Annotated in this window: 103 protein-coding genes, 1 tRNA gene and 1 pseudogene (2 of these 105 only partly in view); 67 read left to right on the plus strand and 38 right to left on the minus strand. The window is 72.4% G+C overall.

Going from position 1 to position 114659, the window contains the following annotated elements; translation table 11 throughout:
- A protein-coding gene (locus ACIP82_RS15380; protein ID WP_400653700.1) for an HAD-IC family P-type ATPase crosses the window boundary here: on the minus strand, positions 1-539 show its beginning. It extends 2005 nt beyond the left edge of the window; the window shows 539 of its 2544 coding nt (coding positions 1-539); it begins with the start codon at positions 537-539; the stop codon falls past the left edge of the window.
- Between the two features lie 52 nt (positions 540-591).
- A complete protein-coding gene (locus ACIP82_RS15385; protein WP_363607898.1) occupies positions 592-903 on the minus strand; it encodes a DUF2530 domain-containing protein in 312 nt (103 codons plus the stop codon).
- Positions 904-1129: 226 nt separating this feature from the next.
- Between ACIP82_RS15385 and ACIP82_RS15390 the strand changes: the two genes are divergently transcribed.
- On the plus strand, positions 1130-2590 hold the full coding sequence (locus ACIP82_RS15390; protein ID WP_363607897.1) for an NCS2 family permease: 1461 nt from the start codon (positions 1130-1132) through the stop codon (positions 2588-2590).
- 95 nt (positions 2591-2685) lie between these two features.
- Here the strand turns inward: ACIP82_RS15390 and ACIP82_RS15395 are convergent, their stop codons facing one another.
- Positions 2686-3861, minus strand: a complete 1176-nt coding sequence (locus ACIP82_RS15395; protein WP_400653701.1) for a PLP-dependent cysteine synthase family protein — start codon at positions 3859-3861, stop codon at positions 2686-2688.
- An 898-nt stretch (positions 3862-4759) separates the two neighbouring features.
- On the opposite strand from ACIP82_RS15395, the gene ACIP82_RS15400 reads away from it, so the two are divergent.
- The 3 genes from ACIP82_RS15400 (at position 4760) to ACIP82_RS15410 (ending at position 8581) form a co-directional block, all read left to right on the plus strand.
- Positions 4760-5632, plus strand: coding sequence for a hypothetical protein (locus ACIP82_RS15400; protein WP_400653702.1), 873 nt, complete (start codon positions 4760-4762; stop codon positions 5630-5632).
- A 117-nt stretch (positions 5633-5749) separates the two neighbouring features.
- Positions 5750-6673 carry a DUF4231 domain-containing protein gene (locus tag ACIP82_RS15405; protein ID WP_400653703.1) on the plus strand — a complete coding sequence of 308 codons (924 nt, stop codon included), beginning with the start codon at positions 5750-5752 and terminating at the stop codon, positions 6671-6673.
- Positions 6674-6868: 195 nt separating this feature from the next.
- Positions 6869-8581: a hydrogenase maturation protein gene (locus ACIP82_RS15410; protein WP_400653704.1), complete on the plus strand. Its 1713-nt coding sequence runs from the start codon at positions 6869-6871 to the stop codon at positions 8579-8581.
- A gap of 115 nt (positions 8582-8696) precedes the next feature.
- On the opposite strand, the gene ACIP82_RS15415 is transcribed toward ACIP82_RS15410, so the two are convergent.
- Positions 8697-9092 (minus strand): VOC family protein, encoded by a 396-nt coding sequence (locus tag ACIP82_RS15415; protein ID WP_363607892.1) that lies wholly within the window; start codon positions 9090-9092, stop codon positions 8697-8699.
- 152 nt (positions 9093-9244) lie between these two features.
- On the opposite strand from ACIP82_RS15415, the gene ACIP82_RS15420 reads away from it, so the two are divergent.
- Positions 9245-9679, plus strand: a complete 435-nt coding sequence (locus tag ACIP82_RS15420) for a MarR family transcriptional regulator (RefSeq protein ID WP_363607891.1) — start codon at positions 9245-9247, stop codon at positions 9677-9679.
- 122 nt (positions 9680-9801) lie between these two features.
- Positions 9802-11304, plus strand: coding sequence for an MFS transporter (locus ACIP82_RS15425; protein ID WP_400653705.1), 1503 nt, complete (start codon positions 9802-9804; stop codon positions 11302-11304).
- Between the two features lie 186 nt (positions 11305-11490).
- Here the strand turns inward: ACIP82_RS15425 and ACIP82_RS15430 are convergent.
- Positions 11491-11892: pseudogene (locus tag ACIP82_RS15430) on the minus strand (GNAT family N-acetyltransferase); the annotation flags it as partial.
- A 45-nt stretch (positions 11893-11937) separates the two neighbouring features.
- Between ACIP82_RS15430 and thpR the strand changes: the two are divergent.
- Positions 11938-12525, plus strand: a complete 588-nt coding sequence (thpR, locus tag ACIP82_RS15435; RefSeq protein ID WP_363607888.1) for an RNA 2',3'-cyclic phosphodiesterase — start codon at positions 11938-11940, stop codon at positions 12523-12525.
- A gap of 258 nt (positions 12526-12783) precedes the next feature.
- On the opposite strand, the gene serC is transcribed toward thpR, so the two are convergent.
- Together serC and ACIP82_RS15445 are read right to left on the minus strand one after the other, a co-directional pair.
- Positions 12784-13902, minus strand: coding sequence for a phosphoserine transaminase (gene serC / locus ACIP82_RS15440; protein ID WP_363607887.1), 1119 nt, complete (start codon positions 13900-13902; stop codon positions 12784-12786).
- Between the two features lie 133 nt (positions 13903-14035).
- Entirely contained in the window at positions 14036-15136 is a 1101-nt protein-coding gene (locus ACIP82_RS15445; protein ID WP_400653706.1) for a citrate synthase 2, read from the minus strand.
- A gap of 417 nt (positions 15137-15553) precedes the next feature.
- On the opposite strand from ACIP82_RS15445, the gene pdxH reads away from it, so the two are divergent.
- The 12 genes from pdxH (at position 15554) to ACIP82_RS15505 (ending at position 31127) form a co-directional block, all read left to right on the plus strand.
- Positions 15554-16186 (plus strand): pyridoxamine 5'-phosphate oxidase, encoded by a 633-nt coding sequence (gene pdxH, locus ACIP82_RS15450; RefSeq protein ID WP_363607912.1) that lies wholly within the window; start codon positions 15554-15556, stop codon positions 16184-16186.
- 199 nt (positions 16187-16385) lie between these two features.
- Positions 16386-16583 carry an FxSxx-COOH cyclophane-containing RiPP peptide gene (gene fxsA, locus ACIP82_RS15455; RefSeq protein WP_363607885.1) on the plus strand — a complete coding sequence of 66 codons (198 nt, stop codon included), beginning with the start codon at positions 16386-16388 and terminating at the stop codon, positions 16581-16583.
- 168 nt (positions 16584-16751) lie between these two features.
- On the plus strand, positions 16752-18095 hold the full coding sequence (locus ACIP82_RS15460) for a TIR-like protein FxsC (protein ID WP_363607884.1): 1344 nt from the start codon (positions 16752-16754) through the stop codon (positions 18093-18095).
- Positions 18085-22098 (plus strand): FxSxx-COOH system tetratricopeptide repeat protein, encoded by a 4014-nt coding sequence (gene fxsT / locus ACIP82_RS15465; RefSeq protein ID WP_400653707.1) that lies wholly within the window; start codon positions 18085-18087, stop codon positions 22096-22098. Before ACIP82_RS15460 ends, fxsT (ACIP82_RS15465) begins: the two co-directional genes overlap by 11 nt.
- Positions 22099-22242: 144 nt before the next feature.
- A complete protein-coding gene (locus tag ACIP82_RS15470; RefSeq protein ID WP_363607882.1) occupies positions 22243-23433 on the plus strand; it encodes an FxsB family cyclophane-forming radical SAM/SPASM peptide maturase in 1191 nt (396 codons plus the stop codon).
- Between the two features lie 12 nt (positions 23434-23445).
- Positions 23446-24576 (plus strand): aKG-HExxH-type peptide beta-hydroxylase, encoded by a 1131-nt coding sequence (locus ACIP82_RS15475; RefSeq protein WP_400653708.1) that lies wholly within the window; start codon positions 23446-23448, stop codon positions 24574-24576.
- Positions 24577-24879: 303 nt separating this feature from the next.
- Positions 24880-25065, plus strand: coding sequence for a hypothetical protein (locus ACIP82_RS15480; RefSeq protein ID WP_363607880.1), 186 nt, complete (start codon positions 24880-24882; stop codon positions 25063-25065).
- A gap of 62 nt (positions 25066-25127) precedes the next feature.
- On the plus strand, positions 25128-27542 hold the full coding sequence (locus tag ACIP82_RS15485) for an FxsB family cyclophane-forming radical SAM/SPASM peptide maturase (RefSeq protein ID WP_400653709.1): 2415 nt from the start codon (positions 25128-25130) through the stop codon (positions 27540-27542).
- 172 nt (positions 27543-27714) lie between these two features.
- A complete protein-coding gene (locus tag ACIP82_RS15490) occupies positions 27715-28443 on the plus strand; it encodes an aminoglycoside N(3)-acetyltransferase (RefSeq protein WP_400653710.1) in 729 nt (242 codons plus the stop codon).
- Between the two features lie 180 nt (positions 28444-28623).
- Positions 28624-28923 carry a hypothetical protein gene (locus tag ACIP82_RS15495; RefSeq protein ID WP_400653711.1) on the plus strand — a complete coding sequence of 100 codons (300 nt, stop codon included), beginning with the start codon at positions 28624-28626 and terminating at the stop codon, positions 28921-28923.
- Positions 28920-30563, plus strand: a complete 1644-nt coding sequence (locus tag ACIP82_RS15500) for an alpha/beta hydrolase (RefSeq protein ID WP_400653712.1) — start codon at positions 28920-28922, stop codon at positions 30561-30563. Before ACIP82_RS15495 ends, ACIP82_RS15500 begins: the two co-directional genes overlap by 4 nt.
- Positions 30564-30590: 27 nt before the next feature.
- Entirely contained in the window at positions 30591-31127 is a 537-nt protein-coding gene (locus ACIP82_RS15505; protein ID WP_363607875.1) for a hypothetical protein, read from the plus strand.
- Positions 31128-31305: 178 nt separating this feature from the next.
- Here ACIP82_RS15505 and ACIP82_RS15510 read toward each other — a convergent pair whose 3' ends face one another.
- Positions 31306-31602 (minus strand): NUDIX hydrolase, encoded by a 297-nt coding sequence (locus tag ACIP82_RS15510; protein WP_400653768.1) that lies wholly within the window; start codon positions 31600-31602, stop codon positions 31306-31308.
- 225 nt (positions 31603-31827) lie between these two features.
- Here ACIP82_RS15510 and ACIP82_RS15515 point away from each other — a divergent pair, with 225 nt between their 5' ends.
- The 4 genes from ACIP82_RS15515 to ACIP82_RS15530 all read left to right on the plus strand — a co-directional run bounded on the left by ACIP82_RS15515 (position 31828) and on the right by ACIP82_RS15530 (position 33689).
- Positions 31828-32190, plus strand: a complete 363-nt coding sequence (locus tag ACIP82_RS15515) for a VOC family protein (RefSeq protein WP_400653713.1) — start codon at positions 31828-31830, stop codon at positions 32188-32190.
- A 41-nt stretch (positions 32191-32231) separates the two neighbouring features.
- Positions 32232-32618, plus strand: coding sequence for a GNAT family N-acetyltransferase (locus tag ACIP82_RS15520; protein ID WP_400653769.1), 387 nt, complete (start codon positions 32232-32234; stop codon positions 32616-32618).
- A gap of 238 nt (positions 32619-32856) precedes the next feature.
- Positions 32857-33246: a hypothetical protein gene (locus ACIP82_RS15525; protein ID WP_400653714.1), complete on the plus strand. Its 390-nt coding sequence runs from the start codon at positions 32857-32859 to the stop codon at positions 33244-33246.
- Positions 33243-33689 carry an NUDIX domain-containing protein gene (locus ACIP82_RS15530; protein WP_400653715.1) on the plus strand — a complete coding sequence of 149 codons (447 nt, stop codon included), beginning with the start codon at positions 33243-33245 and terminating at the stop codon, positions 33687-33689. Before ACIP82_RS15525 ends, ACIP82_RS15530 begins: the two co-directional genes overlap by 4 nt.
- Positions 33690-33873: 184 nt before the next feature.
- Here ACIP82_RS15530 and ACIP82_RS15535 read toward each other — a convergent pair whose 3' ends face one another.
- Positions 33874-34068 (minus strand): DUF397 domain-containing protein, encoded by a 195-nt coding sequence (locus tag ACIP82_RS15535; RefSeq protein WP_400653716.1) that lies wholly within the window; start codon positions 34066-34068, stop codon positions 33874-33876.
- Positions 34069-34486: 418 nt separating this feature from the next.
- On the opposite strand from ACIP82_RS15535, the gene ACIP82_RS15540 reads away from it, so the two are divergent.
- From ACIP82_RS15540 to ACIP82_RS15550, 3 genes are all read left to right on the plus strand, one after another.
- Entirely contained in the window at positions 34487-35857 is a 1371-nt protein-coding gene (locus ACIP82_RS15540) for a TIR-like protein FxsC (RefSeq protein ID WP_363607870.1), read from the plus strand.
- Positions 35854-39846 carry an FxSxx-COOH system tetratricopeptide repeat protein gene (gene fxsT, locus ACIP82_RS15545; protein ID WP_400653717.1) on the plus strand — a complete coding sequence of 1331 codons (3993 nt, stop codon included), beginning with the start codon at positions 35854-35856 and terminating at the stop codon, positions 39844-39846. The genes ACIP82_RS15540 and fxsT (ACIP82_RS15545) overlap by 4 nt, the downstream gene beginning before the upstream one ends.
- A gap of 73 nt (positions 39847-39919) precedes the next feature.
- Positions 39920-40897: a 2-hydroxyacid dehydrogenase gene (locus tag ACIP82_RS15550; RefSeq protein WP_400653718.1), complete on the plus strand. Its 978-nt coding sequence runs from the start codon at positions 39920-39922 to the stop codon at positions 40895-40897.
- Between the two features lie 24 nt (positions 40898-40921).
- Here ACIP82_RS15550 and ACIP82_RS15555 read toward each other — a convergent pair whose 3' ends face one another.
- From ACIP82_RS15555 to ACIP82_RS15565, 3 genes are all read right to left on the minus strand, one after another.
- Positions 40922-41776: an alpha/beta fold hydrolase gene (locus ACIP82_RS15555; protein WP_363607908.1), complete on the minus strand. Its 855-nt coding sequence runs from the start codon at positions 41774-41776 to the stop codon at positions 40922-40924.
- A gap of 23 nt (positions 41777-41799) precedes the next feature.
- On the minus strand, positions 41800-42699 hold the full coding sequence (locus tag ACIP82_RS15560) for a DUF4231 domain-containing protein (RefSeq protein ID WP_363607868.1): 900 nt from the start codon (positions 42697-42699) through the stop codon (positions 41800-41802).
- 249 nt (positions 42700-42948) lie between these two features.
- On the minus strand, positions 42949-43713 hold the full coding sequence (locus ACIP82_RS15565) for an SIS domain-containing protein (protein ID WP_400653719.1): 765 nt from the start codon (positions 43711-43713) through the stop codon (positions 42949-42951).
- Between the two features lie 233 nt (positions 43714-43946).
- Here ACIP82_RS15565 and ACIP82_RS15570 point away from each other — a divergent pair, with 233 nt between their 5' ends.
- A complete protein-coding gene (locus ACIP82_RS15570) occupies positions 43947-44639 on the plus strand; it encodes a metal-dependent transcriptional regulator (RefSeq protein ID WP_363607866.1) in 693 nt (230 codons plus the stop codon).
- 518 nt (positions 44640-45157) lie between these two features.
- Here the strand turns inward: ACIP82_RS15570 and ACIP82_RS15575 are convergent.
- Positions 45158-45865, minus strand: coding sequence for a bifunctional DNA primase/polymerase (locus ACIP82_RS15575; protein ID WP_400653720.1), 708 nt, complete (start codon positions 45863-45865; stop codon positions 45158-45160).
- Positions 45866-46171: 306 nt separating this feature from the next.
- Between ACIP82_RS15575 and ACIP82_RS15580 the strand changes: the two genes are divergently transcribed.
- On the plus strand, positions 46172-47548 hold the full coding sequence (locus ACIP82_RS15580; RefSeq protein WP_363607864.1) for a transcriptional regulator: 1377 nt from the start codon (positions 46172-46174) through the stop codon (positions 47546-47548).
- Positions 47549-47721: 173 nt separating this feature from the next.
- A complete protein-coding gene (locus ACIP82_RS15585; RefSeq protein WP_400653721.1) occupies positions 47722-48891 on the plus strand; it encodes a hypothetical protein in 1170 nt (389 codons plus the stop codon).
- A gap of 116 nt (positions 48892-49007) precedes the next feature.
- Here the strand turns inward: ACIP82_RS15585 and ACIP82_RS15590 are convergent, their stop codons facing one another.
- Positions 49008-50306 carry an ABC transporter substrate-binding protein gene (locus tag ACIP82_RS15590; RefSeq protein WP_363607862.1) on the minus strand — a complete coding sequence of 433 codons (1299 nt, stop codon included), beginning with the start codon at positions 50304-50306 and terminating at the stop codon, positions 49008-49010.
- A gap of 195 nt (positions 50307-50501) precedes the next feature.
- Between ACIP82_RS15590 and ACIP82_RS15595 the strand changes: the two genes are divergently transcribed.
- On the plus strand, positions 50502-51017 hold the full coding sequence (locus ACIP82_RS15595; protein WP_363607861.1) for a hypothetical protein: 516 nt from the start codon (positions 50502-50504) through the stop codon (positions 51015-51017).
- Positions 51018-51116: 99 nt separating this feature from the next.
- Positions 51117-51983, plus strand: coding sequence for a formyltetrahydrofolate deformylase (purU, locus tag ACIP82_RS15600; RefSeq protein WP_363607860.1), 867 nt, complete (start codon positions 51117-51119; stop codon positions 51981-51983).
- A gap of 36 nt (positions 51984-52019) precedes the next feature.
- On the opposite strand, the gene ACIP82_RS15605 is transcribed toward purU, so the two are convergent.
- Positions 52020-53444, minus strand: a complete 1425-nt coding sequence (locus tag ACIP82_RS15605) for a sigma factor (RefSeq protein WP_400653722.1) — start codon at positions 53442-53444, stop codon at positions 52020-52022.
- A gap of 537 nt (positions 53445-53981) precedes the next feature.
- Between ACIP82_RS15605 and ACIP82_RS15610 the strand changes: the two genes are divergently transcribed.
- Positions 53982-54479, plus strand: a complete 498-nt coding sequence (locus tag ACIP82_RS15610; RefSeq protein ID WP_363607858.1) for an ATP-binding protein — start codon at positions 53982-53984, stop codon at positions 54477-54479.
- 436 nt (positions 54480-54915) lie between these two features.
- On the opposite strand, the gene ACIP82_RS15615 is transcribed toward ACIP82_RS15610, so the two are convergent.
- Entirely contained in the window at positions 54916-55893 is a 978-nt protein-coding gene (locus ACIP82_RS15615) for a GlxA family transcriptional regulator (RefSeq protein WP_400653723.1), read from the minus strand.
- Between the two features lie 124 nt (positions 55894-56017).
- Between ACIP82_RS15615 and ACIP82_RS15620 the strand changes: the two genes are divergently transcribed.
- From ACIP82_RS15620 to ACIP82_RS15635, 4 genes are all read left to right on the plus strand, one after another.
- Complete coding sequence (locus tag ACIP82_RS15620) at positions 56018-57433, plus strand: MFS transporter (protein WP_400653724.1); 1416 nt, start codon at positions 56018-56020, stop codon at positions 57431-57433.
- Positions 57434-57455: 22 nt separating this feature from the next.
- Positions 57456-57983: a GNAT family N-acetyltransferase gene (locus ACIP82_RS15625; RefSeq protein ID WP_400653725.1), complete on the plus strand. Its 528-nt coding sequence runs from the start codon at positions 57456-57458 to the stop codon at positions 57981-57983.
- A 125-nt stretch (positions 57984-58108) separates the two neighbouring features.
- On the plus strand, positions 58109-58453 hold the full coding sequence (locus ACIP82_RS15630; RefSeq protein ID WP_363607855.1) for a DUF4229 domain-containing protein: 345 nt from the start codon (positions 58109-58111) through the stop codon (positions 58451-58453).
- Between the two features lie 14 nt (positions 58454-58467).
- Positions 58468-59568, plus strand: coding sequence for a LacI family DNA-binding transcriptional regulator (locus ACIP82_RS15635; protein ID WP_400653726.1), 1101 nt, complete (start codon positions 58468-58470; stop codon positions 59566-59568).
- A gap of 20 nt (positions 59569-59588) precedes the next feature.
- On the opposite strand, the gene ACIP82_RS15640 is transcribed toward ACIP82_RS15635, so the two are convergent.
- Entirely contained in the window at positions 59589-60803 is a 1215-nt protein-coding gene (locus tag ACIP82_RS15640) for an MFS transporter (protein ID WP_400653727.1), read from the minus strand.
- Between the two features lie 408 nt (positions 60804-61211).
- On the opposite strand from ACIP82_RS15640, the gene ACIP82_RS15645 reads away from it, so the two are divergent.
- The gene (locus tag ACIP82_RS15645) at positions 61212-62561 is read left to right on the plus strand and encodes a dicarboxylate/amino acid:cation symporter (protein WP_400653728.1); all 1350 of its coding nucleotides are present in this window, start codon (positions 61212-61214) and stop codon (positions 62559-62561) included.
- 162 nt (positions 62562-62723) lie between these two features.
- On the opposite strand, the gene ACIP82_RS15650 is transcribed toward ACIP82_RS15645, so the two are convergent.
- Positions 62724-62927, minus strand: coding sequence for a cold-shock protein (locus ACIP82_RS15650; RefSeq protein ID WP_057227626.1), 204 nt, complete (start codon positions 62925-62927; stop codon positions 62724-62726).
- 320 nt (positions 62928-63247) lie between these two features.
- Between ACIP82_RS15650 and ACIP82_RS15655 the strand changes: the two genes are divergently transcribed.
- From ACIP82_RS15655 to ACIP82_RS15680, 6 genes are all read left to right on the plus strand, one after another.
- A complete protein-coding gene (locus tag ACIP82_RS15655) occupies positions 63248-64156 on the plus strand; it encodes a menaquinone biosynthesis protein (protein WP_363607851.1) in 909 nt (302 codons plus the stop codon).
- A gap of 75 nt (positions 64157-64231) precedes the next feature.
- On the plus strand, positions 64232-65863 hold the full coding sequence (locus ACIP82_RS15660; protein WP_400653729.1) for a serine/threonine-protein kinase: 1632 nt from the start codon (positions 64232-64234) through the stop codon (positions 65861-65863).
- 112 nt (positions 65864-65975) lie between these two features.
- Entirely contained in the window at positions 65976-67199 is a 1224-nt protein-coding gene (mqnC, locus tag ACIP82_RS15665) for a cyclic dehypoxanthinyl futalosine synthase (RefSeq protein ID WP_363607849.1), read from the plus strand.
- Between the two features lie 12 nt (positions 67200-67211).
- On the plus strand, positions 67212-67829 hold the full coding sequence (locus ACIP82_RS15670) for an imidazolonepropionase-like domain-containing protein (protein ID WP_363607848.1): 618 nt from the start codon (positions 67212-67214) through the stop codon (positions 67827-67829).
- A 235-nt stretch (positions 67830-68064) separates the two neighbouring features.
- Positions 68065-68652 (plus strand): hypothetical protein, encoded by a 588-nt coding sequence (locus ACIP82_RS15675; protein WP_363607847.1) that lies wholly within the window; start codon positions 68065-68067, stop codon positions 68650-68652.
- Positions 68653-68729: 77 nt separating this feature from the next.
- Entirely contained in the window at positions 68730-69425 is a 696-nt protein-coding gene (locus tag ACIP82_RS15680) for a demethylmenaquinone methyltransferase (RefSeq protein ID WP_363607846.1), read from the plus strand.
- Between the two features lie 48 nt (positions 69426-69473).
- Here the strand turns inward: ACIP82_RS15680 and ACIP82_RS15685 are convergent, their stop codons facing one another.
- On the minus strand, positions 69474-69884 hold the full coding sequence (locus ACIP82_RS15685; RefSeq protein WP_400653770.1) for a MarR family transcriptional regulator: 411 nt from the start codon (positions 69882-69884) through the stop codon (positions 69474-69476).
- Between the two features lie 239 nt (positions 69885-70123).
- Here ACIP82_RS15685 and ACIP82_RS15690 point away from each other — a divergent pair, with 239 nt between their 5' ends.
- On the plus strand, positions 70124-71437 hold the full coding sequence (locus ACIP82_RS15690) for a geranylgeranyl reductase family protein (protein ID WP_363607844.1): 1314 nt from the start codon (positions 70124-70126) through the stop codon (positions 71435-71437).
- Between the two features lie 147 nt (positions 71438-71584).
- Here the strand turns inward: ACIP82_RS15690 and ACIP82_RS15695 are convergent.
- Positions 71585-71675: transfer RNA gene (locus tag ACIP82_RS15695), tRNA-OTHER, on the minus strand.
- A 25-nt stretch (positions 71676-71700) separates the two neighbouring features.
- Between ACIP82_RS15695 and ACIP82_RS15700 the strand changes: the two genes are divergently transcribed.
- Entirely contained in the window at positions 71701-72345 is a 645-nt protein-coding gene (locus ACIP82_RS15700; protein ID WP_400653730.1) for a radical SAM protein, read from the plus strand.
- Positions 72267-72836, plus strand: coding sequence for a hypothetical protein (locus ACIP82_RS15705; RefSeq protein WP_363607842.1), 570 nt, complete (start codon positions 72267-72269; stop codon positions 72834-72836). The genes ACIP82_RS15700 and ACIP82_RS15705 overlap by 79 nt, the downstream gene beginning before the upstream one ends.
- A gap of 21 nt (positions 72837-72857) precedes the next feature.
- Here the strand turns inward: ACIP82_RS15705 and ACIP82_RS15710 are convergent, their stop codons facing one another.
- The 4 genes from ACIP82_RS15710 to ACIP82_RS15725 form a co-directional block, all read right to left on the minus strand.
- The gene (locus ACIP82_RS15710; RefSeq protein WP_400653731.1) at positions 72858-73208 is read right to left on the minus strand and encodes a MazG-like family protein; all 351 of its coding nucleotides are present in this window, start codon (positions 73206-73208) and stop codon (positions 72858-72860) included.
- A 139-nt stretch (positions 73209-73347) separates the two neighbouring features.
- Positions 73348-74052 (minus strand): peptidylprolyl isomerase, encoded by a 705-nt coding sequence (locus tag ACIP82_RS15715; protein WP_400653732.1) that lies wholly within the window; start codon positions 74050-74052, stop codon positions 73348-73350.
- 39 nt (positions 74053-74091) lie between these two features.
- Positions 74092-74742 carry a TetR/AcrR family transcriptional regulator gene (locus ACIP82_RS15720; RefSeq protein WP_400653733.1) on the minus strand — a complete coding sequence of 217 codons (651 nt, stop codon included), beginning with the start codon at positions 74740-74742 and terminating at the stop codon, positions 74092-74094.
- A 277-nt stretch (positions 74743-75019) separates the two neighbouring features.
- Positions 75020-75568, minus strand: a complete 549-nt coding sequence (locus ACIP82_RS15725) for an AAA family ATPase (RefSeq protein ID WP_400653734.1) — start codon at positions 75566-75568, stop codon at positions 75020-75022.
- A 301-nt stretch (positions 75569-75869) separates the two neighbouring features.
- On the opposite strand from ACIP82_RS15725, the gene ACIP82_RS15730 reads away from it, so the two are divergent.
- The 19 genes from ACIP82_RS15730 (at position 75870) to ACIP82_RS15820 (ending at position 98803) form a co-directional block, all read left to right on the plus strand.
- A complete protein-coding gene (locus ACIP82_RS15730; protein WP_400653735.1) occupies positions 75870-76832 on the plus strand; it encodes a DMT family transporter in 963 nt (320 codons plus the stop codon).
- 513 nt (positions 76833-77345) lie between these two features.
- Positions 77346-77705, plus strand: coding sequence for an NADH-quinone oxidoreductase subunit A (locus ACIP82_RS15735; RefSeq protein WP_014137597.1), 360 nt, complete (start codon positions 77346-77348; stop codon positions 77703-77705).
- 89 nt (positions 77706-77794) lie between these two features.
- Complete coding sequence (locus tag ACIP82_RS15740) at positions 77795-78349, plus strand: NADH-quinone oxidoreductase subunit B family protein (protein ID WP_363607835.1); 555 nt, start codon at positions 77795-77797, stop codon at positions 78347-78349.
- Complete coding sequence (locus ACIP82_RS15745; RefSeq protein WP_400653736.1) at positions 78346-79092, plus strand: NADH-quinone oxidoreductase subunit C; 747 nt, start codon at positions 78346-78348, stop codon at positions 79090-79092. Before ACIP82_RS15740 ends, ACIP82_RS15745 begins: the two co-directional genes overlap by 4 nt.
- Positions 79092-80432 (plus strand): NADH-quinone oxidoreductase subunit D, encoded by a 1341-nt coding sequence (locus ACIP82_RS15750; RefSeq protein WP_363607833.1) that lies wholly within the window; start codon positions 79092-79094, stop codon positions 80430-80432. Before ACIP82_RS15745 ends, ACIP82_RS15750 begins: the two co-directional genes overlap by 1 nt.
- Positions 80433-80449: 17 nt before the next feature.
- Positions 80450-81169, plus strand: coding sequence for an NADH-quinone oxidoreductase subunit NuoE (nuoE, locus tag ACIP82_RS15755; protein ID WP_400653771.1), 720 nt, complete (start codon positions 80450-80452; stop codon positions 81167-81169).
- Complete coding sequence (nuoF, locus tag ACIP82_RS15760; RefSeq protein WP_363607831.1) at positions 81169-82530, plus strand: NADH-quinone oxidoreductase subunit NuoF; 1362 nt, start codon at positions 81169-81171, stop codon at positions 82528-82530. Before nuoE ends, nuoF begins: the two co-directional genes overlap by 1 nt.
- Entirely contained in the window at positions 82527-85037 is a 2511-nt protein-coding gene (locus tag ACIP82_RS15765) for an NADH-quinone oxidoreductase subunit G (protein ID WP_400653737.1), read from the plus strand. Before nuoF ends, ACIP82_RS15765 begins: the two co-directional genes overlap by 4 nt.
- The gene (nuoH, locus tag ACIP82_RS15770) at positions 85034-86377 is read left to right on the plus strand and encodes an NADH-quinone oxidoreductase subunit NuoH (RefSeq protein WP_363607829.1); all 1344 of its coding nucleotides are present in this window, start codon (positions 85034-85036) and stop codon (positions 86375-86377) included. Before ACIP82_RS15765 ends, nuoH begins: the two co-directional genes overlap by 4 nt.
- Positions 86378-86382: 5 nt before the next feature.
- Entirely contained in the window at positions 86383-86982 is a 600-nt protein-coding gene (gene nuoI, locus ACIP82_RS15775) for an NADH-quinone oxidoreductase subunit NuoI (RefSeq protein ID WP_400653738.1), read from the plus strand.
- Positions 86982-87884: an NADH-quinone oxidoreductase subunit J gene (locus ACIP82_RS15780; protein WP_400653739.1), complete on the plus strand. Its 903-nt coding sequence runs from the start codon at positions 86982-86984 to the stop codon at positions 87882-87884. Before nuoI ends, ACIP82_RS15780 begins: the two co-directional genes overlap by 1 nt.
- Complete coding sequence (gene nuoK, locus ACIP82_RS15785) at positions 87881-88180, plus strand: NADH-quinone oxidoreductase subunit NuoK (RefSeq protein ID WP_363607827.1); 300 nt, start codon at positions 87881-87883, stop codon at positions 88178-88180. The genes ACIP82_RS15780 and nuoK overlap by 4 nt, the downstream gene beginning before the upstream one ends.
- Positions 88181-88194: 14 nt before the next feature.
- Complete coding sequence (gene nuoL / locus ACIP82_RS15790) at positions 88195-90090, plus strand: NADH-quinone oxidoreductase subunit L (RefSeq protein WP_400653740.1); 1896 nt, start codon at positions 88195-88197, stop codon at positions 90088-90090.
- Positions 90091-90127: 37 nt separating this feature from the next.
- Entirely contained in the window at positions 90128-91783 is a 1656-nt protein-coding gene (locus tag ACIP82_RS15795; RefSeq protein WP_363607825.1) for an NADH-quinone oxidoreductase subunit M, read from the plus strand.
- Positions 91780-93417, plus strand: coding sequence for an NADH-quinone oxidoreductase subunit NuoN (gene nuoN / locus ACIP82_RS15800; protein ID WP_363607824.1), 1638 nt, complete (start codon positions 91780-91782; stop codon positions 93415-93417). The genes ACIP82_RS15795 and nuoN overlap by 4 nt, the downstream gene beginning before the upstream one ends.
- A 224-nt stretch (positions 93418-93641) precedes the next feature.
- On the plus strand, positions 93642-94652 hold the full coding sequence (locus tag ACIP82_RS15805; protein WP_363607823.1) for a polyprenyl synthetase family protein: 1011 nt from the start codon (positions 93642-93644) through the stop codon (positions 94650-94652).
- 140 nt (positions 94653-94792) lie between these two features.
- Complete coding sequence (locus tag ACIP82_RS15810) at positions 94793-95455, plus strand: response regulator transcription factor (protein ID WP_363607822.1); 663 nt, start codon at positions 94793-94795, stop codon at positions 95453-95455.
- Positions 95456-95774: 319 nt separating this feature from the next.
- The gene (locus ACIP82_RS15815; protein ID WP_400653741.1) at positions 95775-97754 is read left to right on the plus strand and encodes a 2-oxoacid:acceptor oxidoreductase subunit alpha; all 1980 of its coding nucleotides are present in this window, start codon (positions 95775-95777) and stop codon (positions 97752-97754) included.
- Positions 97751-98803 carry a 2-oxoacid:ferredoxin oxidoreductase subunit beta gene (locus tag ACIP82_RS15820; protein ID WP_363607820.1) on the plus strand — a complete coding sequence of 351 codons (1053 nt, stop codon included), beginning with the start codon at positions 97751-97753 and terminating at the stop codon, positions 98801-98803. Before ACIP82_RS15815 ends, ACIP82_RS15820 begins: the two co-directional genes overlap by 4 nt.
- Positions 98804-98883: 80 nt before the next feature.
- Here ACIP82_RS15820 and ACIP82_RS15825 read toward each other — a convergent pair whose 3' ends face one another.
- The 5 genes from ACIP82_RS15825 to ACIP82_RS15845 form a co-directional block, all read right to left on the minus strand.
- Positions 98884-99264 carry a VOC family protein gene (locus tag ACIP82_RS15825; protein ID WP_363607818.1) on the minus strand — a complete coding sequence of 127 codons (381 nt, stop codon included), beginning with the start codon at positions 99262-99264 and terminating at the stop codon, positions 98884-98886.
- Between the two features lie 122 nt (positions 99265-99386).
- The gene (locus ACIP82_RS15830; RefSeq protein ID WP_400653742.1) at positions 99387-99938 is read right to left on the minus strand and encodes a GNAT family N-acetyltransferase; all 552 of its coding nucleotides are present in this window, start codon (positions 99936-99938) and stop codon (positions 99387-99389) included.
- 256 nt (positions 99939-100194) lie between these two features.
- Positions 100195-101325: a methyltransferase domain-containing protein gene (locus tag ACIP82_RS15835; RefSeq protein WP_400653743.1), complete on the minus strand. Its 1131-nt coding sequence runs from the start codon at positions 101323-101325 to the stop codon at positions 100195-100197.
- Positions 101326-101335: 10 nt separating this feature from the next.
- Positions 101336-101458 carry a hypothetical protein gene (locus tag ACIP82_RS15840; protein WP_363607816.1) on the minus strand — a complete coding sequence of 41 codons (123 nt, stop codon included), beginning with the start codon at positions 101456-101458 and terminating at the stop codon, positions 101336-101338.
- Positions 101459-101945: 487 nt separating this feature from the next.
- Complete coding sequence (locus tag ACIP82_RS15845) at positions 101946-102161, minus strand: DUF6879 family protein (RefSeq protein ID WP_400653744.1); 216 nt, start codon at positions 102159-102161, stop codon at positions 101946-101948.
- 103 nt (positions 102162-102264) lie between these two features.
- Between ACIP82_RS15845 and ACIP82_RS15850 the strand changes: the two genes are divergently transcribed.
- Positions 102265-102441 (plus strand): hypothetical protein, encoded by a 177-nt coding sequence (locus ACIP82_RS15850; protein WP_363607815.1) that lies wholly within the window; start codon positions 102265-102267, stop codon positions 102439-102441.
- 59 nt (positions 102442-102500) lie between these two features.
- On the opposite strand, the gene ACIP82_RS15855 is transcribed toward ACIP82_RS15850, so the two are convergent.
- The 4 genes from ACIP82_RS15855 to ACIP82_RS15870 are packed head-to-tail and all read right to left on the minus strand — an operon-like array spanning position 102501 to position 108668.
- Positions 102501-103787, minus strand: a complete 1287-nt coding sequence (locus tag ACIP82_RS15855) for a cytochrome P450 (RefSeq protein ID WP_400653745.1) — start codon at positions 103785-103787, stop codon at positions 102501-102503.
- A gap of 57 nt (positions 103788-103844) precedes the next feature.
- Entirely contained in the window at positions 103845-105068 is a 1224-nt protein-coding gene (locus tag ACIP82_RS15860) for a cytochrome P450 (RefSeq protein WP_400653746.1), read from the minus strand.
- Positions 105065-108178, minus strand: a complete 3114-nt coding sequence (locus ACIP82_RS15865) for an amino acid adenylation domain-containing protein (RefSeq protein WP_400653747.1) — start codon at positions 108176-108178, stop codon at positions 105065-105067. Before ACIP82_RS15865 ends, ACIP82_RS15860 begins: the two co-directional genes overlap by 4 nt.
- Positions 108179-108224: 46 nt before the next feature.
- On the minus strand, positions 108225-108668 hold the full coding sequence (locus ACIP82_RS15870; RefSeq protein ID WP_400653748.1) for a pyridoxamine 5'-phosphate oxidase family protein: 444 nt from the start codon (positions 108666-108668) through the stop codon (positions 108225-108227).
- 406 nt (positions 108669-109074) lie between these two features.
- Between ACIP82_RS15870 and ACIP82_RS15875 the strand changes: the two genes are divergently transcribed.
- Positions 109075-109815, plus strand: a complete 741-nt coding sequence (locus ACIP82_RS15875) for an SDR family oxidoreductase (protein WP_363607810.1) — start codon at positions 109075-109077, stop codon at positions 109813-109815.
- 94 nt (positions 109816-109909) lie between these two features.
- Here the strand turns inward: ACIP82_RS15875 and ACIP82_RS15880 are convergent, their stop codons facing one another.
- The 5 genes from ACIP82_RS15880 to ACIP82_RS15900 all read right to left on the minus strand — a co-directional run.
- The gene (locus tag ACIP82_RS15880) at positions 109910-111298 is read right to left on the minus strand and encodes an erythromycin esterase family protein (protein ID WP_400653749.1); all 1389 of its coding nucleotides are present in this window, start codon (positions 111296-111298) and stop codon (positions 109910-109912) included.
- A 169-nt stretch (positions 111299-111467) separates the two neighbouring features.
- The gene (locus ACIP82_RS15885) at positions 111468-112091 is read right to left on the minus strand and encodes a GPP34 family phosphoprotein (RefSeq protein ID WP_363607808.1); all 624 of its coding nucleotides are present in this window, start codon (positions 112089-112091) and stop codon (positions 111468-111470) included.
- A 19-nt stretch (positions 112092-112110) separates the two neighbouring features.
- A complete protein-coding gene (locus ACIP82_RS15890; RefSeq protein WP_400653750.1) occupies positions 112111-112341 on the minus strand; it encodes a hypothetical protein in 231 nt (76 codons plus the stop codon).
- A gap of 13 nt (positions 112342-112354) precedes the next feature.
- Positions 112355-113293, minus strand: coding sequence for an SPFH domain-containing protein (locus ACIP82_RS15895; protein ID WP_400653751.1), 939 nt, complete (start codon positions 113291-113293; stop codon positions 112355-112357).
- Positions 113294-113444: 151 nt separating this feature from the next.
- Positions 113445-114659, minus strand: the 3' portion of a protein-coding gene (locus tag ACIP82_RS15900) for an alkyl/aryl-sulfatase (protein ID WP_400653752.1). Its footprint extends 903 nt past the window's final position; 1215 of the gene's 2118 nt are visible here — the last part of the coding sequence; the start codon falls outside the window, past its right edge; it ends in the stop codon at positions 113445-113447.

Genomic DNA, 114659 nt, shown 5'->3' on the forward strand with positions numbered 1-114659 from the left:
ACGGAGTCGGGCTCGCCGGTGAGCAGGGACTCGTCGATCTCCAGGCCGTCGGCCTCGGTGACCTCGCCGTCGACGATCACCTTGTCGCCGATGCCGAGCAGCACGGTGTCGTCCAGCACGATCCCGCCGACGGCGATCTGCTGGACCGTGCCGTCCCGGCGGACCTGCGGTCTGGCCTCGCCGATCAGCGCGAGGCTGTCCAGGGTCTTCTTGGCGCGCAGTTCCTGGATGATCCCGATCGCCGTGTTGGCCACGATCACCAGGCCGAACAGGCCGTCCTGGAGCGGTCCGACGATCAGGATGATCCCGAACATGACGCCGATGAGCGCGTTGAACCGGGTGAAGACGTTGGCCCGGACGATCTCCCGGGTGGAACGGCTGGACCGGACGGGCACGTCGTTGACGTCCCCCCGCGCGACCCGTTCGGCGACCTCGGCGGAGGTCAGCCCGCCTCGCCGACCGGGCAGCAGCCCGAGTGGGTGGGCGCCGTCGGGCCGGTCTCCGGGCGTCTCTTCCTCGGGATGCGCTGGGTGCGTCATGGCACCGACTCTACGGGCGCCTTATGTCCGGTGCGTGCTACTAAAGGACTATTCAGTCCGACCGGGTGGCCGGGTTCTGGCCGTTCTCCCCGTCGGCCTGTCCGGCCTCCGCCCCGGCCGCGGCGGCGCGGTCGCGGGCGATCGCGGCCCGGCGGGCGCGGCAGTACCAGAGGCCGATCAGGCCGAGGACGGCGCCGGACAGGCAGATCCACGGCCAGTTGCCGTGGCCCTGCTCGGAGAGGGTGCCCTGGAAGGGGAGCAGCACCAGGAAGGCGACGAACCACAGCACCGTGCCGCCGCCGACGATGGCGACGTCGTTGGCCTCCAGCGGCGGGGGAGAGGGGTGCAGTGGCGTCTTGGGCATGGGGCCTAGCGTACGGGGCGGCGCCCGGTTGTCCGAGACCCCGCCGGGCCCCGTCGTTCTACGCGCGAAGATAGCGCGTGTGCGATCGGGGAATTCATACTTGAGGTTCCGGTTGGCCGTGCCATGCTCAGCGCGACTGTGTCTGCGTCCGCCCCGCCGGGCCGCCCGGCCACCGTCGCTCCGGGTGTCTCCCCTCTCCTCAGCCCCCACAAGAGGACGCACGCCCATGTCAACGGCCCAGCCGACCACCGAGTCGCCCGAGCCTGCCCCCACGGTGCCCACTCCCCCGAACGGCACCCTGGACCGCTTCTTCCGCATCTCCGAGCGCGGCTCCAGCCTGCCGCGCGAGATCCGGGGCGGTGTCGCCACCTTCTTCACGATGGCGTACATCCTGGTGCTCAACCCGATCATCCTGGCGAGCGCCACGGACATGACCGGGGCCCACCTGGACAGCGCCCAGCTGGTCACCGCCACCGCGCTCACCGCCGGCCTCACCACCCTGCTGATGGGTGTGATCGGCAACGTCCCGATCGGTCTGGCGGCCGGCCTCGGCGTCAACACCATCGTGGCCCTCCAGCTCGCCCCCAAGATGACCTGGCCGGACGCCATGGGCATGGTGGTCCTGGCCGGCTTCGCGATCATGCTGCTGGTCGCCACCGGTCTGCGCGAGCGGGTCATGAACGCCGTGCCGCTCGGCCTGCGCAAGGCCATCGCGATCGGTATCGGTCTGTTCATCAGCCTGGTCGGGCTGGTCGACTCCGGCTTCGTCAGCCGCATCCCGGACGCCGCCCACACCACCGTCCCGCTCCAGCTCGGCGCCAACGGGCACCTCCTCGGCTGGCCCGTGCTGATCTTCGTGCTGGGCCTGCTGCTGACCCTGGTCCTGCTGGTCCGCAAGGTGCCCGGCGCGATCCTGATCAGCATCGTGGCGATGACCGGCCTCGCCGTGGTCATCGACAAGATCGCCGACGTCCCCGCCCTGAAGTGGGGCCTCACCGTCCCGTCCTGGCCCGGCAACCCGGTCGCCGCGCCCGACTTCGGCCTGGTCGGCAAGGTGAGCCTGTTCGGCGGCTTCGAGAAGGTCGGGGTCCTGACCGGGATCCTGTTCGTCTTCACCGTCCTGATGTCCTGCTTCTTCGACGCGATGGGCACCATCCTCGGCGTCGCCGACGAGGCCCACCTGCTGGACGAGAAGGGCGACCTGCCCGGCATCAACAAGATCCTGATGGTGGACGGCATCGCCACCGCCGCCGGCGGCGCGACCTCCTCCTCCGCCAACACCTGCTTCGTCGAGTCGACGGCGGGCGTCGGTGAGGGCGCGCGCACCGGGTTCGCGTCCATCGTCACCGGCGCGCTCTTCCTGGTCGCGCTCTTCCTCACCCCGCTCGCCACCATGGTCCCCGCCCAGGCCGCCACCCCGGCCCTGGTCACGGTCGGCTTCCTGATCCTGGCCAACTCGATCAAGGAGATCGACTGGGCCGACTACACGATCGCGATCCCGGCCTTCGTCACCATCGTGATGATGCCCTTCACCTACTCGATCACCAACGGCATCGGCTTCGGCTTCATCACCTTCTGCGTGCTGCGCCTCGCCGCCGGCCGCGGCCGGAGCGTCCCGGTGCCGCTCTACGGGGTGGCGGCGGTCTTCGCCTTCTACTACCTGATGCCGGCCCTCGGCCTGCTCTGACGCCTACGTCCTTCGTGAGCCCTCCCGCGCGTCGCGCGGGAGGGCTCACGGCGTTCGCGGTCGGCCCGAGTAGCGGTTTCCGGCGGCGGGTCGCGTCACATGTTCCAGAGGACGGTGGCCGGCCGGGGCGTGGGCTCGACGTCGACGGGCGGGTGCCAGCCGCCGGTCTTGAAGAACTCCTCGATGGTGGGGACCCAGGGCTTGTAGTCGATCCCCTTCTCCTTCAGCCAGGCGTCGTCGTAGTACTCCTTCTGGTAGCGGTCGGCGGAGTCGCACATCAGGGTGGCGACCTTTCCGCTCCGGCCGCTCTCCTGCATCGTGAGCAGGATCCGGATCGCCCCGAACAGGCCGGTGCCGGTCGACGGCCCGGCCTTGATGCCCCACCCGGCGTCGGCGGCCACCCGCATGGTCGCCACGGACGCCGCGTCGTGCACCTGGATCATCCGGTTGACCATGGGGAACAGGAACGACGGCTCGACCTCCGGCCGGCCGATCCCTTCGATCCGCGAACCCTGGTCCTTCACCGTGCGGTCGTCGTCGCGCCAGCCGCGGAAGTACGCCGAGTGGTCCGGGTCCGTGACGCAGACCCGCAGCCTGGTCTGGGCGTACCTGGCGTAGCGGCCCACCGAGGTCGCCGTGCCGCCGGTGCCCGCGCCCATGACGAACCAGTCCAGTTCCGGCACCGCGCCGAGCAGTTCCGGCGCGAGGCCGTGCTCGCCGCGCCAGTCGTAGGCCCGCTCGGCATAGGTGAACTGGTCCAGGAAGTAGCCCTTCTTCGTCACCGCCAACGCCTGGGCCTGGGCGACGATGTCGCCCTTCACCGGGACCGGGGTGCCGCCGTACTGCTTGATCAGCTCCAGCTTCTCCTTCGAGGTGCTCTCCGGCACCACCGCGTAGAACTCGATGCCGAGCTGCTGGCAGTACCACGCCTCGGAGACGGCGGTCGAGCCGCTGGACGCCTCGATCGCGGGCGTCTTGGCGGTCAGCTGCCCGCTGGCGAGGGCGTTGGTGAGCAGCGCCTCGGCGAGGCGGTGCTTGTGGCTGCCGGAGGGCTGCTCGGACTCCTTCTTGATGTGCAGCTCCAGTCCCGCGAGCTTCGGTGGCAGCGGGATCCGCTGCACCGGCGTCTTCAGGGGCTGAAGCTTCTCCCGGATCAGCTGGATGCGGGTGTCGACCCACTGGCGGTCGTCCGGGTAGACGTCCGAGATGTCGTCGTCATCGTTCTGGTCCCCCGGGGTCCCGCCCGTTGTCACGCGCTGTGCCACGCTCATCTGCGTCCTCCACCGGTCCGGCATCCACCGCCCACGGGAGAGGGCGGAATGACGCCATCCCTAGCAGTCCGGGCGTCCGTCGGGTGGGACGCGCGGGGCGGAGCCGTGCGCACATCACCTGTGCGGTGGAACGCCGGCCCGGTTCGGCGGCAACCGCGTTGACGGCCAAGGCGGTTGTCCGCCGGGCGGACCTGCCCCCGGGCAGGCGCCCTGGTGGGCCGACGCGATCGGTGGCTACATTCGGCCGTGGCAGTGCCGAAGCGGATGCTTCTTGCCCGGGGAGGCCTGATGGTGCGTGGGTGGATCCGGCGGGCGCGGCGGACGGTTGCCGTCCTCGCAGTGTTGTGCGGGGTGCCGGCGGGCTCGCCGGGGGTAGGCGAGGCGGCCGAACAGGGCGTCTTGCCGGGCCAGTTGACGGTGAGTGCAGCCCGCACCAGCCCCGGGTCGGTCGACGCGGGAGGCGTCTACAACTACGTTCCCTCGGTGATGCGGGACGGGCTGTACCGGATGTGGTGGTGCGGGTCGGACGCGGCCCACCCGGGCGACCACATCTTCTACGCCGAGTCGTCCTCGCTGGACGGCCCGTTCCACGCCCGCGGCAGCAACGCCCCCTACCAGGTGGTCTTCTCGCCCACCGGCGGGGCGACCTTCGACGGGCAGCACACCTGCGATCCGTCGGTGCTGAGGGTCAACGGCATCTACTACCTGTACTACGGCGGCCTGCGCGGGCCGGGGGGCGTCCACCGGGATCGGGGTCGCCACCAGCGCCGACGGCATCAACTGGACCAGGGCCAACGGGGGTGCGCCGATCGTCACCCCGGCCTACCGGCAGGACACCGGAAACGGCTATGGCGCCGGCCAGCCGGCCGTCTCGTACCTGGACGGGCGCTTCTACCTCATGTACACCGACACCACCGGGGCGGCCTCCTCGCCGAAGAACGGCCAGGGCTTCCCCGAAGGCGCGGGCCAGTACCTCCTGCGGTCCGCCGATCCGGGCTTCCAGTCCGGGGTGGAGGAGCTGACCGCCGGCGGCTTCCAGCCCCGGACGGCGGCCAACCACACGGCGTACAACGGCATCGGCAACTACTACAGCGTCGACCTGCAGTACAGCGACGCCCTGGACTCGTGGATCGTGGCGCACTCCGACGGCCCCGACTCCAGGCTGACCTTCCTCTCGCCCGACTTCTCGTCCCGGACCTTCGCCGATGTCGCCATGCCGCGGTCCGTGGTCGAAGGGCCGGGGCTGGTCTCGCGGCCGGACCGGCACGCGGTCGCTCCGGTCGGCGGCCGATGCGGCGTCGTCCCGGTCGACATCGTCAACGCGACCGCCAGCCCCGTCGCTCCGACCGGCCTCGCGCATGCGGGCGTGGACGTGTCGGCGGGTCGGTCCTGCGCATCGATGGCTCCCGGCCAGGTCGCCCGGGTGTTCGAAGGCTATGGCATCCAGGTGCCCGGTCTGCCGCCGGCGTTCATCGACGGAGGCCTGCGGCTGCAGTCCGCCGGTCTCCCGCCGATCCAGGACGTGACCAGGAACTTCGTCCTCACCACCCCCGAGGTCTTCTACAGCATCCCCTACGGGGCCTCGCTGTTCGTCGGGCAGACGGTGGTGGGTGCGCCGGGCCGGCCGGCGGCCTTCCTGCTGGACAACTCCACCAAGTGGCCGATCAGCGCCCTGAAGATCATCACCGACAACGGCTCGACGATCACCATGGTCGGTACGGCGCAGTACGACGCCTGCCCGAGTGGGCCCGCCCTCTACCTGGTGCAGTAGTGGTCGCCGGGCGGGTGGACAACCGCCGGTTGACGGGGAGTTCCAAAAAGGTCCCTGTGTAGGGAAGTTGACGGCGGGCATACTGCCTGGACGGGAGACGTGGAGGGGGCGCGGCCGATGGTGCAACAGGATCCGCCCGGGGGAGACGAGGCGAAGCTGCTGCCTGAGCTGTTCTGGACGGCCGACAAGGCGTCCCTGGACGGCCAGCGCGAGACGCTGCGCTGGTACCGGGGGCTGATCGCGATGCTGGTGGTCGCGGCGGTGGTGGGCTCGCTGCCGGGGCCCGAGCACCGGGGGGACAGCGACATCACGCCGCTCTTCTCGGTGGTGGCGTTCCTCGTCGCGGGCTACTTCTGGTCCCGGCTGCGGCGCGGCAACCCGCAGGGGCGCTGGTACGAGGCCAGGGCGGCGGCCGAGTCGGTGAAGACGCTGGCCTGGAAGTACTCGATGCGGGCGCGGCCGTTCGACGGCGAGGCGGAGTCGGCGGAGGTGGACCACGGCTACCTGCTCCAACTGGAGGACGTGCTAAGGGCCTTCGAGGACCCGGAGATCGTGCCGCCGGGCACCGTTCCGGAGATCACCGCGGAGATGCGCCGGGTCCGGTCCGACAGCCTGATCGCACGCCGAACGCTCTATCTGCGCACCCGGGTCGAGGGCCAGCGCACCTGGTACCGCTCGCGGGCCGAGGCGTGCGAGTCGCAGGCGGTGTCCTGGGGGCTGGGCATCGCCACGCTGATCATCGTCGGTGCGGCGGCGGCGATCGCGCAGGCGGTCGGCGCGCTGCCGGTGCACATCTTCGGCGCCAGCTCGGCCGCGGCCGCGGCGGTGATCGCCTGGACCCAGCTGAAGCAACTGCGTCCGCTGGCCGCCGCGTACCAACTGGCCGCGCGTGAGCTGGAGAACGTCGGCAACCAGCTCTCCGACCTCGACCTGAAGGCTCCGGACGCCGAGGCGCGCTGGGGCCGGCTGGCCGCGGAGGCGGAGGACGCGGTCTCACGCGAGCACACCACCTGGCGGGCCCGCCGCGCCTTTCCGCGCTGAGACGGGGCGCGCGGGGCGCTTTGCGGGAACAGGGGGTCGTGAGGAGTTCAAGCAGGGTTCGCGGGCTGCCGAAAACAAGGTATGCGCGGTTCGCGAAAACCGGGCCGGACAGCGCCGACCGTAGTCGTCGGGTGTTTCCGGATCCTGGTCGCATCGCCTCCGCGCACTGACATCCGTCACTGCCTGGAGGCACCCTTGCGCATTCTCCTGATCGCCGACGCGTTCAACAGCCTGACCCAGCGGATCCACACCGAGCTCCGCGAGCGGGGCCATAAGGTCGGCGTCCAACTCGCCCTCGGTGACGATCAGATGAGGGCCTCCGTCACCTGGACCGACCCCGAGCTGATCGTCTGCCCGATGCTCACCAGGGCGATCCCGGAGGACATCTGGTCCACCCGGACCGTCCTGATCGTGCACCCCGGTCCCAAGGGCGACCGCGGTCCGTCCTCGCTCGACTGGGCGATCATCGGGGGCGCGGAGCGCTGGGGCGTGACCGTCCTCCAGGCGGTGGGGGAGATGGACGCCGGGGACATCTGGGCGTCCGTCAACTTCCAGGTGCCGGAGTGCGGAAAGAGTGAGCTGTACCGGTGCGAGGTTGCCGACGCGGCCGTGGAGGCCGTGCTGCTGGCGGTGCGGCGGTTCGAGGGCGGCCTCTTCACCCCCGAGCCGCTGGACTACGACCGGCCGGACATCCGCGGCCGGCAGCGGCCCTTCCTCACGCAGGAGATCCGCCGGATCGACTGGGCCGTCGACGACACCGACACCGTGCTGCGCAAGCTGCGTGCGGGCGACTCGCAGCCGGGCGTGCTGGACGAGCTCTACGGGCGCGAGTACTTCCTGCACGGCGGCCACCCCGAGGACCAGCTGCGCGGCAGCAGGCCCGGCGCGGTGATCGCCGTCCGGGACGGCGCGATCTGCCGCGCCACCGTGGACGGCGCGGTCTGGATCCCGCAGCTGCGTCCGCGCCGCACCCCGGGCGGGCCGGCGACCTTCACGCGGCCGGCCGCGGCCGTGCTGGCCGAGAAGCTGTACGGGGTCCGGGAGGTGCCGGTCAGCCCGGTCGACGCGGCCCGCCGGGAGACCTGGTCGGAGATCCGGTACCACGAGCAGGACGAGGTCGGGTTCCTCGAATTCTCCTTCCCCGGCGGGGCGATGAGCACCGACCAGTGCCGTCGGCTGCTCGCCGCCTACCAGGCGGCGGTGGACCGGCCGACCGCGGCGCTGGTGCTCGGTGCGGCCCGGGACTTCTTCTCCAACGGCATCCACCTCAATGTGATCGAGGGGGGCTCGTACCCGGCGCTGGAGTCCTGGGAGAACATCATCGCGATGGACGACCTGGTCGAGGCCGTGCTCACCACCACCGACAAGCTGACCGTCTCGGCGCTGTCCGGGAACGCGGCCGCGGGCGGGGCGATGCTGGCCATCGCCGCCGACGAGGTCTGGTGCCGCGAGTCGGTGGTGCTCAACCCGCACTACCGGCTGCTCGGCCTGCACGGCTCCGAGTACTGGACGTACACGCTGCCACGCCGGGTCGGCGCCGAACAGGCGGAGCGGCTGACCTCGGCCGCCCTGCCGGTCGGCGCGGTGCGGGCGAGAAGGCTGGGACTGGTGGACCGGACCTTCGGCGGTGACGCGGCGGAGTTCCGCCGCTGGGTGACCCGGGAGGCGTCCCGGCTGGCCGGTGCGCCGGAACTGGCCGGCCGGCTGCTGGAGAAGAAGCGCCGCCGGACCGAGGACGAGGACGTCAAGCCGCTGGCCCAGTACCGGGCGGAGGAGCTCCGGCGGATGCACCGCAATTTCTTCCGGGACGGGGAGCCGTACCACGAGCTGCGACGCGGCTTCGTGCACAAGGTCACCCCGCTCCGGACGCCGGAGCGCCTGGTGGGGCTGTTGGGACGCGCGGACTGACCGGGCGGCGAGGGCGCCGCACCGTGGGCCGACGGTGCGGCGCCCTCACCGTCGGCGCGACACATGGCGCGGCACACGGCGCGCCACGCGGGGATGGGGCGCCCGCGTCGTGGCGTCACTCCAATGGCGCTAGGCCGAACGGGTGGCCGGCCGGATCGATCAGCACCTTCAGCGTGCGGCCGTGCTGGTACCGCGGCTCGGTCGCGCCGAGGGCGAGCGCGCGGACGGTGGCCTGCTCCAGGTCGTCGACGTAGAAGTCCAGATGGAAGTGCTTGCCGCCGTCCGGCTCGGTCCACTGCTCCGGCCGGTACCCCCGCACCCGGCCGAACCCCAGCGGACTGCCGCCCTCGGGGTTGTCCAGGATGGCGAAGTTCTCGTCCACGTGCCGGGTCTCCCACCCGAGCAGCTCGCCGTAGAACGCGGCCAGCGCGACCGGGTCGGCGCAGTCGATGGTGACCATGGCGAGGCGGGCGAAGCCGGTGTCGTTCTGCTCGGCGGCGGCGTCGGACATTTCTGGTCGGCCCTTCTGCTGAGGGGTGGTGCAGATCGGATCACGACCAGCATCGCGCTCACGGTGCCGCTCGGCGCGGTCAGGAGGTGGGGATGGTGCCGCGCGGGGGAACGCATTTTCCTTAGCGAGAGTAATGACGTAGGCTAAAGAACATGCCCGAGATGTCCGAGCAGGACCTCGCAGCGATCAGTCAGCTGCGATCGTCCACCATGCGCCTCTCCCGTCGTCTGCGTCACCAGCGTGTCGAGGAGTCGCTCAGCCCTACCGAGATGGGGGTGCTGGGCACCCTCGCGCGATGCGGCAAGGCCACGCCGGGTGAGCTCGCCCGGAAGGAGCACGTGCAGCCGCCCTCGATGACCAGGATCGTCGCGATGCTGGAGGAGAAGGGCCTGGTGCGACGGGAGCCGCACCCCGAGGACCGCCGGCAGGTGGTCGTCAGCAGCACCGAGCAGGCCGAGGTGATCCTGGCGGAGAGCCGCCGGCGTCGCAACGCCTGGCTCGCCGAGCTCGCCGAGGGGCTCGACGAGGACGAGTGGGCCGCCCTCCGGCAGGCCGCGCCCGTGCTCTACAAGCTCGCACACCTGTAGGCATATCCGTTCCGGTCAGCCGCCGGAGGGCAAAGGAGTACCGCATCACCGCAGGACCGATCACTGACACCAGGAGCGCGACGACCACCCCACGGGTCGTCGCGCCGCGAGGGGAGACCAACGTGACACCGCCGGCCGCAGCCAGCGCCGCCGCCATCCGCACCGACGACCCGACCACCGACCCCGCCGCGGCCACCGCCGCGGCCGCCGATTCCCAGGCACCCGCCCCGACGGGGCTGCCCGGCAACGGCGACGACGACCCCGACGAACGCACCGCGGCGGCCACCCCCGCCGCTTCCGTCCCGCCCGCCGCCCGCTTCACCCGGCCCGGGGGGATGTTCTCCTCGCTGCGCGTCCGCAACTACCGCTACTACTTCGCCGGCCAAGTGGTCTCCAACACCGGGACCTGGATGCAGCGGATCGCCCAGGACTGGCTGGTCCTCAGCCTCACCGGCAGCCCGTTCGCCGTCGGTATCACCACCGCCATGCAGTTCCTGCCGATGCTGCTGCTCGGCCTCTTCGGCGGTGTGCTCGCCGACCGGATGCCCAAGCGCCGGCTGCTGATCTGCACCCAGGGCGCGATGGGCCTGCTCGCCGCGGGCCTCGCCGTCCTGACCATCGGCGGCGTGGTGACGCCGTACTACGTGTACGTGTTCGCGCTGCTGCTCGGCCTGGTCACGGTGGTGGACAACCCGACCCGGCAGGCCTTCGTCTCCGAGATGGTCGGTCCGAAGGACCTCGCCAACGCGGTCAGCCTGAACGCCGCCAACTTCCAGACCGCCCGGCTGGTCGGCCCCGCCGTCGCGGGCCTGCTGATCGCCGCGGTCGGCAGCGGCTGGGCGTTCGCGGTGAACGCGCTCTCGTTCGCCGCCGTGATCGGCGGGCTGCTCGCGATGCGGCAGAGCGAACTGCGCCCGATCGAGCCGATCGCCCGCCAGAAGGGGCAGTTGCGCGAAGGGCTGCGCTATGTGAAGGAGCGGCCCGAACTGCTCTGGCCGATGGTGCTGGCCGGGTTCATCGGCACCTTCGGGTTCAACTTCCCGACGCTGCTCTCCGGTTTCGCCTACGACACCTTCAAGGTGGGTGCCGGGCAGTACGGCCTGCTGAACACCGCGATGGCGGTCGGCTCGCTGGCCGGCGCGCTGCTGGCGGCCCGCCGGGGCGTGCCGCGGCTGCGCCGGCTGGTGGCCGCGGCGCTGGCCTTCGGGATGCTGGAGGTGGTGGCCGCCTTCGCGCCCGGCTACTGGACCTTCGCGGTGCTGCTGACCCTGATCGGGGTGTTCGGCCTGAGCTTCAACACCTCGGTCAACGCCACGCTGCAGCTGGCCACCGATCCCGAGATGCGGGGCCGGGTGATGGGTCTGCTGGTGCTGGTGTTCACCGGCGGCACCCCGATCGGCGCGCCGGTCGTCGGCTGGGTGACGGCCTCGTACGGGCCCCGGCTCGGGCTGCTGGCCTGTGGCGCGGTCTCGGCGCTGGCGGCCGTCACGGTCGGCCTGGTGCTGGCCCGCAGTGCGGACCTGAGGGTGCGGGTGGACCTGCACCCGGGACGCGGTGGCCGGGTGGTCGCCTTCGTGCCGCGGACCACCGCGCCCGCCAGGTCGGAGCTCGCCGCCGCCTGCTGATGACGCGTCAGTCGCCGGATGCGCCTCGCGCGCCCGGTGGCTGACTCGACGCCAGATCCGGATCGCCAGGATCTGGCCGTGCCAGGTCCCGTTCGGCTGGTCGACCTCGAAGGTCTCCGTCTCGGTGAAGCCGAGCGCCAGGTACTGGCCGACCAGCCGGCGGTCGCCGCCCGCGTAGCAGTCCACCCGGATCAGCCCGATGCCCCGGGCTCGGGCCTCCTCGACGGCGTCGGCGACCAGCGCGGCGCCGATGCCCGAGCCCGAGCGGGCCCGGTCGGTCACCAGGCTGCGGACGTACAGCTCGCGCTCGCCGGCGGGGGTGGCGTACTCGGGCGCCTGTTCGGACAGGACGCAGGATCCGACGGCCCGCCCGTCGCCGTCCACCGCGAGCCGGATCAGGAACGGCTCCCGGCCGTACTGCTCGACGCGCTCGACGGCGGCCGGCCGGCTGCTCCAGGGCTGGTCGCCCCACTGGCCGGCGCGTCCGCGGGCGACGAGCCAGGCGACGGCGCCGTCGAGCAGGGCGAGGACTTCGGCGATGTCGTCGGGGCCGCCGGTGCGGATCTTCAGGTTGCTCGTGTTGTTCACGACAGCCGTTCTAGCCCAGACCGGCTCGCGCGGGAAGATGGCTTCATGAGGCTTTTTGTGGCGGTGCTGCCACCGGTCGAGGCGCTGCAGGGGCTTGCCGACGCGGTCGCCCCGGTACGCGAGCTGCCGGGGGCGGACCGGCTGCGCTGGACGGCCGTCGAGGGCTGGCACCTGACGCTGGCCTTCCTCGGCGGGGTGGCGGCCGAGCGGCTGCCGGAGCTGGAGGCGGGCCTGGCCGCCGTGGCGGAGCTGCACCCGGCGCACCGGCTGCGGCTGTCCGGCGCCGGGCGGTTCGGCGACCGGGTGCTCTGGGCCGGGGTGGAGGGGCAGACCTGGGCGCTGCGGCGGCTCGCCGAGGCGGTGAACGAGGCCACCGCGGAGCTGGTCGGCGAGGTGGACGCGTTCCGTTTCCACGCGCATCTGACCCTGGCCAGGGCCGGCTCCTCCCGGGGCCACCGGCGGGCCGTACAGCGGGTCGCGGCGGCCGAGCTGGAGGGCATGGCCGAGGCGCTCGGCGCGTACCGGGGGCCGGAGTGGGAGGCCGCCGGGCTGCACCTGATGAAGAGCGACCTGGACGGCGGCTTCGCGCACTACGAGACCGTCCGCCGCTGGCCACTGGCCCGCTGGAGCTGAGCCGCCGCGGGCCGCTCCCGGACCTCGGCGTCCGGCCGGGGGAGGGCCGGGGGTACGCTCGTTGACCGTGGATCCCAAGACTCGTATGCGTATCGTGACCGGCGCCCTGGTGCTGCTGCTGGCCGTCGTGGTGATCAGCTCGCTGATCGGGAAGTGACGCGCCGGCCGGAGTGACGCGTCCCGGCGCCGTGCGCGGCCCCGGGCGGAACGCGAAAGGGCCACCGCCCGCAGGCGGTGGCCCTCACGTGTGCGCGGGTGTCAGAGCTGCTCGACCACGTAGTCGACGCAGGCGGTGAGCGCCTCGACGTCCGCCGGGTCGATGGCCGGGAACATCGCGATGCGCAGCTGGTTGCGGCCCAGCTTGCGGTACGGCTCGGTGTCGACGATGCCGTTGGCACGCAGTGCCTTGGCGACGGCGGCCGCGTCCACCGCGTCGTCGAAGTCGATCGTGCCGACGACCTGCGAGCGCTCGGCCGGGTTCGCCACGAAGGGGCTGGCGAAGGAGGACTTCTCGGCCCAGCCGTACAGCCGGCTCGCGGAGTCGGCCGTCCGGGCGACGGCCCAGTCGAGGCCGCCGTTGCCGTTCAGCCACTCCAGCTGGTCGGCCAGCAGGAACAGGGTGGCGATCGACGGGGTGTTGTACGTCTGGTCCTTCGACGAGTTGTCGATGGCCGTCGGCAGGTCGAAGAAGGGCGGGATGTAGCGGCCGGAGGCGGCGATCTCGGCGGCGCGCTCCAGGGCGGCCGGGGAGAAGGACGCCAGCCAGAGGCCGCCCTCGGAGGCGAAGGACTTCTGCGGGGCGAAGTAGTAGACGTCGGTCTCGGTGATGTCCACCGGCAGACCGCCGGCGCCCGAGGTGGCGTCCACCAGGACGAGCGAGCCCTCGTCGCCGCCGGCCGGGCGGTTGATCGGCATCGCGACGCCGGTGGAGGTCTCGTTGTGGGTGAGCGCGTAGACGTCCACGCCGGCCTCGGCGACCGGCAGCGGGTGGGTGCCCGGGGCGGTCTTGATCACGGTCGGCTCGGCCAGCCAGGGCGCGGCCTTGACCGAGGAGGCGAACTTGGACGAGAACTCGCCGAAGTCGAGGTGCTGGGACTTCTCCCGCACCAGGCCGAAGGCCGCGATGTCCCAGAAAGCGGTGGAACCGCCGTTGCCGAGCACCACCTGGTAACCCTCGGGGAGGGAGAAGAGGCTGCTCACGCCCTCGCGTACGCGCTTGACCAGGTTCTTGACCGGGGCCTGGCGGTGCGAGGTGCCGAGCAGGGAGGTCTCGGTGGCGGCGAGGGCACTCAGGGCCTCGGGGCGCACCTTGGACGGGCCGCAGCCGAAACGGCCGTCTGCGGGCTTGATGTCAGCGGGGATCTGGATCTGAGCCACGGGCGCAGCCTACCGGCCGCGGTTGCGCGGGTGGAACGGCAGTCCGCCCGCTGAGATGTGATCTTCACGGCCACGAGCTGCGGGAACAGCGGGTCCGGGGACGGCCGGACCCGCTGCTCAGCGGGGGTTTCGGTCAGTGCGCGATGGCGTCGTAACCCGCGATCTCGCGGGGGCTGCGCGGGCCCGGGCCGATGTAGCGCGCGGCGGGGCGCACGAGCCGGCCCGTGCGCTTCTGCTCCAGGATGTGCGCCGACCAGCCGGCCGTCCGGGCACAGGTGAACATCGAGGTGAACATGTGTGCGGGGACCTCGGCGAAGTCCAGCATGATGGCGGCCCAGAACTCGACGTTGGTGGCCAGCACGCGGTCGGGGCGGCGGTTGTGCAGTTCCTCCAGCGCGGCCTTCTCCAGCGCCTCGGCGACCTCGAAGCGCGGCGCGCCGAGCTCCTTGGCGGTGCGGCGCAGCACCCGGGCGCGCGGGTCCTCGGCGCGGTAGACGCGGTGGCCGAAGCCCATCAGCCGCTCGCCCTTGTCCAGCGCGTTCTTCACCCAGGCGGTCGCGTCGCCGGTGTGCTCGATCTCCTCGATCATGCCGAGGACGCGGGACGGCGCGCCGCCGTGCAGCGGGCCGGACATCGCGCCGACCGCGCCGGAGAGCGCGGCCGCGACGTCGGCGCCGGTGGAGGCGATGACGCGGGCGGTGAACGTGGAGGCGTTCATGCCGTGCTCGGCGGCGGAGGTCCAGTAGGCGTCGATGGCCTTGACGTGCTTCGGGTCGGGCTCGCCCCGCCAGCGGATCATGAAGCGCTCGACGACCGTCCCGGCCTTGTCGATCTCGCTCTGCGGAACCATCGGCAGGCCCTGGCCGCGGGCCGACTGTGCCACGTAGGAGAGCGCCATCACGGCGGCGCGGGCGAGGTCGTCGCGGGCCTGCTCGGCGGAGATATCCAGCAGCGGCCTGAGCCCCCAGACCGGGGCGAGCATGGCGAGGGCGGACTGCACGTCCACCCGGATGTCGCCGGAGTGCACCGGGATCGGGAACGGCTCGGCGGCCGGCAGTCCGGGGTTGAACTCGCCGTCCACCAGCAGGCCCCAGACGTGGCCGAAGGAGACGTGGCCCACCAGGTCGTCGATGTCGACTCCGCGGTACCGCAGGGCGCCGCCTTCACGGTCGGGTTCGGCGATCTCACTCTCGAACGCGACGACTCCCTCAAGCCCGGGTACGAAGTCGGACATGCGACGGCTCCTTCAGTTCTGTGATCGGCGGGCCGCCGTGGTGGGACGGTACGCCAGTGACCGATGGGTGGTTGGCACTCGGTGCCAGAGTGACAGGCACGGGGTGCATTGCGCCATACACCACCGTGATGATGTTTTCCGTTGGCCCGGTTGACTTTGCGCCGGGGTTCCGGGCCGTCCGGGGAAATCCGTGGAACCAAACGCCAGGTTACGGACAAATCGCCATATGGCGGGCGGCCAAGCAGTGGCGAGTCACCTTATCTCCCACCGGGGTTTGTCCTGAGGTAGCGGTGCCGGTTGCTTGTCGTACGGGATGATGTTGGCGTGCAGACCCCGGAACGCGCCCAGTCGACGCCCCCGAGCCCCGCCACCCGGATCCTGGCCGACGAGGCCCGGCCCGGGCCGGACCTCACCGTGATGCGCAAGCACTACAGCCATGAGGGCCTGGTCGAGGAGCAGCTCGCCGCCGAGCCGATCGCCCAGTTCACCCGCTGGTTCCACGAGGCGGACGACGCCGGGGTGGTCGAGCCCAACGCGATGGTGCTCTCCACCGCCGACGCCGAGGGGCGGCCCAGCTCGCGCACCGTCCTGCTGAAGGGCTTCGACCCGCGCGGTTTCGTCTTCTTCACCAACTACGGCTCCCGCAAGGGCGCCGAGCTCGCCGTCAACCCGCACGCCGCGCTGCTCTTCCCGTGGATCGCGCTGGCCCGCCAGGTGATCGTCCAGGGCCGGGTGGAGAAGGTCGGCCGGGACGAGACCGCCGCCTACTTCCGCACCCGCCCGCACGGCTCCCAGCTCGGTGCCTGGGCCAGCGAGCAGTCCAGCCCGGTGGGCGGACGCGAGGTGCTGGAGCGGCGCTACGCCGAGCTGGAGCGCCGCTACCCCGAGGGGGAGGGTGTCCCCGTCCCGCCGTTCTGGGGCGGTTACCGGGTGGTCCCGGCCAGCGTCGAGTTCTGGCAGGGCCGCGAGAACCGGCTGCACGACCGCCTCCGGTACCTCGCCGACCCGTCCGTCCCGACGGGCTGGCGGGTGGAGCGGCTCTGCCCGTGAACCCCGCCGCTCCGGTCGTGAACCCCCGCCGCTCCGGCCGTGATCCGGCCGGCCGGGCCGGTGATTCGCACGGCCGGACGGATGACAGCGGCGCGGCACGGCAGCCGTGCTGAGAAACAGTCAGGTGTAGGATGCCCGTCGCGGACCGGGTCCGATTGCGAACCGAGCCCGCTCCGCCGCGAGACCGAGTGAGGGACTGATGGGCGTCACCGATGCGGAAATCGGCTCCGGAGCCGGCTCTGTGCTCGGCTCCGATCTGGTCGATGTCACCGCGCTGCCGCCCGGTGAGCTGGAGGGGCTGCCCGACACCGTCCTCGGCGACCTGCTCCGCCGGGTGGTCGGCGACGCCCTCACCCCCGGCGCCGAACCCGTCGCCGCCTTCCAGTCCGCCCTGTAGACCCGCCCCGCGGGCCCGGCCGGGGGCGGCTCTCCGGAGCCCTCGCCGAGGCCTGCCGGCGCCCCCTCCGCGCCCCGCGAGCTTCGCCAACTCCCGCGCGCGACCGGCTCGGTTCACGACATGCTGGGTATGACAGCAGCGCAGTTGTGAACGGGTCCGGGGGGTGCAGTGCGGCCGTACTTCTTCTTCAGTTACGCGCGGCGTGACTACCAGGCGGGGGACGCCTTCGTCGACCAGTTCTTCAACGACCTCAGGGACGAACTGGGCCGGATCGAACCCGCCGCCGGCGCCGGGCAACTCGCCTACCGCGACACCGAACAGCTACGCCTGGGCGACAACTGGGAGCAGCAGCTGGCCCTGATGCTGGCCCGCTGCCGCACCATGGTCGCGCTCTACTCCCCGGCCTACTTCGCCAGCCTGTACTGCGGCAAGGAGTGGACGGCCTTCCGCGGCCGGGTCCGCCGCCACCAGGAGCTGGCCGGCGACATCGTTCCGGCGCTGATACCGGTGCTCTGGGAGACCCTGCCCGGCGGCCTCCCCGACGAGGTCAGGAAGATCCAGTACGTCCAGGAGGACATGGGCGACGCCTACGCCCGCTCGGGCCTGCGCGACCTGCTGCGCACCGACCCGCTCGGCGCCGACTACCGGCAGGTCGTCCGGGTGGTCGCCGAGCGGGTCCGGGACGCCGCCGCCCGGCGGCTCGGCGAACTGCCCGAGTTCGACCTCGGCGCCGTCCGCGGCTACTTCCCGGTGGCGCCGTCGGTGCGGCCCGCGCCCACCGCCGGAATGGTCCGGCTGTTCGTCGCGGCCGGGCGCGCCGCCGACGCGGTGCCGCCGTCCGCCGGGCCCGGCGACGTCCGCGGCGGCGGCTGGTACGGCACCAAACCCTGGCACTGGGCGCCCTACCACCCGCCGACCCAGCCCTCGCTGGTGGTCCGCGCCCAGCAGGTGATCACCTCCGCCGGGCACACCACCACGCTGGACGAGATCGGCGCGGGCCTCGGCGAGAAGCTGGACCAGGCCCGTGAGGACAACCAGGTCAGCGTGCTGCTGGTGGACCCGTGGGTGGCCGGCAGCGAGCTCTACCGGTCCGCGCTGCGCGAGTACGACGACCAGAACCACCCCGTCACCGGGGTGATGGTCCCGGCCGGCACCGACGACCCGACCACCGGGCCGGAGCGCGACGCGCTGTGGGCGGGCGTGCGCGGCGTGTTCCGCCGCAACTGGTTGCGCCGGAGCGATCCGGAGCACTTGTTCCGCGTGGCGGTACCCAGGGAGAGCTTCGACGACCAGCTCACCATCATGGTGACGGTCGCTCAGAACAAGCTGATGGACGCCAACTTCGATTGGGGGGACGATGTCGACGGTGCCGCCTTCGGCTTCGGCCCCGGTGGCGAGGAGGCCGGACCGGCGATGCCCGGTCTGGCCATTCCGGCGGGGCCGCCAGGGCCGCGCCGCAGCCCGGACGGGGCGGCAGTGCCGCTGAAGGGGGAACAGGACGATGTTCGCTGAGACCGGCGCGGAGCTGGAGCGGACCGGCCCAGGTTCGGTCGTCACCTTCTACTCCTTCAAGGGCGGCACCGGCCGGACGATGGCGCTCGCCAACGTCGGCTGGATCCTCGCCAGCCGAGGCCTGCGCGTCCTGGTGGTCGACTGGGACCTGGAGGCGCCCGGCCTGCACCGCTACTACCACCCGCTGCTGGTCGACCCCGAACTCCACGCCACCGACGGCCTGATCGACCTGCTGCGCTCCTACGTCAAGCAGGCGCTGCCCTCCGCCGCCGGGCCGTCCGGCCTCACCCCCGGCGCCTGGCTGGACGAGCCGGGGCGGCTGGACGGCTACATCTGCGGCCTGGCCCTCGACCTGCCGCCCGGCGGCCGGCTCGACTTCCTGCCCGCCGGGCGGCAGAACGCCGCCTACTCCGCCGCCGTCACCAGCTTCAACTGGCGCAGCTTCTACCACGGCCGGGACATCCGGGGCGGGGAGTTCCTGCGCGAGCTGCGCGAACGCTGGGCCCGCGGCTACGACTACGTGCTGATCGACAGCCGCACCGGCGTCAGCGACACCTCCGGCATCTGCACCGTCCTGATGCCCGACACCGTCGTCGACTGCTTCACCTTCAGCGCCCAGAACATCCGCGGCGGCGTGGACGCGGCCCGCACCATCGCCGAGGCCGAGGAGCGGGCCATCCGCGTCCTGCCGGTCCCCATGCGGGTCGAGGACGCGGAGCAGGAACGGCTGGAAGCCGGACGGGACTTCGCCCGCGAGGCGTTCGCGCCCTACCTCGGCCGCTGGCTGCCCGCCGAGCGCCGGGCCGCCTACTGGAGCGACGTCGAGGTCCCCTACAAGCCGTTCTACGCCTACGAGGAGGTGCCCGCCACCGTCGCCGACCGGCCGCAGGAGGCCCGCAGCCTGCTCAACGCCTTCGAACGGCTGGCCGGCTGGATCACCGACGGAAGGGTCCGCGCGCTGCGCCCGCTCAGCGGCGAGGCCCGCCGCCGGCTGTACGGCGCCTACCTGCGCTCGACCCGCGCGGTGCCCCGCCAGGTGTTCGTCAGCTACGCCCCCGAGGACCGGATGTGGGCCGAGTGGGCGGCCGCCACCCTCACCGGCTTCGGCTACCAGACCTCGCTGCACAACGCCGCCGATCCGTACCCCGGCGGCCGGCCGCCGGAGGCCGCCGGGCCGCTCGACGGACAGGGCCGGCTGCTGGCCCTGCTCTCGCCCGAGTACACCGCGCTGCCCCGCGCCGCCGACGCCTGGCAGCTCCTGAGCGGGCGCGAAATCGGCACCGGCGCACCGTCGTTGGTGGCCTTTCGGCTCCAGGACTCGGACGAACCGGTGCCCCGCCCGTTCGTCGGCCAGGCCGTCCCCGACCTGGTCCGCTCCTCCGCCGTGCTCGCCGAGTCACAGCTGTACGGCGAGTTCGGCCCGCCGCCCAACAGCACCCGCCAACCGGACGGTGACAGCGGTGAGTTCGCCGCCCCGGCCCGGTTCCCCGGGATCGCCCCGCAGGTCCAGGAGGCGCCCTCGCGCAACGCCTCCTTCACCGGCCGCGGCCGGCTGCTCGAACTGCTCCGCAACCGCTTCACCGGCGGGCCCGCCGCCGTCCTCAGCCAGGTCCTCTACGGCTTCGGCGGCGCCGGCAAGTCACAGATCGCCGCCGAGTACGCGCACCGCTTCAAGGCCGCCTACGACGTGGTCTGGTGGGTACCCGCCGAGGAACCCGCCAACATCCCGCAGAAGCTCGCCGAACTCGCCCCCCGGATCGGCGTCCAGAGCAGTGACGACGTCGCGCACACCGCCGCCGCCGTGCTCGACGCGCTGCGCCGCGGCCACCCGTACCGCCGCTGGCTGCTGGTGTACGACAACGCCGGCACCCCGGACGAACTGGCGCCCTGGCTGCCGGCCGGCTCCTCCGGCGGCCATGTGCTGATCACCTCCCGCAACCAGGGCTGGTCCAAGCACGCCGGCCTGGTCGAGGTCGACGTCTTCACCCGCGAGGAGAGCATCCGGCTGCTGCGCCGCTTCAACAGCGGCCTCGGCCCCGACGACGCCCACCAGGTCGCCGCCCTGCTCGGCGACCTGCCGCTCGCCGTCGGACAGGCCGCGGTCTGGCTCCAGGAGACGTCGATGCCGATCGCCACCTATCTCGAACTGCTCGACGAGGCGCTCACCGAGATGCTGGAGCGCACCCGGCTGCGCACCGCCGACTACCCGCACTCCGCCGCCGCGACCTGGCGGATCTCGGTCGAGGAACTGCGCGGTCTCAACGCCCCCGCCGCCCAGATCCTGGAGATCTGCGCCTTCTTCGGCCCGGACGCCATCCCCATGCGGCTGCTCTACAGCCGGGCCGTCACCCACGCGCTGCGGCTGCCCCCGCGCACCCCCCGCGACAAGCTGGCGATCGGCGAATTCCTGCGCGCCATCAACCGGTTCGGCCTGGCCCGCACCGACCAGGGCAGCGAGACCATCACCGTGCACCGGCTGGTCCAGGCGGTGCTCCGGGACCAGGTCGCCGAGGCGGAGCGGCCCGCCCTGCGGGCGGTCGTGCACGCCGCGCTGGCCACCGCCAACCCGGGCGACCCCGACATCCCCGCCAACTGGCCCCAGTACGCCGAACTCCTGCCCCACCTCTGGCCGTCCGGCGCCGTGGGCAGCGCCGACGAGGACGTCCGGCAGTGGATCATCGACTCGGTCCGCTACCAGTGGAAGCGCAGCCTGCACGACGCCGGCCGGGAGCTCGCCGAACGCACCCTGGAGCACTGGCGCCAGGACGGCTACGGCGGCCCCGGCTTCGACGCCGAGAACGACGCCCTGACCCTGATGCTGCGCACCCAGCTCAGCAACATCCGCCGCTCCCAGGGCGCCCTCCAGGAGGCGTACGAGATGGACAAGGACATCCTGGAGCGCTTCACCGCCACCCTCGGCCCCGAGCACTCGCACACCCTCGCCGTCGCCAACAGCCTCGGTGCCGACCTGCGCTTCCTCGGCCGCTACGGCGAGGCCAGGGCGCTGGACCGCAGGACCCTGGACGCCGCCCGGCGCACCCTCGGCCCGGACCACCCGCGCACCCTGATGATCACCAACAACCTGGCCGTCTCCGACTACCTCGCCGGCGACCGCCGGGCCGCCCTGGAACGCCACCGCAGCAACTACCTCCAGCAGCGCGACGCGCTCGGCGCGCACAGCCTCTACGCGCTCTCCTCGGCCAGCAACTACGCCCGCGACCTGCGGGAGACCGGCCGGCTGCGGGAGGCCCTGGACCTGCTGGAGGAGACCGTCCGGATCTACCAGCAGACCATCGGCGACGGCCACACCGACACCCTGCGGGCGCGCAAGAACCTCGCCGTGGCGCTGCGCCGGGCCGGCCGGTACAACGAGGCGCTGGAGATCGACGAGGACATCTACCAGCGCTACCTGGACATCAACGGCCCGGAGCACCCCGACACGCTCGCCTCCGCCACCAACCTGGCCAGCGACCTCAACGCGCTCGGCGACACCGACCGGGCCATCCAGCTCGCCGAGCGGGCCCTCGCCCGCTACCGCGACTACCTGGGCGAGAACCACCCCGTCACGCTGGCCGGTGCCAATAACCTCTCCGTCTACCTGCGGCTGGCCGGCCGGATCGTGGAGGCCAGGGAGCTGTCCGCGCGCACCCTGAACCAGTTCCGGGCCGTCCTCGGCGACCACCACCTCTACATCCCGATCGCGATGATGAACCACGCCAACGACCTCGTCCTGGCCGGGGAGGGGGCCGCCGCCCTGGCGCTGGAGGAGGAGGCCGCGCCGCTGATGAGCGACACCCTCGGGCTCGACCACTACGACGCCATCGGCATCAACTCCAACCTCGCGCTCTCCCTCGCCGCCGACGGCCAGGCCGAACGTGCCGCCCGGCTGCGGGCCGACTGCGTCCACCGGGCCCGGCACACGCTCGGCGAGGAGCACCCGACCACGGTGGCGGTCAAGGCCGGGCTCCGGCTGGACTCCGACATCGAGCCGCCGGCGGTGTGACGGGGGCGGCCGGCGTGACGGGTGGTGTCAGGGCGACGGGTGGTGTCGGCGTGGTGGGTGGTGAGGCCGGAGTGACAGGGCCGTCCGTGTGACGGCGACCGGACGCCCCGTCAGGCCCGGTGGGGTGGCGCTAGGCTCGCGGGCATGGTGCCGTTCCGGCAGTATCTGCTGAAGATCCACAGTCGGTGCAACCTGGCCTGCGACTACTGCTACATGTACGAGTCGGCGGACCAGAGCTGGCGCCGGCGGCCCCGGCGGATGGAGCTGGCGACCGCCCGGCGGACCGCCCGGCGGATCGCCGAGCACGCGGACGAGTGCGGGCTGGACGAGGTCGGGGTGATCCTGCACGGCGGTGAACCGCTGCTCGTCGGAGCGGATCATCTGGACGCGCTGCTGGGGGAGTTGACGGCGATCGGGCCACGCGTCCGGTTCAGCCTGCAGACCAACGGGCTGCGGCTGCTGGACGAACCGGCGCTGCTGGAGGTGCTGCACCGGTACCGGGTCGCGGTCGGGGTCTCGCTGGACGGGACGGCGGCGGACCACGACCGGCACCGGCTGCTGCCGTCCGGCGCGGGCAGCTGGGCGCGGACGGCGGAGGCGGTGCGGCTGCTGGGGACGGCCGAGCACCGGGAGCTGTTCGCCGGACTGCTCTGCGTGGTCGACCTCGCCGCCGACCCGGTGGCCTGCTACGAGGCGCTGCTGGAGTTCGCCCCGCCCCGGATCGACCTGCTGCTGCCGCACGGCACCTGGGAGGCCCAGCCGCCCGGCGTACGGCGCTCCGTGCCCGTCGCGCCGCCCGGGGGCGGGGCGGCGGCGCCGTACGGGGAGTGGCTGATCGCCGTGTTCGACCGCTGGTACGACGCACCGCGCCGGGAGACCGGGGTGCGGCTCTTCGAGGAGCTGGCCGTGCTGCTGCTCGGCGGCCGGGCGGCGAGCGAGGCGGTCGGGCTGGCGCCGGTGGACCTCGTGGTGGTCGAGGCCGACGGCACCATCGAGCAGGCCGACAGTCTCAAGGCCGCGTACGACGGAGCGGCGGCGACGGGGCTGGACGTCCGGCGGCACGGCTTCGCCGAGGCCGCCGCGCACCCGGCCTTCCGGGCCCGCCAGCGCGGTCGCGCCGGGCTCGGGCCGGTCTGTGCCGGCTGCCCGCTGGCGGCGGTCTGCGGCGGTGGGCTCTACGCCCACCGCTATGCGGCGGGGGGCTTCGGGCACCCCTCGGTGTACTGCGCCGATCTGGACCGGCTGATCCGCCATATCGCGGGCCGGCTGCGGGGGGACGTGGCGGGGCTGGCGGCGGGTGCGCCGGCCGTGGCAGGTGCGGGACCGACAGGGTGAGGAGCGTGGGCGATGGGTGCCAGTGCGGGCGTGGGTGCGGGGCCGGGTCCGGGCGTTGACCCGGGTGCGGGTGCGGGTGCGGGTGCGGGTGCGGGGGTGGCGGCCGGGGTGCCCGGTGCCAGGGTCGCGGCGGAGCTGCCCCGGCACGGGCTGGACCGGGCCGTCTTCATGGCGATCGCGGCCGCTCGCGGTGGGCCGGAGGCCGTACGGGCGCTCCGGGCCGGGCAGGTGAGCAAGCGGGCCCTGCTGCTGCTCGCACTGGAGCGGGCGCTGCCGGACGGGCCCGGGCGGGCGGACTTCGAGCAGGCGTACGCCGAACTCCGCGCACTGCGGGCGACGGACCCGCCGCGCTGGGAAGAGATCCTGCTGCGGCCCGAGTTGGACGCCTGGACGGCCGACTGCCTGCGTGGGCTCACGGCCGGTGAGGCGGTGGCACCGGGCGTCCTCGGGGAGTTCGTGCGGGCCGGGCGGCGGGGGGAGCCGGTGCCGCTGGAGTGCGACGGGCTGCGCTGGACGCCGGTGATCGACCATCTGGGCCCGTACCGGGCGAGCTACGGGCGGCCGACCTCAGGCCCCCTCGAAGCGGCCGAACTCGCGGCCTGGCGTGACGCGTTGGCGCAAGCCTGGCGGATCCTGGCCACTCGCCACCACCGGCACGCACAGGCCGTCGCGGCCTGCGTGACCACCCTGGTGCCGCTGCGTCCGGCGCCCGGAGGGGAGGCGGTCAGCGCCGCCGCCCGGCGGGCGTACGGCTCGGTGGCGGCCTCCCGGCCGGACGATCCGGTGCTGCTGGCGCTGGCCCTGGTGCACGAGTTCCTGCACATCCAACTCGGCGCCCTGCTGGACCTCGTGCCCCTCCACCGGCCCAACGGCGCCGCCGTCTACCACGCCCCCTGGCGCCCCGACCCCCGCCCGGTCGGCGCGCTGCTCCAGGGCGCCTACGCCCACCTCGGCGTCGCCGGCTTCTGGCACGCCGAGCTGGTCGCCGGAGCCTCGGACCAGGACCGCGCCGAGCGTGAGTCCAGTCGGTGGCGGGCCCATACGGCCGCGGCGGTCGGTACCTTGCTGGACAGCGGTGAACTCACGACCCATGGCCGGGACTTCGTCTCCGAGCTGGGGCGTGCGGTGCGCCGCCTCGGCTGATCGGCGGCCGCGCGGCGATCGCGGTCCGGGCTGTGGGGGCGGGTCGTCGCCCGCCGGGCGGGAACACCGGCCCGTCGGTCGAACGCATGACTGGAGATGGCCGATGCGGCGCGTACGACGGCGAGTGCGCGACCGCTGAACGGGTGAAATATCGCGGCCCCGGGCCTCCATTCAGGGCCCAGGCGGCCGCGGAGGCCGGATCGGGACCGCAGGGTGCCGCGCCGGTGCGCCGCTGCCACTACATTGGTAGCCGAGTGGGATACCCACCCCCGGCAGGTCCTAACCGCGCCAAAAGGAACGAACATGACACCGGTAACCAGCACCAGGCCAGCCAGCGAACTGACGGACACTCAGGACACGCTGGACCGCCCCTCCCTCTCCGACCTGGCCGCGCTCGGCGCGGAGGAACTGGCCGCCCGACTGCACCGCGCCCTCCCCGGCTCGGAATCCGGCCTGGTGCCGGTCGCGGCGTTCAACTCCTCGATCTGACCGACCCGCCCTTTCCCCGGCCGAGGTCCGGTCCGACCGAATCCACCTGAAGCAGATCTGTGATGACGCGAATTCCGCTTCCCCTGACGCAATTCGTGGTCAAGATGCACAGCCGTTGCGATCTCGCCTGCGACCACTGCTATGTCTACGAGCACGCGGACACCAGTTGGCGCGGACGCCCGAAGGTCATCGGCGAAGAGATCCTGGCCAAGGCCGCCGAACGCATCGGCGACCATGCGGCCGCGCACCGGCTGTCCGCCGTCCGGGTCGTCCTGCACGGGGGAGAACCCCTGCTGGCCGGCCCGGAACGGCTGCGCCGCGCGGCCGAGTTCCTCCGGTCCGCGCTCCCGCCCGGCTGCGCCCTCGACCTGCGGATCCACACCAACGGAGTGCTGCTGAGCCGCGAATTCTGCGCGCTCTTCGACGAGTTGGGGATCAAGGTCGGCGTCTCGCTCGACGGCGACCGCGCCGCCAACGACCGCCACCGCCGCTACGCCGACGGGCGCAGCAGCCACCCGCAGGTCCTGCGGGCGGTGGCGCTGCTGCGCGAGCCCGCGCACCGGCACCTCTTCGCCGGCCTGCTCTGCACCATCGACGTGGAGAACGACCCGGCGGCGGTCTACCAAGCGCTGGCCGAACTCCAGCCCCCCGCCGTCGACTTCCTGCTGCCGCACGCCACCTGGGACGATCCGCCGAAACGTCCCGCCGGCCAGGGCGAGAACCCCTACGCCGACTGGCTGCTGACCGTCTACGAGCGCTGGGAGGCGGACGGGCGGCCGTTCGCCGTGCGCACCTTCGAGTCGGTGCACCGCACCCTGCGCGGGCTGTCCAGCCTCACCGAGTCGCTCGGCCTGGAACCGTCCGACCTGGTGGTGCTGGAGACCGACGGCACCTTCGAGCAGGCCGACAGCCTCAAGACCGCCTTCGACGGGGCTCCCGCCACCGGTCTCGACGTCTTCCGCCACTCCCTCGACGAGGTGGCCCGCCACCCGGGCATCGGCGTCCGGCAGGCCGGCCTGGCCGGTCTGAGCGCCGTCTGCCGCGCCTGTCCCGTCGTCCGCTCCTGCGGAGGCGGTCTGTACGCCCACCGCTACCGGGGCGACGATGAGGGTGGCGGCTTCGACAATCCCTCCGTCTACTGCGGGGACCTCATGACGCTCATCAACGGCATCGCGGACCGCGGCAACCCGGTGGGCCGCCCGGTGGTTCGCCCGGTGCCCGCCCAGGCGGCCGAACCGGTGGTGCCGACGGCCCTCACCGACCGGCAGCTCGACGAACTCGCCCGGGGCCACGGCGGCGCGGACACCGTCCGGGCGCTGGCCCGCTCCCAGCTCGCGCTGACCCGGGCCATGCTGGCCGCCGCCTGGGGGGCCTCCGGGCAGCGGCGGTCGGCGGCCTGGGACCTGCTCTCCGCCCTCGACCGCACCGCGCCCGCCGCGCTGGACGCCGTCCTCGGCCACCCGTACGCGCGGGCCTGGGCGGCCCGCCGGCTCGCCGGGGACCTCGGCGCCGGGCTGGGCCCGCTGGCCGCGCTGGCCGCCGCGGCGGCGGTGCGGGCCGGGCGGGGGGACGCGCTGGCCGTCACCGTCCGGGGCGGTGTGCTGCATCTGCCGACGCTGGGGAGCCTGGCGGTGCCGGACGGGGAGACGGTGGTCACCGGGTCGGCCGGTGGATTCCGTGTGCGGACCGCCGACGGTGAACTGATCACCGGTACCGACCCGCGCTGGCAGCCGGTGCGCCGGGTCCGGCTGGCCGGCGGCTGGACGGTGGCGCTGGAGGACCTCGATCCGCAGCGCGACAGCCATGACCACCCGGTCGAGGGCCGGCTGTCCGACACCGAACTGCTCGACTGGACCGGCGCGTTGCGCGAGGCCTGGGAGCTGCTCGGGCACGACCTGCCCGGGTACGCCGAGGGCGTCCGGGCCGGTCTGACCACCGTCACCCCGCTGCGGCCCGGACCGCCGGGGCGGGATGTCAGCGCGGCGGCCCGGCAGGCCTTCGGCGCGGTCGGGATCGCCCGGCCGGCCACCGCGCCGATCCTCGGGCTGCTGCTCGCGCACGAGTTCCAGCACGTCAAACTGGGCGCCGTACTCGACCTGCTGGACCTCTACGACCCCGCCGACACCGCGCTGTACTTCGCCCCCTGGCGGCCGGATCCACGCCCCCTCGAAGGGCTGCTCCAGGGCACCTACGCGCATCTGGCGGTCACCGAGTTCTGGGGCACCAGGAGCCTGGCGTACGACGGGCTGCCGGGGGAGGCCGCCGACCGGGCGCGCACCCGGTTCGCGCTCTGGCGGCAGTACACGGCGGAGGCCGTCGACCGGCTCGCCGGGTCGGGCTCCCTGACCCCGCTCGGCCTGCGGTTCACCGACGGCATGCGTGCGACGGTGGCTCCGTGGCTCGCCGTACCGCTCCCGGTCGCCGCCGAACGGGCGGCCGGGCGGGCCCGACAGGAGAGATCACCGGTCGGCGGCTGAACCCCGCCCCGCTCCCCGCCCTCCCCCCCCGTCCCGCCCCGGGCGCCCTCACCCGGGGCCCTCACCCTGAGGAACCGTCATCCTCACCGAACCCCGCGCTCCCAGCCTCCTGCCGGCGCTCGACCGGACCCTTCTGGCCGGGCACTTCACCGAACTCGGCGTCCGCCCGGGCATGGTCCTGCATGTCCAGGCCTCCCTGCGCGCCCTCGGCCCGGTGGCCGGCGGCGCCGCCACCGTGGTCGAGGCGCTGCTCGACGCCCTCGGCGGCCCGCGGCGCGGCACCCTGGTCGCGTACACCGCCACACCCGAGAACTCGGCCACCTCCCGTCTCCACACCACCGCCACGGCCGGCCTCTCCCCGGAGCAGGTCGCCGCCTACCGTGCCCGGATGCCCCCCTTCGACCCGGCCACCACCCCCTGCTCCCCGACGATGGGCGCCCTCTCCGAACAGATCCGCACCCACCCCGGCGCCCTGCGCAGCCCGCACCCCCAGACCTCCTTCGCCGCCCTCGGTCCGCTCGCCCGCGAGATCACCGAACGGCACCCCCGCGAAAGCCACTTGGGACCGGACTCCCCTCTCGGCCGCCTCTACGACCTCGACGCCCGGGTGCTGATGATCGGCGTCCCGATGTCCCGCTTCACCGCCTTCCACCTGGCGGACCTGCGCCTGCCCGACGTCCCCCTGCGCGAGTACCGCTGCCTGGGCCCGTCCGGCTGGATCTCCTTCAGGGCACCGGACTTGGACGACCTCCACTTCGACGCCCTCGGCAGGGAGGTCCTGCGCGAGGCCCGGGGCGTCACCGAACGGCACGTGGGCGGCGCGGACTGCCGCCTGGTCCCGATGCGGGAGGCGGTGGACCTGGCCGTACAGGTGCTGCGGCGCTCCCGGCAGCCGGCTTGAGGGCCCTTCCCGCGACTCCGGCGCGTGCCGAGATGAGCGAAATCGAACACGGGTGACCATGCAGGTCATACGATCTGAGTATCCGTATGGATGCGTAGCGCATTGTGGTGGGCGTACGTCTCGTGCCCCGATGAGTGCGGTTCGCACACGCTTGCATGGTGTCTCCGGGGGGAGATCGCATTGGCTGACATCAAGGTCGGTCCGGAACTGCGGCAGTCGGCAGGGGTCGCGCGGGCCCTCGGGGAGGAACTGGCCGAGCCGGTGAGGGCGGCGCTCACCTCGGCGGCGACGGCCTCGGGCCAGTTGGCCGGCTGGTCGGTGGCCGGCGCGCTGGAACAACTGGGGAAGGGCTGGGCCACGCCGCTCGGCCAGGTGCGGCAGAGACTCGCCGCAACGGCCGGCAAGCTGGAGACCAACGCCGAATCGCACCAGCAGAACGAGCGGGCGATAGCCGGCGGCTGGAAAGAGGGCGTGGAGTGAGCGGCCTCTACGAGCTGCTGCTGACCTTCGACCCGCACGGGCTGCGCGACGCGGCGAAGAGCTGGAAGGCGCTCGCCCACGCTGCGGACGGCGTGGACTCCCGTCACCGCACGCAGGTCAACGGGCCGTTGCGGCTGCACTGGCAGGGTGGCGATGCGACTGCCGCGTTCGCGTACATGGAGCGCACCGAACAGCAGTTGGACATCGTTCGGGTCGAGGCCGAGACGGTGGCACTGACGCTGAACACCGTCGCGGACCGGATGTACCAGGCGCAGACGAACCTGACCAACGCCGTCCACCGCGCGCAGGAGGCCGGGCTGACGGTGTCGGTGGAGGGCGTCGTCGATCTGCCGGCCCAGACCTGGGACGACCGCCACGACCAGGACACCCAGGACGCGCGCCGTGCTCTCGCCTCGGCCAGGAGTACCTACCAGGACCGGATCAACACCGCCGTGAAGGCTGCCCAGGATGCCAGCGACCAGGGCAGGACCGCCCTCGGGCGCCTGGCGGGGGACATCCTGGGAGAGAAACGGGGAAACGGCGGTATGGCGGAGACCGGAGTCGACGCCGCGGCCGTGATGAGCGACCTCGGCCTGGCCGGCGACCATCTGCCGGACGGCAAGGACCCGAAGAAGTCCGCAGACTGGTGGAAGGGGCTGACCCCGGAGCAGCAGGAGTCCTTCCTCGCGCTCCGTCCGGCCGAGCTGGGCCGCATGGACGGCCTGCCGTCGACGGTCCGGGACAAGGCCAACCGGCTCGTCCTCGACCAGAAGCTCGACGCCCTCCAGGCGGGGAGCGCCGCCGATGCCGGCCTCGATCAGGAGACGTACCAGAAGCGGCGGGACGCGCTGGAGACGATCAAGAGGAAGCTCGACGAGAAGGACGGCAACGACGAGGCGCACCAGCTGTTCCTTCTCGCCGTCGATCCTGAGGCCTATGACTCCGACGGGCGCGCGATCGTCGCCACCGGTAATCCCGACAAGGCTCAGCACACGGCCGTGTTCGTGCCCGGTACGAACACCGACCTCAATGGCGTGCCGGGCCAGATCGACCGCGTTCAGCAGCTACAGAAGCAGGCGGAGAGTCTCACGAGAGCCGGCGAAGCCGTCTCGGTGATCTCCTACTTGGGCTACGACACTCCCGAGAGCCTTCCGGAGGCATCGAACCCCATGCGAGGGATTGACGGGGCCAAGGACATGCGGCAGTTCTCCGAAGGTCTCAGGGTGACGCACGGCGAGCCCAAGAGCCATGTCACGTACCTCGCCCACAGCTACGGAAGTTACGCCGTAGGCGTCGCGGCCTCCCAAGGAGGCGGCCTGCATGCCGACGACATCGTCGCCCTCGGCAGCCCCGGCATGGGCGTTCTCCAAGCCGACCAGTTGAACATCGACCCCGATCACGTGTGGATCGGCGAGGCCGACGACGACCCCACTCGTCTCGTCGGTGGCGCCACCCTTGGCCCCAGCCCGCATATCTGGGGATTCGGTGGAAACAACATCGAGATCGACACCGAGGGGCACGGTGGCTACTGGAATGACCGCAGCACCAGCCTGCTCAACCAGGCGAAGATCATCGCCGGACTGAAGCCGTCGACATCCCCGAAGGAGCCCCCGGTGCTGGGCCAGATTCCTCTTCTCTGAGGCCGGGCCCGGCCGAAGGACCCATCCATGGCAACCACACACACCACCATGTCCCGCATCGGCCGTCTTGTCGTTGCTGTGCTGACAGCCGTAACCCTTGGAGCCTGTATGTCCTCAACTCCCGCCCCGGGAAGTGGAAAGGACGACCCGCTGCCGGTCAAGTCCAAAGAGGAAAGCGAAGCCTGGGCCCGCCAGCTCGTCGAGCATCTGGCCCAGGTGGCCGGCATCGAGATCAACGACGAACCCGTCCGGCCTGGCTTCACCTCCTGTGTCGGCAGGAACGGTGAGTCGGCGCCCGATGACCGGTTCACCCTTACATACGGGGTGCACAGCAACGTTCCCAACGCCCGACACAACGAGGTCGTCCGCAAGGTACGGGACCGGCTGAAGGACGAAGGCCTGAAGATCGTCGGCTACCGCGAAATGCCCGACGGCTCGCCGGAGTCGACGGTGAGTGCTCGCCATCCCGTCAGCGACTATCTCGTCGACGTCTCCAGTACGGCAGGTGATGACCGCATCTCTCTCCTCGTCGTCACCCCCTGTCTCAAACCTCCGCCGCAGTGACGGGGGAGGGCAGCGGCCCGTGCTTCGTGCAGTGCTGCTTTGCGGCACACCGCGTGGAACGGGATGCGTTCTCGTGCTCGGCACCCGTGCCCCGAGCCGAGGCCGGCCATCACCACCGTCGCCTCTTCGGCCTGCCGAAGAGGCGACGGCTCCAGGCCGGTGGCCCTTGACCGGTCGGTCAGCCGGGCGGCGCGGAATCGAGGTAGGCCCGCACCGGCTCGAAGAGTCCGTACGGCACGCACCCGGGGATCTCCGCGTGTGCGACCCAGGCCGGCGCGTCCAGCTCTTCGGCGTCCACCACCCGGGCGGTTCCGCTCACGGTCTCGCAGGCCGTGTACGACATGAGCCGCCCGGCCTTCGGGTGAACGCGCTCGCCGAGGAACTTGACCGCGGCCATGCCGAGTCCGGTCTGCTCCCCCGCGACCAGGAGCGCGAAGCGCTGCCGGGCTGCGTTCGACGTCCTCTCGTACAGCACATCCAGGAACTGCTGTATCTCGGCCCTCGGAACCACGGCGGGATCGGCGCACCACGTGGCCACCGTGTCTACAGAGAAACCGAGTTGGTCAAGGAGGGCTCACTGCGGCGAGGCGGTGTTTCGTCAACACGCGCTTGAGCTGCCCTTGTTGAACGGTAGTTTCCCTTCTGAGCCCTATGTTCCGCAAATGTGTCGCTCAGTTTGGACGAGATCCGGAGGCAAGCCGTGTTCGAGAGCGTAGTAGCCGTGATGGCGTTCGCCGACTCGCCCGATGAGGCTGCTGCCTGGTACAGCAGCCTGCTGGGGGTGCCGGTCCATCGCGAGGTGAGCGAGAGCGGGGCGGTCTTCGCGTGGGTGGAGCACGCCGGCGTCGAGATCGGGTTCCACCCGGCGGATGATGAGCGCAACCCGCGCGGTGGCAGCCCCGTGGTCTACTGGCGGGTCGCCGACGTGGATAAGGCCCTGGCGTGGTTGTTGGAGGCGGGCTGCACGCATCACCGCGGCCCGCTGCGACTGTCCCCCCAGCGCCAGATTGCGCAGGTCATTGACCCCTTCGGGGTGGTGCTGGGGGTTGACGACGGCCGCTGAGCGGTGCGGCGGTCAGGCCAGGCCGTGCAGATCGTGCCGTCCTGGCGCGCACCGACGGCGGCGAGCCCGTCGGTATGGCCTATGGTTACCCGCTGCCCGCTTCCGCCGGGTGGTGGGACACCCTGATCATGCCTGTACCGGATCGGGTGAGTCGCGAGGACGGCCACCGGACCTTCGGTCTGTTCGAGCTCGCAGTTCGCCCCGCCTGGCGCGGGCAGCGTGTCGCCACGGCGGTGCACCACGCTCTCGTGGACGGCCTCACACAAGAGCGCGTCCTGCTCAACACTCGACCCGAAGCCGAAGCGGCCGGCCGAGCGTACCGGTCCTGGGGCTACGAGAAGGTCGGCGAGAACCGTCCCTGGACAGGTGCCGCGCTACATGACGTGCTGATCCTGGTCTTGACCGGGAAGAACCCGGCAACGCGATAGCCGCCGACGCCGCCCGCTGGCAGTGGCAGCGGCAGTGGCAGAGGTTTGGGCCAGGGTGTGCTGCGGCTCCTGCACCGTCAGCTTCCGGTTGACAGTGCGCTGGTAGGTGTTGTCGACCGGGTCGCATTCGGTGTCCCAGCTCGATCACCCGGCCGTGATCCTTGAGACAGGACCTGTCTGATCGGCAGCTATCCTCCTGAGACATTCCGGGTGGAGCTGATGCGAGCAGTTCGCGGACATGCCCGGGCTGGATGTCATCCCGATGCCCGACGGGGTGATTCCGTCCTGGTACGGGTTGACGCTCACCTACCGGCCTGCCGAGCTGGGCGGACTGGGTGCCGAGCAGTTCCATCGCGCTCTGGTGGCGGAAGGCGCCACCGAGTTCGACCGGCCCGGCTCGACGCGCCCGATGAATCAGCTCCCCCTGTACCGGCGACCCGGCCCGTTGTTCCCCGACCACCCGAACTCTCACCGGCGGTACGTGGACGGGGACTTCCCGGTCGCCGAGCACACCTACCGGCGCACGATCAAGCTGCCTGTCTGGCATCGTGAGGAGGATCTTCCGCTGGCCGAGCAGTACGTACGCGCGGCCCGTAAGGTGATCGACCACCACAAGGAGTTGTTGTGACCTCTCTCTTTGCCACGGAACCCGACTTCGTCCCCGGCCTGTTGGCCGAAGCGGTGGGCGCAGGTGTCGGGCAGTTCGTCGTCGGCGCGCTGATCACCGACGAGGCGGGCCGCGTGCTCCTGCTGCGGCGGAAGCCCGACGACTTTCTCGGCGGCTTGTGGGAGCTGCCCGGTGGCGGAGTCGAGCCGGGCGAGCACCTGGAGGCGGCCCTGGGCCGGGAGGTCATGGAGGAGACCGGTCTCACCGTCTCCGAGGTCACCGGCTACGTCGGCACCTTCGACTACACCTCCGGCGACGGCCTGCTGACACGGCAGTTCACCTTCGCGGTCGCCGTCGGGAAGTACGGGCCGATCGTTCTCACCGAGCACGACGACTCGACCTGGGCGGACCGGGGCGAGCTGCCCGAGGTGAGTGACGAGACGCGCCTGCTCCTCGCGGGCTGACATCCTGTGTGGCGGCTCGCTTCAGCCGGACTTCCGGACGGGGCTGGACCTACGTCTTTGGCGAACCCGGCCGCAGGGAAGCCGTGGGCGTGCGGCCAGGTGTGAGGGGCGCTCCTGGGCTGAACGACTGCGGCCCGTGCCCCGGGTTGTCGGGGCACGGGCCGCGAATCCAACGAAGCCCGGGTCAGGGGGTGAAGTGGTCGAACTCGCCGGCTTTCGCGCCTCGGATCCAGGCGTCGAGTTTGGCTTTGGTCGTGGTGACGACGGTGGAAGGGTTGTCCGACTCGCGAATGTGGACGAGGTCCCCGTCCGTCGCGATCTCGATGCAGTCGGCTCGGTCGTTGCTGAAGCTGGACTTCTCCCAGTTGAGCTGGGCCATGGCTGCCTTCCTCGGACCTTGTAGCGGATGTGCCGGATCAATCACCTCAAGTCCCGGGAGGCCGGCGACGGTGAGGTGGCGGCAGTGTCCAGCGGAGCGAGCGCCAGGCTGTTGAGCCGGCCGGACTTCCGCCGGTACGAGGCTACTCCTTCGGGATCGCCAGGAACGACGAACGGGTGCAGGTGACGGGCCACCGGGGGCGCCTCCCCGCGCGCCGGGACAGCGCCGGAGCAGCGCCGGAGTGCCGTTGGGGCGGAGGGCAGCGCCCGGGCGGCCCGTGTGGGGGCGATCGTTTCGGGCATGTCAATTGGTGCGGCTTGTTGTGCTATTCCATTGGGGTGTCGTTCGTTCCTACACTGAAGCCCCGCGCACGGGGGCTGCGGGATCAAGGTTGCCGACGGGCCAGGGGGAGGCGCGTGTGAACGACCGTGGCTGGGACGAGGACTCCGCCCGGCCGTACTTCTTCCTCAGCTATGCCCACACCCCGAAGTCCGGTGCCCGGGGGGCCGGTGACCCCAACCACTGGGTGCGGCAGTTGTACCGGGATCTCTGCGAGGCGGTGCTGCAGTTGACCACCGCGCCCGCCGGGGTGTCGGTGGGGTTCATGGACGAGTCCATGCACCAGGGCGAGTTGTGGGCCGAGCGGCTCTCGGAGGAGTTGGCCACCTGCCGGGTGTTCGTGCCGCTGTACTCGCCGCGGTACTTCAACAGCGTCCCGTGCGGGCAGGAGTGGTACTCGTTCACCCGGCGGCCGGTCTATCCGGCGAACATCGACTCGGAGCGGACAAGCGGTATCGTACCGGTGCTCTGGGCGCCGATGAGCCGTTACAAGCTTCCGCAGGTGGCCAGCGAACTCCAGTTCAACCACGCCAGTTTCGGCCCGGACTACGCCACCGAGGGCCTGTACGCGCTGATGAAGCTCAGCTACTTCCGGTCCGCTTACGAGCTGGCCGTGCACCGGCTGGCCCGGCGGATCGTCGAGGTGGCCGAGGAGACGGTGATTCCGGTCGGCCGCCGGCTGGAATTCCAGTCGCAGCCCAGCGCGTTCAATGTGGCCGCGCCCACCAAGCAGCTGCGGATCTCCGTACTCTCCTACCACCAGGGCGAGTTGCCGCCCGACCGGAACCCCGACTTCTACGGGCCCAAGCGCACCGACTGGCACCCGTACCGGCCGGCCGCCGGTCGGTCACTGGCCGACCACGCGGTGCGTCTGGCACGGCAGCTGGGGTTCCAGGCGACCGTGCACGAGTTCGACGACGAGGCCGAGGCGATCACCGGGGGCGGCGACCCGGCCGCGCCCGGTCTGCTGTTGCTGGACCGCTGGGCGCTGCGGGACGAGCGGCGCCGTGAGCTGGTCCGCCGCTTCGACCGCTCCGACTCGGCCTGGGTGAGTGTCCTGGAGCCGTGGAACCTGGAGGACCCGGACTGCGTCGAGCGCCACGGTGAGCTTGGCGAACTCAGTGACCAGGCACTGAAGTTCACCCATCGTTCGGCTCGTCCGAGCTTTCTCGGCGCGACCGGAGGACCGCCCGGGCTGGCCAGCCTGGAGGAGTTCGACGACGCGCTGCCCCGGGCCGCGATGAAGGCCAAGTACGCCTTCGAGGGCCGGACCAGGAACGAACCGGACGAACCGGCGGCGCCGAGGCCCAGTCTGCGGGACGCTTTCCGGTACGGGCGCGGACGGGACGGACCCGGATCCGGATCCGCACCATTCGGCCACGACCATCCAGCACGTGACGGAGGCGACCGCCCGGACGACGGGATGCCGCCCGGGGGAGGAACCCTATGAGCGACAACCGCACCAGGAACCTCCGCATCGGCGGCCTCAGCGCCGCCGACCTCGCCGCCCAGCGCGAGGCGGAGCAGGACCGGAACGGCCGGATCATCACCTTCTACTCCTACAAGGGCGGCACCGGGCGCACCATGGCGCTCGCCAACACCGCCTGGATCCTGGCGGCCAACGGCTTCCGGGTGCTCACCGTGGACTGGGACCTGGAGGCGCCTGGCCTCGCCAAGTTCTTCCACCCGTTCCTCGACCCGACGGCGCTGGCCGGCACCACCGGGATGATGGACCTGATCGCCGAGTACCGGGAGGAGGCGCTGCGGCCGGTCGAGCACGCCGAGGGCTGGCACCTCGACTTCGCCCGGGTGCACCCGCACGCCCTCTCGCTCGCCTGGCCCGGCTTCCCCGGCGGCGGCAGCCTGGACTTCCTCTCCGCCGGCCAGTTCAACCGGGACTACTCCGAGGCCGTCACCCACCTGGACTGGGACATCTTCTACGACCGCTTCGACGGCGGGCAGTTCTTCGACGCGCTCCGCGCCGACATGCGCAAGCGCTACGACTACGTGCTGATCGACTCCCGGACCGGCCTCTCCGACATCGCCGAGATCTGCACCGTGCAGATGCCCGACGACCTGGTGGTCTGCTTCACCCTGAGCGACCAGTCGATCGACGGCGCCTCCCGGATCGCCCAGCACATCCACGACCGCTACCGCGAGCGCGGCATCCGCATCCTGCCGGTGCCGATGCGCATCGACGAGGGCGAGAAGGAGAAGGCGGACGCCGGCCGGGCGCTCGCCCGGATCCGCTTCGACGGGCTGCCGGCCGGCCTGAGCGGCGATGAACTCGCGCACTACTGGGGCTCGGTGGAGATCCCGTACCGGCCGTTCTACGCCTACGAGGAGATCCTGGCGACCTTCGGCGACCAGGGCGGCACCCCGACCTCGATGCTCGCCGCCTGCGAGCGGCTGACCGGTGTGATCACCGAGGGCCGGGCCGCCTCGCTGCCGACCGTCGACGAGGAGGTCCGGCTGCGCTATGTGGACGCCTTCACCCGGCGCCGCCCGTCCGTGCCGGCCGACCTCTACCTCTCCTACGTCCCCGAGGACCGGATGTGGGCGGACTGGATCGAGTCCGTCCTGACCCGGGCCGGGTTCCGGGTGCTGCCCCGCGACCTGAGCGCGGGCTCGGACCCGCGGCAGGAGACCGAGCGCGGCATCGACGCCGCCTACCGGACGGTCGCCGTGCTCTCGCCCGCCTACCAGCGCTCGCCGCAGGCCCGCGCGCTCTGGGAGTCCGTGGTCAGCTCCGACCCGTCCGGCACCCGCCGCCAGCTGGTGCCGGTCCGGGTCGGCGACGTCCGGCTCACCGCGCCGTTCAGCAACCGCAACCCGGTCGACCTGGTGGGCCGGGACGAGGTGCAGTCCGTGCAGACCCTGCTGCGCGCGCTCGGCCGGTCCGAGGTCACGCTCGCCGACACCACCGGCACCGGGCCGCGCTTCCCCGGCAGCAAGCCGCAGGTCTGGGACGTGCCGCCGCGCAACCCGTCCTTCACCGGCCGCTCCGCGGTGCTGGAGCAGCTGCGCAACCAGCTGCGCGGCGGCATGGCGGCGGTGCTGCCCACCCCGCAGACCCTGTACGGCCTCGGCGGCGTCGGCAAGACCCAGGTGGCGCTGGAGTACGCGCACCGCTTCATGTCCGACTACGACCTGGTCTGGTGGATCGACGCCGAGCAGACCGAGCTGGTCGCCCCGGCCCTGGCCGATCTGGCCCGCCGGCTGGGCCTGCGGGTCGGCGACTCGGTCACCGAGGCCGCCGAGGCGGCCCGGGAGGCCCTGCGCCGCGGGGTGCCGACCTCCCGCTGGCTGCTGATCTTCGACAACGCCGACGAGCCGGCCGAGATCCGCCGCTTCTTCCCCGGCGGCTCCGGCCACATCCTGGTCACCTCCCGCAACCAGGCCTGGTCCGGCCACGCCGAGGCGCTGGAGGTGGACGTCTTCACCCGCGGCGAGAGCGTCGAGCACCTCTGCCGGCGCGCCCGCGGGCTCTCCCGGGCCGACGCCGACCGGGTCGCGGAGGCGGTCGGCGACCTGCCGCTGGCCGTCGAGGTCGCCGCCGCCTGGCTGGACACCACCGGCACGCCGGTCGGCACCTATGTCGCCCAGCTGCACGCCGAGGCCGCCCGCGCGCTGGCCGTCGCCCGGCCGGCCGACTACCCGACGCCGGTCGGCGCCACCTGGAACGTCTCCATCGCCCGGCTGCGCACCCAGTCGCCCGCGGCGGTACGGCTGTTGCAGCTCTGCGCGTTCTTCGCGCCGGAGCCGATCTCGATGAACCTCTTCTACAGCGACCAGATGATCCGCGCGCTGGTGAAGTACGACGAGGACCTCAACGACAAGTTCATGCTGGGCAAGGTGATCCAGGCGATCGGCCGGTACGCGCTCGCCAAGGTCGACGCCGGCAGCAACAGCTTCCAGGTGCACCGGTTGGTCCAGGCGGTGATCCGGTCCGAGATGAGCGACGAGGAGCAGGAGACCGCCGTCCACGAGGTGCACCGCATCCTCACCGGCGCCCGGCCCGTCCTCGGCGACACCGACGACCCGGCCAACTGGCCCGCGTTCGACGAGATCTGGCCGCACCTGTCGCCGTCCAAGGCGCACAACTGCGACGAGGCGGACACCCGCCAGCTGCTCATCGACCGGGTCCGCTACCTGTGGAAGCGTGGCGAGCTGGACCGCGCCCGCGACCTCGGCCACGCGCTGGACGCGGAGTGGACCCGCAAGCTCGGCACGGACGACCGGCAGACCCTGCTGCTGCGCTTCCAGCTCGCCAACGTGCTGCGCTCGCAGGGCAATTACGCCGACGCGCTGGCCCTGGACGAGTCCACCCTGGAGCGCCAGCGGGTGCTGCTGGGCGAGCACCACCCGTACACCCTGATGACCGCGGGATCGCTGGGGGCCGACCGCCGGGCGCTCGGCCGGTTCCAGTCCGCGCTCGACATGGATCGCGAAATCCTCGACCAGTTCAGGGAGTTGTTCGGGGAGGAGCACCCGCGAACGCTCTCCATGGCGAACAACCTGGCGATCGACTACCGGCTGGTCGGCGACAGCGAGGCCGCCCGCGACCTCGACCGGGAGACCCTGGACCGGCGTACCGCCGTGCTCGGCGCGCGCCACCCCTACACCCTCTCCACCAAGTCCAACCTCGCCCGGGACCTGCGCGAACTCGGCGACTACAAGGGCTCGGCCGACCTGCTCCAGGAGGTCACCAACGACTTCGGCGACGTGCTGGAACCCGACCTGCCGGAGAACCTGCGCAACGCCAAGTCGCTGGCCGTCTCGCTGCGCAAGGCCGGCCAGCTCGCCGAGGCCCGCCGGATCACCAAGGAGACCTACGAGCGCTACCTGGAGCGCTACGGCGCCGACGCGCCCGACGCCCTGGCCTGCGCGCTCAACCTGGCCGCCGACTACAGCGCCTCCGGTGACAAGGAGGCCGCCCGCGACCTGGCCATCACGGTGTTCGAGGGCCACCGGCGGCTGTTCGGCGACGAGCACCCGTTCACCCTGGCCTGTGGCAACAACCTGGGCATCTACCTGCGCGGCAGCGGGGACATCCGGGAGGCGATCGACCGCGGCCAGGCCACCGTGGAGGCGCTGCTGCGGACCGTCGGGGGGCAGCACCCGTTCACCCTGAACGCGATGATCAACCTGGCCAACGCCTACGGCGACGACGGCCAGTACACCCGGGCCGAGGAGCTGGAGCGCACCGCCTACGAGGGCCTCTGCGCGCGGTACACCCCCCGGCACCCGGACGCGGTGGCCTGTCAGGCCAACCTGGCCGTCACCCTGCGCTCGGCCGGCCGGCACACCCAGGCCGCCGAGCTGCGGGCCAAGGCCGTCGCCGAGCTGATCCGCCAGTTCGGCGAGGAGCACCCCAACACGGTCTCGGCCCGGGGCTGGAAGCGGATCAACCGCGACCTCGAACCGCAGCCGGTGTGACCGGCGGCCCGTCCGGCCGGCGTACCCTGCCGCAGGCGCCCGGCGGCCCGCGGCAGGGTACGCTGCGGGCCCTATGACCCAACTGTCCTCTTTGCCCCCGGTCCTGGTCACCCGACGGCTCGCGCCCGGGGTGGCCGAACGGCTCACCGCGCACCATGCCGCCACCTGCCACGACACGGACCTCCCGATGGCCCGCGGTGACCTGCTGGCGGCCGTGCGCGGCCGGTCCGCCGTCATCACCACCCTGGACGACGTGGTGGACGGCGAGTTCCTGGACGCGGCCGGCCCGGGGCTGCGGATCGTCGCCAACCACGCGGTCGGCCACCACAACATCGACCTCGCGGCCTGCGCCGAACGCGGGGTGCAGGTCAGCAACACGCCCGGCGTGCTCACCGCCGCCACCGCCGACATGGCCTGGGCCCTGCTGCTGGCGGCCACCCGGCGGCTCGGCGAGGGCGAGCGGTGGCTGCGTTCCGGGCGGCCGTGGGCCTGGGCGCCGAACTTCCTGCTCGGCCTGGAGCTGGCCGGCACCCCGCTCGGCATCCTCGGCATGGGCCGGATCGGGCAGGCGGTGGCCCGCCGGGCCCGGGCCTTCGACATGCCGGTCGCCTACCACAACCGCCGTGAGCTGCCGCCCGGGGAGGCGGACGGCGCCACCTGGCTGCCGCTGGACGACCTGCTCGCGCGGTCCGCCGTCCTGGTGGTCACCTGCCCGCTCAGCGCCGCCACCCGGCATCTGCTGGACGCCCGCCGGCTGGACCGGCTGCCGCCCGGCGCGGTCGTGGTGAGCATGACCGCCGGAGTGGTGGACGAGCTCGCGCTGGCCGCCGCACTGGAGTCCGGGGCGCTGTTCGCGGCCGCCGTCGACAACTTCGAACGCGAGCCCGAGGTGCCGTCGGCGCTGCTCGCCCAGGAGCGGGCGGTGCTGGCCCCGCACCTGGGCAGCGCCACCGTCCGCACCCGGCAGGCGATGGGCGGCCTCGCGGTGGACAACGTGCTGGCGGTGCTGGCCGGCGGCGCCCCGGTGACGCCGGTGACGGCGGCCCGGTAGGACCGGCAGGACCGGCCGCGGCGGCTACCCGGCCGCCCAGCTGAGCGCGGTGGTCATCATCCGGAAGGCGCCGAAGTGGGCGGCGCCGGGCTCCAGGAAGAGCGCGGCGCCGGGGATGTGGTCGGCCAGCCAGCGGGAGTGCTCGACCGGGGAGAACTGGTCGTCGGCGCCGTGCCAGAGCCAGGCGGGCACGGCGATGTCCTCGACCTTGAAACCCCAGTCGGTGGTGAACGCCAGCACGTCGTCGATCCAGCCGTCGGCGCTGTGCCGGAACGCCTCCCGGTAGTTGCTCTGCAGCATCCTCCGCAACCCGGTGTCGGCGACCACCTCCCGGTCGGTGGACGGCAGTTCGGACCGCAGGCCCTGCAGGAGACTGACCGGGTCGTCCTTGATCTGCTGGGACCGGAACTGCATGGCGTCCGCGATCCGCTCGCGGCCGCGCTCGGCCTCCTGGTACGCCCGGACGTTGGACGGGGTCATCCCGGCGTACCAGTCCAGGCCGGCCGCGTTCCGCGGCGCCAGGCTGACCAGCACGGCCACCCGGCTGACCCGCTCGGGCAGCAGTGCCGCGCAGGCCAGCGCGTGCGGGGCGCCGCCGGAGCGGCCGAGCACCGCGAACCCGGCCAGCCCGAGCTCGTCGGCGATGGTCCGGACGTCCGCCGCCGCCGCGCTCACCCGGCGGCCGGGCAGCCGGGTGGAGTCGCCGTAGCCGGGCCGGTCGAAGGAGATCAGCCGCACGCCCAGCCGGTACAGCACGGTGCTGCGCGGGTGCGGGCCGACCCGGCTGCCCGGCATGCCGTGCAGCAGGAACACCGGCCGGCCGCGCGGGTCGCCCAGGGTCTCGACGGCGAGGACGCGGTTGTCCGCGGCCTTGACCATCCGTAACGACACGCGCGGCCTCCTCAGTGGTCCCGGTCGGTGGTGGCGCGGACCTCACGGCGGGCCTGCCAGGTGGTGTGCTCGCGGGAGACCGCGTCCTCGGCGTCGCGGGCCAGCCGGGCCCAGCTCTCCTCGGCGCCGGCCGCCCCGACGTCGAGCCGGGCGAGCTGGTGCCGGATCAGCTCCAGCTCGTCGGCGGCGAGGCGGTAGGCGGCGGCCAGCGGCCGGTACTGGCGCAACTGCGCCCAGGCGGTGACCGACGCGGCCACCGCCGAGACGGTGCCGAGGGCGTCGTAGCCGAACTCGCCCATCGCCCGCAGCACCGCCAGCACCAGGCCGAGCAGCGGCAGCACCACGCCCAGCACCCCGGTCCAGAAGCCCGCCCGGGCGCAGTACCGGGCCTTGGCCCGGTACCAGTCGTGCTGCACCTGGATCCGCTCCCTGAGGTACACCTCGCGGCGCACCGCCAGCGGCCGGCCGCGCAGGTCGCGCATCGCGTCGGTGATCTCCGTGCCGGTGCCCGCGCCCACCGCACGGCTGCCCCGGAAGGCGTGCAGCACCCGGCCGAGCTGGAAGCTGTACAGGCCCTCGGCGTCCGGCAGGCTGCGCGGCGGCGGCTGGTAGGCGTCGGCGCGGACGGCGTACTTCCACGCCAGCGTCTTCACCGACTCGGCGGCGGCCCGGCCCTCGTACCAGAGGCCCTGCGGGTTCTGTCGGCTGATCACCAGGGCGAGCACGATGGCGCCGAGATAGGCGAGGGCGGCCAGCCAGGCCCAGGGGTCGCCGTCGGCGGAGCCGGTCGCGGCGGCGGCGACCAGCAGGACCAGCTCCCAGGCGGAGAGCAGCACGGCCCGCCGCTGCCCCTGCTGCGAGGCCGAGTCGGCGGCCCAGAACAGCTCGGGCAGCAGCTCGTGCTCGCGCACCCACCCCATCGGACCCGCATCCGACGCCATCCTCGGCCCCCACCCGTCGCTCCGGTCGCACCGCTCTCCTGCCCCGGGCGGCGGGCCGGTACGCCTGGTGGGGCGTCCGGCCGGGCCGCAATGGCCGGGAAGCCTCCGAGGTTGTCCCATATCGCGGTGCCGGGGCGGGGACCGGCACCGGGAGCCGCGAGCGCGGCCCCGGCGCCGAATCGGAACGTGCGGACCAGAACGTGGACCGGAGCGTGCGGATCAGAACGTGTAGAAGATCCGCTCCGCGTTGTCGGCCATCTGCTTGGCGTTCCACTCCATGCCGCCCGGCACGTTGCCGGAGCGGAACAGCGGCGGGGTGGCGCCGGTGCCGGCGGCGGCCGCGTCGGCCAGCCGGCCGACCGCCGAGGCGACCACGGCCTGCATCAGCGCGCTGGCGACGATGGTGGAGACCGGGCCGAAGGTGGTCTCGGCGGCCGGATGGGTCAGCTCGCCGTCGCCGACCGCGATCTTGTTGTCCAGCACCACGTCGCAGTGGTCCTTGAGATAGGTGCCGGAGGGGTGCGCCGAGGCCACCTCGGCCGGGTACGCCAGCGAGGTCAGCCCGATCACCTTCAGACCGCGGGCACGGGCGTACTGGGCCAGTTCGACCGGCATGATCTGGCGGCCGGAGAGCGAGATGACGAACAGCAGGTCCCCGGCGGTGGCGGGAGTGAGGTCCAGGGTGGTGGTGGCCAGGCCGGAGACCCGCTCCAGCGCGCTGGAGAGCGGGGCCGGCATCACCGTCACCCCGGCCATCCCGGGGACGTCGAGCAGGTTCACCGGAACGAGTCCGCCGGCCCGGTAGACCACGTCCTGGGCGGCCAGCGAGGAGTGGCCGGAGCCGAAGGTGAAGACCCGGCGCCCCTCGGTGACAGCCTCGGCCAGCAGCGTGGCGGCCGCCTCGATGGACTCGGCCTCCTCGGTGCGGACCCGCTGAAGGTGGGCGATCGCGGCATCGAAGTACCGGTCGACCAGCTCGTTCATCGGTTGCCTTCGCTCTCTGCCGGTGGGGGCGCCGGCCGGGTGGGGCGGCCCGGACGATCCGGACCGCCGGTGGAGAAAGCTACGGCGAGCACCGTGCTGCCTGACCGGCGCCGCTGTCAACAGCCACGGGAACGGCGACGAAAACCGGGGCCCGTGTCCGTCGTGCGGGCCCGGTAGTCGGTGCGGTACGTCAGAATTGGCGGTGAGGACACCGAGGAACGGAGCCAGCGGCGATGTCTGGGCTGATCGACACCACTGAGATGTACCTTCGCACCATCCTGGAGCTGGAGGAGGAGGGCATCACCCCGATGCGCGCCCGGATCGCGGAGCGCCTGGAACAGAGCGGCCCGACGGTGAGCCAGACCGTCGGCCGGATGGAGCGGGACGGACTGCTCCAGGTCGCGGGGGACCGTCACCTCGAACTCACCGAGGAGGGCCGCAGGCTCGCGGTGCGGGTGATGCGCAAGCACCGCATCGCCGAGTGCCTGCTGGTCGACGTGATCGGCCTGGAGTGGGAGCAGGTGCACGAGGAGGCCTGCCGCTGGGAGCACGTGATGAGCGAGACGGTCGAGCGCAAGGTCCTGGCCATGCTCGGCCACCCCACCCAGTCCCCGTACGGGAACCCGATCCCGGGCCTGGACGAGCTGGGTGACACCAAGGCGGAGGGCGAGGGCTTCGACGCCGCGCTCGTCACGCTGGACGCGGTGCGGCCGGGGGACGGCGGCGCCAGCGTGGTGGTCCGCCGGATCGGGGAGCCGATCCAGACGGACGAGGAGCTGATGCGCACGCTGCGCCGGGCCGGCATCCGGCCGGGCTCGACGGTCCGGGTCTCGGCCGGGGTCGGCGGGGTGCTGGTGGGCACCGGCGAGGACGCGGCGGAGCTGGGCAAGGAGATCGCCCAGCACGTGTTCGTGGCCCAGGTCTGACGCCGGCGAGGCCGGCGAGGCCGACGGCGGACCAGTGGGCGCGGGTCGACGGACCCGGGCGACGAGCCGATGAGCAGGGCCCGGTGCCCCGTGCACCGGGCCCTGCTCGCCCCCAGCCCCTCCCCGTCCCCTCCTGTTTCCGCGCCACCGGACCTCCCCGAGCTCGGCCGGTGGCGCGGCCCCTCCGTCCCCTCCCGGTCCCTCCCGTTCCCCTCCGTCCCTCCCGACCGCCTCGCCCGGCTTCCCCGTCCGAGCGACCCTTCCGGCGTCCCCTCTCGGTGAAATTTCTCCCCTCGGCAGATCATGGCAATCCTTGAGCGCTGTCACTCGTACGAGGGGCTTCCGCCGTTGATCAGCGGGTACACGGAAGCCTTATCCGCACAGGCGTGTGACGGACCCCGTCTCCGGTGGGAGACAAGGCCCGTCAGCCGTGCGCGGGGTGTCGCGCATCGCACGCCCTCACCCGATAGGCGTAGGGCGGCCGTTCACGGGACGGTGAATCAGTGGGCCGGCCGGCCTCAGCGCACCGCCGCCGGCTGGGCCGGCCGGGCGTCGGCCGCGGGGGCCTCGCGCCCGCACGCGTACGCCAGCGGGCTGATCAGCTCGGCGCCGTCCGGCAGCCAGCGGTTCGCCGCGGAGGGCGGGCGGGCCCACTGGGCGAAACCGGCGGGGCCCACCCTGGACGGCGGTGCCACCGTCCAGTCGCCCTCGCCGCGGGCCACCAGGTCCAGCCGCCCCGGCGGCCAGCCGAGCCTGCGCAGCAGCTCCGGCAGCCTGGCCGCGACTCCGGGGAGCGCCAGGAAGTGCAGCCGCCGGCCCACCCGCCCGGGCGCGGCCGGCACGGCGATGACCGGGCCGAGCTGGAGGTTCATCCGCTCCATCCGGGCCAGCGCCAGACAGCCCGCCACCTCCGGCACGTCCAGGACGTCGAAGGAGCGGCCGGTGGGAAGCAGGATCGAGGCCTTCGGCCGGTCGGTCCACCAGTGCCGCACCGCGCCCGGACCGGCGCTCGCTCTGCGGGCCCAGTCCGCGTCGACCGGGTGGGCGCCGGGAAGCGCGCAGCGCGGGTCACCGCACGAGCAGTCGGCCGGTCCGTCCCCGTCAACCAGCCAGGTGCCCGGGGTGATCTCCCAGTGGCGGTTCTCGGCGTGGCCGACGGCTTCGGTGAGCAGTTGGGGCGGTCCGGCGTTCAGGCCCTGGTCGGGGGAGTCTGGGATGTCTTCCACGGGCTGATCAACTACCGTGCGTGAGGCTGGTTACGGCCCGGCGGGGGACGGCGTGTCGCACGGCGGCAATGTCACCCGAACCGGTGAGGCAACCGAGTTGGGGCGGCCCGGGACGGGCGCAGTGGGGGCGCATGGGAGCATTTACCAGGGCGCGTGGGGGGTGGGGATCGTCACCGTGGGTATCCCGCTGGCGTTGCTGATCGCTAACCTGGTGTCAGATTCCTTGGACGGTCGGACAGTCGGCAACAGATCAGCAGAATCTTCGCCCACCGGCCGGGACCGGAGGGTGTGGGGAGGCGAAGCCCAATGGCCGCGAGACCACTTGTCGCACGACAGCCCAACGAGCGTCTGCAGCAGCTGATTCAGGAGGCCAGCTGCTCCAACGCGGGCCTGGCGCGGAGAGTCAACCTCTGCGGGGCCGAGCACGGCCTGGACCTGCGGTACGACAAGACCTCCGTCGCCCGCTGGCTCCGCGGCCAGCAGCCGCGTGGGCAGGCGCCGGCGGTGATCGCCGAGGCGCTCGGCCGCAAGCTCGGGCGGAGCGTGTCGGTCGAGGAGATCGGCATGGCCGACGGCAAGAACCTCAGCTCCGGGATCGGGCTGCAGTTCGCGCCGACGCTGAACGCCGCGCTGGAGCAGGTCTGCGAGCTCTGGCGCAGTGACGTCGGCCGGCGGGACTTCCTGACCGGGGCGACGGTGGCGGCCTCCGCCCTGGTCGAGCCCAGCCGGGACTGGCTGATCACCCCGCCCGACCCGGTGGTGGCGCGGACCGGCGGGACGCGGGTCGGCCCGACCGATGTCGCCGCCATCCGGGCGACCACGGCGATGCTGGTCGACCTCGACCACCGCTTCGGCAGCGGGCACGTCCGCCCGGTGGTCGTCCACTACCTCAACAGTGTGGTCTCCGGGCTGCTCGGCGGCGCCTACCGGGAGGAGACCGGGCGGCAACTGTTCGCGGCGGTCGCCCGGTTGACGGAGCTGGCCGGCTACATGGCGGTGGACACCGGGCAGCCGGGCCTGGCCCAGCGGTACTACATCCAGGCGCTGCGGCTGGCCCAGGCCGCGGACGACCGCGGGTACGGCGGCTATGTGCTGGCCGCCTCGATGAGCCATCTGGCGGCGACGCTGGGGAACCCGCGGGAGATCGCCCAACTCGCCCGCGCCGCGCAGGAGGGCACCCGCGCGGTGGCCACCCCGACGGCGATGGCGATGTTCTACGCGGCCGAGGCGCGCGGCCACGCCCTGCTCGGGGACGCCCGCTCGTGCGAGGCGGTGGCCGCCAAGGCGCTGGAGGCGATGGAGCGGCGCCGTCCGGAGGACGACCCGGACTGGATCGTCCACTTCGACGACGCCTACCTGGCGGACGAGCTGGCCCACTGCCACCGGGACTTGGAGCAGGCCGGCCAGGCCGAGCACTACGCCCGCCGGGCGCTCGACCTGCACCCGCCGACCAGGGTCCGGCGCCGCGCGGTGGACTTGGTGCTGCTGGCCACCGCGCAGTTGCAGCAGCGGGACCTGGAGCGGGCCTGCGAGACGGGCGCGCAGGCGATGCGGCTGCTGAGCGGGCTGCGGTCCAACCGGGGCGTGGAGTACCTGGACGAGTTCCGGCGCCGGCTGGAGCCCTTCCGGGAGCAGCGGGTGGTCCGCGAGTTCCAGGCCCGGGTGGAGGCGGAGGCCGCCTGACCAGGTGTCGGTACGTCGCGTGAGGGGCCGGTGAGGGATGTCCCGCCCACGTGGTCACCTGCTTCGGTGAACCGGTAGCGTGGGCGCGACGTCCAAGGAACTGTGATGCTCCCAAGAACCGACGAGATGTGGTCCGCCGTCAGCGCGCGGTCGTGCACAGGTGAGGAATCGCGTTGAGCCAGCGCCGCTCGTATCCCAACTCGGGTGACTTCAACCTGGACGATCTGTTCCGCCCCGAGCCGGGCCGTCAGCCCGGACAGCAGCCGGGTCAGCAGCCCGGCCCGCCGCAGGGGCCGGGGCAGCCGGGCGTCCCGCCGGTGGGGCAGCCGTCCGGACAGCCGGAGTACCTCGGCGAGGACATGCACACGCCGCCGACCCAGGCCGTCCCGCCCCAGGGCGGCGGCTCGTGGGGCGGCGCGCCGCAGCCCGGGTACGGTGCGCCGCAGGCCGATGCCGCCCAGGCGACCCAGTACCTGCCGCCGTACCCCGGCGCGGACCCGCAGGGCGGCGGCTACCCGGTCCAGCCGGGCCACCAGCAGCCCGCGCCGGGCTACCCGCAGCAGCCGGACCACGGCTACCAGGCGTACCCGCAGGCCGCCCCGTACCACCCCGCCGCCCCGGAGTACCCCGGGCAGGACTACGCCGGTCACGACTACCCCGCGCAGGACTACCCGACCGGCCAGGGCGGCAGCGGGCGTTCCTCCGGAAAGCTGATCATCGGCGGTGTGGTGGCCGGCTGCGTGGCGGCCGGGATCCTGGTCGCCGTCCTGATCAACGGGGACGACCCCAAGCCGGGCAAGGAGAAGCAGGCCGCCCCGGTGGCCACCGGCAGCAGCACCGGCGCCGCGACGCCGACCGCGAGCGGTTCGGCCGCCGCGGCCGTCAGCCCGGAGGTCAAGGCCCAGGCCCAGTCGCTCTCCGACCTGCTGGGCACCGCCAGCGACAGCCGCCAGGCGGTGGTCGGCGCGGTGGCCGCGGTGCAGAAGTGCGACAAGCTGCCCGAGTCCCAGCAGGCGCTGACCGAGGCCGCGGGCAAGCGCCGGGAGCTGCAGACCAAGCTCGCGGCGCTGAAGACGGACAAGCTGCAGGGCGGCCCGCAGCTGGTCGAGCAGCTCAACGCGGCCTGGCAGGCCTCGGCGACGGCCGACGACGAGTACGCCGCCTGGGCGGGGGACTCGCAGGCCCCGGGCGCCTGCGACCCGAAGAAGCTGGACAACCAGCACTACAAGAACGCGGTCCAGGCCAGCGGCAGCGCCACCACCGCGAAGAAGCAGGCCTCCGGTCTGTGGAACGCCATCGCGGCCCAGACCGGCCTGCCGACCCGGGGCGACGGGGACCTGTAGGCGGGGCCGACAGTCCAGGGGCCGGGCGTCCAGGGGCCGGTGGCCCCCCCGGGAACGGACGACGGAGGGCCGGACCGGTCGGCCGGTCCGGCCCTCCACCGTCGGGCCCGCGGCGATCACGCCGGCGGCTTGCTCCCGGTGAGCACCCAGCGGACGTCCACGAAGCCCGGCTGCTGGAGGGTCATCCGCCCGCCCTTGACCACCTGGTAGGTGACCCAGGTGTTCACCAGCCGCGGCGACTCGGTGCTGGGCAGCATGTTGGTGGTGCCCCAGTTGAGCGGCGGGGTGACCCCGACGTCGACCTGGTCGCCGCTGTCCAGCAGCGCGGTCACCGTCTTGGCGGTGACCGGCCGCCCGGCCGCGCCCAGCCGGTCGGCCACCTGCCGGAACACCTCGTACGCGACCCAGGTGCTCTGCACCCCGGGGTCGGCGACGTCGATCGTCCCGCCGACGGTGTCGCCGCGGACCACGGTGCGCAGCGGGTCCCAGATCTTGGCCGACTCCGGCGGGTACCAGCTGGTCACGTAGGCGCCGGCCAGCGGGCCGCTGTCGCCGCCGGTGGAGTCCACCACCGACTGCTGGACACTGCCGATCACCGAGGCGATCCGGGTGTTCTTCGGGCCCAGCCGGCGGTACGAGTCCAGCAGGCTGCCGGTCGGCTCGGCACCGAGCGCGCTGGTGATGCAGTTCCCGGCCTCGTCCTTGCCGAGTGCCTTGCGGGCCACCGCCGTGTAGTCGGTGGACTGCTCCGGCGCCTTGACGTCCAGCAGCTTGATCCCGGCCGGCTTGAGGGCGTTGGCCAGGTAGCCGAGCAGGTTGTCGCCGGCCGGGGTGTCCGGGCGGACCAGGGAGACGGCCCGGCACCCGGCGTCGACCAGCTGGCGGCCGCTGCCGCCGATCAGGGCCGGCATGCCGCCGCCCACCGGGTACGACAGCGGGCTGCTGAACTCGGGCTGGGACAGGCCGTACCCGCCGATCAGCGGGATCCCGGCGCGCTCCAGGATGGGCATGAAGTTGTCGCCGTACTGGCTGTACGAGCCGATCACGGCGACCGCCTTGGCGTCCACGGCCTGCTGCGCGCAGGCCGTCACACCGTCCGCGGTGTTGTGCTCGTTGCAGGTCAGGACCCGCAGCTTGCGGTTGCCGAGACCGCCCTTGGCGTTGATGTCCCGGCCGATGGCCTCGGCCAGCGCGGTCATCCCGGGCCGGTCGGTGGAGCCGGTGCCGGACGGGGCCCAGGTCATCACAGTGAGGTCGCCACTGCCGGTCGAGGCATCGGCCGGTCCGCCGCACGCGGAGGCCGAGAAGAGGGTTGGGAGCAGGGCCACGGTGGTGACCGCTGCGGCGATCGGGCGACGGCGACGGTGCCGCGCGATCGGGTTCTGAGCCTGGAACGAGCCCCTTCGGCTGGTCATCGGTCTTCCCTCCCTGGGCGCTGTGCTGCGCACCGGCACCAGCCAAGCCCGCACGCCGCAAGGAGAGAGGGCGGAAAAGCGAAGGGACGGCGAACGAGGGCTGAAATCAGGGCGGGGACGCGTGTAGAGGAGGCGGAGAACGGGAGGAATGTGGAAGTGGAGCCCGAACGGTCGAGGAACGTACGATCGTTCTTCATGTCCGCCAGCACAGATTCTTCGCACCGGTCTGCCCGAAACCCTTCTCGTCCGGGCCACCGCTCCAGCACGATGGGCGGCATGCCGCTCAACGACCTGCCCTGGTGGCGCTGGCGAGCCCGACTGCGCTCGGCGCTGCACATGCTGTCCGATCCCGGTTTCCAGCAGGACACCTGGCTGGCCGGCCGCGAGGGCTACGGCGACGTGACCGACGCCGTCTACCGGCTGGTCGAGGACACCTGGCTGGACCGCTGGTCGGCGGAGAAGTACGTGGGCACGATCTTCCGGGACTCGGCCGAGGCCGCCGTGGTGGACGTCGCGGTGCTGCGGGTGGTCCGGATCCTGCACCAGGTCGGCGCGGACGCCCCGGCCTCCGCCTACCTCGGTCACCACGGCTGGCCGGAGGCCGTCCGGGCGGCCCGGGAGGCGCACGTCAAGCTGGCGGTGAACGACGGCGAGGACCCGGACACCCCGCCCCGGTCGCTGGACGTGCTGCGCATCCTGACCCAGGTCTGAGCCGTCCCGCAGTGCGGGCACCGGGACGGCCGCTGTCCGGAATGTGACACGCTGGACCGTCCACACGACGCAACGACCTCAGGACGGGACAACCCCACCGTGGAACAGCAGACGGCCAGCGCCCAGTACGTCCTCACGCTGTCCTGCCCCGACAAGCAGGGCATCGTCCACGCGGTCTCCAGCTATCTCTTCATGACCGGCTGCAACATCATCGACAGCCAGCAGTTCGGGGACGGGGACAGCGGGCTGTTCTTCATGCGGGTGCACTTCTCCGCCGCCGAGCCGGTCACCGCCGACAAGCTGCGGGCCAGCTTCGCCGCGATCGGCGCCTCGTTCGGGATGGACTGGCAGATCCACCCGACCGAGGAGAGGATGCGGATCGTCCTCATGGTCAGCAAGTTCGGCCACTGCCTGAACGACCTGCTGTTCCGCACCCGGATCGGCGCGTTGCCGGTGGAGATCGCCGCGGTGGTCTCCAACCACACCGACTTCCGCGACCTGACCGAGGGCTACGGCATCCCGTTCCGGCACATCCCGGTCACCCGGGACAACAAGGCCGAGGCCGAGCAGGAGCTGTTGGACCTGGTGGCCAAGGAGAACGTCGAGCTGGTCGTGCTGGCCCGCTACATGCAGGTGCTCTCGGACGGGCTCTGCACCGCGCTCTCCGGCAAGGTGATCAACATCCACCACTCCTTCCTGCCGAGCTTCAAGGGCGCCAAGCCGTACCACCAGGCGCACACCCGGGGCGTGAAGCTGATCGGTGCCACCGCGCACTACGTCACCGCCGACCTGGACGAGGGCCCGATCATCGAGCAGGAGGTGGCCCGGGTGACCCACGACATCACGCCGGACCAGCTGGTCGCGCTCGGCCGGGACGTCGAGTGCCAGGCGCTGGCCCGTGCGGTGAAGTGGCACAGCGAGCACCGGGTGCTGCTCAACGGCACCCGGACGGTCGTCTTCGGCTGAGCCCGGCACGCTCCCCGGGCGGCGGCCGGTCGCGGATCAGGGCCGGGACAGCAGCGGCGCCGCCCGGAGCACCTCGCGGATCGCGGCCCGGTCCCCGTGCTCGCCCACCAGCAGCCGGTCCGGGTCGCGGTGCGCGGCGGCGAGCTGGCAGAACTCCAGCCCGTCCAGCACCATCGAGGCCACCGGCTCGCCGAGGGGCGGGCCGCTGTCCGGGCCGTCCAGGGGTATCAGCCACTCGCCGGCCGCCGGGCCGTCGATCACCAGCCGCAGCCGCCGGCCGGGGCGCCCGTCGTCTCCCGGCCAGTGGGCGGGGGCGGCGGCGGGCCCGGGCCGGGAGGCGCGGAGCCCGGCCAGCGCGGGCGGGAGCATCCGGACGGCCAGGTCCACCATCTGCCGCAGGTGCTGCGGTGCGGGCGGGGCGTACGGGTACGCGACCGCGCGTGCCACGTCCTCGCCGTGGACGTAGCACTCGAAGGCCCGGTCCACGAAGGCGTCGCGCAGCGGGACGACGGCGAAGCCGAAGTCGACGGGGGTGTTGCCCTGCGGGGCGAGGGCGGCGGAGCGGACCAGTTCACGGGTCTGCCGGCGCCAGCGGGCGCGCACCGACTGCGGTGGCCGGTCGGCCTGTTCGGCGGTCAGCCGGGCGGTGCGCCCGGTGATCCCGGCGAACGGCGGGCCGCCCTGCGCGGGCACCCGGGGGACCGGCGGGGCCAGGGTCTGCGGCGGCACCCGGCGGTCCGGTGGCGGCGGTGCGCCGCCCGGGACGGGGTCGGGCAGACCGAGGGCGAGGGCCAGATAGCCGTCCACGGCGGCGAGATGGCAGAGCACCTCGGCCGGGCGCAGGTGCTCGGTGCCGCCGTGCCAGGGGAGTTCGGCCACCTCCTGCCACTCCTCCGGGCCGAGGTCGCGCAGCAGGGCGTCGAGCTTGGCGGTCTCGGCGGTGTAGGGGGTGCCCCAGGCGGGGACGGGCAGGTCGGCCGGGCGTCGGGAGAGGCACCAGCCGAGCACCTGCTGGCGCAGTGAGCCGGGCTGGTCGAGGGGTTCGTCGGCGGCGAGCCAGTCGGCCGCGTCCCGCAGCCGGGCGGCCTCCCCGACGCACTCGGGGCAGGCCCGCAGGTGCTGTTCCCGGTCGGCGGCCTCGCGGGGCGGGCAGGCGCCGAGGGCCCAGGCGCCGGGCCGTGCCCGCAGCCGGTCCACCGCGCGGCGGTGGGTCAGGGCGCCGAGCCAGGAGCGCAGTGTGTCCTGGGCGGGGTCGAAGTCCTCGGGGTGCTCCCAGAGATGGGCGAACATCTCGCGGGTGAGCCGGTCCGTGGCGGTCTGGTCGGCCAGGATCCGCCCGGCCAGGCCGTGCACCATCGGTGCGAGCTGGTCGTAGAGTTCGCCCAGCGCCGTCTCCTCGCCGCGGGCGAGGCGCCGTTGGAGCTGTTCGTCCCAGCGCGGGGCGCTGCCGGGGGTGGTCATCGGTCACCACCCTCCTGCCGTGGGGTTTTCCGCCGTGGGGCCGCTGCCGTGGTCAACGGTATCCCGCGGTCTTCCGGGGACGGACGGATTCCGTGAAGAATGGAACCCCGGGCTTCGGATCGTCACATCGTGCGATCGACCGCCGATCCCGCTGTTCGAAGGCCGTTGGACATATGTCGCACGGGTGGTTCGCGAGTGGCGGGCACGGTGTCGGGGGCGTCCGGCGGTAGGTTCGCCACTGCGTGTCCGGTGGCTCGGTCCGGGCCGGACGGCAGCCGGCGCGGGGCTCGCGAGAGTGAACGGGACAGTATGCACTGCCCTGTCCCCCGATCGCTGGAATATGCCCGAAGCGCTTGCTGCGGTCCGCTCGCCGAACCATCCTGAGGCGTATTCGTGACGCAGCCAGTGCGCGACGGACGGGATGGCGCGGGCGAGTTGTACGGCGGCCCGGCCTTCGGCGGGCGTCAGGGCCGGCCGGCTGGACGATCCGGCCTCGATCGAGACGATGGCCGAACTGCGAGTGCGGGTGGTGGAGCGGTGCAGGTTCTTCAAGTACAGCTTGCGGTGCAGGCGGACCCCGCCGAGGTCGGCCGGGCCCGCCGGTGGGTGCGCTCACGGCTGCTGAACCACGGTGTGGACCCGGACGCGCCGATCGCCGAGACGGTGGTGCTGGTGGTCTCCGAGCTGGTGACCAACGCCGTGGTGCACACCGGTTGTCCGGCGGTGCTCCGGCTCTGCTTCCCCGTGGACGGGGAGAGTTGCGGCTCCGGTGCGGGCGGGGTGCGACAGTCGGCGACGGTGGGCCCGCTGCGGGTCGAGGTCGCGGACGCCAGCCAGGTGGCCCCCGCCCCCCGGCACGCCGGAGCGGACGCGGACGCCACCAACGGGCGCGGACTGGAGCTGGTCGAGCTGCTCTGCGACCGCTGGGGCTGGTACCCGGACGGTTCGGGCAAGCGGGTCTGGTGCGAGATCGGCGCGGACGCCCGGCCGGCGGATCCGTTGGCCGGTGCGGACTGGGCCGCGCTGGCGCCCTGAGGCCCGGACGGCTCCTCGGGCGGCTCCTTCTTCCCGGCCTGCGATCATCGGGCCGAAACCTGACGCAACCATTCCGAATTTCTGACAAACCATTGACGTGACGTATCCGACTGATCACTCTTGGGAGCAGCTCTCCGTCGCGAGGGGACGCCGAGGGAACACTTGAACGCCGCTGCGGTGCTGCTGTCCAGGGGGATCATGTCAGCAGGGGGGTCGCGGTCTGCCGGTCGTGTGGTGGCTCCTTGGCGAGTGCGGAGTGTCGGTGCGCGGGTTCAGGGCCCGTGCGTCGCGATTGGATGGCGGCCTGCCGTGCCGTGCTCGGGGTGCGTGCGGCCTGCCGCCATCCAAATCGCCCGTACCGGACACCGGCTTTCGGTCACTTGACCACTCGGCCCGCAGCCGCCCGGCTCGCCCGGTCCGGTCGGCCCGTCGTGGCTCAGGCCGGCTGCTCCACCGCCCGGAAGGCCTGCCGGTATCTGCTCGGCGCCACGTCCAGGCGTCCGCGCAGCTGGAGCCGGAGCGAGGCCGCGGTGCCGAAGCCGGACTCCCGCGCGATCTGGTCGATCGTCAGGTCCGTTCCCTCCAGCAGTTGCCGGGCCCGCTCGGTGCGCTGCACCGTCAGCCACTGGCCCGGGCTGCTGCCCGTCTCCTCGCGGAACCGCCGGGTGAAGGTCCGTACGCTCATGCCCGCACGGTCGGCGAGTTGGCGCAAAGCGAGCGGTCGGTCCAGGTGTTCCAGCGCCCAGGCGCGGGCGGACGCGGTGCCGGCGCCGCCCTCGTCGGCCGGGCCGGGCACCTCCACGTACTGCTTCTGGCCGCCCTCCCGCCACGGCGGCACCAGACAGGTACGGGCGACGGCGTTGGCCACCGCGCTGCCGTGGTCGCGGCGCACCAGGTGCAGACAGAGGTCGACCCCGGCGGCCACCCCGCCGGAGGTGAGGACGTCGCCGTCGTCGGTGAACAGCACGTCGGGGTCGAGCCGGACCTTCGGGAACAGTGCGGCGAAGCGGTCGGTGTAGCGCCAGTGGGTGGTGGCCGGGCGGCCGTCCAGCAGGCCGGCGGCGGCCAGGACGAAGGAGGCGGTGCAGATCGACACCAGCCGGGTGCCGGGCCTGATCCGGGCCAGCGCGGCGGTCAGTTCGGGCCCGACCACGGCGCCCACCTGCATCGGGCCCGGGTCCATGGAGGCCGGGATCACCACGGTGTCGGCCTGCTCCAGCAGTTCGGGGCCGTGCTCGACGGCGATCCGGAAGTCGGTGCTGGTCTCGACCGGGCGGCCGTCCACGGTGCAGGTGGCCACCCGGTAGAGCGGTTCGCCGGCCGGGTCCTTGGCCGACTCGAAGATGCGGGAGGGGATGCCCAGTTCGAAGGCGACCACCTGGTCGAGGGCCAGTACCGCTACCCGGTGCGTCATTCCGGCGTCCTTTCGTCGGCTCTGAGCGTCGGTCCAGCGTACGCCCCGTCGGTGGCCCGATCCTTGCGAAAGCTGGCAGTCAGGCCACTCGTGGCGGTCGGGGCCGTTCGGGAGACTCGGCCTGGTGAACGAACGGAACGCCCCCACCGCCCCCAGCGCCCCCGCACCGCCCACCGCCCCCGCACTCCCCACCGCCGGGCCGACCGCCCGTTGGCGCCGGCCGCACTACGCCTGGGTGGTGACCGCCGTCGCCCTGCTGGTCCTGCTCGGCTCGGCCGGCTTCCGCTCCACGCCCAGCCTGATGATGGAAGCGCTGCACAACGAGTTCGGCTGGTCGACGGCCACGATCTCCAGCGCGACCTCCGTCAATCTCGCCCTCTACGGCCTCACCGCCCCCTTCGCCGCCGCCCTGATGGACCGTTTCGGCGTCCGGCTGGTGGTGGTCTGCGCGCTGCTGACCATCTCGGTCGGCTCCGGCCTCACCCTGCTGATGCGCGAGCCCTGGCAACTGGTGCTCTGCTGGGGCGTGCTGGTCGGCCTCGGCAGCGGTTCGATGGCCGGCGCCTTCGCCACCACCGTCACCGGCCGCTGGTTCCAGGCCCGCCAGGGGCTGGTCACCGGTGTGCTCACGGCCGCCGGCGCGGCCGGCAACCTGGTCTTCCTGCCGATCGGCGCCTGGCTGGTGGAGCAGCACGGCTGGCGCTCGGCGGTGGTCGTGGTCTCGCTGGCGGGCAGTGCGGTCGCCGTCCCGGTGCTGCTGCTGATGCGCGAGCGGCCCGCCGACCTCGGCCTCCTTCCCTACGGGGCGACCGAGGCGCCGCCCGCCCCCGCCGTCCAGGGGCGGGTGCTGACCCGCTCGCTGAGGGTGCTCCGCGACGCGGCCCGCAGCCGGGCGTTCTGGCTGCTGGCGGGTTCCTTCGCGATCTGCGGCGCGACCACCGCCGGACTGGTCGGTACCCACTTCATCCCGGCCGCCCACGACCACGGTCTGCCCGTCACCACCGCGGCGAGCCTGCTGGCCCTGATCGGCGTCTTCGACGTGATCGGCACGATAGCCAGCGGCTGGTTCACCGACCGCCTCGACTCCCGGACGCTGCTGGTCGTCTACTACGCCCTGCGCGGTTTCTCGCTGTTCCTGCTGCCGCAGCTGTTCGCGGGCTCACTGGAGCCGCCGATCCTGGCCTTCGTGATCTTCTACGGGCTGGACTGGGTGGCCACCGTGCCGCCGACCGTCGCGCTCTGCCGCCGGCGCTTCGGCGAGGACGCGCCGATCGTCTTCGGCTGGCTGCTCGCCTGCCACCAGATCGGCGCCGCCCTGGTGGCCGGGCTGGCCGGCCTCGCCCGGGACGCGCTCGGCGACTACGACCTCGCCTGGTACGGGGCCGGCGTCCTCTGCTTGGTCGCCGTGCTGCTCTGTCTGGCGCTGCGCCCGGACCGCCCGGACCGCCCGGACCGCCCGGACTGTCCGGACCGCACGGACCGCACGGATCGCACGGACTGTCCGGGCCATCCGGACCGTTCCGTTCCGGCATTGTCGTAAGGGGCGGTTAGGCTCTGCGCCCATGACGCTTTCCTTCACCCTGGACCCCAAGCTCGACCCCGACCTGCGCGCCGCCATAGTCCGGCTCTGGACGGACGTCACCAACGCCGGCGGCGCGGTCGGCTTCGTGGCACCGGTGACGGAGGACGAGGTCCGGGACGTCGCCGAGGAGCAGTTCGCCGGGGTCGAGCCGGGGCGGCCCGACCGGCTGCTGATCGCCCACGAGGAGGGCACCGGCCGGCTCGCCGGCCTGCTGTTCTTCGAGTCCATGCGGTTCGGGCCGATGGACCACTGGCGGATGCTCAAGCGGGTCATGGTGCACCCGGACTTCCAGGGCCGCGGCTACGGCGCCGAGCTGATGGCGGAGGCCGCGCGGGTCGCCCGGGACTGGGGCCTGGACGGCCTGCGGCTCACCCTGCGCGGAGGGCTCGGCCTGGAGGCGTTCTACGCCCGCTCCGGCTATGTCGAGGTCGGCCGGGTGCCCGCGGCGATCCGGGTCGCCCCGGGGGACGACCGCGACGACGTCACCATGTGGCTCGACCTGCGCTGACACCGGGGCCGGTGGGGGGGTGGTGGAGCGAGGGGGACGGCCGACCCGTTCCCCGTGGCGCCCGTGGGGCATGCTTCACTGGGAGACCGGCCCACTCCCCGCGCAGTGAAGGATGTGTCACCCCAGTGAGCAGCAATGTGAGCACCAAGCCGCACGCCACGCTCCGCTACACCTCCCTGCGGGTCAGCATCTTCCTCGGCTGCCTGCTGGTCGCCCTGCTGCTCGGCCACTTCGGGGTGATCCCGGTCAGCGGCCAGGCCGGCGTGATCTTCCTCTTCCTGCTGGCCGCCCTGGTCTCGGCGCCGCTCAGCTACGTCCTGCTGAGCAAGCAGCGCGACGAGATGTCGGCCCAGATCTCCGACAAGGTCACCGGCATCCGCTCCCGGACGGCCGACCGGATCGCCGCCCAGAACGCCGAGGAGGACGCCGCCGACGACGCCGCCCGCGCGGCGACCGCCCTGCAGAACTGACCCCCGCCGCAACCGTGCCCGTTCCCGCCGCCGCCCCCGGGGCCGACCGTGAGCAGCCGGCCGGCCCGGCCGCCCGTGCCGGGAGCGTCGCCGGCACCTGGCCGGCCCCCGTCCGCCGGCCCACCGGGCGGGACGTGGCCCGGCTCGCCGGCGTCTCGCAGGCCACCGTCTCCCTGGTGTTCTCCGGCTCCGAGGCCGGCCGACGGGTCTCCGGGGCGACCCGTGAGCGCGTCCGGGAGGCCGCCCGCAGCCTCGGCTACCGCCCGCAGGCGGCCGGGCGCCAACTGCGCCTGGGCCGCAGCGGCATGATCCTGCTGGCGGTGCCGAACATCCTCGGACCGTTCTTCGGCCGGGTGCTGGAGGGCGTCCACGAGGAGGCGGGCCGGCACGGCCTGGCCGTGGTGGTCAGCTCCGGCTGGGGCAGCGCCACCCTCGCCGACGCCGCCACCACCAGCCGCTTCGACGGTCTGCTGATCTGCTCCCCGGACGACAGCCAGCTCGGTGAGCTGCCCGCCGACACCCCGGCCGTCTTCCTGGACGCCGACCCCGGCACCGACCGCGCCCGCCCCACCGTCGAGCTCGACGTGGCCGGCGGGATGCGGGCCGCCGTCGAGCACCTGGCCGGGCTCGGTCACCGCCGGATCGGACGGCTGCGCTCCACCCACGCCGCGTACACCTTCCGGGTCCGCCAGGCCGCGTTCGAACAGGCCGCCGCCGGGCTCGGCCTGGAGGTCGTCGAGCTCGGCGTCAGCCTGAACGAGGGCCAGCCCGCCGCCCGCGGTGCCGCCCGCCGGCTGCTGGAGCGGCCGGACCGCCCGCCCGCGGTGATCTGCGACGACGACGTGGTGGCCTCCGGCGTCTACCAGGCCGCCGCCGAGCTCGGGCTGCGGGTCCCCGCCGACCTCTCCGTGATCGGTATCGACAACATTCCGGTGGCCCAGCTCCTCACCCCGCCGCTCACCACCGTCGACCTGCCCGGTGAGGAGCTGGGCCGGGCCGGGGTCGAGGCGCTCGCCGGGCTGCTCCGCGGCGACCCGGTCGCGCCGGTCCCCCCGCTCACCACCTCGCTGGTGCTGCGCTCCTCCACCGCTCCGGCGGGCGGCCGTCGGGGCTGACCCGTACGGGTGAAATGCCGTCAGCCCGCGGGCACCGCCACCGGCTCGGCGGCCGGGGTGGCCGGCAGCGGCCGGAACCAGCGGCGGGCGCCGAACAGCAGCAGGGCGCCCAGCCCGATCCCGCCCGCCGCGCAGAGCGCCACCGAGCGCAGCGAGTCCTCGGCGAGGTTGCCGGAGACGGCGTAGCCGAGCGAGTTGCCGGTCGCGAACAGCGTCACCAGCCAGGCGAACGCCTCGGTCACCGTCCCGACCGGCGCCAGCTCGGCGACCAGCACGAACGCGGCCGCCAGCAGTGGCGCCAGCCCGATCCCGGAGAGGAAGGCCAGTCCGGCCGTCGGGTAGGGCCCGGGCACCAGCACCAGCGGCAGGTAGCAGAGCGCCATCCCGACCGCCATCACCCAGGTGCGGGTCGCCGTGCTGCTGCGCCACCGCACCGCGCCGTACGCCAGCGCGCCGAGCAGGCCGCCGAGCGCCGCCAGCGCCAGCAGCGTCCCCGCGCCGCCCGGCAGCCCGCCCTCGTGCTCCTCGGCGTAGGCGATGAACAGCACGTTCTGCGCGCCGACCGCCCAGCCGGCCCCGGCCAGTCCGATCAGCAGCAGCACCAGGCCGGGGGAGCGCAGCGGCCCGAGCAGTCCGGAGGAGTGTTCGCGCGGCGGGGCCTGCCAGGCCCGGGCCGGGCCCGCGGTGGCCACGACCAGCGCACCGGCCAGCCCGAGACCGGCCGCCACCCAGAGCGCGGCGACCGGGCTGAACGCGCCCGCGATGCCGGCCACCGCGAGCGGGCCGGCCACGTAGAGGATCTGCTGCGAGGCGGAGTCGAAGGCGTACGCGGTGTCGAGCTGCTTCTCCTCGACCACGTCCGGCCAGAGCGAGCGCAGGCACGGTTCGAGTGGCGGCATGGCCAGCCCGGCTATCGCGGCGCCGGCCGGCGCGGCCAGCGCCGAGCCGGGCGCGAGCGCCAGCAGCGCGTACCCGCCGCCGGCGACCGCGGCGGAGGCGAGCAGGACACGCGGCTGCCCGGTGCGGTCCACGATCCGGCCGAGGACGGGCCCGCCGACGGCGGCCGAGATCGCGTACGCGGCGGTGGCCAGTCCGATCCGGCTGTACGGTGCGCCGGCCTCGCGCAGGGCCAGGGCGATCACCAGGGCGGTCATGCCGGCGGGCAGCCGGCCGAGCAGGGTGCCGAGGAGCAGCCGGCCGACGTGCGGGGCGCGGAGCAGGGCGAGGTAGCCCATGGACGGGTCTCCGGTTCTGGGCAGGGGTGAGCGGGGCGCCGTCAAAGTTATACGTATAACTACTTGCCGGTCAATCGGCCCGGATGGCTGATCTGATGGGGTGTCAGCGTGGTTCGTGTCCGCATCTCAAACAAACACTTTGAAGATCTCAAACCTTTACTGCTAACGTAACGGCCATGACCACCTCAGGCGCACCCCGGACGCACGGCATGGGCTCGACGCCCACGGCCGCCCGCGTGTGCCGCCTGCCGGGTGCTGTGGACAGCCCGCGCCGTTGTCGCGCCATGAGCTGTATCCCGGCGGCACGCCCCTGACGAGGGCTGAGCCCTCCCCGCTCGCCTCGTGCGCCGTGTCGCCTTCCCCGCCTCATCTCACCGTCAGCAACGCCCTTCCCGGAGCCGCACCGTCATGTCCACAGCGCCCGAGGCGACCTCGTCGCCGTCCGTGCTCGCCAGAATCCGCAAGACCCCGTTCTGGGTCCAGATCGTCGCCGGCCTCGTGTTCGGTGTCGGTCTCGGCTACCTGGCCCGCTCCGCCGACATCTCCTGGCTGGCGACCACCCTGGAGACCATCGGCAAGATCTTCGTCCAGCTGCTGAAGCTGGCCGTCCCGCCGCTGGTGTTCACCGCGATCGTGGTGAGCGTCGCCAATCTGCGCAACGTCACCAACGCGGCCCGGCTGGCCGTTCGCACACTCCTCTGGTTCCTGATCACCTCGCTGATCGCGGTCGCGATCGGCCTGGGCCTGGGCCTGCTGACCAACCCCGGCCAGGGCACCGACCTCACCACCGAGGGCCTGAAGGCACCGAAGTCGTCCGGTAGCTGGATCGACTTCCTGACCGGCATCTTCCCGACCAACATCGTCACCGCGTTCACCGAGGTGAACGTGCTGCAGATCGTCTTCATGGCGGTCGTGGTCGGCGCGGCGATCATCAAGCTCGGCGCCAAGGCCGAGCCGGTCCTCAAGCTCAGCGAGTCCGTCCTGGAGCTGACCCAGACCGCCCTGTGGTGGGTCATCCGGCTCTCCCCGCTCGGCACCCTCGGCCTGATCGGCAAGTCCGTCGCCAAGTACGGCTGGGACCTGCTGAAGCCCTTCGCGACCCTGACCGCGGACGTCTACATCGGTTGCGCGCTGGTGATGTTCGTCGCCTACTCCCTGCTGCTGAAGTTCGCCGGCGGCCTCAACCCGCTGAACTTCTTCAAGGGTGCCTGGCCCGCCATCCAGCTGGCCTTCGTCTCCCGCTCCTCGGTCGGCGCCCTGCCGGTCACCCGCCGGGTCACCGAGCGCCTCGGCGTCCCGAGCGAGTATGCGAGCTTCGCGGTTCCGTTCGGCGCCACCACCAAGATGGACGGCTGCGCCGCGATCTACCCCTCGCTGGCCGCGATCTTCGTCGCCCAGGTCTACAACATCGACCTCGGCATCAGGGACTACCTGCTGATCGCCTTCGTCTCGGTGATCGGCTCGGCCGCCACCGCGGGCCTCACCGGCGCGATCGTGATGCTGACGCTGACCCTCTCCACCCTGGGTCTCCCGCTGGAGGGCGTGGGCCTGCTCCTCGCCATCGACCCGATCCTCGACATGATGCGCACCGCGACCAACGTCGCGGGCCAGGCGCTGGTGCCGGTCCTGGTCGCGGCCCGCGAGAAGACCCTCGACCTCGTCGCCTACAACAGCCCCACCGGCGACCTCTACGGGGACGCCCCGGCCGCCGGCATCCCGGCCCAGTCCGCCAAGGGCGGTACGCCGGCGACCGCCTGACCCCGGCTCTTCAGGCCGACGCGGGCGGGCCGGGGCACAAGGCAGGGGGCCCGCCGGATCGGCGGGCCCCCTTGGGTGTTGCTCTTGTGCTCATGGTGACGGCCGTCGGGGGCCGTCGGCGGACCCGATGGGGTCCCGAGCGATCAGAACATCAGAGGATGGTCAGATAGCGGTGACGTTCTCCGCCTGCGGGCCCTTCGGGCCCTGGGTGACGTCGAAGCTGACCGCCTGGTTCTCCTCCAGCGAGCGGAAACCGTTCGCGTTGATGGCGGAGTAGTGGACGAAGACGTCGGGGCCGCCGCCCTCCTGGGCGATGAAGCCGAAGCCCTTCTCAGCGTTGAACCACTTGACGGTTCCCTGAGCCATGCCGTTCTCCTTGCGAGGCGTGTTGGGGACCACACCGTGTGGTGCCCGGTCCGCTGCGCTGATCGCCCTGCCTCCGGACGGGTCCGGAGTTTTTCGATATTGCTGAAAAACTACAAAAAGCCTGCGGTTACATGCTCCGCAGGCTTCAAGTACTGCAAGGGGAATCAAACTGCAACTGAGGGCAACGCTAGCATGCGGTCGCTGTGACGACCAGGGGTGACTTGCGGGGTGGACAGGGCGTGTCGTAAGGGCGGTGAGGGGCTTCCCGGAGGGCGGGCATACCCTGCGGGGAGGCGCACGAACAGCAAGGGAGCGGCGCAGTGTCAGCAGCGGATGCGCAATCGCGGGAGCCCCGGGAGAACACCCCGGTCAGGCCGCGGGTCGGGCATATTCAGTTCCTCAACTGCGTCCCTCTCTACTGGGGTCTGGCCAGAACCGGCAATCTGCTCGATCTCGACCTCACCAAGGACACCCCGGAGAAGCTGAGCGATCAGCTGGTCGGGGGCGCGCTGGACATCGGGCCGATCACCTGCGTGGAGTATCTGCGGCACGCCGACGAACTGCTGGTCCTGCCCGACATCGCGGTCGGCAGCGACGGCCCGGTGATGTCCTGTGTGATCGTCAGCAAGGTGCCGCTCGCCGACCTGGACGGCCGCCGGGTCGCCCTCGGCTCCACCAGCCGGACGTCGGTGCGCCTCGCCCGGCTGCTGCTGGAGGAGCGGGAAGGGGTGCGGCCGGAGTACTTCAGCTGCCCGCCCGACCTGGACGCGATGCTCGCCGAGGCGGACGCCGCCGTACTGATCGGCGACCCGGCCCTGCGCGCCTACCTCGGACAGGCCGCCGCCCAGGGGCTGACGGTGCACGACCTCGGCGAGATGTGGAAGGAGTGGACCGGGCTGCCGTTCGTCTTCGCCGTCTGGGCCGCCCGCCGCGACTTCGCCGAGCGCAGCCCGGAGTTGACGGCGGCGGTGCACCGGGCGTTCCTGGAGTCCCGGGACCTCTCGCTGGTGGAGGCCCGCGAGGTCGCCGAGCACGCGGCCCGCTGGGAGGCGTTCGACGCCGAGGTGCTGGAGCGGTACTTCAGCGAGGCGCTGGACTTCTCGCTCGGCGAGCGGCAGTTGGCGGGCGTCGCCGAGTTCGCCCGCCGGGTCGCCCACGACAGCGGCTTCGCCCCGGACGTCGCCGTTCGACTGCTGGACGCCGAACCCGTACCCGTGGCCGTCGCCTGATCCCGGTACGGTGCTGGTCCCGGGCGGGCCGGACGTGCCGGACGTCCTGGGCGGGCGGCGAGGGGAGCGTGCGGGATGCAGGCACTGGGGTCGGAGGATCCGCGCCAGGTGGGCGAGTACCGGCTGCTGCGGCGGCTCGGGGCGGGCGGGATGGGCCGGGTCTACCTCGGCCGGACGGCCGGCGGCCGCACGGTCGCCGTCAAGCTGGTCCGCGGCGAACTGGCCGAGGACGCCGAGTTCCGGGCCCGGTTCCGGCAGGAGGTCGCCGCGGCCCGCCGGGTCGGCGGCGCCTGGACGGCGCCCGTCCTGGACGCCGACACCGAGGGCGAGCACCCCTGGGTCGCCACCGGGTACGTCGCCGGGCCGGCCCTCGGCGAGGCCGTCCGGGCGGTCGGGCGGCTCCCCGAACCGGCCGTGCGCAGCCTCGGCGTCGGGCTGGCCGAGGCGCTGGCGCACGTCCACGCGCTCGGGCTGGTGCACCGGGACGTCAAGCCGTCCAATGTGCTGCTCACCCTGGACGGGCCGCGCCTGATCGACTTCGGCATCGCCCGCGCGCTGGACGCCACCAGCGGCGTCACCCAGTCCGGTTATGTGGTCGGCTCGCCCGGCTTCATGTCGCCGGAGCAGGCGGAGGGCCGGCCCGCCGGGCCGCCGAGCGACGTCTTCTCGCTCGGCGCGGTGCTCGCCTACGCCGCCACCGGCGTACCGCCGTTCGGCGAGGGGGTGAGTGTGGCGGTGCTGCTCTACCGGGTGCTGCACGAGGAGCCCGACCTCGCCGGGCTGGGCCCCGCGCTGCGTCCGGTCGTCGCCGCCTGCCTGGCCAAGGACCCGGCCGACCGGCCCACCCCGCGCGGTCTGCTCCAGTGGCTGGACGCCGACGGCGCGGCCGCCGGGCGGCTGGCCCGGGGCGGCTGGCTGCCGCCCGGGCTGGCGGAGGAGGTCGGGCGCGGCGCCGTCCGGCTGCTCGACCTGGAGGGGGAGACCGGCCCGGACACGGCCGGGGCGCCGCCGGCCGCGCCGCTCACCGTGCCGCCGGAGGACGCCCGGCCGGTGGACCGGACGCCGACGCTGGTGCCGGCGGCGGAGCCCGGCCGGACGGCGGAGCCCGGCGGCCGGCGCTGGATCGCCGGGCTGGTGGGCGGCCTGGTCCTCGCGGCCGTGGCCGCCGTCCTCGGCCACCAGGTCTACCGGGGGCTGGAGCAGCCCGACGCCACCGCCACCGCCGAGACCACCTCCTCTTCCTCCTCCTCCGTGGACATCTCGGTGACGGCGTCGACCTCGACGACGACCTCCTCCACCACCACGACCGTCACCCAGCCGCCGCCCGGCACGGCCGCCGGCCCGAGCGTCGTCCCGGCGGCCTTCGTCGGCACCTGGAGCGGCGACATGACCACCGAGAAGGGGCTGCCGGCCGGCACCACCACGCTCACCATCGGCCCGGCCGCGCTCGGGCAGGCGAACACCACCAGCCGCAACGCCGCCACCGGCCTGATCCCGGTCAGCTGCGAAGGGTCCTGGACGCTCCGCTCGGCCTCGCCGGAGAAGCTGGTCTTCGTCTCCCGGCTGGTCCGTTCCTCGCTGCCCGGGGCGTGCACCGGCGGGTCGAACGCGGAGACGCTCACCCTCCAGAAGGACGGCACGATCCGGTTCACCTCGGACGACCCGGCCGCCGGGAACCCGTCCGGAACGCTGCGGAAAGCGGGCTGACGCGGGGGCGCGCGGACGCTGGCGTAGGCTGGTTCGGCCGTACCGGTACGCCGTGCTGAGCAGGGCGTACCGAGAACCACGCAGCAGTACCCGAGAGAGAGAAGGCCGCCAGGTGTCCGAGCTCGCAGCGACCACCCTCGATGCGCCCAGCACCGACCTGCAGGCCGTGCTCGACCGGGCCGCGGCCGGGGGCCGGATCAGCCCGGAGGAGGCGCTGGAGCTGTACCGCTCGGCGCCGCTGCACGCGCTCGGCTCGGCGGCCGACACGGTGCGCCGCCGCCGCTACGCCGGTACCGAGCACATCGCGACGTACATCATCGAGCGCAACATCAACTACACCAACGTCTGCGTGACGGCGTGCAAGTTCTGCGCCTTCTACGTGCCGCCGAAGAGCGACAAGGGCTGGTCCCGCGACCTCGACGAGATCCTGCGCCGCTGCGCGGAGACGGTCGAGCTGGGCGGCACCCAGATCATGTTCCAGGGCGGGCACCACCCGGACTACGGCGTGGAGTACTACGAGCGCGCCTTCTCGGCGATCAAGGCGGAGTTCCCGCAGCTGGTGATCCACTCGCTGGGCGCGTCCGAGGTCGACCACATGGCCAGGATCTCCGGGGTGTCGGTCGAGGAGGCCATCACCCGGATCCACAAGGCGGGCCTGGACTCCTTCGCGGGCGCCGGCGCCGAGCTGCTGCCGGAGCGGCCGCGGAAGGCGATCGCGCCGCTCAAGGAGTCCGGCGAGCGCTGGCTGGAGATCATGGAGGCGGCGCACGGCCTCGGCGTGGAGTCCACCTCCACCATGCTGATGGGCACCGGCGAGACCAACGCCGAGCGGATCGAGCACCTGCGGATGATCCGCGACGTGCAGGACCGCACCGGCGGCTTCCGGGCCTTCATCCCGTACACCTACCAGCCGCAGAACAACCACCTCAAGGGTTCGACCCAGGCGACCGTCTTCGAGTACCTGCGGATGATCGCCATCGCCCGGCTCTTCCTCGACAACGTGGCGCACATCCAGGGCTCCTGGCTGACCACCGGCAAGGAGGCCGGCCAGCTGTCGCTGCACTACGGCGCGGACGACCTCGGCTCGGTCATGCTGGAGGAGAACGTGGTCTCGGCGGCCGGCGCCAAGCACCGCTCCAACCTCACCGAGCTGATCCACCTGATCCGGGCCGCCGGCCGGGTGCCCGCCCAGCGCTCCACCACGTACGAGCACCTGCGGGTGCTGGACGACCCGGCGAACGACCCGGTCGACCCGCGGGTCGCCTCGCACATCGCCTCCACCGCGATCGAGGGCGGCACCGCGCACCCCGAGCTGAAGATCCTCGACAACGGCTGAGCGCTCCCGACCGTGCTCACCCTCCACCGGGCGGCCCTGCTGCTGCCCGATCCGGCCGACCCCACCGCCCCGTCCGTCGCCGACGGGGCGGTGCTGGTGCGCGGCGAGCTGATCGAGGCGCTCGGTCCGTACGCCGGGCTGGCGGCCGCCCACCCGGCGGCCCGGCTGCGCGACTGGGGGGAGGGCCTGCTCACCCCCGGCCTGCGCAACCCGTACGGGCACTGGCTGCTGGAGCGCGCGTACCACCCCGACCCGCGGGAGAACGCGGGCAGTGAGCCGGTGCCCGGGGGCGTGACGGACGCGACGGACGAGACGGCGTGCGGCGCGAGCGCCCGGCGCGGGCTGCAACGGATGCTCGGGTTCGGCGTGACGGCGGTGGCCGGGCCGTTCGAACGGGCCGCGGTCCGGACCGCGGTGGCCCGCTCGGGGCTCACCGCGCTGCCCGGCGAGGGTGCCGAGGGCCCGCTGGACCCGCTGGCCGTCCTGCCGCTCGCGGCGGCCGTGCACGGCCCGCTGGGGGCCGGGGGCCGGGCGGACTTCGCGGTGTTCGCCCCCGGTGGCGCGGGCCCGCTGCCCGGCGGCTGCCTGGCCACCGTCCTGGCCGGGCGACTGGTGTACCGGCGGCGCTGAGCCCGGCATTCTACTCGCCGGTAGTCGGATGTGCGTACGGGGCAAGGGACTTCCTTCGTGTGCCGTCGAACTCCGGTGCCGGGTGGATGGTCTGATTCACCCTTCGCCGTGACCTGAGGGCCCGCCAGCGGATACGATCCCGGACAGCTCACTCCGTACCCTCACCACGTACCGCCCGCCCCCGCGGGTGGCGGGGCCCCGTGCCAGGCCCCGACGGCAAGCCAGGACAGGAACCATGCGATCCGCGACCGTCCCCCCGCCGCGATCCCCGCGGATGGGCCGTGGCTGGTACCTCGCCGCCGTGCTCAGCGCCGTGCTGGCCGTCGGCATGTGCCTTCTCGGCTGGCGTCAGGCCGACCAGGCGGACAAGATCGGCGCCAACCCGGTGAGAGTCGAGGGGGTCGTCACCCAGCTGCCCACCGGCGGCGGCTCCTACAGCAGCGTCAGCTACCGGGCCGTCGGCCAGCCGCACACCGCCGCCGGGCTGCCGGTCGCGGACGGGGCCAGGGTGGGTGACGCGGTCTGCCTGGAGCACGCCGCCGACGACCCGGGCGCCGTCCGGATCTGCGGCGACACCTACCCGCAGCCGGTCGGCGTCGGACTGGCCCGGTTCAGTGTGCCGGTGGCCGTGGTGCTCTTCGTCGTCTGCGTCGTGCGCATCCGCCGGCACCACCGGGCGCTCGCCCTCCGCGGCGGCCAGGGCCGGATCGCCAGCACCATGGCCCTGGCGACCGACGCGCTGGCCGACGGGATGCCGGCGATAACGCACGGCAAGCGCTCGCGCCGACGGCGCCGCTCCGGCGGGCGGCGCGCCCTGCACTGAGGCCGTCGGCGCCGCCCCGGCCCGGGTCGGCGTGCCCCCTTGCCCGGCCTGTCGGGGCCAGGGTGAACAATGGGGGAGTGACCCGAGCCTCTCTGGACAAGCAACCGCACGAAGTCGCCGCCATGTTCGACGACGTCGCGGCCAAGTACGACCGCACCAACGACGTGCTCTCCCTCGGCCAGGCCCGCGCCTGGCGGCGGGCGGTGGCCGAGGCAGTGGCCGCCGGACCGGGGGACCTCGTGCTCGACCTCGGAGCCGGCACCGGCACCTCCTCGCTGCCCTTCCAGGAGGCCGGCGCCAAGGTCGTCCCGTGCGACTTCTCGGTCGGCATGCTGGCCGAGGGCAAGCGCCGCCACCCCGAGCTGCCGCTGACCGCCGGGGACGCCACCAGCCTGCCGTTCGCCGACGACACCTTCGACTCGGTGACGATCTCCTTCGCGCTGCGCAACGTCCAGGACACCGACGCCGCGCTGCGCGAGCTGTTCCGGGTCACCAAGCCCGGCGGCAAGCTGGTGATCTGCGAGTTCTCCACCCCAACCTGGACGCCGCTGCGGACGGTCTACACCGAGTACCTGATGCGCGCCCTGCCGCCGGTCGCCACCGCGGTCAGCAGCAACCCGGACGCCTACGTCTACCTCGCCGAGTCCATCCGGGCCTGGCCCGACCAGCCCGCGCTGGCGGCGAAGCTGCAGGAGGCCGGCTGGTCCAAGGCCGCCTGGCGCAACCTCACCGGCGGGATCGTCGCGCTGCACCGCGCGTACAAGGTCGCGTAACGCCGTGCTCCGGCCGCGCGGGCCGGGGGGTGTCCGGCACCCCCCGGGTCAGCCGCGCGGCCAGACCACGCCCTGGAGGGCCTCGATCGAGCGGTTGAGCCGGGTCAGCGACTCGGCCAGGACCGCGACCTCGGCGTCCGTCCAGTCCGCCAGGACGCGGCCGAGCCCCTCCTGGTGACGGCGGCGGTCCGCCGCCAGCGCCTCGGCGCCGGCCGGGGTGATGGCGAACTTGCGGGCCATCCCGCCGTCCGGGTCCGGGATCCGCTTCACCACGTCCGCGCGCAGCATCGCGGCCGCCTGCCGGTTGACGGTGGAGGTGTCCAGCTGGAACGCCTCCGCGAGCTGCCCGATCGACATCGGCCCCTGCGTCTCGATCCGGGAGAGCAGCAGATAGGCGGAGCGCTCCAGCTCCCCGCCGCCGCGCCCGCCGGCCATCGCGTGGTGGCGTCCGACGAGCATCAGCTCCCGTTCGATGTCGTCCAGATGGTCCCTCACGCGTGCCTCCGGGCGGCTGTTTCTCCCTGCGACGTCCGCATTCATGGTAACCACGGGGGGTTCATGTGCATGGTGCACGCACTATGCACGGCTGGGCCGGCCGGGCTTCGGTACCGCCCTCGGATCCCGTGCCGGGGGCGGCAACTAGACTGCCGGGGACAACGCCGCCGTCCCCCAGCCGCAGCTCCAGGAGAGTGCCCACCGTGTCCGAGACCGCAGTCGACCTCAGCGACCTGAGCACGGGGACCGTCGAGAGCACGGCCGATGTCATCGTGGTCGGCGCGGGCCCCGCCGGTGCCACCACCGCGTACTACCTCGCCCAGGCCGGCCTGGACGTGCTGCTGCTGGAGAAGACCGCGTTCCCGCGCGAGAAGGTCTGCGGCGACGGCCTGACCCCGCGTGCCACCAAGCAGCTGGTCGACATGGGCATCGACGTCTCGACCGAGAACGGCTGGCTGCACAACAAGGGCCTGCGGATCATCGGCGGCGGTGTCCGGCTGGAGCTGGACTGGCCGGAGCTGTCCGCCTTCCCCGACTACGGACTGGTCCGCAAGCGGGCCGACTTCGACGAGCTGCTGGCCCGTCAGGCCGTGAAGGCCGGCGCCCGGCTGTACGAGCGCTGCAACGTCAGCGGCCCGGTGCTCGACGACCGCACCGGCCGGATCGTCGGCGTCACCGCCAAGCTCGGCGAGGAGAAGCGGCCGGTCACCTTCCGGGCGCCGCTGGTCGTCGCCGCCGACGGCAACTCCACCCGGCTCTCGCTCGCCATGGGCCTGCACCGCCGCGAGGACCGCCCGATGGGCGTCGCCTACCGGACGTACTTCACCTCCCCGCGCCACGACGACGACTACCTGGAGTCCTGGCTGGAGCTGTGGGACACCCGGGACGGCCAGCGCAAGCTGCTGCCCGGCTACGGCTGGATCTTCGGCATGGGCGACGGCACCTCCAACGTCGGCCTCGGCATCCTCAACTCCTCGCCCGCCTTCGGCGAGCTGGACTGGCGCGAGGTGCTCAAGGCCTGGTGCGCGAGCATGCCCGGGGAGTGGGGCTACACCCCCGAGAACATGACCGACCCGATCCGCGGCGCCGCCCTGCCGATGGCCTTCAACCGGCAGCCGCACTACACCCGGGGCCTGCTGCTCGTCGGTGACGCCGCCGGCATGGTCAACCCGTTCAACGGCGAGGGCATCGCCTACGCGATGGAATCCGGCCAGATCGCGGCCGGCGTCATCGTCCAGGCCCACGCCCGGGTCACCCCGACCGGCCGCGAGCGCGCCCTCCAGGCGTACCCGCGCATCCTCAAGGACGTCTACGGCGGGTACTACACGCTCGGCCGCGGCTTCGTGAAGATGATCGGCAACCCCAAGGTGATGCAGCTCGCCACCCAGCGCGGGCTCACCCACCCCGTCCTGATGAAGTTCGTCCTCAAGATGCTCGCCAACCTCACCGACCCGCAGGGCGGCGACGCCATGGACCGCATCATCAACGGCCTCGCGAAGGTCGCGCCGAACGCCTGACCGCTGGGCGGGTGCGCGGAGCGCCTCGTTGTCGGCCGCCGAGCCGTCCTCCACGCTGTCCGGGACGGCGGGCGCGCAGCCGGGTGACGGGTGTGCCCGGGGCGCCGGGGGTGCTTCGCCGGCGCCTCCGGCGTGTGCGCGGGGCCCTGGTGCCGGGGGAAGGTTTCGAACCCTCACGCCCCCTGGGGGACGCTCGACCACAGGGATCGAGCGCGTCTGCCAGTTCCGCCACCCCGGCCGGCCCGCCGGCGACCGTGCCCGGGGTGATCTGGCGCGACCGCGGCACCGTACGGGTCAACCACCGCACGCCCGCCCCGACCGACTACGAGTCGCTGCCCACGCCCGTCTTCGACCGGGAGATCCGGCAGTGGAGCCCGGACTTCGTGCCGCCGCTCCACACGATGTCCAACTGCCCGATGCGGTGCGGCTTCTGCTCCATCGCCGCGGGCAGCGACACCTTCCTGGGCAAGCCCCGGGTGATGTCCGAGCGCCGCGTCGCGGAGCACATCGCCGCGCTCGGCGTCGAGCGTGTCGACTTCGTCGACGAGTACCTCACCATCCCCCGGCAGATCAGGATCGGCCGGGAACTCGCCCGCATCGGGCACCGCGCCACCTGGCAGTGCTATCCGACCGCCGGGGACCAGCTGCTCGACCCGAGGAACTGCGAGGCGCTCGCCCAGGCCGGCTGCCGGGCGGTGCAGCTCGGCCTGGAGTCGCTCGATCCGCAGACCCTGCGGCAGGAGGCCAAGCCCTGGAACCACCCGGCGAACTACGGCCGCATCCTGAGAACCTGTACAACGCCGGGATCCAGGTCCACGTCTTCATCATCGTGGGCGTTCCCGGTGAGCCGATCAACTTCTCACTGCGCTGGCTCTCCTTCCTCGAAGAGCACGGCGCGCACATCCTGACCATCAAGTCCGGCCGCTACCGGCTCACCCGCCGCGCCCCGGACGAACGGCGGGCCACCGTCGACGAGTTGCACGGCCTCCAGGTGACCGGTCAGGACAACCAGCTGCTCAACCTCAACCGCGACCAGTTCCGGTACACCAGCAACGGGCTCAGCCGGAAGCGCGTCGAGGCCGTCCGCGACCTCCTCGAAGAGGCCTGCCGCCGGCACTGGGCCTACCAGGTCACCTCGTCGCTGCCCCGGTGGATCAACCGCGGCCGCTTCAGTCTGGAGCAACTGCACCAGGCCGCCGACCAGTTGAGCGCGCACCGGCCCGCCGAGCCGTCCATCCCGGGCAGCCACCTCAAACGCGGGCTCTCCAAGATCACCAGTGCCGTGCACGAGGAGCTGGGCCTGCGCGCCGCGCCCACCTCGTACGAGGACGTGCGCGACCTCGCGGCCCGGCTGCGGGCCGGGGACGAGACGGTGGCGGCGGGCGGCCGGCGGGGGTGACTCCGGGCGCGGCGGGGTGCCCTACTCGGGGCCCTTCTTCTCCTCGGGCGGCCGGCGGCCGGCGGTCGAGCGCCGCTCGACGTAGGCCAGCCGTTCGGCGAAGACGCGGGCGGCGTCCGGGGTGAGGGTGCGCAGGGCGACGAGGGCGGTGAAGACCACGTCGCAGAGCTCGTGCTGAACGTCCTCCCAGCTGTGGGTGACACCCTTGCGCGGGTTCTGGCCGGTGGCGCCGATCACCGCGGCGCCGACCTCGCCGACCTCCTCGGAGAGCTTGAGGATGCGCAGCAGGCGCTCCTCCTGCGGGGAGGCCGCGCTCTCCGCGTCCAGCCAGGCGACGAGCTCGTCGACGCTCTCCCAGATCCTGCTGTCCATGCGGCGCTGCTCCCGTACGGTGTCGATGGCGGGTCTCGATGGCGGGTGTCCACCGTACGGCAGCGGGGTGACGGGCCCGCTCGGCGGCTGCCGGTTCTCACCCGGCGGTCCTCACTGGCCGGTTCTCACTGGCCGGTTCTCACTTGGCGATCTTCACGTTGCGGATGTTCACCGGAAGGGTGGGGAAGCCGTCGCCGGGGCTGTTCTGGTCGTCCTCGCCGCCCGCCGCGATCTTCTGCAGCACGTCCAGGCCGGCGGTGACCCGGCCGAAGGGCGTGTAGGCGGGGGAGAGCCTGGTGTCCTTCCAGACGAAGAAGAACTGGCTGCCGTTGGTGTCCGGGCCCGCGTTGGCCATCGCGACGGTGCCGGCGGGGTAGGTCGCGCCGGTGAGGTTCTCGTCCGGGAAGGAGTAGCCGGGGCCGCCGCTGCCGGTGCCGGTCGGGTCGCCGCACTGCAGGACGAAGATCCGCTGGGTGGTCAGGCGGTGGCAGTGGCTGCGGTCGAAGTAGTCGTGCTCGGCGAGGAAGCGGAACGAGAAGGTGGTGCAGGGTGCCTGGCCGGTCAGGGCCTGGAAGGTGATGGCGCCCTGACTGGTCCTCAGGGTCGCGCTGTAGGGCTTGGCGGCCTTCTCGGCGTCGAAGACCGGGATGCCCTTGAAGTTGTCGGCGGGCACGGCCGGGGTGTACGTGCAGGTGGTGGCCGGGGGCGCGGGCGGCGGGGTGTCCGCGGCGGCGGTGCCGGTGGTCGCGGCGAGCGGGAGGACGGTGGCGGTGGCGAGCAGCGCCCAGTGTTCGCGCTTCACGTGACGGGCCTTCCGGGGGGTGGTGGGCGGCAGCGTTGTCATGGCGACATCATCCATGCCGTCGTGGGGATCCGGTAGACGTCAGTCGCCCGTCGGCGCGAACAGCCCGGCGCGGGCGGCCAGTGCCGCGGCGTCGGCGGCCCGCTCGGCGGCCCGGGCATCCAGTGGCTCGCCGGTCACGAACAGCCGGTAGTAGAGCGGCGCGGTCGCCGCCCTGACCACCTCGGCGCCGTCCGTGCCGGGGGGCAACTCGCCGCGGGTGACGGCTCGTTCGGCCACGGCGGCGGCCTGCTGGTGGCGGGCGGCGAAGAAGGCGCGCAGGGCGGCGGCGCCGGCGTCGGAGCGCTGGGCGGCGGTGATCAGGGCGGTGGGGGTGGAACCCAGCTCCGGATCGGTGAAGACGGCGAACACCTCGCGGGTGATGCGGCGCAGGTCCTGCCCGAGGTCCCCGGTGTCCGGCAGCGGCCAGACCTGGTCGGCCGAGGCGGTGAGGGCGTCCGCGACCAGCCCGTCCACCCCGCCCCAGCGGCGGTACAGCGTCGCCTTGTGCACACCGGAGCGGGCGGCGACCGCGTCGACGGTCAGCCCGTCGTACCCCCTGGCGGTGACCTCGGCGAGGGTGGCGGCGACCACGTCCGCCCGCACCCGGGCGCTGCGGCCACCGGGGCGGGGGGTCGGGGCCCTGGGGGGCTCGGGCTGGGCGTGGCCCGGCTGGGGGGCGCGGTCGCTCAAAGTGGACTCCTGTCGCGTCAGCGCTTGCTCCGGCGGTGCCGCCGCGCCATCCTCATCCTAATGCGACTCCAGTCGCATTTCGAGTGGAGTCCGGCACCCCGGCCGACATCGAGGCCGCCGCCGAAGGCCCACGGGCCGCTCACCCCCCTGAGCGCCGGGCCCCGCCAGTGGAAGGAGCTCAGTTGTAGGAGTCCAGCTGGTGGTCGAGCGTCTTCGGGATCTCCAGGATGTTGCGGAGGACGGAAGTGTCGACGAAGGTCACCAAGCGGGCCACAGGTCAGCCGATCCCGAGAAGACGGTCGAAGTCGGAGTAGTCGCGGGGGCTTTCGGCCGCGTCCAGGATGCCCCGGGTCACCACGTCGCCGAGCTTTCCCTCGGCCATGGCGGCGGCGTAGCCGGCCAGTTCGGGGAGTGGACGCAGGCGGCCGGCCCCGGTGGCCGGGTCACGGTCGCAGACCACGACACCCCGGTGATCGGCCCCGCTGAGCTGCTCGTGGACGATGCGGATGTCCGGCCGGACCTGGATCGTGACATCGAGCGTGGCGGGCAGGCTCCATGGCGTGCTGACCGTGCAGCCCAGGGTGAAGACGTCCTCGCTGTGCGGGGGGCAGCCTTCCAGCCCTCCCCGAACCGGGCCCGCGTCGCGCCGCCGGCTGTCCAGGGCGTCGCGGATGTCCTCACCCTGCGCGAGTCGCGAGAGCACCTCCAGGGCGTCCAGCGCGTTCGACTTGCCGCTGCTGTTGCGGCCGATGAGCAGGGTGAGCGGGGTCAGCGGCAGCACGGCGTCGTGGAAGGTCTTGAAGGCGGTCAGCCGTACCTCGGTCACCGCCCGGCGTCGCGGCGTCGTGGCCGGTCGCCGCGACGCCTTCCGGATCCGCCTTGCTCACTCCGAACTCCTCGCAGTTGCCCGCAGTGGACGTGTTGCCGCCACCTCGTGGTCCGCGATAGGGCTTGTCGCCGGACGACCCGGGGCGCTGCCGGGCAGGGCGTGGAAAAGCCTTGATCGGCCAGGGCCGGTGGGCAAGGATGGCGCCGCCGTCCGCGGCTCTGTCCGCGCCTCTGTCCGCCGCTCCGTTCGATGTCGCACGGGCTGCTCACCCTGCCTCTTGCTCGGAGGAATCTTGCCCATGCGCGCTTCACTGTTCTCGTCCTCGTCGCCGTTGCGTGATGTGCCCGTGCTGCTGGTGGCGGTGGTGTGGGGGTCGAGCTTCATGGCGGTGCAGCGGGTGGCGGAGCCGGGGACGGTGGTGGCGGTCCTGGTGCTGCGGTTCGGGCTGGTGCTGCCGGTGCTCGGGGTGTTCGCGTGGCGGGCGCTGCGGGGGATGGGGCGGCGGGAGTGGCTGGGCGGGGCGGTGCTGGGGCTGGTGCTCGGCGGGATCTTCCTGCTGGAGACGTACGGCGCGGTGCACACCTCGGCGACCAACGCCGGTCTGATCGTCAGCCTCACGATGGTGACCACGCCGCTGGCGGAGAGCGCCGTCAACCGGACGCCGCTGCCGCGGGCCTTTCTGGCGGCGGCGGGGCTCTCCGTGCTCGGGGTGGCGTTGCTGACCGGGGGAGGCGGGCTGAAGCCGCCCTCGGCGGGGGACCTGCTGGTGCTCGGCGCCGCCCTGGTGCGGACGGTGCACGTGCTGGCGATGTCCCGGATCCGGGCCATTCGTGACACCGACTCGCTGGCCGTGACCTGGGTCCAACTCGCCGCCGCCGCCTTGGTGTTCGTCGCCGTCGCGCCGTTCGCCGGGCCCGCGCCGTGGACGGTCGCGGCCGGGTACGGGCCGGCGCAGTGGGCCTGGCTGCTGCATCTCGCCCTGCTCTGCACGCTGTTCGCCTTCTTCGTGCAGATGTGGGCGGTGCGGACGACCTCGCCGTCCCGGGTCAGTCTGCTGCTGGGCACCGAGCCGCTCTGGGCCGCCGTCTTCGGCATCACCCTGGCCGGTGACCACCTCGGCCCGCTCGCTCTGCTCGGCGGTGTCCTCGTGCTGGCCGGCACCGCCTGGGGCCGCCGCACCGCCGTCCCCGCCCCGGCTCCCGCTGCGGCCCGGGCGGAGGACCAGGCCGAGGACCGGGAACCCGTGGCCGGCGGTCGGTAGCCGGCCCGGCCCCCGGGCCCCCGGGCCCCCGACCGGCCCCTGACCGGCCCCCGGCACCCCCGACGGCTGCCCGCCGGAGCGGTTCGCGCGCTTGTGAACGAAGGGTCAAGCGGGCGTTCGGAGGGCCGCCACCCCTGCGGGTGAGGCGCTATAACACGTCAAAATGACGTCCAGAAATTTGCCCTGGAAGGCGCATAGTTGATATAGGAGCACCGCTCCGACCAGCCGCTTCACCGATGAATGCGACTGTTTGTGATCATTTGACTTCTTTGGGTCGACAACTCTGGTCATGTTCACTTTCGTCACCATTCTGGGGGTGGCGTAGATCACAAAGATCACCGTGAACTGCGTGTCGCAGATCACAAGCCGACGGGCATAAGATGCGCTCGTTCCGGGCTTTGTGAACTGCCTCACATGGGGTGGATCTCGGGAACCGGAACGCGGGTCCACCACAGCGTGACCCGTCGGTTCCGATCTGCAGTCAAGGACGACTGGACGGAGGGAGCGGGGGCTATGAATGCCTACGCGCCGATCCTCGTACTCGGTGCCATCGCGGCGGCGTTCGCGGTCGGTTCCGTTGTGATGGCCTCACTGACCGGCCCCAAGCGCTACAACCGGGCCAAGTTGGAGGCGTACGAGTGCGGCATCGAGCCGACCCCGCAGCCCGTGGGCGGCGGTCGGTTCCCGATCAAGTACTACCTGACGGCGATGCTCTTCATCGTCTTCGACATCGAGATCGTCTTCCTCTACCCATGGGCGGTGAGTTTCGACGCCCTGGGGATCTTCGGGCTGGTCGAGATGCTCCTGTTCATCGCCACCGTCTTCGTCGCCTACGCCTACGTGTGGCGGCGCGGCGGTCTGGAGTGGGACTGAGCGCGGGGCTGCCGCTGACTTTGTGAACGGGCGGACAAGCCTGAACGGGCGGACGAACCACCGGACTTGATGGCATTGAGAGGGATCTGATGGGAATCGAGGAGAAGCTGCCGAGCGGCTTTCTGCTCACCAGTGTGGAGACGGCCGCGGGCTGGGTGCGCAAGGCGTCGCTCTTCCCGGCCACCTTCGGACTGGCCTGCTGCGCGATCGAGATGATGACCACCGGGGCCGGCCGCTACGACCTGGCCCGGTTCGGCATGGAGGTGTTCCGGGGCTCACCCCGGCAGGCCGATCTGATGATCGTGGCGGGTCGGGTGAGCCAGAAGATGGCCCCGGTGCTGCGCCAGGTGTACGACCAGATGGCCAACCCGAAGTGGGTCATCTCGATGGGCGTCTGCGCCTCCTCGGGCGGGATGTTCAACAACTACGCGATCGTGCAGGGCGTCGACCACATCGTCCCGGTGGACATCTATCTGCCGGGTTGTCCGCCCCGCCCGGAGATGCTGATGGACGCCATCCTGAAGCTGCACGACAAGATCCAGCACGAGCCGCTGGGCGTGAACCGGCGCCGGGCCGAGGAGCTGGGCGAGGCGCTGGCGCTGCGGGCCACCCCGGTGAGCGAGATGCGGGGGCAGCTGCGATGAGCGAGCCGACCAAGCCCACCGGACCCGCCGAGTCCGCCGAGCTCACCGGGGCCGGCGTCCCCGTCACCCGCCGGGAGATCCCGGTCGAGGTGGTCGGCACCCGCCAGGGCATGTTCGGCGCCCGGGACAGCGGTGACACCTCCGGCTTCGGCGGCCTCACCGCCCCCGTGGTGCTGCCCGGCCCGAGCGAGCGCCCGTACGGCGGCTGGTTCGACGAGGTCGCGGACGAACTGGAGGGCGCCCTGGAGGAACAGGGCCTCGACCCGGTCGACGTGATCGGGAAGACCGTCGTCGACCGCGGCGAACTCACCTTCCACATCGACCGCGAGCACCTGCTGCGGACCGTCCGCACCCTGCGCGACGACCCGGCGCTCCGCTTCGAACTCTGTCTCGGGGTGAGCGGCGTGCACTACCCCGGTGACAAGGGCCGCGAGCTGCACGCGGTCTACCACCTGCGCTCGATCACCCACGGCCGGCTGATCCGGCTGGAGGTCACCGCGCCGGACTCCGATCCGCGCGTCCCGTCGGTGGTCAGCGTCTACCCGACCAACGACTGGCACGAGCGCGAGGTCTACGACTTCTTCGGCCTGGTCTTCGAGGGCCACCCGGCGCTCACCCGGATCATGATGCCGGACGACTGGCTGGGCCACCCGCAGCGCAAGGACTACCCGCTCGGCGGCATCCCCGTCGAGTACAAGGGCGCCCAGATCCCGGCGCCCGACCAGCGGAGGTCGTACAGCTGATGAGCACCCGGCACTACGAAGAGGCAGCAGAGGCAGAGGCCCGTGAGACCACCGAGGGCCGGGTCTTCACCGTCACCGGTGGCGACTGGGGCGAGGTGGTGGAGGCGGTCGGCCGGGCCGACGACGAGCGCATCATCGTCAACATGGGCCCCCAGCACCCGTCCACCCACGGCGTGCTGCGGCTGATCCTGGAGATCGACGGCGAGACGGTGAAGGAGGCCCGCTGCGGCATCGGCTACCTCCACACCGGCATCGAGAAGAACATGGAGTTCCGCAACTGGGTCCAGGGCACCACCTTCGTGACCCGGATGGACTACCTGACCCCGCTGTTCAACGAGACCGCGTACTGCCTGGCGGTCGAGAAGCTGCTCGGCATCACCGACGACATCCCGGACCGGGCCACCGTCATCCGCGTCCTGATGATGGAGCTCAACCGGATCGCCTCGCACCTGGTCTGCCTGGCCACCGGCGGCATGGAGATCGGCTCCACCACGCTGATGATCTACGGCTTCCGCGACCGCGAACTCATCCTGGACGTCTTCGAACTGGTCACCGGCCTGCGGATGAACCACGCGTACGTCCGCCCCGGCGGCCTCGCCCAGGACCTGCCGCCCGGCGCCGTCGACCAGATCCGCGAAACGGTGAAGACCATCCGCTCGCGGATGCACGAGTACGACAAACTCGCCACCGGCAACCCGGTGTTCAGGGCCCGCCTGGTCGACGTCGGCTTCCTCGACCTGGCCGGCTGCCTGGCCCTCGGCGCCACCGGCCCGATCCTGCGGGCCACCGGCCTGCCGCACGACCTGCGCAAGTCCGACCCCTACTGCGGGTACGAGAACTACGACTTCGAGGTGGCGACCGCCGACAGCGCCGACTCCTACGGCCGCTTCCTGATCCGTCTGGAGGAGATGAAGCAGTCGCTGCGGATCGTCGAGCAGTGCCTGGACCGGTTGCGGCCCGGCCCGGTCATGGTGGCCGACAAGAAGATCGCCTGGCCCGCCCAACTGGCCGTCGGCCCGGACGGGGTGGGTAACTCGCTCGACCACATCCGCAAGATCATGGGCACCTCGATGGAGGCCCTGATCCACCACTTCAAGCTGGTCACCGAGGGCTTCCGGGTCCCGGTGGGACAGGCGTACACGGCGGTCGAGTCGCCCAAGGGCGAGTTGGGTGTGCACGTGGTCAGCGACGGCGGGACACGCCCGTACCGGGTCCACTTCCGGGACCCGTCGTTCACCAATCTGCAGTCGATGGCGGCGATGTGCGAGGGCGGCCAGGTCGCCGACGTGATCGTCGCGGTGGCCGGGATCGACCCGGTGATGGGAGGCGTGGACCGGTGACAGACGTCCAGTTGGGGATGCCGGCGATGCCGGCCGGGCCGTACCCGGAGGAGGTACGCGCCCGGCTGGCCGCCGACGCGAAGGAGCTGATCGGCCGCTATCCGGTGGCCCGGTCGGCGCTGCTGCCGCTGCTGCACCTGGTCCAGGCCGAGGAGGGCTTCGTCAGCCCGACCGGCATCCGGTTCTGTGCCGAGCAGTTGGACCTCACCACCGCCGAGGTCACCGCCGTCGCCACCTTCTACACCATGTACCGGCGCCGGCCGGCCGGGAAGCACCACGTCGGGGTCTGCACCAACACCCTCTGCGCGGTGCTCGGCGGCGACCAGATCTTCGAGGAGCTCCAGCAGCACCTCGGGATCCGCAACAACGAGACCACCGAGGACGGCGAGATCTCGATCGAGCACATCGAGTGCAACGCCGCCTGCGACTACGCCCCCGTGGTGATGGTCAACTGGGAGTTCTTCGACAACCAGACCCCGGAGAGCGCCAAGCGGCTGGTCGACGAGCTGCGAGCGGGCCGGGAGGTCCGCCCCACCCGCGGCGCCCGGCTCTGCGACTTCAAGGAGTCGGCCCGGATCCTGGCCGGCTTCCCCGACGAGCGCCCCGGTGCCGTGGACGAGTCCGGAGCGGGCGGCGCGCCCTCGCTCGCGGGCCTGCGTCTGGCCAGGGGCGAGGCCCTGCCCGGCACCGGCGGCACCAAGGTCGTCTCGCCCCGGCACGAAGGGACGGAAGCGTGATGACCTCCGCCGAGCCGGCCGAGAAGCTGCTCACCCCGGTACTCTCCGCCTCCTGGGACGACGCCCGGCCCTGGACGCTCGACACCTACCGCCGCCACGCCGGCTACGAGGGCCTGAAGGCCGCCCTCGCGATGGCACCGGACGACGTGATCGCCCTGGTCAAGGACTCCGGTCTGCGCGGCCGCGGCGGCGCCGGCTTCCCCACCGGCCTGAAGTGGCAGTTCATCCCGCAGAACGACGGCAAACCGCACTACCTCGTGGTCAACGCGGACGAGTCCGAGCCGGGCACCTGCAAGGACATCCCGCTGCTGTTCGCCAACCCGCACGCGCTGATCGAAGGCATGATCATCGCCTCCTACGCGATCCGCTGCGACCACGCCTTCATCTACCTGCGCGGCGAGGTCGTCCCGGTGCTGCGCCGGATCCAGGCCGCCGTCGCCGAGGCCTACCGGGCCGGGCTGCTCGGCAAGGACATCATGGGCTCCGGCGTCGACCTCGACATCACCGTGCACGCGGGCGCCGGCGCGTACATCTGCGGCGAGGAGACCGCGCTGCTCGACTCGCTGGAGGGCCGCCGCGGCCAGCCCCGGCTGCGGCCGCCGTTCCCGGCCATCGCCGGCCTCTACGCCTGCCCGACGGTGGTCAACAACGTCGAGTCGATCGCCTCGGTGCCGCCGATCCTGGCCAAGGGCAAGGAGTGGTTCAAGGGCCTGGGCACCGAGAAGTCCCCCGGTTTCACGCTCTACTCGCTCTCCGGGCACGTCACCAACCCCGGCCAGTACGAGGCCCCGCTCGGCATCACCCTGCGCCAGCTGCTGGACGTCAGCGGCGGCATCCGGCCCGGGCACCGGCTCAAGTTCTGGACCCCGGGCGGCTCGTCCACCCCGATGTTCACCGACCAGCACCTGGACGTCCCGCTCGACTACGAGGGCGTCGGCGCGGCCGGCTCGATGCTCGGCACCAAGGCCCTGCAGATCTTCGACGAGACCACCTGCGTGGTCCGCGCCGTCACCCGCTGGACCGAGTTCTACGCCCACGAGTCCTGCGGCAAGTGCACGCCCTGCCGCGAAGGCACCTACTGGCTGGTCCAGTTGCTCAAGCGGATCGAGGGCGGCTCGGGCGTCGACGGCGACCTGGAGAAGCTGCTCGACATCGCCGACAACATCAACGGCAAGTCCTTCTGCGCGCTCGGCGACGGCGCGGCCAGCCCGATCGTCTCCTCGCTCCAGTACTTCCGGGCCGAGTACGAGCAGCACCTCGCCGAGCGCCGCTGCCCGTTCGACCCGGCCGCCTCCACCGTCTGGGCCGACGCCCACCGCTCCGGCCACCAGTCCGCCACCGAAAGGGAGGTGCACGCGTGACGATCACAGAGCCATCCACCTCCAAGGCCGCGGTCGACCTGGTCACGCTCACCATCGACGGCGTCGAAGTGCAGGTCCCCAAGGGGACGTTGGTGATCCGGGCCGCCGAGCAGATCGGCACCCAGATCCCGCGCTTCTGCGACCACCCGCTGCTCGACCCGGCCGGCGCCTGCCGGCAGTGCATCGTCGAGGTCGAGGGCCAGCGCAAGCCCGTCGCCTCCTGCACCATCCCGGTCGCCGAGGGCATGGTGGTCCGGACCCAGCTCAGCTCGCCGGTCGCCGAGAAGGCGCAGCGCGGCGTGATGGAGCTGCTGCTGATCAACCACCCGCTGGACTGCCCGGTCTGCGACAAGGGCGGCGAGTGCCCGCTGCAGAACCAGGCGATGTCCTCCGGCGCCGCCGACTCCCGCTTCGAGGGGATGAAGCGCACCTATGAGAAGCCGATCCCGCTCAGCACCCAGGTGCTGCTGGACCGCGAGCGCTGCGTGCTCTGCGCCCGCTGCACCCGCTTCTCCCAGCAGATCGCCGGGGACCCGTTCATCGACCTGATCGAGCGCGGCGCGCTCCAGCAGGTCGGCATCGGGGACGCGGAGCCGCTCGACTCGTACTTCTCCGGCAACACCATCCAGATCTGTCCGGTCGGCGCGCTCACCTCGGCGGCCTACCGCTTCCGCTCCCGGCCGTTCGACCTGGTCTCCTCGCCGAGCGTCTGCGAGCACTGCTCCTCCGGCTGCGCCCAGCGCACCGACCACCGGCGCGGCAAGGTGCTGCGCCGGCTGGCCGGCGATGACCCGGCGGTCAACGAGGAGTGGAACTGCGACAAGGGCCGGTTCGCCTTCCGCTACGCCCAGCAGCGGGACCGGATCACCACCCCGCTCGTCCGCGACCCCGCGACGGGTGAACTCGTGCCCGCCTCCTGGCCGGAGGCGCTGGCCAGGGCCGCCGAGGGCCTGCGCGGCACCCGGGCCGGGGTGCTCACCGGCGGCCGGAGCACCGTCGAGGACGCCTACGCCTACGCCAAGTTCGCCCGGGTGGTGCTCGGCACCAACGACGTGGACTTCCGGGCCCGCCCGCACAGCGGCGAGGAGGCGGACTTCCTGGCCGCCGCCGTCGCCGGGCGCGGTACCGATGTCGACGGCACGGGCGTGACGTACGAGGAACTGGAGGCGGCGCCGGCGGTGCTGCTCGCGGGCTTCGAGCCCGAGGAGGAGTCGCCGATCGTCTTCCTGCGGCTGCGCAAGGCCAACCGCGCCCGCGGCCTGAAGGTGTTCTCGGTCGCCGCGTACGGCTCCCGGGGCCTGGCCAAACTGCGCGGCGCGCTGCTGCCCGCCGCCCCGGGCACCGAGACCGAGTGGCTGACCGCGCTCGCCGCCGACGAGCCGCTCGGCGACGACGCCGGCCGCGCCGCCGAACTGCTGCGCACCCCCGGCGCCGTCATCCTGGCCGGTGAGCGGCTGGCCGCCGTCCCCGGTGCGCTCACCGCCGCGCTGCGCCTCGCGCACGCGACCGGCGCCCGGCTGGCCTGGATTTCGCGCCGGGCCGGTGAGCGCGGCGCCGTCGAGGCCGGCGCACTGCCCGGGCTGCTGCCCGGCGGCCGTCCGGTCCACGCCCCGGTCGCCCGCGCCGAGGCCGCCGCCGTCTGGGGCGGGGCCGAACTGCCGACCCGGGTCGGCCGGGACACCGCGCAGATCCTCGCGGCCGCCGCCCACGGCGACCTGGACGCGCTGCTGGTCGGCGGCGTCGACCCGGACGACCTGCCGGATCCGGCGCAGGCCGAGGAGGCGCTGGCCGCCGTCCGGTTCCTGGTCTCGCTGGAGCTCCGCCCGTCCGCCGTCACCGCGCACGCCGATGTGGTGCTGCCGGTCGCCGCGGTCGCCGAGAAGGCCGGCACCTTCCTGGACTGGGAGGGCCGGGTGCGGATGTTCGAGGCCGCGCTCAAGCCGGACCAGCAGATGGGCCGTCATCTGCACCCGGACCTGCGGGTGCTGAACATGCTGGCGGACGCGCTGGGCCACCGGCTCGGCCTGCCCGACGTGCGGGCCGCCCGGCTGGAGCTGGACCGGTTCACACCGTGGACCGGCGACCACCAGACGGCCCCCGCCGCGCACCCCGCGCCGCTGCCCCGGCCGGCCACCGGCCAGGCGGTGCTGGCGGGCTGGCGCCAGCTGCTGGACAACGGCTCGCTCCAGCAGGGGGACCAGCACCTCGCCGGCACCCGGCACGCGGCCGTCGCCCGGATCTCCCCGGTCACCGCGAAGGAGGTCGGCGCGGTCGAGGCCCTGCGGCTGACCGGGCCGGCCGGCTCGCTCACCCTGCCGCTGGAGATCACCGGCTCGATCCCGGACCGCACGGTCTGGATCCCGCTCAACTCCACCCCGGGCGGCGCCTACCGGACCCTCGGCACCACGGTCGGCCACCTGGTCACCATCGCCGCGGCCACCGTCTCCGACAGCGCCCCCGACAGCGCCACCGCCGTCACCGCCGCGACCCCCGAGGAGGAGCAGTGAACCTCGCCGCGTACGAGACCCTGGGCTTCTTCGGCCGCGACCCCTGGTGGCTGGTGCTGCTCAAGGCGGTCTTCTGCTTCGCCTTCCTGGTCGGCACCGTGCTGATCGCGATCGTCTGGGAGCGCAAGGTGGTGGCCTGGATGCAGCTGCGCATCGGGCCCAACCGGCACGGCCCCTGGGGCATGCTGCAGTCGCTCGCCGACGGCGTGAAGCTGGCGCTGAAGGAAGACCTGGTGGTCAAGGGCGCCGACAAGGTCGTCTACATCCTGGCCCCGATCGTCTGCGCGATCCCCGCCTTCATGGCCTTCGCGGTGATCCCGTTCGGCCCGGCCGGCGACGAGGTGTCGATCTTCGGCACCCGGACCCCGCTGCAGCTGACCGACTTCCCGGTGGCGCTGCTGTACATCCTGGCCACCGCCTCGGTCGGCATCTACGGCATCGTGCTGGCCGGCTGGTCGTCCGGCTCGACCTATCCGCTGCTCGGCGGGCTGCGTTCGTCCGCGCAGATGATCAGCTACGAGATCGCGATGGGCCTGTCCTTCGCGGCGGTGTTCATCTACTCGGGTTCGATGTCCACCTCGGAGATCGTCTCCTCGCAGCAGCCGACCTGGTTCGCGGTGCTGCTGCCGGTGTCGTTCATCGTCTACATCATCTCCATGGTCGGCGAGACCAACCGGGCGCCGTTCGACCTCCCGGAGGCCGAGGGCGAACTGGTCGGCGGCTTCAACACCGAGTACTCCTCGCTGAAGTTCGCGATGTTCATGCTGGCTGAGTACGTCAACATGGTCACCGTCTCGGCCGTCGCCTCCACGCTCTTCCTGGGCGGCTGGCGGGCGCCCTGGCCGGTCTCCACCTTCTGGGAGGGGGCCAACCACGGCTGGTGGCCGATGCTCTGGATCATTCTGAAGATCCAGCTGCTGCTCTTCTTCTTCATCTGGCTGCGCGGCACCCTGCCCCGGCTGCGCTACGACCAGTTCATGAAGCTGGGCTGGAAGGTCCTGATCCCGGTCTCGCTGGTCTGGCTGGTGATGGTGGCCAGCGTCCGGGCCCTGCGCAACGAGGGCTACGGCTTCGGCGAGGTGGTGCTGTACGTCGGCGCCCCGGTCGCCGCGATCCTGCTGCTCGCCCTGGTGCGGGACTTCGCGAAGCGCCCGCCGGAGCCCGCCGCGACAGCGGCCGAGGGGGCGCCGCCCGCCGAGCGGTTCGACCCGATGGCGGGCGGGTACCCGGTGCCCCCGCTGCCCGGGCAGGAGCTCCCGCCGGTCCCGCGCCGGCGCAGCCGCGCCCCGAAGCAACTCCAGGACGCCCTCAACGGGGCCGACCATTCCGAAGGGAGCTGACCGCGATGTCGTCCGACGAGACAACCGGGCCCGACCCGACCGAGAGGCCGTCCGTCCTCGGACCGGCCGCCGGCTTCGGCGTGACCTTCAAGGCCATGTTCAAGAAGCGGCTCACCGAGCAGTACCCGGAGCAGAAGAAGCCCACCGCTCCGCGCTTCCACGGCCGCCACCAGCTGAACCGGCACCCGGACGGCCTGGAGAAGTGCGTCGGCTGCGAGCTGTGCGCCTGGGCCTGCCCGGCCGACGCGATCTACGTCGAGGGCGCGGACAACCGGGACGAGGAGCGCTACTCGCCCGGCGAGCGGTACGGCGCGGTCTACCAGATCAACTACGCCCGCTGCATCCTCTGCGGGCTCTGCATCGAGGCCTGTCCGACCCGCGCGCTCACCATGACCAACGAGTACGAGCTGGCCGACTCCTCCCGCAAGGACCTGATCTTCACCAAGGAGCAGCTGCTGGTCGGCCTCTCCGAGGACATGGTCGACACCCCGCACGCGATCTACCCGGGCGCCGACGAGGGCGCCTACTACCGGGGCGAGATCATCGCGGCGGCGCCCGGGACGGTCCAGCAGGAGCGCACCGAGCGCGAGAAGGAGGTGCGGTAGTGGCCGCCACCGTCCTGGCCGGGAGCAGCACGGTCCTTGCCGTCACCGGGACGACCTCCACCGGGGAGGCCGTCCAGTTCTGGGTGCTCGCGGTGATCGCCGTCGGCGGCGCGCTCGGCATGCTGCTGATGAGGAAGGCCGTGCACAGCGCGCTCTGCCTGGCCGCCACCATGATGGCGCTGGCGGTCTGTTACATGGCGCAGGGCGCGGTCTTCCTGGGCGTGGTGCAGATCGTGGTCTACACCGGCGCGATCATGATGCTGTTCCTGTTCGTGGTGATGCTGGTCGGTGTCACCAGCGCCGACTCGATGAAGGAGCAGCTGAAGGGGCAGCGGTTCGCCGCGCTCCTGTGCGGGCTCGGCTTCGGCGTGCTGCTGGTCGCCGGCCTCGCCAACGCCAAGCTGGACACCTTCGCCGGCCTCGCCGAGGCCAACGCCGAGGGCAACGTCCAGGGCCTGGCCCGGCTGATCTTCACCAAGTACGTCTGGGCCTTCGAGGTCACCGGCGCGCTGCTGATCACGGCGGCGATCGGCGCCATGGTGCTCACCCACCGCGAGCACGTGAAGGCCCCGAAGACCCAGCGCGAGCTGGCCGCCCAGCGGGTCAAGGACAACATCCAGCTGCCGCCGCTGCCCGCGCCCGGCGTCTACGCCCGGCACAACGCGGTGGACATCCCCGGCCTGCTGCCGGACGGCACCGTCGCCGAGGACTCGGTGATGGAGACCCTGCGCGAGCGCGGCCAGATCCGCGACGTCAGCCAGGAGATGCTGCGGCGGATGGCCGAGCTGGAGTCCACCACCGCCGACTGGCTGGGCCGCCCGCCGTCCGAGCGCCCGCCGGCCACCGGCCCGCGCAGGTCGCTGGAGCCGGTCCCGACCAACCACGAGGAGGGCACGGAGTGAATCCGGTCAACTACCTGTATCTCTCCGCCCTCCTGTTCACCATCGGCGCCTCCGGCGTCCTGATCCGGCGGAACGCGATCGTCCTGTTCATGTGCGTGGAGCTGATGCTCAACGCCTCGAACCTCGCCCTGGTCACCTTCTCCCGGCTGCACGGCAACCTGGACGGCCAGATCATCGCGTTCTTCACCATGGTGGTCGCGGCGGCCGAGGTCGTGGTCGGCCTCGCCATCATCGTCGCCATCTTCCGGACCAGGCACTCCGCTTCGGTCGATGACAGCAACCTGATGAAGCTGTAGGCGGAGGACCTTCGGTGAACTCTCTCATTCCGCTGCTCGTGGCGGCTCCGCTGGCCGGTGCGGCTCTGCTGCTGCTCGGCGGCCGGGCCTTCGACCGGTTCGGCCACTGGCTGGCCACCGCGCTCGCCGCGCTCTCGTTCGGCTTCGGGCTGGCGCTGTTCGCGTCCATGCTGGGCCGCGACGCCGAGCAACGCGCCGTCACCACACGCCTGTTCAGCTGGGTACCGGTGAACGGCTTCCAGGCCGACATCGCGTTCCGGCTCGACCAGCTCTCCATCACCTTCGTCCTGCTGATCACCGGTGTCGGCACGCTGATCCACCTCTACTCGGTGGGGTACATGGCGCACGACGAGCGCCGGCGCCGCTTCTTCGCGTACCTCAACCTGTTCCTGGCGGCCATGCTGCTGCTGGTGATCGCGGACAACTACCTGCTGCTGTACTTCGGCTGGGAGGGGGTCGGGCTCGCCTCGTACCTGCTGATCGGCTTCTGGCAGCACAAGCCGAGCGCCGCGACGGCCGCCAAGAAGGCGTTCATCGTCAACCGCGTCGGCGACCTGGGCCTCTCCATCGCGATCATGCTGATGTTCGCCGAGTTCGGCTCCTTCGCCTTCGAGCCGGTCTTCGGGGCGGCGGACCAGGCGAGTGAGGGCAAGCTGACCGCGATCGGCCTGATGCTGCTGCTGGCGGCCTGCGGCAAGTCCGCCCAGGTGCCGTTGCAGTCCTGGCTCGGGGACGCCATGGAGGGCCCGACCCCGGTCTCGGCCCTGATCCACGCGGCCACCATGGTGACCGCCGGCGTCTACCTGATCACCCGCTCCGGTGCGATCTTCAACCTGGCGCCGGACGCCCAGACCGCCGTCGTGGTGGTCGGCGCGGTCACCCTGCTCTTCGGTGCGATCGTCGGTTGCGCCAAGGACGACATCAAGAAGGCCCTGGCCGGCTCGACCATGTCGCAGATCGGCTACATGGTGCTGGCGGCCGGCCTCGGCCCGATCGGCTACGCCTTCGCGATCATGCACCTGGTGACCCACGGCTTCTTCAAGGCCGGGCTCTTCCTCGGCGCCGGTTCGGTCATGCACGGCATGAACGACGAGGTGGACATGCGGCACTACGGCGGCCTGCGGAAGTACATGCCGGTCACCTTCGTCACCTTCGGCCTCGGCTACCTGGCCATCATCGGCTTCCCGGGGCTGTCCGGCTTCTTCTCCAAGGACAAGATCATCGAGGCGGCCTTCGCCAAGGGCGGCACCGAGGGCTGGATCCTCGGCCTCTGCGCCCTGACCGGCGCCGCGGTCACCGCGTTCTACATGACCCGGGTGATGCTCCTGACCTTCTTCGGCGAGAAGCGCTGGCAGCCGGACGAGAAGGGCCAGGAACCGCACCCGCACGAGTCGCCGAAGACCATGACCATTCCGATGATCCTGCTCGCCTTCGGCTCGGTCTTCGCCGGTGGGCTGTTCACCCTGAACAGCGGCTTCCTCACCTGGCTGGAGCCGGTCACCGGCCACGACGAGGGCCACTCGCCGCTCGCCCCGCTGGTGGTCACCCTGCTCACCACGGCCTGCATGCTCGCCGGGGTGGCGGTCTCCTACCTGATGTACGGCCGCTCCGCCGTCCCGGTGGTGCCGCCGGTCGGCTCGCCGCTCACCCGGGCCGCCCGCCGGGACCTCCTCCAGGACGACTTCAACCACGCCGTCCTGGTCCGCCCCGGCTCGGCGCTCACCGCGGCGCTGGTCTACTTCGACAGCCGGGGCCTGGACGGCTTCGTCAACGGCCTGGCCGCCGTCATCGGCGGCGTCTCCAGCCGCCTGCGGCGGATCCAGAACGGCTACGTCCGCTCGTACGCGCTCTCCATGTTCGGCGGCACGCTGGTACTGGTCGCCACGACTCTCCTGATGAGGTCCGTCTGATGGACAGGAAACAAACAGGCCGTCAGGGAGGTAAGGCATGAGTGCCCTGCTGACCGCCACCTGCGCCGTCCCGGCGGCCGGCGCGGTGCTGACCGCCGCGCTGCCGGCCGGGTCCAGCGAGGCCCGGCGGCGGACCACCAAGGCCGTCGCCCTGGGCGTCTCGGCCGTCACCCTGGCGCTGGCGGCCGTGGTGACCGCCCGCTTCGAGCCCGGCGGGGCGCGCTACCAGCTGACCGAGTCCTACAGCTGGATCCGCTCCTTCGGCATCACCTTCTCGCTCGGCGTGGACGGCATCGGCGCCGTGCTGGCCCTGCTCACCGCCGTCCTGGTGCCGGTCGTGATGCTGGCCTCCTGGCACGACGCCGATCCTGGAGCGGCCGCGCCCGCCAACGGGCAGGAGGGGCCCGGCCCCACCGCACCGGACGGCACCTTCGAGAACAGGCGTCGCACGCAGGGCTTCTTCGCCCTGATCCTGGCGGTCGAGGCGATGGTGATCGTCTCCTTCTACGCCACCGACGTCTTCGTGTTCTACGTCTTCTTCGAAGCCATGCTGATCCCGATGTACTTCCTGATCGGCGGCTTCGGCGACCGGGCGGGCGGCCCCGACTCGGCGCGCCAGCGCTCGTACGCGGCCGTGAAGTTCCTGCTCTACAACCTGCTCGGCGGCCTGGTCATGCTGGCCGCCGTGATCGGCCTGTACGTGATCGCGCAGGAGCAGGGCTTCGCCACCTTCGACCTGCCGACCCTCACCTCGGCGATCGCCGACGGCCGGCTGGTGCTCGGCGGCACCGCGGAGAAGGCGCTGTTCCTCGGCTTCTTCTTCGCCTTCGCGGTGAAGGCCCCGCTCTGGCCGCTGCACACCTGGCTGCCGAACGCGATGGGCGAGTCCACCGCCGGAACGGCCGTCTTGATCACGGCGGTGGTGGACAAGGTCGGCACCTTCGCGATGCTCCGCTTCTGCCTCGGGCTGTTCCCGGACGCCTCCAGGACCTTCGCCCCGGCGATCCTGGTGCTCTCGGTGATCGGGATCATCTACGGCGCGCTGCTGGCCATCGGCCAGAAGGACATCAAGCGGCTGGTCGCGTACGCCTCGATCTCGCACTTCGGCTTCATCATCATGGGCATCTTCGCGCTGACCAGCCAGGGCCAGAGCGGGGCCACCCTCTACATGGTCAACCACGGCATCTCCACCGCCGCGTGGATGCTGGTGGCCGGCTTCCTGATCTCCCGCCGCGGCTCGCGCCTGATCGCCGACTACGGCGGGGTGCAGAAGGTCGCCCCGGTGCTCGCCGGGACGTTCCTGATCGGCGGCCTGGCCACCCTCTCGCTGCCCGGGCTCGCGCCCTTCGTCAGCGAGTTCCTGGTGCTGGTCGGCACGTTCACCCGCTACCCGGCGATCGGCATCGTCGCCACCTTCGGCATCGTGCTCGCCGCGCTGTACGCCCTGATGCTCTACCAGCGCACCATGACCGGCCCGGTCAAGGCCGAGGTGCGCGGGATGCCCGATCTCAAGGTGCGCGAACTCGCCGTCGTCGCCCCGCTGGTGGCGCTGACCATCCTGCTCGGTGTCTACCCGAAGCCGCTCACCGACATCATCAACCCGGCGGTGGACGCGACGCTGTCGCAGGTCCACGAGACCGACCCGGCACCGGCCCACCCGGTCGCCGCCACCTCAGGAGGTGAGCACAAGTGAGCACCACCGGATGGCTCGCCGCCGCCGGCGGCAGCACGCCCAGCATTCCGGCGCCGCACATCGAGTACGGCCAGCTCTCCCCGATGCTGGTGGTGTTCGGCGCCGCCGTGGCCGGCATCCTGCTGGAGGCCTTCCTGCCCCGGCGCCACCGGTACTGGGCGCAGGTCTCGCTGGCCCTGGCCGGCCTGGCCGGCGCGTTCACCGCCGTGGTGGTGCTCGCCGCGCAGGGCTACGGCTCCACCAAGGTCGACCTGCTCGCCATGGGCTCGGTCGCGCTCGACGGCCCCGCGCTCTTCCTCCAGGGCGTGATCCTGCTGGCCGCCGTGGTCGCGGTGCTCACCTACGCCGAGCGGAGGCTGGAGCCGAGGGCCGGGGGAGTGGCCGTCGACGCGTTCGTCGCCCAGGCCGCCGCCACCCCGGGCGGCGAGCAGGAGCGGTCCGCGGTCCGGGCCGGCTTCGCCACCACCGAGGTCTTCCCGCTCACCCTGTTCGCGGTCGGCGGCATGCTGCTCTTCCCCGCCGCCAACGACCTGCTGACCATGTTCGTGGCGCTGGAGGTCTTCTCCCTCCCGCTCTACCTGCTCTGCGCGCTGGCCCGGCGCCGCCGGCTGCTGTCCCAGGAGGCGGCGGTCAAGTACTTCCTGCTCGGCGCCTTCGCCTCGGCGTTCTTCCTGTTCGGCACCGCCCTGCTGTACGGCTACGCGGGCAGTGTCCGGCTCGGCGACATCTCGGACGTCATCTCCGGGAAGGCGCTGGCCACCCCGGCGCTGCTGAACACCACCCAGAACGACGCGCTGCTGCTGATCGGCCTGGCGCTGCTCGCCGTCGGCCTGCTCTTCAAGGTCGGCGCGGTGCCCTTCCACTCCTGGATCCCGGACGTCTACCAGGGCGCGCCGACGTCGGTCACCGGCTTCATGGCGGCCGCCACCAAGGTCGCCGCCTTCGGCGCCTTCCTGCGGCTGTTCTACGTCGCCTTCCCCGGCCTGCGGCTGGACTGGCGGCCGGTGATGTGGGGCGTGGCCATCCTCACCATGGTGGTCGGCGCGGTGCTGGCCGTCACCCAGCAGGACGTGAAGCGGCTGCTCGCCTACTCGTCCGTCGCGCACGCCGGGTTCATCCTGACCGGCGTGATCGCCACCAACAAGCAGGGCCTCGGCTCGGTGCTGTTCTACCTGCTGGCGTACTCCTTCGTGACGCTCGGCGCCTTCGCCGTGGTCACCCTGGTGCGCGACTCCAAGGGCGAGGCCACCCACCTGTCCAGCTGGGCGGGGCTGGGCCGGCGCTCGCCGCTGCTCGCGGCGGTCTTCGCGCTGTTCCTGCTGGCCTTCGCGGGGATCCCGCTCACCTCGGGCTTCACCGGGAAGTTCGCGGTCTTCCAGGCCGCGGCGGCCGGCGGGGCGACCCCGCTGGTGATCGTGGGTGTGCTCAGCTCGGCGGTGGCCGCGTTCTTCTACATCCGGGTCATCGTGCTGATGTTCTTCTCCGACCCGCAGCCCGGCGGCCCGACCGTCGCCGTGCCCAGCGCCTTCACGATCACCGCGATCGGGGCCGGCGTCCTGGTCACCCTCGGCCTCGGCCTGCTGCCGCAGTACTTCCTGGACCTGGCGTCGAAGGCCGCGCTCTTCGTGCGCTGAGACCCCCGGCCGGAGGCATCCGTCGTCCGGGCCGCGCCGTTGTCCGCGCGGCCCGGACGCGTCGTGTCCGGCATCCGTCCTGATCAGGGCATCCGGCCCGATCATGACAGGATCCGCACGCCCGTGCAGTGATCCACTCGTGACCGGATACCCTGCCTGTATGGCCAGCGGCGGCACTCAGGGACCAGGCCGCTAGATCGACCAGGGACAGAGGAGTGGTCTTCGTGACCGTCGTGGGACCCTTTGGGCTCAGCGTGCAGGACCGCGATCTCACCCGCGACGTCCAGGCCGGGATGGACGCGGTGGAGACCGCGCTCACCGAGGCGGTGAAGAGTGACGTCCCCTTCATCACCATCACCGCCAGCCACCTGATCGAGGCGGGCGGCAAGCGCTTCCGCCCGCTGCTGGTGATGCTCGCCGCCCAGTTCGGCGACCCGGGCGCGCCCGGCGTGGTGCCGGCCGCCGTCGTCGTCGAGCTCACCCACCTCGCCACGCTCTACCACGACGACGTCATGGACGAGGCCCCCGTGCGCCGCGGCGCCCCCAGCGCCAACTCGCGCTGGGACAACTCGGTCGCCATCCTCACCGGCGACTTCCTCTTCTCCCGCGCCTCCCAGGTGCTCGCCGACCTCGGCCCGGAGGCCGTCCGGCTCCAGGCCGACGCGTTCGAGCGGCTGGTCACCGGCCAGATCCTGGAGACCGCCGGCCCCGGCCCGGACGACGACCCGCTGGACCACTACCTGGCCGTGCTGGCCGGCAAGACGGGTTCGCTGATCGCCGTCTCCTGCCGGATCGGCGCGCTGATGGCCGGCGCGGAGCCGTGGGTGACCGACATCCTCGCCGAGTACGGCGAGCGGATCGGCACCGCGTTCCAGCTGGCCGACGACGTGCTGGACATCGCCAGCGACGGCGACGAGTCCGGCAAGACCCCCGGCACCGACCTGCGCGAGGGCGTGGCCACGCTGCCGACCCTGCTGCTCCAGCAGATGCCGGTGGACGAGTCCGACCCGGCCGACCGGCGGCTGCACGAGCTGCTCACCCTCGACCTCGCCGACGACGAGCTGCACGCCGAGGCGCTGCGGCTGCTGCGCCGCCACCCCGCGCTGGAGCGCGCCCGCCGGGAGACGCTGCGGCAGGCCGAGGCGGCCCGGGCCCTGCTCGACCCGCTGCCGGACTGCCCGGCCAAGGCGGCGCTGCAGGAGCTCTGCGACTCGGTGGCCATCCGCACCATGTGAGGTGTCGCCCGTGAGGTGTCGCCCGTGAGGTGCTGCGGTGAGGTGCTGCCCCGGCATGATTTTCCGCCCGGGCAGGACCGAGGATAGGGGAGACTGACACCCGTCAGCCCAGCCCAGCCCAGCCCAGCCGGAAGGCCACCATGCTTCGCGTCGTCATCGCCGAGGACTCCGTACTGCTGCGGGAGGGCCTGACCCGGCTGCTCACCGATCGTGGCCTGGAGGTCGTGGCGGGCGTCGGGGACGCCGAGGCGCTGCTGAAGGCCATCCACGACCTGGCCGCCGCCGGCGCCCTGCCGGACGTCGTGGTCTCGGACGTCCGGATGCCCCCGACCCACACCGACGAGGGCGTGCGGGCCTGTGTCGCGCTCCGTGCCCAGTACCCGGAGCTGGGTGTGCTGGTGCTGTCGCAGTTCGTGGAGGAGCGGTACGCCTCCGAGCTGCTGGCCGGCTCCACCCGGGGCGTGGGGTATCTGCTGAAGGACCGGGTCGCCGAGGTGCGCGAGTTCGCGGACGCGGTGGTCCGGGTCGCCGGGGGCGGCACCGCGCTGGACCCCGAGGTGGTGCAGCAGCTGCTCATCCGCAGCCGCAAGAGCGATGTGCTGGCCGGCCTCACCCCGCGTGAGCGCGAGGTGCTGGGGCTGATGGCCGAGGGCCGGACCAACACGGCGGTGGCCAGGCAACTGGTCGTCTCGGACGGCGCGGTGGAGAAGCACGTCAGCAACATCTTCCTCAAGCTCGGCCTCGCCCAGAGCCCCGAGGACCACCGCCGGGTGCTGGCGGTGCTCACCTATCTCAACTCCTGAGCGTGCTTGACCACTTTTGAGCGCCCTTGAGCGCTGTTGAGCCCGGGGGGCCGGGGGCCGGGGGGGGCTTGGGGGCGTTTGCCGGGGGGCCGCTCGTTCCCGGCCCCGGCTGCCCCGACTCCCGTTCCGGGCCTGCGCGGTATGACCGTCACCCCGGTCGGTGTTCTATCGAAAGTGTGGTGTCGTTCTGTATTTCCCGCCGCATGCGGCCGTTCCCGCCAGCGGCGATACCCGGCCGCATAGGATGCGAGAGGTGCACCAGGCGGACGGGGCACACGGCTCACGCCCGCGGCTGGTGCCCACGAGGAGGTCCGCGGCAGTGACCAGTCAGGTCGATCAGTCAGAGGCAGTGGACGGCCCGGACGGCGACGAGGGCCGCTCCGGGCCCGGTGCGGGCCAGGCCGGTCCCACCGCGCCGGACAGTCCGCAGCCCAGGCGTCCCAAACCGATCCGCCGGCTGGACCGGGTGATCATCCGGTTCGCCGGGGACTCCGGTGACGGAATGCAGCTCACCGGCGACCGTTTCACCTCCGAGACGGCGTCCTTCGGCAACGACCTCTCCACCCTGCCCAACTTCCCGGCCGAGATCCGGGCCCCCGCCGGTACCCTGCCCGGCGTCTCGTCCTTCCAACTGCACTTCGCCGACCACGACATCCTGACCCCGGGGGACGCGCCGAACGTCCTGGTCGCGATGAACCCGGCCGCTCTCAAGGCCAACGTCCCCGATCTGCCGCGCGGCGCGGAGATCATCGTCAACACCGACGAGTTCACCAAGCGGGCGCTCGCCAAGGTCGGTTACCCGGCCGACCCGCTGGCCGACGGCTCGCTGGAGGCGTACCACCTGCACAAGGTGCCGCTGACCACGCTGACCCTGGAGGCGCTCAAGGACAGCGGACTGGCCCGCAAGGACGCCGAGCGGGCCAAGAACATGTTCGCCCTGGGCCTGCTCTCCTGGATGTACCACCGCCCCACCCACGGCACCGAGTCCTTCCTGCGCGGCAAGTTCGCCAAGAAGCCGAAGATCGCCGAGGCCAACATCAGCGCCTTCCGGGCCGGCTGGAACTTCGGCGAGACCACCGAGACCTTCGCCGTCTCCTACGAGGTGCCGCCGGCCAAGCTGCCCGCGGGCCGCTACCGCAACATCTCCGGGAACCTCGCGCTCTCCTACGGCCTGATCGCCGCCGCCCAGCGCTCGGGGCTGCCGCTCTACCTCGGCTCCTACCCGATCACCCCGGCCTCGGACATCCTCCACGAGCTGAGCCGGCACAAGAACTTCGGCGTGCGCACCTTCCAGGCCGAGGACGAGATCGCGGGTATCGGCGCCGCCCTCGGTGCGGCCTTCGGCGGCGCGCTCGGCGTGACCACCACCTCCGGCCCGGGGGTGGCCCTGAAGAGCGAGACCATCGGCCTGGCCGTCTCGCTCGAACTCCCGCTGCTGGTGGTCGACATCCAGCGCGGCGGCCCGTCCACCGGTCTGCCGACCAAGACCGAGCAGGCGGACCTGCTCCAGGCGATGTTCGGCCGCAACGGCGAGGCGCCGGTGCCGATCGTCGCCCCCGCCACCCCGGCCGAGTGCTTCGACGCGGCCCTGGAGGCGGCCCGGATCGCGGTCACCTACCGCACCCCGGTCTTCCTGCTCTCGGACGGCTACCTGGCCAACGGCTCCGAGCCCTGGCGGATCCCCGAGGTCGACGAACTCCCCGAGATCGCACCCGACTTCGCCACCGGCCCGAACCGCGAGGACGGCGCCTTCTGGCCCTACCAGCGCGACCCGCGGACGCTCGCCCGCCCCTGGGCGGTGCCCGGTACGCCCGGCCTGGAGCACCGCATCGGCGGCATCGAGAAGCAGGACGGCACCGGCAACATCTCCTACGACCCCGCCAACCACGACTTCATGGTCCGCACCCGGCAGGCCAAGATCGACAACATCGCCGTGCCGGACACCGAGGTCGACGACCCCGACGGCGAGGCCCGCGTCCTGGTGCTGGGCTGGGGCTCGACGTACGGTCCGATCACCGCGGCGGTGCGGCGCGTCCGGGCGGACGGCGGCCGCATCGCCCAGACGCATCTGCGCAACCTCAACCCGTTCCCGGCCAACCTGGGGACGGTGCTGAGGAGTTACGACAGGGTGATCGTCCCCGAGATGAACCTCGGACAGCTGGCGCTGCTGCTGCGCGCCAAGTACCTGGTGGACGCGGAGTCCTACAACCAGGTGCGCGGACTTCCCTTCAAGGCGGCCCAGTTGGCGGACGTGCTGTGGGCGGCGATCGGCACCCTGGACGAGGAGGACAACCGATGAGTGACACGTTTCCCTCGTTGAAGCTCGTGCCGAAGGACGAGGCGAAGCAGACCGCCAGGGACTTCAAGACCGACCAGGAGGTGCGCTGGTGTCCCGGCTGCGGGGACTACGCCATCCTGGCGGCCGTGCAGTCCTTCATGCCGGAGCTGGGGATCCGGCGGGAGAACACCGTCTTCGTCTCCGGGATCGGCTGCTCCTCGCGGTTCCCGTACTACATGAACACCTACGGAGTGCACTCGATCCACGGGCGCGCGCCGGCGATCGCGACCGGGCTCGCCTCGTCGCGGCAGGACCTCAGCGTCTGGGTGGTGACCGGGGACGGCGACGCGCTCTCGATCGGCGGCAACCACCTGATCCACGCGCTGCGACGGAATGTCAATCTGAAGATCCTGCTGTTCAACAACCGGATCTACGGTCTCACCAAGGGCCAGTACTCGCCGACCAGCGAACTCGGCAAGATCACCAAGTCCACGCCGATGGGCTCGCTGGACGCCCCGTTCAACCCGCTCTCGCTGGCCATCGGCGCGGAGGCCACCTTCGTCGCCCGGACCATCGACTCCGACCGCCAGCACCTGCAGTCCGTGCTGCGGGCGGCCGCCGAGCACGAGGGCACCGCGCTGGTCGAGATCTACCAGAACTGCAACATCTTCAACGACGGCGCCTTCGAGGTGCTGAAGGATCCGGGCACGCGGGACGAGGCGCTGATCCGGCTGGAGCACGGGAAGCCCATCCGGTTCGGCGCGGATGCCGCCCAGGGCGTCTTCCGGGCCGCCGACGGCGAGCTGTTCGTGGGCGCGGTCACCCCGGAGAACGAGTCCGCCGTGCTCGTCCACGACGCGCACGCGGCCGGCCCTGCCACGGCGTTCGCGCTCTCCCGGATCGCCGACGCGGACGCCCTGCACCACACCCCGATCGGCGTCCTGCGGAGTGTCCGGCGCCCGGTCTACGACGAGCTGATGGCGAGCCAGCTGGCCACCGCCGCCGCCCACCGCGGCCCCGGCGACCTGGCCGGCCTGCTGGCGGGCAACGACACCTGGACGGTCGACTGATCGTCCCTGGTCCTGCTCGTCGTTCAGCCTCGTGGTGAGGCGGTGCCCCTGGCCCGGCCAGGGGCACCGCTGTCTGCCCGCTACCGCTGGACCCACTCGACGAGCTGGACCACCACGCCGTTGGGGTCGGTGACCTGGAACAGCCGCTCACCCCACGGCTCCTCCCGCAGCGGCATGGTGATCTCCACGCCCTCCCCCCGCAGCCGCTCCTCCTCCCCGGCCAGGTCGTCGACGGTGAACGCCAGGATCAGCCCGGCGGCGTGCTGGTCCCGGAACCCCTCGGGCAGCACGTCGAGGCCGCGCCGCAGGTAGACGACGTTGAGCCCGGCGCTCTCGTGGCCGAGCGAGACGAAGCCGTCGGCCGCCATCTGCTCGGCGAACCCGAAGTGCCGCTGGAGGAAGGCGGAGGAGGTGGCGACGTCCTCGACGGTGAGTGAAACGGCGGAGGAGTTGATCTGCACGATGGGCCCTCTCGTCGGCGATTATCCCGTACGCAGTACACTATACATAGTACGGAGAATTTCGCCGGAGATCGGCCAGGTGCGATCGAGAGCGGTTTCCGAGGGGCGGTCGGCGGGTCGGTCTACTGGCCCGTGGACGGCCGCGCGCCACGGACCAGCCGGTACACCACGTTCCGGCGCAGCGGGCCCTCGGGCACGTCCGGGTCGTCGAAGTCCTCGGCCGGGTCGTGCGTCATGCCGAGGCGCCGCATCACGGCCTGCGAGCGCAGGTTGGTGGCCGTCGTCACCGCCAGGAGTTCCGGCAGCGCGAGGGCCTCGAAGCCGAAGTCCACGACGGCCAGCGCCGCCTCGGTCGCATAACCGTGCCCCCAGGACGAGCGGGCCAGGCGCCAGCCGGCCTCCACCCCGGTGAACGGCATGCCGTCGTCCACCGGATCCAGCCCGGTGAACCCGATGAACTCGCCGGTGGCCACCACCTCGACCGCCCACCACCCCCAGCCCCGCTGGTCGAGGTCGGCCTGGAAGCGAGCCGCGGACGCCTCGCTCTGCTCCCGGGTGAGGACGCCGGGGAAGTGCTCGCGGACTTCGGGGTCGGCGTTCATCGCCGCCCAGGGGCCGAGGTCGGCCTCCCGCCAGTCACGGAGTACAAGACGATCGGTTCGCAGTTCGGGCACGGCGCCAACCTAGCGCCTGCGCGGCCGCCTCGGCATAGTGATCAAACGGCAGTGCGACATCTCCGTCCGCGGCGCTCAGGCACAGCGCGAAGGCAATCGTGCCGCGGGCTCGGTTCGGTCCGGTGGACGCGGTCTCGACGACTCGGGAACCAGCCTGCCCTCGGTGTCGTCGATCTCCCCGGTCCGGACCCGGACGGACACGCTCAGCCATATGTTCACTCTGGAACCGGCGTGCTTCCAGCGGCTCGTCCTGGCGTCAGCCGACGGGGTGGTCGGGGCTGTCCAGCCAGACGGTCTGGCCCCCGTCCGGGCCGACGGTCAGCCCGAAGCGGGTCAGTTCCGGCTTGCCTTCCTTCAGCCACCACAGCCGGGCGGCGCAGACCTCGTCCCAGATTCGGCGGGGCCCGGTCTGCTGAACGGCGTCTCCGGCATCCCATCGCCGATGGCGCGCGGAGGCCCAGGAGCCCTCGCCGTCGGAGAGCTGCACGCGGTAGGTGCCCTGCGGATCCTCGCTGTCCCAGGTGTGCACGGAGCGAACTCCGGGCACCCGCAGGCCGATGGCGAACGCCGCGTGGACGTTCTCCTCGGCAAGGTCCGGATCCATCGGGGACGCGCTGTCACGTACCGGCCCGACGCCCGGAGCCGTCACGGCGTGCGGTCGTTGTGCCCGCATCCACATGAAGCTGACGTTCTCCACGAACCGGCCGTGCGACTCCCGGCCCGGACCGCCGACGACCAGCCGGAGCAGCCCGGCGTTGGCGTACGGCGTACCCCAGGGTGTCACGACGACCCCGCCGGGCTCGGTCTGCTCGATCCATGGGAGGGGCACGTGCCGTACCGCTGCCGTGGAGTGGATGCGGTTGTAGGGGGCGGTGGAGGCATGGCCGGCCAGGCCGTCGCCCACCGCGAGGCGGGGCGTGAACCGGGCGGCCTTCAGCCGGCGCGCCGCCTCGGCGGCGACGCCCGGGTCGATCTCCACCGTGGTCACGCCGACGTCGCCGAGTCGGGCGGACAGCAAGGCGCTCGTCCAGCCGGTACCGGTGCCGATGTCCAGCACGGTCTGCCCCTCGGCGAGGTCGAGGTGACGGAGCATCATCGCGACCAGGGAGGGCATGGAGGCCGACGAGGTGGCGACGCCGGGGCCGTCGGAATCCCCGTCGTCCAGCTGCGTCACGACCACGTCGTCGGCGTTGACCAGCTCCCACCAGCCGTGCGGATCCCGGCCCTTGGCGACCAGGCGATAGCCGCCGGGTGTGCCCTCGTCCGGCGCCCAGACGGCATCCGGAATGAAGGCAGAGCGCGGGGCGCGCTCGAACGCGCCCCGCCACTCTTCGCCCAGTGCGCCGGACTTGGTCAGTTCGGCGACCAGCTGCGCGTTCTTGTTCATCGGCTCGCGCCTACTTCTTCTCCTCGTCCGGACCGGGCGGCGGTACGGGCCTCTTCCACTGGCCGTCCGACTCCTTCGGCGACTGCTGCTTGTCGCCGGAGCTGCCGCCCTTGCCGTCGTCGTGCTTACCCATGGGGGTTCTCCGCTCGTGTACGGGTTTGCCCGTCGGTCCTGACGCGGCTCGGGCCGGTGCCGCGCCGAGGAGTCGCCGCTCTGCGGCGGTTTCTCCTCCTGCTGGATCCCTTTCCTGGAGAAGAAGATAAGGGGGTGAGTTCGTACCCTTCAAGGGGATTTCCGTAGTGGACTAAAGATCTTTCCGATGTGTCGCAGCCCGGGTCGCCAGGGGTCTCTGGAGTTTTCTCCGAATATTGCCAGGTCTTCGTACAGTGTGAATATTTCCAAGTGTTCGGCGAAATCCCGGGCATTGCGAAATTCGATTCGCCCGGTGAAGGTCTCCACGGTCGTCAATCGATCGTCATGAACGGTGAAGGTATTCATCGGGCCACGCCCCGGAACCGCTCCTCGGCCAGATCCGCGGGCGCTTCAAGCGCTCGAAGGCCGCGGAGCATTTCCGCCAGATCGGCTGTGGACCGATCCAGCTGCTCGGGGTCGAACGTCACTCACCCACGCTCTTCCAGGAATTCCAGGAAGGGCGGGTCGAGGATCCGGATGTCCTCCCCGGCCGCGATGTTGTGGCGGTAGTGCGCGAACTCGAATCGAAGGTGGTCCGTCAGGGGCCGGGTGAGGACGTGGACCCGGCCCACGCGGCGCCCGGTGCTGCGGCAGCCCTTGACACGGTCGGTCCGCGCGGCGGTGTCGGCAGGGCCGGCCGGCAAGAGGGCCGTCCGGCCGCCCCGGAGGGAAGCCGGAGCGGCTTCGGCGGGGTGAACCGCTCGACTGCTCCTGCGTCTGCGCTTCACGCGGCTGCGGTACAGCAAGGTGAACATCTGGAGGGATCCCGAGGCGGCGGCGTTCGTCCGCTCGGTCGCGGACGGGAACGAGACCGTGCCGACCGTGACCGTGGCCGGCCGGGCGATGGTGAACCCGTCGAAGAGGCAGCTGATGGAAGCGGTCGAGAAGTACGCGCCGCACCTGTTGCCCAAGGCTGCCGACTGACCTCGTGGCGGCGCGTCCGTTCGGGCACACGGCGGTGAGCGCGGCGCTCGGGGGCGCCCTCACGGCGGCGGGGGGCGGTGGCTTCGTGGTTGCTCCGGTGGATCGCCGGCCCCTTGAGCGGCGGTGGTGTCGTGCCAGCTGACGGGGAGGGTGAGCGGTGACTTGCTCGGGGATTCGTCGTCCCAGGTGGGGGCCTGTCCTTCGGCGAGGCGCAGTCGGGGGAGGCGGTCGAGCAGGGCCTCCAGTCCCACGGTCAGCTGGGCCCGGGCCAGGTGTGCGCCGATGCAGTTGTGCGTGCCCCGGCCGAAGGTGAGGTGCGGGTTCTCCGCTCGGCACAGGTCGAGCCGGTCGGCGTCGGTGAACACCCGTTCGTCGCGGTTGGCCGAGGCGAGGACGGGCAGGACGGCGTCGCCCGCGCGGATCCTGCGGTCGTGCAACTCGATGTCCTCGACGGCCTGGAGGACCACGACGCCGTTCATGACCGGGATGTACCGCAGGAGTTCCTCCACCGCGCCGGGCAGGAGGCCGCGGTCGTCGCGGAGCCGGGCGTACCGGTCGGGCACGGTCAGCAGGGCCACCACGGCGTCGGCCAGGAACATGGTGCTCGTGCGGTAGCCGGCGACCAGCATCGAGAGCCCGAAGTTCACCACGCTCTCCCCGTCCGGGGTGCCGGGCCCGCACGCGTGGACCAGCCCGGTGAGGACGTCGTCGGCGGGCTCGCGCCGCTTGCGGTCGAGCAGTGACGCGATGTACTCGCGCAGTTCGGAGGTGACCTCGCGGCCCTCGTCCAGGGTGACCATCGCCCCGAGGGCGGCGTCCGCCCTGGGCAGGAAGTACTCGCGGTCCTCGTAGGGGATGCCCACCAGCTCGCACATGGCCAGCAGCGGGAAGGGCTCCAGGAAGCCGCCGACCAGGTCGCCGGGCTGCCCGCCGGCCATGAAATCGTCCAGCAGCCCGTCGGCCGACCGGCGCAGGCGCGGCAGCCGGGACCGGACGGAACGGACGCTGAACGGCTCGGCCAGAGCGCGCCGCAGGGCCTCGTGGCGGGGGCCGTTCAGTTCCATCATCGTGATCAGGCCCGGCTCGTCGTCGATGGCCCGGTCGGGCCGGGGCGGCCAGTCGTTGATGGTGGGCCGGATCAGCCGGGGGTCCGCGATCAGGTCCCGGACGTCCTCGTAGCGGGTGGCGTACCAGGCGGTGGCGCCGATCGGCAGCCGGACCTCGGCCAGCGGACACTCCCGGCGCAGCCACCCGTACTGCGTGGGCGGGCCCATGGTGCCCGGCGGCGGGAGGGGCAGGTCGATGACGGGCGGGTCGACGGCGGGTCGCGGCGGTGTGCTGCTCACTGGCGGTGCTCCCTGATCGCGTACGAGGTGGCCGGGTGTGAGGTGGCCGGGCGGGTCTCACCAGCTGACCGGGAGGGTCAGCGGTGACTTGGTCACGGATTCGTCGTCCCAGGCGGGTTCCTGTCCTTGGGCGAGGCGCAGCCGCGGGAAGCGGTCGAGCAGCGCCTCGATTCCCGTGGTCAGTTCGGCGCGGGCCAGGTGGGCGCCGAGGCAGTTGTGGGCCCCCCGTCCGAAGGCGAGGTGGCCCCCGCGGCCCGTGGTCGCGCCGGCCCGGTCCAGGTCGAGCCGGTCGGCGTCGGCGAAGACCCGCTCGTCGCGGTTGGCGCAGGCCGGTACGGGGATGACGGCGTCGCCCTCGCGGATCGTCCGCCCGTGCAGTTCGATGTCCTCGGTCGCCAGGAGGATCACGGTGCCGTTCATCACCGGCATGTAGCGCAGGAACTCCTCCACCGCGCCGGGCAGGAGGCCGCGGTCGTCGCGCAGGCGGGCCCAGAGGTCCGGCCGGTCGAGCAGGGTGTGCACGGTGTCGGCCAGGAAGAAGCTGCTGATGCCGAAGCCGACGGTGAGCATGGACAGCCCGAAGGCCAGTACGTCGTCGTGGGTCAGCTCGCCGTCGTCGCACCGGCGGACCAGCAGGGTCAGGACGTCGTCGCCGGGCCGGTCCCGCTTCCGGGCGATCAGTCCGGCGACGTACTCGCGCAGCAGGCCGGTGACCCGGCGGCCCTCCTGGGAGGTCACCATGCCGCCGAGGGCCGCGTCCAGGACCGGGAGGAACCAGTCCCGGTCCTCGAAGGGGATGCCCACCAGGTCGCAGAGCACGAGCAGGGGGAAGGGGTCGGTGAAGCCGGCGACCAGGTCGCCGGGCGGGCCGTTCTCCTCGAACGCCCGCAGCAGTCGCCCGGCGAGCCCGCGGATGCGCGGCAGGTGGTCGCGTACGGCCCGGGAGCTGAACGGCTCGGCCAGGGCCCGGCGCAGGGCCGCGTGCCGGGGGCCGTCGAGTTCGGCGATCGTGACCAGGCGCGGCCCGTCGTCCGCGGGCTGCCCGGGGCGCGACGGCCAGTCGTTGATGGTCGGCCTGATCAGCCGGGGGTCCGCGAAGAGCATCCGGACGTCCTCGTACCGGGTGGCGTACCAGGCGGTCGCGTCCATCGGCATCCTGACCCTGGCCAGGGGGCAGCTCTCGCGCAGCCGCGCGGACTCCCCGGGCGGCCCCATGGTGCCCGGCGGCGGGAGCGGGAAGTCCAGGACGTCCGGCTCGGCGCCGGGCCGCCGCGCGCTCATGTCCGCTCCCCTTCGGGGTGGCCGCGGCCGGGGCGTTCGATGTAGCCGGTGGTGTAGAAGTACTCCAGGTAGCGGTCCAGCAGCTCCGCGTCGACGGGAGGGCAGTGCAGGCCCGAGGTGGCCAGGTCGCGCTCGACGTTGGCCCGTCCGACGGTCGGGAAGGTGCCCTCGAAGTACATCTCCTTGACGGACATGTCGGCCTGCTTGCAGCGGTCCACGCACAGCGAGACGAACGGGGCGGTGGGGCTCGTGGGGTGCCGCGCGACGTGGCGGACGAGCTCGCCCACCCACTCCTCGTAGGGGAGCCGGGAGATCCGGTGGCCGGCCGTGTCCATCCGGTCGAGCATGTCGCGCAGGCCCGCGGGGCGGGGGTTGGTCATGTGGTAGGTCCGGCGGGTGGTGCGGTGGGTGGTGGCGATGTGCACCAGGGCGTCGGAGAGGAAGTCCACCGGGACGAAGTCCAGCGGCAGCGGGATGTCGGGGGCCAGCCCGGTCTCGCTGATCGTCTTGAACAGCGAGCAGATCGCGGTGTCGGTGTTGCAGGCGCCGGTGCGCCGGTCTCCGGTGATCTCGTACGGACGGTAGACCGCCACCGGCAGGCCCTGGGCCTGGTCCGCGGCGTCGCGCAGCACCTCCTCGGCGACCCACTTGCTCTCGGCGTAGCCCATGGTGAGCCGGTCGGCGTGGTCGAGCGGCAGGTCCTCGTCGACGTGCCGTACGCCGGCGGTTCCGAAGCCGGCGAGCACCGCGATGGTGGAGAGGAAGTGCACCGGCACCCGGCGTCCGGCCGCCAGCCGGACGAGCTCCCTGGTGCCGTCCACGTTGGTGCGGCGCAGCGCGTCGTACGGATAGATGAAGTTGACCTGCGCGGCCGAGTGGATCACCAGGTCGAGGGTGTCGGCGAGTTCGTCGGCGCGGCCCGGTTCCAGTCCGAGGCCGGGCTCGGCGAGGTCGGCGGGGAGGCAGACGACGCGGTCGGCGGTTTCGGGGGTGGCGAGGCCGAAGCGGGCGAGGTTCCGCATCACCTTCTGCCGGGCGTGGGCGGGGGCCCGGCTTCGTACCGGGCAGTGCACCCGGGCGTCGGTGCGGCGCAGCAGCGCGGCCAGGAGGAAGGCGCCGACGAAGCCGGAGGCGCCGGTGAGCAGCACCTCCGCGGGGTGGCGCCAGTCCGGCTCCGGCCCGCGCGGCGGCGGGAGGGTGAAGCCCAGCCGTGCCTCGGCGCGGAAGTCCACCGGGCCCGCGTCGGCGTTCACCCCGCCGGGCCGGCCCTGGACGGCGGTGACGGCGGCGGTGAAGTCCTCCAGTGTGGGGGAGCGCAGCAGGCTGTGGACGAGGGTGCGGCCGTGCCGGGCGTCGAGGTCGAAGGCGGTCAGCGTACGGGTGACGGCCTCGGCCGCCAGCAGGGAGTCGCCGCCGATGTCGAAGAAGCTGTCGCCCGGTGCCGGGTGCACACCCAGCACCACCTGCCAGATCCGGGCCACCGTGTCCTGCGGGCCGGGCGCGGTGCCGTTCACCGCCGGCTGGGCGGCGGCCTCCTCGGCGGCCGCCAGCCCGCGCAGCCGGTGGCGGTCGACCTTGCCGCCGGCCGTCACCGGGAACCGCGCGAGTTCCACCAGCCGCGCGGGCACCGCGGCCGCGGGCAGCCAGGTGGCGAGACCGCCGCGGATGCGGTCCAGGGGCAGCGCCCGGCCGGGGCGGGCCGGTGTCACGTACCCGATCAGGGAGTCGCCGTCCCGTTCGACGACGGCCTCGCCCACCGCGTCGTCCGCGCGCAGCCGCGTCTCCACCTCGTCCGGCTCGATGCGGTGCCCGCGCAGTTTGATCTGCCGGTCCACCCGGGACCGGTACTCCAGTAAGCCGTCGGGGCGCCGGACCACGCGGTCACCGGTGCGGTAGAGGCGCGTACCAGGCTCGACGAGGTCGTCGACGAAGCGCTCGGCGGTCAGCTCGGGGTCGCCGAGGTACCCCAGTGCGAGCCCGTCCCCGCCGACGAGGAGTTCGCCCTCCTCGCCGGTGCCGGCGAGTGTGCCGTCCGGGCGCAGCACATGACAGGTGGAGTTCTCCAGGGGGAGGCCGATCGGCACGGCCGTCGCCTCGGGAGGCAGGTCGTGCAGCATGTGTGCGGTGGAGACCACGCTGTTCTCGGTCGGGCCGTAGAAGTTGACCACGGTGGTGTCCGGGCAGGCCGCCAGTATCGCGCGGGCCAGCTCCGCGTCCATCGCCTCGCCTCCGGCCGAGGCGAACCGCAGGGACCGCAGCGCCGAGGGCCTGGTGCGCGCGATGTGGTGGAACACCCCGGTGGTCAGGTAGGCGACGCCGACCCGTTCGGAGAGCAGGAGCGACTCCAGGGCGGCCGGCGACAGCAGTTCCTCCTGGTCGGCGATCACGAGGCAGGCGCCGGCGAGCAGCGCGGGCCAGATCTCGATCGAAGAGGCGTCCGAGGAGAGGCCGTAGGCGTGCAGCACCCGCTCACCGGGTCGCGGCCGCTGCCGGACCAGGTCGGAGGCGGCCAGCCGGACGACTCCGCGGTGCGGGATCGCCACCGGTTTGGGGCGGCCGGTCGAGCCGGAGGTGAACATCACGTAGGCGCAGTCCGCGGGGAGTGCCCGGGCCTGCGGTACCGCGGCCGGGGCGGTCGGGGCGGGCGGTCCGGTCCGGGCGGCCGGGGCCGGGCCGCCCAGGTCGATGCGGGAACGCACGCGCCGGATGCGGCGGGAGCTGCCGGGCAGTGCGACGACGGTGTGCACCCCCGCGTCCTCGGCCATCGCCTGCAGACGCGCGGGCGGTGAGGCGTCGTCGAGCGGGACGTAGGCCGCACCGGTCTTGAGGATGCCCAGGAACGCGACCAGCGCCTCCGGAGAGCGGGCCCCGCACACCCCGACCGTGTCGCCGTACCGCACGCCGGAGTCGTGCAGCCGGGCCGCCAACGCGTCGGAGCGGAGCTTGAGTTCGCCGTAGCTGATGCTGCGGCCGTGCTGGACGGAGGCGATGGCCCGCGGGCGGTGCGCCGCCCTGGAGTCGAACAGCTCATGGAGGCACCGATCGCGTGGATACGGCACCGCCGCGGCGTGCTCGGCCGTCGCCTGATGCGTCGTTGTTCGGGTGTTCATCGGGATGTCACGCTCTCTGCCGCGCACCGACCGCGTGCGCGGGAAGCTACGGTTCGAACTCCTCGGCGAAGGCGGCGAAGTCGGCGGTCCGCCATCTCTCGGGCCTCATGCGGATGAGGACGTCGTCGGCCAGCTGCCGCTGGTTGGCGTCCAGGTAGGCCGCCGCCGTGTCCGCGTCCAGATACCGGCGGGCCAGCTCCTCGCGTTCGGCCGGCGGCAGCGGGTCCTCGACGGCCACCACCGGCCCCTCCACGCTGACGTAGCGGTAGGGCGCCGACTCGACCTGCGCGCAGAGGCTGAACCGGCCCGCACCGCGGATGAGCCGGGCCTTCAGCGTCTCCCGCCCGGTCTGGATCGTCACCAGCCCGCCCGGCCGGTAGGAGTACCAGAGCGGGACGAGCAGCGGTCCGCCGCCGTCGCGCGCGTCGTCCACCCCCAGGACTCCCACGTGCGGGCCGGCGAGGAACGCCTCCCGGGCTTCGACAGACATCCTGAGATCCACTGGTACCGCCTCGATTCGGCAGAGCACGCATCCGGCATCGATTCGCGCTACGGAGGGTGAGCGACGGGGGCCTCCGGGCGGTCGGCGTGTGACCGCCGCAGGTCTGTGCGAGTCCTCGATCGTCCTCATCCGGTGCACACGGCCTTCGGGAGCCCGGTGGCGCGGCCAGGGCAGGGGGCCGGGGCCGTGCCGGGCTCTCTCTCCCACATTTCCACCACACCGGGGTGGCTCGCATCCCGGCGGCCGCGTACGCGGCGCCTCCGCGCCCCTTCCGGGGCAGGGCGGCGCCGGTGGACACGGAACGCCCGGGGGAATTCCCGGCGGGGGGTTCGGCGCTCCCACCAGAAGCAGCTCCAGTGATGGTCGAGCAGTGCTGGTCAAGGGAGTGGAAACCATGGGACAGCTGGATGGGAAGATCGCCCTGGTGACCGGGGGATCGGCCGGGATCGGTCTCGCCGTCGCCCGCCGGTTCGCCGCCGAAGGCGCCACCGTCTACCTCACCGGCCGGCGCAAGGCCGAGCTGGACGAGGCCGTGGAAGCCATCGGCGGACGGGCCGTCGGCGTCCAGAGCGATGTGTCGAACCTCGATGACCTCGACCGGCTCTTCGCGGCGATCGAGGCACGCAGCGGACGGCTGGACGTCGTGGTGGCCAACGCCGGTGTCGGCGCGTTCGCCCGGCTCGGGGAGATCACCGAGGAGCACTACGACAGGACCTTCGGCATCAACGTCAAGGGGGCGATCTTCACCGTCCAGAAGGCGCTGCCCCTGCTGTCGGACGGCGCCTCGGTGGTCGTGCTCTCCTCCACCAACGCGTCGAGGGGCGTCGAGTCGATGAGCGTCTACAGCGCCACCAAGGCCGCCGACCGCAACCTCGTCCGCACGTGGGCCGCCGAGCTCGCGGGCCGCGGCATCCGGGTCAACGCCATCAGCCCCGGCCCGATCGAGACTCCCGCCGTCAGCGGTCTGGGCGCGGGGGAGGCGCCCGTGGTGGACGAGCTCGTCGCCAGGATTCCGCTGGGCCGGATCGGGCGCCCCGACGAGGTCGCCGCCGCGGCCCTCTTCCTCGCCTCGGACCAGAGCTCCTTCACCACCGGAGCCGAACTCTTCGTCGACGGCGGCCTCAACCAGGTCTGACCGGCCCGGCGCGGGCGGGGTTCGGCGGCCGCACATCTCCTCGCGGCCCGGACCCGGACCGGCGCCGGGTCCAGACCGGCCCCTCGGTCAGCGGCTAGGGGCGCAGCTGGTCGGCTTCGCGGATGCGGTGGAGGTGGATGAGGACGTCGTAGCTGGAGGCTATCCGGATGTCGGCGAGGGGGACGGGGTATTCGGTGCCGATGCTGCGGGTGGGGCGGGCGGTGTCCAGCCAGGTGCGGGCGGCGGGTGGGGCGGTGCGGATGTCGAGGTAGTAGTCCCGGTGGCGGACCTTGTCGAGGGTTTCCTCGTTGGTGCCGGGCCCGGCCGCGTCGACGGTGTACTTCTTCCACGGGCCGCCGAGGCTCTGGTCCTTCGACAGGAAGGAGCCCCGGTCGAAGGTGAATCCGATGGGGAGGTAGTCCTTGCCGAGCAGGTCGCGCAGGAAAGCGCCCTGCACCTTGGGGTAGGTCTCGGGGATGTCGGTCACGTACCCCACATGGGAGTTGTGCGCCGACAGCAGCATCCGGTGGCCGGTGTGCCGTTGCCACCAGGCGGTGTTGTCGGCCATCAGCTGGTCGCGGTAGAGCATCGCGACGGGGATGACCGCGGGGTCGGCGAGGTCGAAGGCGAGGAACGTGGCGGTCTGGGCGATGGACCGGGCGTGCTGCACCGTCCACTCGAACTCGGTTCCGCCTGCGCCCTGTCGGCCGGTGAGCAGCTCCAGGGCCTGCCGGGCGTTGGCGGCGAGCCGCTGTCGTTCCGCGAGCGGGCCGGCCAGGTAGGCGAAGCTGTCGTCGAGGGGGCGCAGGCCGGTGTAGAGCTCGGTGAAGCGCGGCAGCAGCTCCGGGTGCTGCCGCTGCACGTAGCCCGTCACCCGCGCGAAGAGGTCGTCGCCCACCTTGGGGGCGCCGATGTCGTCGCCCATGAAGTGGACCTTGTGGCCGGGGTGGCGGCGGTTGTGGTCCCGCATCCACTCGATGAGGCTGACGAACTCCTCGCGTTCCCAGGGGGATTCGCCCAGTTCCTCCTTGACGATCCGGCGTGCGTCTCCCCGGCCGCCCTGGAGGTACTCGTCGATCCGCAGTCCGGCGGGCCAGCTCATCTCCAGGGCGAAGGTGGTGAATCCCCTCTCCTCGACGAGGTACCGGAAGACCCGTTCCTTCATGGCGAAGAACTCGTGCGAGCCGTGCGTGGCCTCGCCGAGGCCCACCACCTTGGCGCCGCCGATCATCGCCCCCAGGGGCCGCAGGTCGGCCGTGTCCGTCCCGGGCTCCGTCGACCGCAGCGGGTGGGCCGCCCTCTCCAGCGCGCGGACCGGGCCCTGCCCGCCGCCGCCCGTCGCCGGGGCTGCCGGGGCTCCCTGGGCCGTCGGGGCTCCCTGGGCCGTCGGCGCTGCCTGGGCTGCGGCGGGAGCCAGCAGGGCTCCCGCCGCGACGGCCGTCGTGGTCAGCAGCGTCCGTCGCCGCAGGTGCTTTCCCGTCATGCCGATCACTCCTCAACTCGCTCTCGCGGAACTGATGATGATCATTTCCCGGGAAGCGTTCGTCGCGCGCTGCGGCCAGCATCAGACTTTCGCGGGGGGATAGCCACACCCCGCCCGGGGGCCTCGGGGCGCCTCACCTGCCGCGATACCGTTCCGGACCCTGCCGGGGTCAGGTCGCCGCGCTGTCCCGGGCGGCGATCGCCTGGCGCAGGGCGCGCGGGACCGGGCCGCAGAGCGCGGCGAGTGCGGCGATCCGTTCCCGCTGTTCGCGGCGCAGCTTCCGGGGCAGGACCAGGGCGAGCCGGGCCGCGTCGGCGAGGGCGACCAGCGCCGCGTCGCCCGGCTCGACCCGGGAGAGCGGTCCGTGCAGGGCCGAGGAGACCGCGGCGGCCAGGGCCTTGCGGACCCGGGGGTCGCGCGGGGTGGGCCGGACGGTGCGGAAGAGGCCGAGCACACGGTGCTCGTCGAGGCGGATCCAGCCGGTGGCCGCGAGGCCGTCCCGGACGGCGCGGGTGGTGCGCCGGCGCCGTCCGATCCAGTTCCTCCAGCGGCGGGGCCGGCCGTCGGCGAGCTCCGTGAGGATGCCGGCGAGCACCGGGTCGAGCCCGGCCGGGGCCCGGCCGGTGACCTCCGGCCTGCCGTTCGCGTCGCGGAGCAGGCCGCGCTGGAGGAGGTCGGTGAGGGCCGCGGCGCGCAGCAGCGGTTCGAGGTTGTGCGTACCGGTCAGGCGGCCCCGTTCGGGGTCGTGGGCCAGCAGGTAGAGCTGGCCGGGCAGGGTGCCGGGCAGTTCCATGGCGGGACTCCAACCGTCCTCAGGGAGCTTGGTGTTGGTCCGGTTCCGGCTCGCCGTTCCTGGGCGGGCGGCCGCGCCTGGGCAGGCGGGGTACGCCGCCCGGCATCCGGCCGCCCTCGGTCAGGGCCCGGCGGAGCAGGAACTCGATCTGCGCGTTGGTGCTGCGCAGTTCGTCCGAGGCCCAGCGGGCCAGTGCGTCGTGGACGGCCGGGTCCAGGCGCAGCAGGATCTTCTTTCGCTCCGGCGCCACCTGGACGCACCTCCTACTGGTACAGGGAGCCGGTGTTGACCACCGGCTGGGTGCCCCGGTCGCCGCAGAGCACGACCAGCAGGTTGCTCACCATGGCGGCCTTGCGCTCCTCGTCCAGCTCGACCACGTCGCGCTCGGCGAGGCGGTCCAGGGCGAGCTCCACCATGCCCACCGCGCCCTCCACGATCAAGCGGCGGGCGGCGACCACGGCGCTGGCCTGCTGGCGCTGCAGCATCACCTGCGCGACCTCGGGGGCGTAGGCGAGCCGGGTGATCCGGGACTCCACCACCCGCACGCCGGCCGAGGCGACCCGGGTGGAGATCTCCTCGGAGAGCTTGCGGGTGATCTCGTCCGCGCTGTCGCGCAGCGACAACTGTCCGGGCTGGTGGGCGTCGTACGGGTAGCTGTTGGCGATGTGGCGCACCGCGGTCTCGGTCTGGATGGCGACGAACTCGGTGAAGTCGTCCACCTCGAAGGTGGCCTTCGCGGTGTCCTCGACCTGCCAGACGACCACGGCGGCCATCTCGATCGGGTTGCCGTCGGAGTCGTTGACCTTGGTGGTCTCGGTCTCGTGGTTGCGGATCCGGGTGGATATCCGCCGGCGGGAGGTGAAGGGGTTGACCCAGGTCAGCCCGTCGGCGCGGATGGTGCCCCGGTAGCGGCCGAGCAGCTGCACCACCCGGGCCTGGCCGGGGGCCACGGCGGTCAGGCCGCAGAGCAGGATCACCGAGGCGAGCAGTACGACCGGGCCGGCCGAGGTCAGGGCGATTCCGGCGGCCGAGCCGCTCTGGGCGGCCAGGACGATGCCGACGACGGTCGTCGCGGCGCTGCCGAGGAGCAGCAGCAGGCCGAGCGCGAGCACGGGCAGCCCGGCGCTTCCGGTGATGACGCGTTCGGTGACCTTGGGGGCGGGCATTTCGACGCCCTCGAAGGCGTGGTCTTGAGCGGCCATCGGGCCGGCTCCTCTCGTCCTCGGTCCGCACGGTCACGGACTTAGCAAAGTGATATCACTTTTCAGTCGGACGGGGAAGGACCGGGAAGCGCCGGGGGAGGGGGTGCGAACCGGGCCGGCTTCGGGTGAAGCCGGCCCGGTGTCGTGACACTCAGCGGGTGCGCGGGGTGACGATCGGGAACTTCGGGTCGGGGAGGGTCAGGGTGTCGAAGACGGCGTCGGCCGCCTGCTGAGCCTTCTCGCCGTCCAGCGTGATCTTGTTCTCCCGCACCGCCCGGTCGAAGTTCCTCCGGAAACCGGGGGTCTGAGCCACTTCGTTGAGCGTCTGACGGCTGAGCGTGATGGTGGCGTCCGGCACCTCGAGGAGGCGGTCGCCGTCCGCCACGAACACCAGCACGCCGTTGCGCAGAGTCGTGGTGCACTTCTCGCCGGTGTCCGTGAACACCCAGTTGAGGGCGATCGGGAGGCGGTGCCGGTCCGCGGCCGTCGGCCCGTCCACGCTCCGGGCGAGGGCGGAGAAGAACTGCTCCAGGGTGGTGCTGCGCACCAGGTCGGCCGAGCTCTGGCTGGTGATCAGCGGCTGCGGGCCGTTGACGACCTCCTGGGCGCCGGTGAGGTAGGCGTTGCGCCAGGTGCCGTTGGCGCTGCCGTAACCGAGCTGGGTGAGGACCTTGGCCTGCAACTCCCTGGCCCGGGTGACCTGCGGCTCGGCGAGCGGGCTGCCCGACTCGGCCGCCGCCCCGAAGATGACGTGGTTGAGCAGTTCGGCGGCCCAGCGGAAGCCGTCCGGGGTGTCGGTGTCATAGGCCCGCTGGGCCAGGGCGATCACGGCCTCGGCACCGCCCATCGCCTCCACGTAGGCCGCGCCCGACTGGACGGGCGGGAGCTGCCACAGGTGGGCCGGGTTGCCGTCGTACCAGCCCATGTAACGCTGGTAGACCGCCTTGAGGTTGTGGCTCACCGAGCCGTGGTAGCCCTGGTTGTGCCAGTGGTCGTTCAGGCCCGCCGGGAGGGTCGGCAACTCCTCGGCGATCTCGGTCCCGGTGCGGCCGGCGTTGATCAGCCGCAGGGCCTGGTCGTTGAGGTAGGCGTACATGTCGCGCTGCCTGTCGAGGAATTCGAGGATGCGCCCGTTGCCCTGCTCGTCACCCCACATCGGCCAGTGGTGCGAGGCGAACAGGACGTCGGTCTCCTTGCCGAAGGTCTGGATCGCCTCGGTGAGGTACTTCGACCACGCGTGCGCGTCCCGCACCTGCGCCCCGCGCAGGCTGAGGATGTTGTGCATGGTGTGCGTGGCGTTCTCCGCGATGCACAGGGTCCGGGCGTCCGGGAAGTAGATGTTCATCTCCGCCGGGGCCTCGGTGCC

This window comes from Kitasatospora sp. NPDC088548, from assembly GCF_044753005.1.
In the GTDB taxonomy this organism is placed as follows: domain Bacteria; phylum Actinomycetota; class Actinomycetes; order Streptomycetales; family Streptomycetaceae; genus Kitasatospora.

Excerpts from the sequence above, each read along its gene's own strand:
- ACIP82_RS15605 (WP_400653722.1), bottom strand. The coding sequence starts at position 53,444 with ATGACCACCCCCGGCAGCGCCCCGCGCTGGGACGAACAGCTCCAACGG.
- ACIP82_RS15505 (WP_363607875.1), top strand. The coding sequence starts at position 30,591 with ATGGCAACCACACACACCACCATGTCCCGCATCGGCCGTCTTGTCGTT.
- ACIP82_RS15860 (WP_400653746.1), bottom strand. The coding sequence starts at position 105,068 with ATGAGCGCGCGGCGGCCCGGCGCCGAGCCGGACGTCCTGGACTTCCCG.
- pdxH (WP_363607912.1), top strand. The coding sequence starts at position 15,554 with ATGCGCAAGCACTACAGCCATGAGGGCCTGGTCGAGGAGCAGCTCGCC.
- ACIP82_RS15715 (WP_400653732.1), bottom strand. The coding sequence starts at position 74,052 with ATGACAACGCTGCCGCCCACCACCCCCCGGAAGGCCCGTCACGTGAAG.
- ACIP82_RS15880 (WP_400653749.1), bottom strand. The coding sequence starts at position 111,298 with ATGACGGGAAAGCACCTGCGGCGACGGACGCTGCTGACCACGACGGCC.
- ACIP82_RS15745 (WP_400653736.1), top strand. The coding sequence starts at position 78,346 with ATGAGCGAGCCGACCAAGCCCACCGGACCCGCCGAGTCCGCCGAGCTC.
- ACIP82_RS15865 (WP_400653747.1), bottom strand. The coding sequence starts at position 108,178 with ATGAACACCCGAACAACGACGCATCAGGCGACGGCCGAGCACGCCGCG.
- ACIP82_RS15625 (WP_400653725.1), top strand. The coding sequence starts at position 57,456 with ATGACGCTTTCCTTCACCCTGGACCCCAAGCTCGACCCCGACCTGCGC.
- ACIP82_RS15885 (WP_363607808.1), bottom strand. The coding sequence starts at position 112,091 with ATGGAACTGCCCGGCACCCTGCCCGGCCAGCTCTACCTGCTGGCCCAC.
- ACIP82_RS15640 (WP_400653727.1), bottom strand. The coding sequence starts at position 60,803 with ATGGGCTACCTCGCCCTGCTCCGCGCCCCGCACGTCGGCCGGCTGCTC.
- ACIP82_RS15395 (WP_400653701.1), bottom strand. The coding sequence starts at position 3,861 with ATGAGCGTGGCACAGCGCGTGACAACGGGCGGGACCCCGGGGGACCAG.
- ACIP82_RS15420 (WP_363607891.1), top strand. The coding sequence starts at position 9,245 with ATGCCCGAGATGTCCGAGCAGGACCTCGCAGCGATCAGTCAGCTGCGA.
- ACIP82_RS15685 (WP_400653770.1), bottom strand. The coding sequence starts at position 69,884 with ATGCTCGTCGGACGCCACCACGCGATGGCCGGCGGGCGCGGCGGCGGG.
- nuoF (WP_363607831.1), top strand. The coding sequence starts at position 81,169 with ATGACCTCCGCCGAGCCGGCCGAGAAGCTGCTCACCCCGGTACTCTCC.
- ACIP82_RS15565 (WP_400653719.1), bottom strand. The coding sequence starts at position 43,713 with ATGAACGAGCTGGTCGACCGGTACTTCGATGCCGCGATCGCCCACCTT.
- ACIP82_RS15675 (WP_363607847.1), top strand. The coding sequence starts at position 68,065 with ATGCGATCCGCGACCGTCCCCCCGCCGCGATCCCCGCGGATGGGCCGT.
- ACIP82_RS15875 (WP_363607810.1), top strand. The coding sequence starts at position 109,075 with ATGGGACAGCTGGATGGGAAGATCGCCCTGGTGACCGGGGGATCGGCC.
- ACIP82_RS15735 (WP_014137597.1), top strand. The coding sequence starts at position 77,346 with ATGAATGCCTACGCGCCGATCCTCGTACTCGGTGCCATCGCGGCGGCG.
- ACIP82_RS15570 (WP_363607866.1), top strand. The coding sequence starts at position 43,947 with ATGTCTGGGCTGATCGACACCACTGAGATGTACCTTCGCACCATCCTG.
- ACIP82_RS15615 (WP_400653723.1), bottom strand. The coding sequence starts at position 55,893 with ATGACGCACCGGGTAGCGGTACTGGCCCTCGACCAGGTGGTCGCCTTC.
- ACIP82_RS15820 (WP_363607820.1), top strand. The coding sequence starts at position 97,751 with ATGAGTGACACGTTTCCCTCGTTGAAGCTCGTGCCGAAGGACGAGGCG.
- ACIP82_RS15795 (WP_363607825.1), top strand. The coding sequence starts at position 90,128 with ATGAGTGCCCTGCTGACCGCCACCTGCGCCGTCCCGGCGGCCGGCGCG.
- ACIP82_RS15470 (WP_363607882.1), top strand. The coding sequence starts at position 22,243 with ATGGTGCCGTTCCGGCAGTATCTGCTGAAGATCCACAGTCGGTGCAAC.
- ACIP82_RS15385 (WP_363607898.1), bottom strand. The coding sequence starts at position 903 with ATGCCCAAGACGCCACTGCACCCCTCTCCCCCGCCGCTGGAGGCCAAC.
- ACIP82_RS15525 (WP_400653714.1), top strand. The coding sequence starts at position 32,857 with ATGCCCGGGCTGGATGTCATCCCGATGCCCGACGGGGTGATTCCGTCC.
- ACIP82_RS15595 (WP_363607861.1), top strand. The coding sequence starts at position 50,502 with ATGTCCGCCAGCACAGATTCTTCGCACCGGTCTGCCCGAAACCCTTCT.
- ACIP82_RS15400 (WP_400653702.1), top strand. The coding sequence starts at position 4,760 with ATGTACACCGACACCACCGGGGCGGCCTCCTCGCCGAAGAACGGCCAG.
- ACIP82_RS15405 (WP_400653703.1), top strand. The coding sequence starts at position 5,750 with ATGGTGCAACAGGATCCGCCCGGGGGAGACGAGGCGAAGCTGCTGCCT.
- ACIP82_RS15660 (WP_400653729.1), top strand. The coding sequence starts at position 64,232 with ATGCAGGCACTGGGGTCGGAGGATCCGCGCCAGGTGGGCGAGTACCGG.
- nuoI (WP_400653738.1), top strand. The coding sequence starts at position 86,383 with ATGTCGTCCGACGAGACAACCGGGCCCGACCCGACCGAGAGGCCGTCC.
- ACIP82_RS15485 (WP_400653709.1), top strand. The coding sequence starts at position 25,128 with ATGACGCGAATTCCGCTTCCCCTGACGCAATTCGTGGTCAAGATGCAC.
- thpR (WP_363607888.1), top strand. The coding sequence starts at position 11,938 with ATGAGGCTTTTTGTGGCGGTGCTGCCACCGGTCGAGGCGCTGCAGGGG.
- ACIP82_RS15580 (WP_363607864.1), top strand. The coding sequence starts at position 46,172 with ATGGCCGCGAGACCACTTGTCGCACGACAGCCCAACGAGCGTCTGCAG.
- ACIP82_RS15710 (WP_400653731.1), bottom strand. The coding sequence starts at position 73,208 with ATGGACAGCAGGATCTGGGAGAGCGTCGACGAGCTCGTCGCCTGGCTG.
- ACIP82_RS15650 (WP_057227626.1), bottom strand. The coding sequence starts at position 62,927 with ATGGCTCAGGGAACCGTCAAGTGGTTCAACGCTGAGAAGGGCTTCGGC.
- nuoE (WP_400653771.1), top strand. The coding sequence starts at position 80,450 with ATGCCGGCGATGCCGGCCGGGCCGTACCCGGAGGAGGTACGCGCCCGG.
- ACIP82_RS15730 (WP_400653735.1), top strand. The coding sequence starts at position 75,870 with ATGCGCGCTTCACTGTTCTCGTCCTCGTCGCCGTTGCGTGATGTGCCC.
- ACIP82_RS15490 (WP_400653710.1), top strand. The coding sequence starts at position 27,715 with ATGGTCCTGCATGTCCAGGCCTCCCTGCGCGCCCTCGGCCCGGTGGCC.
- ACIP82_RS15810 (WP_363607822.1), top strand. The coding sequence starts at position 94,793 with ATGCTTCGCGTCGTCATCGCCGAGGACTCCGTACTGCTGCGGGAGGGC.
- ACIP82_RS15550 (WP_400653718.1), top strand. The coding sequence starts at position 39,920 with ATGACCCAACTGTCCTCTTTGCCCCCGGTCCTGGTCACCCGACGGCTC.
- ACIP82_RS15475 (WP_400653708.1), top strand. The coding sequence starts at position 23,446 with ATGGGTGCCAGTGCGGGCGTGGGTGCGGGGCCGGGTCCGGGCGTTGAC.
- ACIP82_RS15390 (WP_363607897.1), top strand. The coding sequence starts at position 1,130 with ATGTCAACGGCCCAGCCGACCACCGAGTCGCCCGAGCCTGCCCCCACG.
- ACIP82_RS15480 (WP_363607880.1), top strand. The coding sequence starts at position 24,880 with ATGACACCGGTAACCAGCACCAGGCCAGCCAGCGAACTGACGGACACT.
- ACIP82_RS15840 (WP_363607816.1), bottom strand. The coding sequence starts at position 101,458 with ATGGGTAAGCACGACGACGGCAAGGGCGGCAGCTCCGGCGACAAGCAG.
- ACIP82_RS15415 (WP_363607892.1), bottom strand. The coding sequence starts at position 9,092 with ATGTCCGACGCCGCCGCCGAGCAGAACGACACCGGCTTCGCCCGCCTC.
- ACIP82_RS15535 (WP_400653716.1), bottom strand. The coding sequence starts at position 34,068 with ATGGCCCAGCTCAACTGGGAGAAGTCCAGCTTCAGCAACGACCGAGCC.
- fxsA (WP_363607885.1), top strand. The coding sequence starts at position 16,386 with ATGGGCGTCACCGATGCGGAAATCGGCTCCGGAGCCGGCTCTGTGCTC.
- ACIP82_RS15555 (WP_363607908.1), bottom strand. The coding sequence starts at position 41,776 with ATGGTCAAGGCCGCGGACAACCGCGTCCTCGCCGTCGAGACCCTGGGC.
- fxsT (WP_400653707.1), top strand. The coding sequence starts at position 18,085 with ATGTTCGCTGAGACCGGCGCGGAGCTGGAGCGGACCGGCCCAGGTTCG.
- ACIP82_RS15645 (WP_400653728.1), top strand. The coding sequence starts at position 61,212 with ATGTCCACAGCGCCCGAGGCGACCTCGTCGCCGTCCGTGCTCGCCAGA.
- ACIP82_RS15870 (WP_400653748.1), bottom strand. The coding sequence starts at position 108,668 with ATGTCTGTCGAAGCCCGGGAGGCGTTCCTCGCCGGCCCGCACGTGGGA.
- ACIP82_RS15835 (WP_400653743.1), bottom strand. The coding sequence starts at position 101,325 with ATGAACAAGAACGCGCAGCTGGTCGCCGAACTGACCAAGTCCGGCGCA.
- ACIP82_RS15590 (WP_363607862.1), bottom strand. The coding sequence starts at position 50,306 with ATGACCAGCCGAAGGGGCTCGTTCCAGGCTCAGAACCCGATCGCGCGG.
- ACIP82_RS15750 (WP_363607833.1), top strand. The coding sequence starts at position 79,092 with ATGAGCACCCGGCACTACGAAGAGGCAGCAGAGGCAGAGGCCCGTGAG.
- ACIP82_RS15740 (WP_363607835.1), top strand. The coding sequence starts at position 77,795 with ATGGGAATCGAGGAGAAGCTGCCGAGCGGCTTTCTGCTCACCAGTGTG.
- ACIP82_RS15895 (WP_400653751.1), bottom strand. The coding sequence starts at position 113,293 with ATGGCCGCTCAAGACCACGCCTTCGAGGGCGTCGAAATGCCCGCCCCC.
- fxsT (WP_400653717.1), top strand. The coding sequence starts at position 35,854 with ATGAGCGACAACCGCACCAGGAACCTCCGCATCGGCGGCCTCAGCGCC.
- ACIP82_RS15445 (WP_400653706.1), bottom strand. The coding sequence starts at position 15,136 with ATGTCCGACTTCGTACCCGGGCTTGAGGGAGTCGTCGCGTTCGAGAGT.